Genomic DNA, 115,343 nt, shown 5'->3' with positions numbered 1-115,343 from the left:
GTTCGGACTGCGCTACGGCGGAACGGCGTCACGCACCGTGCCCGCGCTGATCCAGGTCCTGGTCAACTTCCCGATGACCGTGCTCGGGATGCAGGCGATGGGGCTGATCTTCTACTACATCTCCTTCGGCCACCTCAGCTACTCCCAGTCGGTGCTCGCGGGGGTGCTGGTCCTGGTGGCCCGCCAGTTCTGGACGGTGCGCATGGGCATGCGCGGCGTGGTCGTCACGGACTTCTACCAAGGCATGATCGCGTACGTCTTCGGGTCGGCCCTGCTGGTGGGGCTCATCGTCTACCTGGCCGTACACGGTCACGGATTCGCGCGGCTGCCCCTGGAGCGGCTGACGCTGCCGACGGGCGGCGACAGCGGCGGGCTCTATCTCTTCGCGCTGACCTTCACCGGGTCGGTGGGCGGCTGGTGTCTGTCGGGGATGTTCGTCCGGCTCTTCACCGCGGACGGGGTACGGAGCGTCAAGCGCTCCGCCGTGTTCGTGATGCCCGCCTCGCTCGTCTTCGCCGGGCTGCTGCTGACCGCCGCCCTCCTGTCCGGGACACTGCCCGGCGTCTCCGACAACCCCGACCGTGCCCTGTTCACCCTGGCGCAGCACATCGGGGGCCCGTGGGTCATCATCGCGATCGCCCTGTGCGTCCTGGCCGCGCAGATCGGCATGGCCGACGGGGTGCTCCAGTCCGTGGGCACCCTCATCTCCAACGACCTGGTGGCCGTGTACCGGCCGATGAACGACAAGGGGCGGCTGCTGGCGGCGAAGGTGTCCATCGCCGTCTACACGGTGGCCGCCGCGCTGGTCGCCAACATCGGGCTCAGCAACCTCATCACGCTGTCGATCATGGCGTACCAGGGAGTGGTGCAGCTCGCGGTCCCGCAGTTCCTCGGCCTCTTCTGGAAGCGCGGCAACCGGACCGGCACGGTCGCCGGAACCGTGGCCGGCTTCGTCACCGCCGCTGGACTTTCGGCGGTCTACCCCACCTTCATCCCCTGGCTGAACGGTCTGACCTCGGGGATCGTGGGTTTGGCCGTCAACCTCGCGGTGTACGTCGCCTGTGCGTATCTGCTCCCGCGGGGGACGCAGGAGAGGCAGCGGGTCGCCGAGCTGTTCGCCTCCACGTCCGTGTCCGGTGCGCCGGCGACGCGGGGCAGGACCGCCGAGGAGGTGTAGGAACGGCGGGAAGGTCCGGGTACGGCGAGGTCGTTCAAGGCCGGCTGGGGTCTCAGGACCGGCGAGGGGCCCGGACGCCGCGGTATTCCCAGTCACCGCCGAGGGCCGTGGACACGACTTCCTCCGAGGCCGTCGGCTGCGCGCCGCAGTCGCCCCGGACGGGCGTCGGGCCCGCCACGATGTGGTTGGTCAGCCGTCCCAGGCCCTCCGCCTCGACCTCCACGACGTCACCCGGCCGTACGGGGCGTGAGTGCGCGGGCGTGCCGGTGAGGAGGACGTCACCGGGGACGAGGGTGATGGTCCGGGCGATGTCGGCGACGAGGTAGTGCATGTCCCACGTCATCTCGTCGGTGGAACCGTCCTGCACCAGCTCGCCGTTGACGTACGTACGCAGGTACTTGCCGCGGAAGTCCCACCCCGTCACCAGCCCGGGGCCCAACGGGCAGAGTGTGTCGGAGCCCTTGACCCGGAGCATCGAACCGGCGTCGGTGTCCCGGAAGTCGTGCAGGCCGTAGTCGTTCGCGACGGTGTATCCGGCGATGTGGTGGCCTGCGTCGTCCGGTGCGACATTGCGGCACACGCGGCCGATGACGAGCGCGATCTCGCCCTCGTAGTTGAGGTACTGGCAGCCCTCGGGGCGCACCACCGCGCCGCCATGCGCGTTGAGGGCGGAGACGGGCTTGTGGAAGTACGTGGGCGCGGGCGGCAGTGAGGCTTGGAACTCTTCGACTCTGCTGCGGTGGTTGAGGTGCACCGCGATCACCTTGGAGGGCTGTACGGGTGGCAGGTGATTGGCGTCTGCCACGTTCACGCGGCGGCCGTCGCCTGCGACCAGGGTCTCCCCTCCCGTACGACGTGGACGGTGGCGCCGTCGAGCAGGATGCGGCGGTATTCGCGGGTGCCGTCCTGTCCGGCAGTGCGTGTTGGGTTCATGGCGCCTCCGTTTCCGGGCACGGGGTGTCCCTGTTCGCGCGTCGCGGGTGCAGGGGTGTTGTGGCTTGTCGCACCCTTCCCCGCTTTGAAGCACGGCACCTCGGGAAGCGTCCTTACGCCGTCCAGCCGCCTGCCGGGCGGTCGAACCACAGGTGGATCTGTCCCGTTCCGATCGAGTTCTCGTACGCGCTGTAGGCGCGCGCGGGCGCGGTCAGCCGGTCCTCCCCCAAGGCGCCCGCCAGCATCAGGTAGTGCCCGAAGCCCGCTTCGGGCCGGTGGGCGGCGAACTCCGGCATGGTGCGCAGCACGCGCGCGTGGTCGCCGCGCAGGAACCATGCGATCCGCTGTTCGTCGGCGGCGCGCGCCTCGGGGCTGCGGAGGTGGACCGGGTCACTCGCTTCGTGGTCGCGCAGTTCGCGCAGGGGCCAGAAGGTGTGGGAGAGCGCGCCGGAGGCGATCAGCAGCACCTTGCGGTCCGGCAGTGCGGCGATGCCGTCGGCGAGCGCGCGGCCGAGCCGGAGGTGGTCCTCGTCGTCCCCGGTCTGGCACACGCCGATGGAGATCCACCGCTTGTCGGGCAGCCCCTGTCCCAGGTACGTCCAGAGGTTGACGGTGGCGTAGTGGATCGGCAGGCAGGGGTCGTCGATCGGGGTGATCCAGGTGCCGTGCTCACCGGCGAACGCGGCGGTGGAGTGGGCGAGTTCGGGGTCGCCGGGGAAGTCGTAGGGCATGCGGCACATGCCGCGCGGCAGTTCGTCGGAGGTGAAGAGCCCGGCCCGCCTGTGCTGCGCGGCGACGACGAATTCGACGGTGGTCGCCCAGTGCGAGTCCAGGACGACGACCGTGTCGTGGTCGAGCGTCTCGAAGACGTCCCGGCGCAGCCTGCGCAGTCCCGGTACGAGGCTGACCTCGCGTCCCCCGTTCAGCTCCCGCCGGCCCGCTTCGGGCAGGACGATGGTGGGAACGTGGGCGAGAAGACCGGCGCCGACGATCTCACCCATGGTGCCGCCAGCCTTTCGGTGCCGTGACGGTGTTCTTCACGTCGCAGTAGAAGTCGAAGCTCCAGTCGCCGCCCTCACGGCCCAGGCCGGACGCGCGGGAGCCGCCGAAGGGTGCGGCGAGGTCGCGGACGAAGAAGCAGTTGACCCAGACCGTCCCGGCGACGAGCCGCGCGCCGACGCGGGCCGCGCGCTCGCGGTCCCCGGTGGCGAGGGTGGCGGCCAGTCCGTAGCGAGTGCCGTTGGCCAGGGCCACGGCCTCGTCCTCGGTACTGAAGCTCTGGAGGGTGAGTACGGGGCCGAAGACCTCCTCCTGCACGATCTCCGAGTCCTGCGCGACGTCGGTCAGCAGCGTCGGCCGGTAGTACGTGCCGCCGGTCCGCTCGTTCAGTTCCGTGTGCGGGCCGCCACCGAGGAGCGGGGTGGCGCCGTCGGCCAGTGCCCGCCGGACGAAGCCGTCCACCCGTTCCAGGTGCTGGGGGTGGATGAGGGGGCCGATGTCGGTGGACTCCTCGCGCGGGTCGCCCTGGACGAGGGCACGGGCCCGGTCGGTGAAGCGTTCCAGGAAGGCGTCCCGTACGGATTCCTCGACGATCAGCCGGGTCGCGGCCAGACAGACCTGGCCCGCGTTGTCGTACTGCTCGACGGCGAGGTCGGCGGCCAGGTCGAGGTCGGCGTCCGCGAAGACGAGCAGGGGCGACTTGCCGCCGAGTTCGAAGCTGGTGGGCACCAGGTGCGCGGCCGCGGCACGGGCGATCCGCCGCGCCGTGGCCACGGAGCCCGTGAAGCTGATGCGGCGCACACCCGGGTCGGACACGAGGGGCGCGCCGGCCTCGTCCCCGTACCCCTGGAGAACGTTGAGGACGCCCGGAGGCAGCCCGGCCTCGGCGGCGATGTCCGCGAAGAGCGACGCGGTGAGCGGCGTCCACTCGGCGGGTTTCAGGATCACCGGATCACCGGCGGCCAGCGCGGGACCGATCTTCCAGGTGGCCAGCATCAGCGGCGCGTTCCACGGTGTGACGAGCGCGGCGGGGCCGGCCGGGTCCCAGGTCACGTGGTGGGTGTGGCCGCGGGTGGCGAAATCCTCGTGGCCGAGGGCGAGCAGGCGGTCGGCGAAGAAGCGGAGGTTGTGCGCCGCGCGGGGCATCACACCGTTGCGGTGGGAGCGCAGCAGCGCGCCGTTGTCCGCCGTCTCGACGGCGGCGAGGTCTTCGAGGCGCGCCTCGACGCCGTCCGCGACGACGTGCAGCAGCCGGGCGCGCTCCCGGTGCGGCGTCGCGGCCCAGCCGGGGAAGGCGGCGCGGGCGGCGTCGACGGCCGCCCGGGCCTCCTCGGCGCCGCCCCGGGCGATCTCGGCGAGTGGCGCCCCGTCGATGGGTGAGCGGTCGGTGAAGGTACCGGTGGAGGCGCGGCGTTCGCCGCCGATCCAGTGGCGGGTGTCGACGGGGACTCCGGCGACCGTGACGGTGTTCCCGGCTGTCGGGGAGGCTCCCCGGGCTGCCGGGGCGGCGGTTCGGGCTGTGGTAGCGGTGGTTCGGGCCGTGGTGGCGGTGGGCGGATGGTCCTGGCGCTCCGAGGGGACCGGGGTTGCCCGGTGCGCCGGGGAGCCCGGTGCGGGCGCGGAGGGAGCCATCACAGCCTCCAATTCGTTTGAGGCCAAACAACATAGGCGGCCCGGCTTCGGGCGGTCAACCCCTCCCCCGTTGGCGCCCCGTAGCTATCCTTTGGCCCCAAACGTCATGCCGGAGCCGCTACGGGGAGACACCGGAAGGGCGGGGGTGGCGGAAGTGATGAGGACGACGGGAAGGCGGCGACGTGGCACCGCGCCTCCAGGACACCGGCCCCTGAGGGGCGGCTCACCTCCGGGAAGGGCGGCGTCCGCTGCGTCGCGGGCGGGGGTCGGCCCCGTCGAGGAGGGCGAGCCGCCGCTCCTCCCCGTTCTCCTCCGTCTGCACCACGATCTTCCGCAGCAGGTCGGCCAGTGTCGTGCACTCCTCGTCGGTCAGCCGCTCGGAGACGAAGACCTCCTCCGCGTTGAAGGCGGGGAAGACCTCGGCCATCAGCTGCTCACCCTGGTCCGTCAGCCGCAGCAGCACCAGGCGCCCGTCGGAGGGGTGACTGTTGCGTTCGAGGAGGCCACGGCTCTGAAGCGTGCGGCACACCCCCGTCAAGGTGCCCTTGGAGATGCCGGCCTCCGCCGCCACGTGGCGGGTCTCCGTCTCGCCCCAGATCCATACGACCCACAGCACGACGAACGAGGTCCAGGACAACTCGGCACCCCGCAGCACGGAGTTCTCGAAGTGCTGCCGCACGGCCGCGGCGGCGCGGTAGATGTTCGCCACTGCGACCATCTGTACGTGCCGGATCGGCGTGTCGCCCAGCTTGGCCTGTACGGCTTTCTCGGTCTCCCGGATGGAACGGTGCTCCGTCACGTCGTGTTCTCCCGCGTCTCTCGCCGTTGCCGGCAGTCCCCTGCCGAGTTCCGTGCGCCCCCGTAAGACCGTTGCCGTTCGCGACCCTTACGGACTCAAACGATAACCCGCCCCGTCCTGGCCCATCCGCCCTCACCCGGAAGTGATGTTCCGGAGACGGCTACTTACGGAGCTCTCTTAGAACCTGAATCGAAAGTTCAAGGATCTCGATGGCGAGCAGATCGTGGCGGCAGGCGATTTGGCTGTGGCCGTCAGGGCGCTTCGGGCGCATCCTGTGAAGTGCGCGGAGTGGGCGTGCGTGGGTTCTGGCCGGCGAGGAGGAATGCATGGAGAGCGCGCCGAGCAGGACGGCGATGTTTGCGGCCGTGTCGCGTGGATTATTTCGCCTGGAGACGGCGTCGCCGTGGGTACTGGACGATGTGCTGGCCCTGGTGCTTGTCGGCCCGGTATGGCGGGAGCTGCGAGACCGGTTCGATCCGCTGTTCCCCGGCCCGGTCCGTCGCGAGTCCCGCACGGCTGTCTGCACCCGCAGCCGGTACGCCGAGGATCGGCTGGCAGCCGGCGCCTTCACGCAGTACGTGATTCTTGGCGCGGGGCTTGACTCGTTCGCGTGGCGGCAGCCGGATCTGCTCGGCTCGCTGACGGTGTTCGAGGTTGATCATCCTGCTTCCCAGGCATGGAAGCTCGAGCGGGTCAGGGTGCTCGGCCTGCCGCTCAGTGACTCGCAGGTGTTCGTGCCGGTCGATTTCGAGGCCGAACCGGTTCAGGATGTTCTGGGCGCGGCCGGGTTCGACCGGGCGCAGCCGGCGATGTTCTGCTGGACGGGTGTCGCTCCCTATCTGACGGCGCAGGCGATCGAGTCGACGTTGCGCACGATCGCGGCGGCTGCTCCCGGGTCTGAGGTCGTGTTCTCCTACCGGGCCGAGGACAGTGTGCTGGACGAAGTGGGGACGGAATTCGCCCGGATCTACTCGCCGATCGCGGCTGCTGCCGGCGAGCCTCTTCAGCCCGGCTGGCCGGTAAACGAGATCGAGAGGCTGATCAGCCAGTGCGGGCTGAAGGTCGTGGATCATCCCGCACGTGCAGACCTCCAGCAGCGGTACTTCGCCGGCCGTACCGATGGGCTGCGTCCCTATACCTTCGAGACCCTGGTGGCCGCGCGGGTCACCTGACTGAGCGTTTGGTCCTGTCTCACCGCTCCTTGTTTGGGTTTGGCAGTTCGTTGGCTGGAGGCACAAGGGACCGGTGAGCCGGTCGGCCGAAGGCGTGACAGCAGAGGCGTGTTTCAATCCGACACCTCCTGTCTCCTCCCAGGACGGGGCGGTCAGTGGTCCTGCGCCCCTCGCCAAGCCGACTGCCGCGCAGTACACGCAAGACATGACCCCGCACGACGCGTTCCTACGACATCCCGTCAGCGCCCCAGAGTCCGCTTGCTCCGCCGTACTCAGCACACCGTCGCACCGCCGCCCAGCGAAAGGGAGTTCCGCATGCCCCGGCCTGCCGAGCCAGCCCAGAACGATCAGACCACCCGACCCGGTCAGTCCGACCAGTCCGACCACCCCGACCAGTCCGATCCCCCAGACCGGCCCGTCCTGCTCGTGGCCGGGGCCAGCAGTGGGATCGGCGCGGCCGTCGCCGCGCGCGGTACGGACGGAGGCGCCCGCGTCGCCGTGTGCGCCCGGCGCGCCGATGCGCTGCGCGAGGTCGCGGACGCGTGCGGCGCGACACCTTACGTCGCCGACCTGACCGTACGCGGCGAGGTCGAGGAACTGGTCGCGGCCGTGGTGCGGGACCACGGCCGCCTGGACGGCGTGGTCGCCAACGCCGGAACGATACGCCCTGGCGGCCTGCTGGAACTCAGCGACGAGGACTGGGACGTCACGCTGCGCACCAACCTCACCTCCGTCTTCCTGCTCGCCCGCGCGGCCCTTCCCCACCTGGCGGCCGCGCGGGGCGCGTTCGTCACCGTGGGCTCCGTCGCCGGGCTGCGCGCCGCCGCGGGCGCGGGCGCGTACGCCGCGTCCAAGGCGGGGGCCGGCATGCTGACGAGCGTCATCGCCGCGGAGTTCGGGCCGTACGGAGTACGTGCCAACACGGTGTGCCCCGGCTGGACGCGCACGGAGATGGCCGACGAGGAGATGCGGGAGTTCGCCGGCGGGCTTTCCCTGGACGCGGCGTACGCGAAGGCCACGGCGCTGGTGCCGCAGCGGCGCGCGGCGGCGGCCGACGAGGTCGCGAACGCCGTGCTGTGGCTCCTCGGGCCAGGGGCGTCGTACGTCAACGGGGCGACGCTGACCGTGGACGGCGGGCTGACCTCGGTCGACGCGGGGCGGGTGCCGTTCGACTTCGACGTGACACCGCGGTGACCCAGTACCACGGTCCTTCCTGACCGCGGACCTTCCTGACCGCGGACATCGCTGACATCGCTCTGACGGCGCGAGCCCGGGCGCGTACCGCTACGCGCTCGCGCCCCGCTCCAGCACGGTCCCGCCGTTCCAGCACACCCCCACCTGCCGGTAGTAAGCCCCGATCGGCTCCGCGACGGCGAGGGCCGCCAGCTCCTCCGTGGGCGACGCGAACAGCTCCAGCTCCGCGTCCGCCGCCCAAGCCTGGCCTCCCTCGAAGGAAGCGGCTCCGCTCTCGACCAGCTCGTCCAGGGCGAGCCCCGTCCCGTCGATCGAGGGCAGCACGCGGTGGTGCGCCATCGGATGGCCGTTCACGAAGCCGCCCGTCGCCGACGGCTCGCGCAGTGTGGCGACCACCTGGGCCAGCCGCCGGTCCCCCGCCGCGAGCGTCGCGCCGAAGACGGCGCCGGGCTCGATGCGGGGAGCGGGGCCGTACGGGTGCGGCCTGGTCATGTGGATGGAGCCGAGCTTCTTCGGGTAACCCTGGTGGATCCCGCGGGCGAGGGCGAAGTCCTTGTCGACCCAGATGTGGACGCAGCGCGAGTACGTACGGCCGCGGTAGCCGCAGCGTACGACCGCGAAGCACTCCTTGTACTGGCTGCGCACCGGGTCGAGCAGTTCCTCCTCGCCCGCGCCGCAGGACTGCCAGTCCGCCCAGATCAGCGCGACGGCACCCGGGTCCTCGTCCGCGGGAACGAGCGGCTCGGGGAGGAGTTCGCGGACCCGCGCGGGATCGGTGCGGTACTCGACCGTGAGCAGGTCGCCCGAGTAGTACCAGGGCGGGGGCGGGATCAGTGCGGCCCGGCCCGTGGCGGTCCTGGGTGGGAAGAAGCCCCGGACGGTCGGTGCGGCCGACGCGGCCGATGTAGTGGGCTCAGTTGGCACAGCGGCTCCTCGGGTCGCCCTGCATGTCATTTGGGCCCGTACGGTATGCCTTCACCCCCGGGTTGTCACGAGCGCGCCGGACGGGCCACCGATCCCCCACGCCCTCTTGCGCGCCCCCACCCCTCTCCATATGGTTCGACCCCAAACGACATCCCGAGTGAGCCCGAGCACAGTCCCCGCAGGAAGGCTGGACAGGGTGAGCGAACAGAGCCCGGCACTCAGCGACCAGGCCCGGCAGGCCGTCGCGGCGCTGCGAGCGCAGGACATCGACGTGGTACGCGTCGTCTACCCCGACCTGCTCGGCGCCGACCGCGCCCGCGACATCCTCGTCAGTCACCTGCCGGCCGCCGCGCACCACGGCCTGGCGTTCTGCCGCGCGGTCTACCACACCAGCCCGCAGAGTGACACCGTTCCCATGCCGGGGGCCTGTCGGCGGGGATGCCGGACATCACGGTCCGGCCCGACCTGGACACCCTGCACAGACTCCCCTGGGAGCCCGGCGTCGCCTGGTGCCTGGGCGAGGCCCTGGACCCGGCGACCGGACGCCCGGCCGCCGAATCCCCGCGCGACCTGCTGCGCCGCGTACTGAACCGGATCGGCACGGAACTGCACCCGGTGGTCGGCCCCGAGCTGGAGTACTACCTGTGCGAACGGGACGAGAGCACCGTCACCGGCTGGTCGCCCTACGGGCGGGCACCGGGCAACGTCTACAGCGCGGGACTGCGCGGCGACCCCGACGGCCATCTGCTGCGCACGCTGCGGTACTTGAAGGAACTGGAGATCGGCGCGACGGCCGGGAACCGCGAGTTCGGCAGCGGTCAGTTCGAGATCAACCTCGACCATTCGGCGGCGCTCGACGCCGCCGACCGCGCGTTCCGCTTCAAGACGGCCGTCAAGGAGATCGCCCGCACGGAAGGACGGCTGGCCACCTTCATGGCCAGGCCCTTCAACGAGGAGGGCGGCTCCGGCTTCCACCTGCACCTGTCGATGGCGGACGCGGACGGGCGCAACGTCTTCGAAGGCCGCGACGAGAGCGACCCGCACGGCCTGTCCACCGCCGCGCGGCACGCGACCGCCGGCGTCCTCGCCCACGCGCCGGCGCTCACCGCACTGCTGAACCCGACCGTCAACTCCTACAAGCGCTTCGGCCCGCACAGCCTCGCCCCGTGGCTGATCGACTGGGGACTGGACAACCGCAGCGCGATGGTGCGCATACCGCCCGAGCGCGGCGGCGGAACCCGCCTGGAGCTGCGCCTCGGCGACGCCACGGCCAACCCCTACCTGGCCGTCGCGGGCGCGATCGCCGCCGTGGGACTCGGCCTGCGGGAGAAGCGTGAGCCACCGGAGCCGCTGGAAGGCTACGGCTACCGGGAAGACACCGCGGCGCGGTTGCCGGGCACGCTCGCCGAGGCGCTGGACGCGTTGGAGGGCGACACGGAACTGACCGAGATGCTGGGTGCCGACTTCACCCACTCCTTCCTCACGTACAAGCGCAATGAGGTCGAGCGCTTCCAGCAGTACGTCACCGACTGGGAGTTCAAGGAATACGCCTTTCTCCTGTAACGGCGCCCGCCCGCACCGGGTTCCTTCCCGTGCCCTTCTCCTCGCCTTCTTCGCAAGGACAGCTCCCATGACCACCTCCTCGACTGCGTCCACCGCTTCCCCGGCACCCGAACCCACACCCAAACCCGAATTCACACCCGAGTTCGCACCCGAATCCACTTCCGAGTCCGCATCCGAATCCGCCCCCCACCCGCTGCCCCTGGACGCAGTCGACCTCACCGACCACGACAACTTCACCGACGGCGACCTGTGCTGGCGGATGTTCGACGCGCTGCGTCGCGAGGACCCCGTCCACTGGCAGCCGGAGGCCGCGCCCGGCAGCGGCTTCTGGGCCGTCACCCGGCACGCCGACATCGTGCGCGCCGGCCGCGACCCCGAGACGTTCACCTCCACCCGGTTCACCAACCTCGAAGAGGTCGACGAGCAGCACCGCGAGGCCCGCCGCTCCCTCCTGGAGACCGACGGACCGCGCCACCGGGCCATGCGCAGGCTGTTGCAGCAGCAGTTCACTCCGCGGGCCGTCGCCACGTACGAGGTGTTCCTGCGCGGGCTGACCGCGCGGACGCTCGACGCGGCGCTCGCCAAGGGCCGTTTCGACTTCGTCCAGGAGGTCGCGGCCGACTTTCCCATCAACGTCCTCGCCCGCATGCTCGACGTCCCCGAGCACGACACCCGACGGCTGATCGACTGGGGCAACCGCATCATCGGCAACACCGACCCGGACTACGCGGACGTACTGCTCGGCACCGCGGAGAGCGAGCGCTACCGCGATCTGCCCTTCCGCAGCCCCGCCGCGCTGGAGGTCTTCGCGTACGGGAGGGAGCTGGCGGCGCGGCGCCGGGGCACCGGTGGTGACGACCTGGTGAGCCGGCTCGTCAACCAGTCGCCGTCGGACGGGGTGCCTCTGTCCGCGCGCGACTTCGACAACTACTTCCTGCTGCTGGTCGTCGCGGGCAACGAGACCACCCGGCACGCCATCGCGCACACCATGCTCGCCCTGATCAACCATCCGGAACAGCGCGAGAAACTACGCCAGGACCCGGCCTTGTTGCCAGGCGCCGTCGAGGAGTTCCTGCGCTGGTCCTCCCCCGTCCACCACTTCCGACGCACCGCCACACGCGACACCGAGCTGGGCGGCCGGCGGATAGCGGAAGGCGAGAAGGTGGTTCTCTGGTTCGCCTCGGGCAACCGCGACGAGACGGTCTTCGACGCCCCGTACCGTTTCGACGTCACCCGCACCGCCAACGACCACCTCACCTTCGGCAAGGGCGGCCCGCACTTCTGTCTGGGCAGCTCACTGGCCCGCCTGGAGCTGCGTGTCATGTTCGAGGAACTCCTGCCCCGCCTGTCCGACATCCGCCTCACCGCCCGGCCCCGGTACGTCCGCTCCAACTTCGTCCACGGCCTGAAGACGCTGCCGGTCGAGATCACCCCAGCGTGATCGGGTACGGACGAAAGTTCGCGCCGCAGGACGACGGGCGGGAATCAGGAAAACCCTGCCGGGCTGCCGCCGTGGTCGACAGGATGAGGGCATGGGTCATGAGGACGTGAGTCGGGGCCGGATGTGGCCGATCGTGGTGCGGCATCCGGAGGGTCCGGTGGAGGCGGTCATGGAGGCCGACGCGCTCGACGCCAAGCTGGAGACCGCGGCGATACTGGTGCGGGGCCCCCTGTTCGGGGTGGTCGCGCAGGACGCCGGGCAGGCACCGCGGTGGCGGGTGGTCGTCGCGGTGGACGCCGGCTGCCCGCAGCAGGCCCGGGACAGCCTCAACTCGTTGCTGTGGCACCGGGCGAAGGACGAAGCCCGGGACCGGGAGGAGCGGCGGGCCCTGCTGGCGGCGGTCGCCCGGCTGGAGAGTGAATGCGTCGACGAACTCACCGTCCTCACGACCCGCTATCGGATCGTCCGCGCGGAGGAGTACGCGGGGACGGGGCCGGACGGCATCGAGCAGCCCCGCCCGACCGACCCCGAGCCCACCGTTCCCGACTGGAGCCGCAGTGCCAGGGACCCGATCGACGGCGGACTGGTGCTGGACCCGGAGGCGCCGGTCACACCCACCCAGGCCGCGGAACGCCTGATGCTGCGCGGCCTGGCGTACAGCGGCGCCCGGTTCCCCGAGGACGTGCGGGGTGACTCCCGCAAGGCACTGGAGACCCATCCCGACGTGATGCTGCTGCCCACGGCCTTCCGGGTCGTGGAGAAGAACGACCCGGGGTGGGAGTCGAGCAGTGGCCTGCACGCCAGCGCGCACGCGGCCCGCAGGTCGCTGGACTTCGCCCTGACGTGGCTGCAGCCGCGCCTGAAAGGGCTCATCCCTTGGGAAGCCGGCAACATGAGCGCCGACGCCCGTACGGTGGCTGCCGAGGGCACCGACCCTGCCGCCGGCGACCTGGCCGAGTACGTCCGGGCCGCCGACCGGCTCCGGGCCGAACACGTCAACCAGGTCGAGGCCCGGGGCACCGTCCACCGGATCTGCCGTGCCCGGCGGCTGCTGCGCTGGGGCCCGGACGGGCCGGAAGGGGCACGCCCGTCCGACACCAACAGCCATGATCCGGAGCGCATGCATCCCCGTATGGACGAGGACGGCACCATCCACCACGACCGGGAGGACGACGCCCCCTGAGCGTGTGCCGCCCGGGACGGGACGCGCCTCGGCCACGCGTCCCGTCCGGGCTGCCGCCTGCGGCGAGAGCCGGGCGGGCCGGTGCCGGCTACCCCCGTCCGGCCTTCATCAGAAGATGGCCGTGGAGCAGGGCCAGGTCGGGGGGCACAGGCCGCCGTCCCTGGTGGCGAGGTAGAAGGTGTTGATGGGCGGGCTCTCGGGATCCAGCAGGTAAACCAAGGTGCACAACAACGCAACTCCGACGCCAGCATGGATCCTCCCGGGGCAGAGCAGCCAGTAGTTATGCGCCCATTTGCCAGACTTGCCGGAATCACCGAAAGCCAAGAAAAACCGCCTCCTCGCCTGACAACACCGCTGGTCACGCCCTGTGGTTCCCGCGTGTGCGGGGGTGGTCCTTGTGGCTTCTGATCGCAGCGCTACTGATCGCCGTGGTCCCCGCGTGTGCGGGGGTGATCCCCCGCCCCACGGGCCGGCGTGAGGCTCGGCGCGCACCCCTGGGCACATACGCACGTTCGTTTCTGGTGCAAGGAATCCTGCCTCTACGAGGCAACCCCGGAACAGCGAGCGCCCGGGCGGTGAAATCGGTGCCGTCCTGAGGCGCATGGTGCTGACGGAACGGCGCCACGCCGTCCTGGAAGACCTTTCTCCGGCGATCCCGCAGGTCACCAATTCGCCTCGGTAAAAGATCTTCACCGAGGCATGCAGTAACGATTTCTCGAACGCCGGGCGCGGCTAGGGTTGGGGCTCTCTTTCGTCTCGTGGAGGTGCCCGGACGGTGCCCGACAGCTTTGTTCACCTGCACAATCACACCGAATATTCCATGCTTGACGGCGCACAGAAACTCAAACCCATGTTCGCCGAAGTCGCACGCCAGTCGATGCCCGCCGTCGCGATGAGCGATCACGGCAACATGTTCGGTGCCTACGAGTTCCACCAGGTGTCCAAAGGCTTCGACGACGTCAAACCGATCATCGGCATCGAGGCCTATGTCGCCCCTTCCTCCCGTCGCCATCGGAAACAGGAATTCTGGGGCCCGGGCGGACAGCGCGCCATGTCGGACGACGGTGAGGGCTCGAAAGACGTCTCCGGCGGCGGCCGGTTCACCCATATGACGATGTGGGCCCGGAACGTCCAGGGGCTGCGCAATCTCTTCTACCTGTCCACCGAGGCCAGTTACAGCGGGCAATTCCCGGCCGGCAAACCCCGCATGGACATGGAGCTGATCGGCGAGCACGCCGAGGGCATCATCGCGACGACCGGCTGCCCCTCCGGCGCGATCCAGACCCGGCTGCGGCTGAACCAGTACGCCGAGGCCCGCGAGGTCGCCGCCGCCTACCAGGACATCTTCGGCCGCGAGAACTACTTCCTGGAGCTGATGGACCATGGCCTGTCCATCGAACGGGACGTCCGGGGCGGGCTGCTGCGTCTGGCCGAGGACCTGAGCATCCCCCTGCTGGCCACCAACGACGCGCACTACATCCACGAGGACCAGGCGGACGCGCACGACAATCTGCTGTGCATCGGCGTCGGAAAGAACAAGGCCGACGAGAAACGCTTCAGGTTCCAGGGCGGCGGCTATTACCTGAAGACCGCGCAGGAGATGCGCGCCCTGTTCTCCGAACTTCCCGCGGCGTGCGACAACACCCTGTTGATCGCGGAACGCATCGAGTCGTACAACGAGGTCTTCGACTACGTCGACGAGATGCCGCAATACCCCGACGTGCCCGAGGGGAAACCCAGGAGTCGTGGCTGCGCAGGGAAGTATTGAAGGGCCTCACCACGCGCTACGGCGACCCCGTCCCCGCCGAGGTCATGGAGCGCTTCGAGACCGAGATGACGGTCATCGGCCCCATGGGCTTCTCCAGCTACTTCCTCGTGGTCGCGGACATCTGCAAATACGCGCGCGACAACGGTGTTCCGGTCGGCCCGGGTCGCGGTTCGGCCACCGGTTCCATCGTCGCCTATGCCACCCGTATCACCGAGCTGTGCCCTCTGGAGCACGGCCTGCTGTTCGAACGTTTTCTGAACCCCGAGCGCATCAACCCGCCCGACGTCGACCTCGACTTCGACGACCGGCAGCGCGACAAGATGGTGCGCTACGTCACCGAGAAGTACGGCGACGCGTACACCGCCATGGTGAACACGTTCGGCAAGATCAAGGCCAAGAACGCGATCAAGGACTCCTCGCGCATCCTCGGCTACCCGTTCAGCCACGGCGAACGGATCACCAAAGCGCTGCCCCCGGACATCATGGGAAAGTCCATTCCCTTGGACGGCATCTTCGACCCCGGGCACCCGCGGTACGGCGAGGCCGGCGAAATCCGGCAGATGTACGAGAACGAGCCGGACGTCAAGAAGGTCATCGACACGGCCAAGGGCGTCGAGGGCCTGACGCGCGGCACCGGCGTGCACGCGGCCGCGGTGATTCTCTCCAAGACCAAGCTGACGGACCGTATCCCGCTGCACATGCGCGCCGCGGACGGCGTGAAGATCACCGGCTTCGACTACCCGTCCTGCGAGGCCATGGGCCTGGTCAAGATGGACTTCCTGGGGCTGCGCAACCTGGGTGTCATCGACCACGCCCTGCAGAACATCCGGGAGAACCGCGGCACCAAGCTGGCCACCGTCGACCCGATGGACGGCGATCCCGAGAAGGTCGTCATCCCCCTCGACGACGAGAAGACCTTCGAACTGCTCGGCCGCGGCGACACCTTCGGCGTCTTCCAGCTCGACGGCGGCGGCATGCGCGCCCTGCTGAAACTGATGGAACCCTCGCGATTCGAGGACATCGCGGCGGCCCTCGCCCTGTACCGGCCCGGCCCCATGGCCGCCAACGCGCACACCAACTACGCGCTGCGGCAGAACGGCAAGCAGGATCCGGACCCGATCCATCCTGAGCTGAAGGAGATCCTCGACCCGATCCTGGGCTCCACCCACCATCTGCTCATCTTCCAGGAGCAGATCATGGCCATCGCCCGGACCCTCGCCGGATACACCCTCGGCGGCGCCGACATGCTGCGCCGCGCGATGGGCAAGAAAAAGCCGGAAGTGCTGGCGGCGGAGTGGGAGAAGTTCCACGCCGGCATGCGGACGAACGGCTACTCCGAGGAGGCCGTCAAGGCCATCTGGGACGTCATGCTCCCGTTCTCCGGATACGCGTTCAACAAGTCCCACACCGCCGGGTACGGTCTGGTCTCCTACTGGACCGCCTACCTCAAGGCGAACTATCCGGCCGAATACATGGCCGCGCTGCTGACGTCCGTCGGAGACGACAAGGACAAGGCGGGCATCTACCTGGCCGACGCGCGCAAGCTGGGCGTCACCGTCATGCCACCCGACGTCAACGAGTCCGTCGCGGAGTTCGCGGCCATCGGCGACGACGTACGCTTCGGTCTCCGATCGGTACGCAATGTCGGCGACAACGTCATCGAAACCATCATCGCGGCCCGTAAGACCAAGGGGAAATTCGCCTCCTTCGCCGATTTTCTCGACAAGGCGGAGCTGCCCGCGCTCAACAAGCGAGCGGTCGAATCCCTCATCAAGGCCGGCGCCTTCGACTCCCTCGGCCACACCCGCAAAGGCCTGACCGCCGCGCACGAACCGGCCATCGACGCGGTCGTGCCACTGAAGAAGGCCGCCGCGTACGGACAGGACGACCTGTTCGCCGGGATCGGGGGCACCGAAGACGGCGAGGCATCCGGATTCGGCCTCGACGTGAAGATCGACGAGAGTGAATGGCCACGGAAACAGCTGCTCTCCACCGAGCGGGAAATGCTCGGGATGTATGTCTCGGCGCACCCGCTGGACGGAACCGAGCACATCCTTTCCGCGAACCGGGACACCACCATTCCCGAACTGGTGGCTTCCGGCCGCACCGAAGGCGTGGTGCGGCTTTCCGGACTGATCACCAGCGTCCAGCCGAAGACGACCAAGCAGGGCAACGCCTGGGCGATCGTCAATCTGGCCGACCGGGACGGCACCATCGAGGTCCTGTTCTTCCCGGCCACCTACCAGCTCGTGGTGGGCGCCCTGGTCGAGGACAGCGTGGTGTCGGTCCAGGGCCGCATCAACGACCGGGACGGCACGATCAGTATCTTCGGGCAGGAGCTGAACGTACTCGACATCACCTCGGCGGAACGTACCGGAGCCACACCCGTGCAGCTCAGCCTGCCCTACCACCGCATCAACGAGCCCACCCTCAAGGAACTCAAGCGCATCATGGGGGCACACCCCGGGGACAACCCCGTCCACCTCGCGGTGCGCGGAGTGCAGAAGACGATCGTCTACCAGCTCCACACCATGGTGAATGCGGCCACGCTCGCCTCCGACATCAAGGGCTCCTTCGGCCCGGACGCGTGGCAAGGCGTGGTGTGATTTCTTCCTCGCCCTGGCCCCCGCACTAGCGCTGCCGTTGCCGGCCGCGGTGCGCCGGCGTCAGAGCACGGTCACCGGCCGCTTCGGAGAGACGGCCTGCGTCATCAAACTCATCGGCCTCGGCCTGTTCGGCGGCGCCGCGTTCGCCTCGAACCTCGTGCTGTTCCACTTCGACGATGCGGTCGCCAAGAAGCCCCTGACCGGCCCCACGGTGCCCGCGCTCATCGGTTGCGCGGCCGCCTTCGCCATGGGCTGCGCGCTGTTCGGGGCGGCGACGGTGCGGGCCCGGGTGTTTCCGCGGGTCCCGTCATGGGTGTACGCGACCGGGCTGCCCCTCTTCGCGTTCCTGACCGCCCTGCCCGACTCCGCGCTCACCAGCGCCCTGCACATCGCGGTCGGCTCCACCTTGAACTGGCTCGCTTCCGCCCTGTGGCAGCCCGCCCTGACGGCTGCCACAGGGCGGAAGCCCTCGCAGGCCGCACCGGTCCCGGCTGAACCCGGCGCCGACGGCCTCGGCGGCCGGGCCCGGGGAGGCACGGGCGGGCAGCCGGACGTCCTTCCGACGGCCGGCTGCCCGCCCCCATCCGCCTGTTCGGCCTCCTGAGCGCCGGCGTGCGCATCCATCCGTCGGAGGCGTGCGCCATCGCGGGACGGACGCCGCGCACGCCCCTTGTGCGCCGGTGGCGGCCGGCGGAAGGATAGTTAATGGTGAAAGTACTCCGGGCACCGGTTAACGCCGACGGCCTGTGGAGGTGCGGGGCGGTATGCGGGCGCCGCCCCCGGGCGCAGAGAGGTGCCGGGGTACACGGGCGGCTGATCGGGCCGTCGATTTTTGTCGGACGGGTAGTCAGGAGCGCCCTCCCTTATTGGTCCTGGCCAATCGGCCGGCGGAGCAAGCGTGCGGTACGGCGGGATCCGGCGAGTGGTAGGGGAGTACATCCATGTCGTCTCTACGGTCGGCGTCGTCTTCGCGGTCGGCGCCCCGAGTTTCTGCGAGCACGACCTTCTCGGACTATGCGGTCACCACCGCCACACGTCTTCTGGGCAGCGCGGGCGTGGACGCCGACCAGGGAACGAGGGCGCTGCGGACAATGCTGTCGCCGTGGGGCGCGAGGCGGATAGGAACGCGTCCCGGCTGGCACTCCGACGTATGCGCCGACGGATCACCGATCGAGTTCTCCGCGGCCTTTTCCCGGGAGGGGCTGCAGGTCCGGGCGCTCGTGGAGGCCTTGCCGGACCGGCTGAACTCGTCGTCCGCACAGAAAGCCGCGCTCTCCCTCACCCGCGGGCTGACCCAGGAATTCGGCGCGGCCGGTGACCGGTTGGCGGAGGTTTCGGACCTGTTCCTGCCGGCCGAGAACCCCACCGGCTTCGCCATGATGCACGCCGCCACCCTCACGCCGAACGGTGGGCCCGAATTCAAGGTCTACCTCAATCCGAACGCCAACGCCGGTATGACCGGCGTCGAGCGGACACGTGCGGCCCTGGACCGCCTGGGATTCGCCAAGGCCTGGACGGCGGTCACGGAATACGCGGGCCGGGGGTTCGACCTCGACAGAATCGTCTACTTCGGTCTCGATCTGATCGACGGCCCCAGTTCCCGCGTGAAAGTGTACTTCCGCCACTACGACGCTTCTCCGGCGGAACTCGACGCCCGTATGGAAATTACGCTTCAGCACGAGTCCGGGCTCCTGGGTGCTTTCTGCCGTCAACTGACCGGCAGCGACACTGAGGTACGGGCCCAGCCGCTCGTCAGCAATCTGACGTTCACGACCGCCGGCGGACACCAGCCGGTGTCCGCGACGCTGTACGTCCCGCTGTGGCTGCACTCGGCGAGCGACCGGACCGTCCGGGACCGCGTCAGCTCGGTCATGCGGGGGATGGGCCTGCCCGTCGGCCGCTACCGGTCGCTGCTGCACCACATGGCCCGGCGTCCGCTCGCGTCCGGCCGGGGCATCCACACGTACGCGTCGGCGCGTGTGCAGCGCGGCCGTCCCCGACTGACCACGTACTGGTCGCCCGAACTCTACGACCGGTATCCGCCGGCCCGATACCAACGGGGGTGAGCGCCATGGCGCTGCCCGACATGTACCGTCCGCTGTTCGACGACGCGCAGGTCCGGCCGGGCCTGCTGCGCCGCCGGTCACCTCTGCGCTGGGGTGCTCATCCGCCCGGCGTCATCCCGCTGACGGCAGCCGAGCCGGACTTTCCCGGCCCCCCGGTGGTCACGGACGCCGTCATGTCGGCCGTCGCCGACGGGTACTTCCCTTACGCGTCGCCCACGGAGAGCGGTGAGTTACGGGAAGTCTTCTCCGACGTGACCGAGACCCGTTACGGAATCGGCAACCACCCCGACCGCGTGGTGCCGGCCCCGGGCACCGCTGCCGCGCTCTGGGGCGTGGTGCGGCTGCTGTGCGGAAAGGGGGACGAGTGCATCGTGCTGGACCCGGTCGACCTGCTGTTCGGCCAAGCCGTCGATGCCGCGGGGGCCCGGCCGGTCCACTGCCCGGTGGACAAGAGCACGGGATGCCTGGACCCGGACCGGCTCGCCTCTCTGATCACTCCGCGCACCGCCTTGATCTGCCTGTGCAATCCGCACAACCCGCTGGGCACGGTCTTCCCCGCGGCGGTTCTCCGGGCAGTGGCGGAGACGGCGGGTGCCCATCGCATACCGATCCTGTCCGACGAGGTGTGGAACGAGATCGTGTATCCGCCCGCCGCACACGTCAGCCCGGCGAGCCTGGACACGGAGAACGGCCCACGCGTCTACACGGTGACCGGCCTGTCCAAAACGTTCGCGTTACCGGGCCTGCGGATGGGATTCGTGATCACCCCGACCCGACGGGAAGCCGACGCTTTGCGGCTCACTTTCCAGCGTCTGGGCGCCACGTACAGCATGTCCCCCTTCACCCAGGCCGGCGCCCTGGCCGCCCTGCGGCACGGCTGGCCCTGGAAAGATGCCTTCCTGGAGCATCTGCAGAAGGTGCGGGACTATTGCGTGGACCGTTTGAACGCCATTCCGGGAATGACGTGCAGCCGCCCGGAAGGAACGTACGTCCTGTTCCCTGATGTGTCCGCCACCGGAATGAACAGCCGGGCCATGGCCGATTTCCTCCTGTCGCGCGCCCGGGTGGCGGTGGTGCCCGGTACACCGGAGTGGTTCGGCCCGGCCGCCGAGGGCAATGTCCGTATCAGCTACGCCACGTCCCTGGGAGTCATGGAAGAGGCCTTGGACCGCATCGCGAGGGCCGTCGAAGAACGCGTCACCGGTGGCCCGGCCCCGCTCCAGGCCACCGGAACGCGGTAACAGCGCGTCCCCTCCCCTACCCCGGGAGCATCATCCTCGCAGCCGTGCCTTCAACGCGTACCACCACGACGTACGCCTCCGCCGAGCGGGAACCGGCAGGGACACCACCGACGGCATCGGAACAGCGGGCTCGGCGGCGGGCGGTACGCCGCCGACCGGGCCACTCCCGTGATCGGGCTCGGTCCCCGCGAGGGCACGGGCCGGGCCGGCGGGCGCGGCGGAACTCGGCGACCGGGGCGCGGTGAACGTCACCGGGAGGCTGGTCAGGTGCCGTGTCATCCAGCCCGACTTCCACCGCAGCTGCTCCTCGGGGATGCGCAGCCGTACGTCGGGGAGCCGCGCCAGCAGCGTGTCGATACCGGTGTCGGCGATGGCGCGGCCGATGTTCTGTCCGGGGCACTCCTGGGGGCCGCTGCTGAAGGCGAGATGCGAGCGGTTCCCGAGCAGCGGGACGGCAGGGTCCGGCCGGACGGCCGGGTCGTGGTTCCCGGCGGCCAGGCTGAGCAGCAGCATGTCCCCCGCCTCGATCTTCTGACCGCCGACCTCCGTGTCCACGGCGGCCCAGCGGCCCGGGACGGTCATCAGCGGCGGTTCGCTCCACAGCACCTGTTCCACCACATCGGGCAAGGTCATCTGCCCGCCGGCCAGCGACGCGTGGCACCGGGGGTCGGTCAGCACCATCCGCAGGGTGCTCTTGAGGAGGTTGACCGTGGTCTCGTTGGCGGCGATGAGGATGACCCGCAGGTGGTTCCACACCTCCTCGTCGGTCAGCCCCGAGGAGTGTTCGATCAGCCAGGACGTGATGTCGTGGCCGTGGCTCCCGCGCTTGCGCCGTACGAGATCGGTGAGGGTCTCCACGATGAACGCGTTGCTGGCCACCGAGGTTCCGGTGCCCGCCACCATGTCCCTGCTGGCCGCGACCAGCCGCGGCCCGTACTCGTCGGGCATGCCCAGCAGCTGCGTCAGGACGAGCATGGGCAGGTGTTCGCAGAACTCCTCGGCCAGGTCCGCCTCCCCCGCTCGGCGAAGCCGTCGATCAACTGGTGCGTGAACCGGGTGATGTGCCGCCGGATCCCGCGACGGTTGAAGCGCTCCAGGCTGTCGGTGACCGCCAGGCGCAGCCGGCTGCGCTCCTCGCCGTCCAGGAAGAGGCAGACCGGCTGCCAGGCGATCATCGGGAGCAGCGGGGAGTCCGGCGGGACCCGCCCTTCCCTGAACCAGCGCCAGTTGCGGGAGTCGCGGCTGAACCGGGCGGGGGTACCGGCGACCTCCAGGATCTCGCGGTACCCGAGGACGAGCCAGGCCGGCAGGTCGCCGTCGAGCAGGACGGGCGCGACGGAACCGTGCCGGGCGCGCAGCCGCTCGTACAGGCCCATGGGATCCTCGGCCGCCTCGGGGCCGAAGAGCCGCGCCAGTCCGTCCGTGGCGCCGAACCGGTCGTGGGCCGGGCACTGCGGCGGCGGGGTAGGTGCCCACGCGGTGCGGGACTGTTCGTGGGGAGAGGAGGTCACCGTCGCTCCGGGTTCGTCGTGGTGAGGGCGTGCAGATAGCGCATGAGGGTCAGCAGGCCGTCGCGGCTGGAGACGCGTTCGCGGGCATCACAGTCGATCACCGGCACCCCGTCGGGTATGTCCAGGGCCTGCCGGAGTTCGGAAGCCGGGTACGTGGGGGCGTCCGGGAAGGCGTTGATGGCGACGATGAAGGGCACCCCGCGTTCCTCCAGCCGGCCCATCACGTCGAAGCTGTCCTCCAGCCGCCGGGTGTCGATGAGGACCACGGCGCCCAGGGCCCCTTCGAAGAGCCCGTTCCACAGGAACCAGAACCGTTGCTGGCCCGGCGTGCCGAAGACGTAGAGCACCAGCTCGTCGCTGAGGGTGATCCGGCCGAAGTCCATCGCCACGGTGGTCTCGTTCTTGCGCTCGACACCGGCGATGTCGTCGACCCCGGCGCCGGCCTGCGTCATGATCTCCTCGGTGGTGAGCGGTCTGATCTCGCTGACCGATCCGACCAGGGTGGTCTTGCCGACCCCGAAGCCGCCGACGATCACCACTTTCACCGCGGTGGTGACCGAGGCCGGCAAGGTGTCCTCGCGCCGGGGGCCGACGACGGGTTCAGAGATTCTGTAGTCCATGCATCACCGCCTCCAAGAGTTCGACGTCGGGCAGCGACTGGGTCAGCGCCGACGCCCGGGCTTCGACGTGTCCGCTCGCCAGGAGGTCCGTGAGCAGTACGGTGATCACGGAGACCGGCAGATGGAGGTAGGCGGAGAGTTCGGCGACGGACAGCGGATAGCCACATATACGGACGATGGCGGCGAGTTCGGGCTGCATGCCCGGGCCGGGTTCGTTGCGGCTCACGATCAGCGTGACCATGTCCAGGGAGGAGTGCCGTTCGGGCACCTGCCGGCCGGACGTGATGACGTAGAGCCGCTCGGGGCCGCCCTCTTCCCAGGCCCGGTGCTGGTCCTGCTCCGGATCGCTCATGGGGCCTGCCGGTCCGCCCGCGGCGGGCTGCTGAGGTGCTGACCGATCCGGGCGACCAGATCACGCATCCGCTGCCCTATCAGGCCGGCGTCCACGTCGTCGTCGGCGAGCACCGCCAGATAGGCTCCCGCGCCGGCCGCCATCAGGTAGAAGAAGCCGCCGTCGACCTCGACGACGACGAGTTTCATCCGGCCGTCGCCCCGCGGGAATTCCGAGGCGATGGCCGCCGACAGGCTCTGCAGTCCGGCACAGGCGGCGGCGAGGCGGTCGGCGGTGTCGTTCTCCGTACCGAACTGCGCCATGCACAAGCCGTCCGAGGACAGCACCACGACATTACGGGTCTGCGGGACGCTGGACGCCAACTCCTCCAGCATCCAGTCCATGTTGAGCCGCTGCTTTGTCGCCACTTGCTCACTCATCCTTGTCTGCTGGCTCATCTGCCGGCTCGGTCACTGCTCGGGCTCTGCATCGCTCGGACGCCGGGGGCTCCGCGCCGGGCCCTCCCCGAGGACGCGCCGGAGTCCTCCTCCGGGCCACCGTCGAGGAATGCGGACATCCACAACCCGGCCGGTGCGGAGTGGCCGTCCGACGCCGGAGGGCGGGGAGCGGTGGCGGACGGCGTCGTCTGCTGTGGCCGGGCGGCCGGGATCACGGCGCGGGTGCGCCGCCTGCGCTGCGGGAGCCCGTTGGCGGTGCGGGGGCCGTCGGCGGGCACCGGTTCCTCGGCGACCGCTTCGGCCCGGTGCTTCGGGCCGCTGGGGCGGCGGGGTGGCGGCAGGACCGGCGCCTTGGCCAAGGCCCCGCCGGGCACCGGGGTCACGGTGATCAGTTCCGGCGGTACGACCAGGACCACCCGTACGCCGCCGTACGCGGAGACGCGCAGGGAGACCTTGAAGTGGTTCGTGTGGGACAGCCGGCCGACCACGGCCAGGCCGAGTCGCGGGGACTCCCCCAGGTCGTCCAGGTCCAGTCCGCCGGCGGAGTGCTGCGCCAGGGCCCGCTCGGCGCGGATGCGGGCCTCGTCGGTCAGACCGAGCCCGGCGTCCTCGATCTCCACGGCCACGCCGGACTGCACCTCGGCCGCGGTCAGATGGACACGGGTCTGTGGTGGTGAATAGCGGGTGGCGTTGTCCAGCAGTTCGGCCACGGCATGGATCAGCGGCTCGGCCGCACGGCCGAGAACGCCGACGTCGGCCACCGAGTGCAGATCGACGCGCTGGTAGTCGGTGATCCGGGACATGGCGCCGCGCAACACGTTGAACAGCGGGATGTCCTTCTGCCACTGACGCCCCGGCCGGGCACCGCCGAGGACGGCGATGCTGTCCGCCAGCCGTCCGATCAGCGCGGTCCGGTGATCGAGGTGCAGCAGGTCGCCGAAGACCTGCGGGTCCTGGCCGTGCCGGTCCTCCATCTCCCGTAGCTCCAGGGCCTGTTGATGCACGATGGCCTGGACGCGCCGGGCGATGTTGACGAAGGCACGCTGGGCGGCGTCACGGAGGTCCTCCTCGGCCTCCACGGCTTGCAGGACATAGCGCAGCACCGCGTGGTGTGCGGCTTCGAACCGGGGGCTCACCCGTGAGGGACGGCCGGTACTGCGCAGTACGTCCTCGACCGAGATGCCCTGCTGAAGCCGCGCCATGGCCGCCGGCAGGATCTCCTTGGCCATCCGTACCGTCTCGACCTCCTGCTCGGCCAACTGCCGCTGCAGGGCGGCCTCTCTCTCGGCGTACTGCTTGCGCAGCGCGTCCATCGCGCGGCCCCGGCGCGCGGCCTTGAAGTCCGCGGCGGCCACGGCCGCGGTCGCGAGGACGCCGATCCAGACGGCGTGGGCACGGGCCGCCGAAGGCAGCAGAGGAACAGCCACGGCCACACATATGGCCAGGAGCACGGGTGGCAGCGGCCACCTTGCGGTGGAGGCCGGCCCCGGCCTTCCGGGTGACGCATCAGCACGAACCATCGGCAGCCTCGGAGCATTAAGGGAAGGGACAGGACGTCGTACACGGGAATGCACGTACGTACGCAGGAAAGGCGGCGGAAAACGCGGTGGGCGACCGTTGATTCGCACACACCGAACAATCACCGCAGTACACGCCAGGCCGACGTGCCGCGCACGGTCAACCGGGTTCCAGAACCCCGGACGCCTCGCGCGGCGGCGACCTCACGACAGTTACCGGCGACGTGCCGCAACTGCTCACAACTCGCTGCGCGGCAGTGAGCATAGCGGGGCACGATTGACTCCGAGGGGCATGTGCACACAACACCTGAATGCACTTACGTACGAATATCAGAAGAATCGTTTGGCGCTAGCCGTTCAAAGGAATCGCGTGGAGGCGTGGCGATTGCGAGGCCAATGCCCGCATTTCCTTGTGCGGCCTCGATTCCCGATCAACGGCAGCGCCGTACGGGGAGTGCCGTCAGTCGTGATGATCTGCCCTCGTCCGCGAGGGCGGCCGGTGGCGAGCCGATGACCGTCGTACCTGCTCACACCTGTCACTCGGCGGCCACGCCCAACGCCTGTGCCGGTGCCGCCCGTTGCGGAAATGATCGCCGCGGCCGGGCCGCCGCCCCGTCGCAGCCGTACCATCGCCGCTAGTCGCCGAATGCATGTGCGGAGAAACCATGTGCGGAGGAAAACTGTGACGGTACCGCGATCCCCTCTTCCTCGCCGCGCGCTGCTGGCGGCGGCGTTTGTGCCGCTGGCCGGCTGCACGAGCGGCGGGGCCACCGCTTCCCCGACCGCCCCCGCTTTCCCGACCGCCCCCGCTCCTCCCTCTGCGACTCCCGAAGCGCGACGGCACCGGCGTCTGAACGAGTTGGAACGGGAGTACGGCGCGCGTCTGGGGGTGTACGCGCTCGCCACCGGGACGGGGGCGAGCGTGACGCACCGGGCGGACGAACGCTTCGCGTTCTGTTCCGCGTTCAAGGGGCTGGCGGCCGCGGCGGTTCTGCACCGTAATCCGCTGTCGCATCTGGACACGATCGTCACGTACACCGAAGACGATCTGATGAAGCACTCCCCCGTCACCGGGAAGCACGTGTCCACAGGGATGTCGATCCGCCGGCTGTGCGATGCGGCGGTCCGCTACAGCGACGGAACGGCCGGGAATCTTCTGCTCCGCGATCTCGGCGGGCCGGGCGAACTGACATCGTTCGCCCGGCGCCTCGGCGATCCGGTCACCCGGATGGACCGGATCGAGCCCGCGATCACGGAAGCCACTCCGGGCGATCCGCGCGACACCTCGTCTCCCCGCGCATTCGGCACGGACTACCGAAAGCTCGTAGTGGGGAACGTACTGCCGACCGACAAACGCGCGTTTCTCCGTGATCTGCTGGTACGGAACACCACCGGAGCAGAACGCGTTCGGGCCGGCCTTCCGAAGAGCTGGACCGTGGCCGACAAGACCGGGACCGGGGACTACGGCACACTCAACGACATCGCCGTCGCGTGGCCCACGGAATCCGCGCCACCGATCGTCATCTCGATCATGTCCAGCAAGCCCGCCAAGGATGCCGCGTACGACCAGCAACTTCTCGCCAGGGCCGCGGAATACGTGGTGGCGACGCTCACGTGACTAAACGTGGAAGCGAGTGGTCTCGTGCAGTTCGGCGCGGCGGACGGTGATGTTGTTGATGGGGGCGGAGGTGTCCGCATAACCGAAGGAAATGCCGAACAGGAGCTTGTTGTGAGTCGTGCCGTAGCCGTCGCCGCTGAGGCCCAGTGACTCGCGGACGGTATCGGCGTAGAAGCTCAGGAGGCCTTGCGGGCAGCTGGCGATCCCGTACGCCGTCATGGCGAGCAGAAGCGTCTGCCCGTACATGCCGAGATCGGCGGCCATGCGTTCTTCGGCGTTGGGCGGCAGGAACAGCAGCGCGACATGCGGGGCCCCGTAGAAATTCAGGCTCTCGGCGTTGAATGCCGCGCGCTCTTCATGGTCGTCGCGGCCGATGCCCAGTGCGCCGTACATCGTCGCGCCCGCCTCGTGGCGACGCTGCGCGTACGCACCGGTGTACAAGTCGTCGTGGTAAGGGAAGTCCAGTGACATGCGCTGATCGGCGTGTGCGGCGGTCAGGTCCGCGCTCAGCCGGTCCCTGGCCGCGCCGCTGACCACTTCGACCTGCCAAGGCTGCGTGTTGGAATTGGAAGGAGCCGCGCCGGCCAGGGAGAAGACCGCGCGCACGGTCTCTTCGGGCACTGCTTCCGGGGTGAAGGAACGGGTCGCACGCCGGGCGCGTATCAGGTGTTCGGCGTGGGCGGGCGCATAAGTGGCCATGCTCATGGGGTTCTCGTTTCACACGGGTGCGGATGGTCACGACCGATTCGGTGGTCGCTGCTCCAGGTCCCTGCTCCAGGTCACCGCTCCAGAAAGGAGTCGATGAGGCGGTCGGCCGCTTCTTTCAGCGCGGTGGCGGACTTCTCGGCCGTGTAGATCTGGGTGGTGACGCTGGCGCCTTCCACCAGCATCTGGAGCATGTAGCCCAGGGTGCGGTGATCGTGTACAGGCAGTTGCGAGACCAGTTCCGTCAGCAGTTCCAGGTAATCGGCCTTCAGCTCGTCGACGGCGACGCGTACCGGGTGGGTGCGGTCGGGGAATTCGACGGACGCGTTGACCAGCGGGCAGCCCCGGTATCCGGGCTCACTGATCTGGTCGGCGATGGCGGCGATGACGTGACGGAGCTGCGCCGCCGGGTCGTCCGGGCAGGCGGCGCGTGCCGTCTCCAGCCAGACGCGGGAGGGCACCGCTTTCGCCTTCACATAGGCCAGCGCGAGGCCGTCCTTGGATTCGAAGTTGCGGTAGATGCTCGGCTTTCCGACGCCCGACCGCTCCGCGATCTCGGCGACCCCCGCCGAACGGATGCCTTCCCGGTAGAAAAGCTCGCACGCGGTCTCCCACACGCGCTGGCCCGCCGGCGAGCGCCGCTGCTGTTCGTCTGTCATCGGAACTCCGGTTCACGGTCGACAACGCAGGCGTACCGATCGGTACGCGGTAGACAGTACCGATCGGTACGCGAGGCGTCAAAAGTGCCGGGTAAGGAGGTGAGTCGCAGTGACAGGTGACAGCCGGGTGCGGCTGTCAGCCGGGGCCGGCGGTGAGTTGTGTGAGGTCCACCGAGTCGGCGCCCGAGGCCGGTTCCGGGACAAGGAGGCAGACTGCGGCTACGGCCGCGAGCGCCCCGACCTGGCAAAGCGCACCCGTACGCCCCTTGGCCCAGCGCGCCTTGAACCGTACGGGGTCCTCCACCAGCACCTTGGACAGCCACCCGGCGGCGAGAGACACCGCGAGGAGGACCGCCGTACGGGCCCAGCCGCCGAAACCGAGAACGTCCTCGGAGAGGAGCAGGTAGACCGGCCAGTGCCAGAGGTAGAGGCTGTAGGAGACGGCGCCCAGTGAGCGGAGAGGCCCGCTTCCCAGGAGACGGCCGACCGGTCCGGCCGGATTGTGCGCGAGCAGGGCGAACAGCAGGGCCGCGGCCAGGGCGTGGAGGAAGAGGCCGCCGCGGAAGAGGAAGGGGTCGCCTGGACCCCCGGTCTGGCACCAGTACGCGCCGAGGCCGCACACCAGGGCGGCACAGAGGCCATCGGCCAGGCGACCGGGCGTCCTCGACAGCAGGCGGCGTACCGGATCGGTCGCCATCAGGGCCCCCAGCAGCAGCGAGAAGGCGCGGGTGTCGGTGCCCTCGTACACGCGCGTGGTGTCCGGGCCGTGCGCGAGGGCGATCATGGCAACGAGGGAGAGGACGGCGCCGGCGGCGGCGATCACCGGCACGAGACGGCGTGTGACGCGCCTCCGGGCGAGGACCGCGACCACCACCGGCCAGACGACGTAGAACTGCCACTCGACCCCGATGCTCCACAGGTGGCTGAAGACACGGGTGTCGCCGTCGTTCCAGTAGCCGACCTGGTCGCTGATGAAGTGCCAGTTCGTCGCCTGGAGCGCGGCCCACGGGCCGTCCTCCAGGGCGAAGCCCAGCAGATACGACGGCCCGGCCGCCCGGACCAGGAGCAGCACCGCGACGATCAGCACGATCAGCGCGGGCAGCAGGCGGCGCGCCCGGCGTTCCCAGAAGGCCGCGAGGCGGACCGTACCGTTCCGGTCCGCGGCTTCCTTGAGCAACAGGCCGGTGATGAGGAAGCCGGACAGGACGAAGAAGAGATCCACGCCGAGGAAGCCACCGCCGAAGTGCCCGGCGTGGAAGAACAGCACTCCCAGGACGGCGAGGCCGCGCAAACCGTCCAGGGGCGTGATGTGCCGCCCGGTCGCGCGCGGTCCGGGACGGCCGTGACGGCGGGAAGGCAGCGGAGAGGGCGGTGGGGAGGGCGGCGCGGCCGCAGACGTCGGCATGAACGGTCCTTTTGGGGGCGGCGAGAGAGCAGTAGGGGGCGTGAGATGTCGCCCGGGGCAGGCGGCGGCGACCGGTGGTAGGGCTGTCACTCGGGGCAGCGCACCGGCCGCCGCGCAGTTCAGCTGCTACACGGGCGGCGGTCTACGGCAGCCGGCAGAGGCGGCGGCGCGAACAGGGGCCACAGACAGACAAGGGGCACGGGCGACGGCGCGGACAGAGGCCACAGACAGACAAGGGACACGGGCAACGGGCACGGACAGGGGCCCACAGCGACAGCCGCATGCATGAAGCCGTGCCGACTCACCCGCACTTGAGCTGGCCGTACACCTTGTCGCCGGTCCACGAGCCCTTCGCCCACCGGTCGGCGGCAGCGGGCGTGAAGGAGTACTGCTTGCCCAACTGCTGCCCGAACCAGTTGGCGAACGCCGCGGAGCCCTGCTGGCAGGAGTGGATGCCGTCCTTGCTGCGCTGGGCCTTGGCAGCGGCGCTGTCGGTGCCCCACAGCGCGGAGGCGTCGAGGAAACGGATCTGCCCCGCGTTCTTCCCGGCCGCTTCCTCGGCCGCCTTCGGCGCCGACGCGATGGCGGCTTCGTGGCCCTTGTAGAACTCGTCGATCTTGAACGGTGGGGCGGAGACGATGACGAGTTCGGCGCCCGCGTCCTTCGCCACCTTCGCGAGGCGCTCGTACGAGCTGCTCTGCTGGGCGGGGGTTCCCCAGTCGTAGGTGGTGATCTGGTAGGCGATGACGTCCGGGTGGAAGGACCCGACCGCCTTGGACAGGTCCTTGAAGGTGCCGTCGGCGAACTCAGCGGTGGGGCCGTCGCCCTTGACGACCGTACCGCCGCCCGTGGAAGCGAGGGACTTGAACTCCACGCCGCCGGCCTTCATGGCGGCCCCCAGCGCGGGAGCCTCCGCCTCGGCTATCGAGTCGCCCATCCAGAGCAGCTTGGAGAGCTGCTTACCGCCCTTGTTCTCCGCGGGCGACGCGGCGGCGGACGCCGCGGCACCGTCGTTCTCGCTCTTGCCGGACTGCGCGTTGCCGCAGCCGGTGAGGGCGAGGAGGGAGGCACCCACGACGAGAAGGGCCCCGGCCGCCATGCCCGGTGTCTTCAGCCCTCCGGAGCGCCGCACCGGGGCTGCGAGCGTGGCGGAGGGGTCGGATGTGGTGGACGGGGCGGCCTGCTGCGAGGGGGACGGGGTCTGGTCCATGTGCTTGCTGTGCATGCTTCGAGGCAATCACGGCGCACAGGCGATATCGGCGTCTGTCATCTGCCGCTCACATACCGCGGAAGGACCGTTCATACGACGCTCACTCGGTGACCGCAATAGGGCCCCCAATTCACCGGTAAGTGCGGAAGAACTCGGTGAGATCGCGAGCGAGAAGTTCGGGTTCTTCGTGGGCGGCGAAGTGTCCGCCGCGGGGCATGCGGGTGTATCTGGTGACGTGGTACGTGCGCTCGGCCCAGCTGCGGGGCGGCTGGGTGAGGTCGGCCGGGAACAGGGCGACGGCGGTGGGGACCTCGACGCGTTCGACCCTCCTCGTCAGGCCCTGGGCGTACTCGTAGTAGGGCCGGAAGGACGTCGAGATCGTACGGGTGAACCAGTAGAGCGACGCCTGGGTGAGGAGGAAGTCGTCACTGAACCGGGACGACAGGTCTCCCCCGCAGTCGCTCCACGCACGGTACTTCTCGACGAGCCAGGCGAGCAGCCCGATCGGCGAGTCGGCGAGACCGTAACTCAGTGTGAGCGGACGGGTGCTCTGCTGGTGCATGTACCCGCCCTCCGCCGCGGACCACGCCGCGACGGAATCGAGGTACTCCTGCTCCTCGGGGGTGACAGTGGCCGCGTCGTAGGCGACCGGGGCGGCGACCGCCGTGAGATGTATGCCCACCACGGCCTCGGGGTGCGCCTCGCCGAGCCGGGAGGTGACGCCTGCGCCCAGGTCGCTCCCGTGCGCCGCATAGCGCTCGTATCCGAGTTCGTCGTGCATGAGACGGTGCCAGATCTCGTGCGTCTGCGGGGACTCGGCGAGCGAGGGCCGCTGAGGCGAGAAGGCGAATCCGGGCAGCGAGGGGACGATGACAGTGAACGCGTCGGCGGCGTCGCCCCCGTATCGCGACGGCGCGGCCAGGCGGCGGGCCAGGGCTATCAGTTCGAGGAAGGAGCTGGGCCACCCGTTGGTCAGGACGAGCGGCAGGGCGCCGGGGCGTTCGCTGTCGAAGCGGAGGTAGTGGACGGGGGTGCCGTCGATGTCCGCGAGATGGGACGGCAGGGCGTTGATGGCGGCTTCGTGGGTCCGCCAGTCGTACGTGGAGGCCCAGTGGGCGACGAGGCGGCGCATTTCGTCGGGATCGGCACCGGCCTCTCCTCCGTCGGCGGGCCAGGGGCCGGCCAGCGGGTGTGGAGAAGTCGTGAGCGCAGCTCGTTCAGCTCTTCCTCGGTGACGGCGAGCATGGGCGTGTGGCGGGTCACAGGGGTCTCCATGGCTTCGTTCTCACATGACGGGGGTGCCCCTGGCCTGGGGGTCTCGGGGCAGGGTGACGGCGAGCGCTCCGGTCGCGGCCCTGGTCAGCCGGGCGGGCTGCCGAGCGTCCGGTCGATCGCGTCACGCGTCGCCTCGCGCGACTCCGGCGCGGTCGTGAGCAGCGCATGCAGGATCATTCCCTCCAGCAGGGCGTCCAGCCGGGCGGCGCCGTCCGGGCCGGTGAAACGGGCGAGAACGCCACGGCTGTCCTCCGTCCACGTCTGCGTCAGGGATCGCAGTCCGGGGTCGCGGAGCGCGGCCAGGTGCAGCTCGAAACCGAGGACCGCGCTGCGGTGCCGGGCGGGGCCTCCGTGGACGAGATCGACCAGGACGTCGACGAAGTGCTCGTGCGTCGCGACGTCCTTGAACAGCTCCTCGAACACCGTGGCCTGCTGCTCGACGTGCCGGGCGAACGCCTGCGCCTGGAGATCGTTCAGGCTGGCGAAGTGGTAGGTGACCGACCCGAGCGGCACACCCGCCCGGGCGGCGATGTGCCGATGGGTCGTCCCCGCCACCCCGTACTCCGCGATGACGTCGAGGGTGGCGTCCAGAATGCGCGTCCGGCGATCGGGGTCGTTACGACGGGTCCGCCGCCGCCCGCCACCTGGCCCGGCGGCGACCCGGCGCTCACCACGGGCCGTTTCCTCGGCCGTTTCCTCTTCGGGCGGACCGGGCGGCGGCGGATCGTTATGCAGCATGCGTACAAATGTACGAGCCTTAAGGACAAATGTACACAGCGAAGCCGCACGGCAGCCCAGCCGCTTCCCTCGCCCCCTCCCTCCCCCTCCAGCCCCTACCGCAGGACGCCCCCCACGCCGACCGGCGATAGCCCCGGAACACCCAGCCGGTCCGCGGCGTCGGCCAGGGCGGCGTCCGTGGGGGACGGGCCCGCGTCCTGGCGTCCCGGCGGGGCATCCCGTGGAGGCGGCCCGCGAGCAGCAGATTCTCGGTCGCGGTGGCCATCGGGTCGGTGCCGGGTTTCTGGGCCACGAGACCAATCACCCGAAGGCTGAACCCTGCGGTGAGATGTCGCGGCGAGAGGTAACAAGAGCGCGCGTGGGTGGCAAGCACGTGTCAGTGGCGCGCGCGTGAGTGCCAAGCGCGCCTCCCACGCGACGCGGCTCCGTCAGCGGAGCGCGCGGGCCAGCATGTCGCGGTGAGCACCGACCCACGCGAAGGCGTCCCGGACCTCGGTGACCGCACCGGCGTCGCGGAGGCGCACCATAGCCGGGACTCCCGCCTGGGCGGCAGCCTCGATGCCCCGCCAACACCGGTCCTGCCACCACAGGATCGCGGGAATGAGCCCGCCCCGGTCGGGCAGGTCGTACACGTCGGTGACCAGCCGCAACCGCCGTGCGCTGTCGGCGACGTCCTTGACGCGCGGTCCGAGGCCGATGTACTGCCAGCACACGTGGGCGACGTCGTGGACACGTTCGCCCGGCGCCGCCAGGTCCCAGTCGATGAAGGCCACCGGGCGCAGGATGGCACCGGCCGGCCGGTAGACCGTGTTCCTGGGCGCGAGGTCGTTGTGGCACACGACTTCTTGCGCTCCGGCCAGTTCGGTACCGGCCGTCAGGTCGTGGAACTCGCGTACGAGCCGGGTGACCCGTTCCAGGGTCTCCTCCGCGTACACGGTCGGCGGCTGCTCGCGTTCCCAGGCCGCGTGCCCGTCCAGGTAGGTGAGCATCTCGCGCCCGTCCTCGTCGATGCCGAGGTAGCGCGGTGCGCCGGGCCAGCCGCGGGCCTCGAAGAGCTTCAACAGTCCGCCGACGAAGACGGTGGTGACCGAGGCGGGTCGGCGCACCGTGGCGCCGACCCGTACGACGCGCTGGACGAAGCCGCCCGGCAGCGGTGATTCAGGCATTCTGCCGCTGCGGGGGCTGACGTTCGTGACTTCCGTGACGCTCGTGATGCCTGTGACATCCGGCACGCTCGTGGCATCTGTGCCGCTCGACGCGGGCCATTCGAGGATGGTCAGTTCGGGCCACTGCTCCTGCCACCGAGCCGCCTTCGCCTCGTAGACCCACCGTGGCGCGAGGACGGGGTTGGGACGGACGACGAGGTTGAAGACGTCTGACAGTCCGTGCGGCGCGTACACCCGCCATCGGCCGTCCTGCTCCGTGCGCACGCCCAGGCAGCAGGTCGTCGCGGCGAAACGGTCGATGGCGGCCTCGGTGGAGTCGTGCGGCGGGCAGGCCACGCCGAACCTGGCCTCGTACCAGAGGTGGACGCGCGCCTCGTTGCGGATCTCGACCTCGGCGGGCAGTCCGGTGAAGACCTCGCGGCCGGCCTCGATGACGGCGTTCTCCGCCTCCCAGGAGAGGTCCGTGTCGTCGAAGTAGAAGACGTCGTAGTCCTTGATGCCGGTGGTCGGTGGCCTGCCGGTGACCACGTTCCACACGGTCTGGAACAGGCATCCCGCCGTCACGTACCACCCGGGCAGCTCCAGTGCCGCGGTACGCGACAGCACCTCCGTCAACACGTCGTTGCGGGAGAGCGTCGCTCGCAGGGAGTCGAGTTGCCGGTCGAGAGGGAGTCTGCTGATCACCGGCCTTGCCTACCACATCCCACCCGGAACCGCCCGGTGCCCGCCCGGGCCCTGCACCTCGCGCACCCCGACCGGCGCGGCGGCCTCGCGTCCGGCGGCGCGGTGGGCCAGTTCCGACCAGTTGTCGGCGTACGCGCGGGCCAGTTGGGCGACAGTCCGGCGGTGGCCCTGCGGAAGGCCGTCCGTGATCTTCTCCCACTCTTCCGGGCTGACGGTGTGGATGCCGAGCAGCCGCAGCAGGGTGCGGCCGGTGTCGCTGTAGCGCAGGGCCGGGTCGCCCTTGAGGCGGTCCAAGACCCGGCGCCGGTCCGCCACGGGCATGCGGGTACGGGTTGCCGAGCCGCCGAATGCCGGGCGGGGCCCCGGGGGACGGCCGGGGCCGCGTTCCGGTTGCCCGCCGCGCTTGCCGCGTGCGGCGAGCAGGGGCTCCTCCCCACGGCTGATCCGGTTGCGTACGTCGCGCGCGGTCTCCGGGGAGATGCCGGTCCGCTGCGCGATCTGCCGGAGTGACAGGTCCGGGTCCGCGGCGATGAGTTCGGCGGCCAGCCTGCGGCCCTGGGCTCCGTCGAGCGGGCGGAAGCGGCCGTCCTGGCCGACGCGTCCCCGTTCGGCCGACGCGCCGCCCGGCATCCGCCGGCGGACCTTGGCCACCGTCGCCGGTGCCACTCCCGCGATCGAGGCGATCATCCGGTTCGACCAGATGGGGTGCGAGGCGATGATGCGCTCGGCCGCGCGCTTGCGCTCGGCCTTGGTCAGGGGCAGGCCGTGGCCGGTGTTGGACTCGACGGCGAGGACGAAGGCGTCCGCGTCGTCGCCGTCGAAGAACCGTACGGGGATGGTGGACCAGCCGCGTCGCTCGGCCGCCCGCAACCGGTGTGCGCCGTCGATGACGCGCAGCGTGCCACGGTGGACGATGATGGGTGGCAGCGGCGCGTCGGCGACCGCCAGCAGTTCGATGTGCTCCTGGTTCTCCCCCGAAGTCCTCGGCGAATCGCTCACCGACAAGGCACTGATCTCGACGTCGACGACCGTGTGCAGGTCGACCTGCGACTGCCCAGGTTCCACTTGCCCCTCCTCGGTCCGTAATACTCTCGGTCCGTAATCCCCTCGGTCCGTATTTCCCGTTCGCCCCCAGCCCTTTACGCCTTCCGTCTGGTCGGCCTTCGGTATTCAAGAGAGAGCGGTAACGGTTCCGGAGCGGCGCGGCGCATCCGCTCGTATGCGCTCCCCCGCTTCGGCCTGCTCGGCGCGGCGGGTCGGAAACCGGCGGCCCGTCCCCAAGCCGATGGCCCGCCGCCGCGCCGCCACGGCGGGTCGTTCCAGGTGGCCGTGGTCGTACGGCAGCCCCGGCCGGAGCCCGGCGGCTTTCCGGGCCGGGCGTCCGTGGCTCGAAGGTGCCGTTGTGCTGCTGATGCTGGGCCGGTGCGCCGGGGCGGGGAAGAGGGCTTTTGTCCAGGACTTGTCCAGCACTTGTCCGGCCTGCTCAGGGCGGGGGGCAGCCCCGTTTCCGGACAATTGCGGGAAACTTGTCCGATGAGAATTCCCTTGAATTCTTCCGGAGCTGTACGGGCGAGGAGGAAGCCGACCGGCTCCACGCCCGTACGGATACGTCTCCGTCCTCGGCTAACCCCGCGCGCCGAACACCTGCGTCCACGTCGGCCCGCCCGACGTGTCGTGCGTGCCTATGCCGATTTCCTTGAAATCGCAGTTGAGGATGTTCGCCCGGTGGCCGGGGCTGTTCATCCAGCTCTTCATCACGTCGTCGGCGGAGCGCTGTCCCCTGGCGATGTTCTCGCCGTAAGTGCTCCACCGGTATCCGGCGGCCGTGATGCGGTCGCCCGGGTCCGTGCCGTCCGGGCTGGTGTGGTCGAAATAGTTTCTGGCGTCCATGTCCTGGGAATGGCGCCGGGCCGCGGTGACGAGCTGGTCGTTGGCGCGTACGGGTGAGCAGCCCTGTTTGGCGCGCTCGGCATTGACCAGGGTGGTGACCTGCTGGGCGAAGGCCGATCCGCCGCTTCCGGAACCGGAGGCCGGGGCGGGGGCGGGAGCCGCGGAGGACGGGCGCGGCGCCGGGGCGGCCGGTTCGGAGGGCGCCCGCTTCTTCCTCGGGGTGTGCGGCTCCTTGGAGGACGACGCGGACGGCGACGGAGTGGGGCTCGGGCTGCTGCTCGTCCTGGAGGGGGACGGGGTGGGGGGCGTCGCCGAGGGCGTGGCCAGGGGCGCCGACCCGGGTTCCGTAGCGGCCCGTGGGGTGCCGGGCTCGTCGTCCGGTCCGCCGGTGAACAGCGGCAGCGCGCCGCCCACCGTGGCGAGGGCGGCCGCCGCCACGGCTGCCGCGGTGACGGCGCGACGGCGGCGGACCCGGCGGCTCTCCCGCAGTGCGTCACGGAGCTGGGCGCGGCCGCCTCCCGTGGCCGGTCCGGCGGCCGGAGCCGGCGCCGCGCCGCCTACGGACGCCGACATGGCGGAGACGGGCTGCTGGGAAGTGGCGGCCGCCAGGACCGGGCTCTCCATGGTGTCCGGCGCGAGGGCGGCGGCCAGCGGCACCAAGGCCAGGCCGACGAGCAGCCGGTCGGCGGGCACCAGACCGGACGAGAAGGAGGAGCAAACGGTGCATTCGCGGGCGTGCCGTGCGATGCGCTTGCGCCACAGCGCGGAGGGCGCCCCGTCCCACTGCTCGGTCACCGTGTCCAGCAGGACGCACCGCGGCTCGGCGGACAACGCGCGGACGACCACGCGGGAGACTTCGAGCTGGGACTTCATCCGCTGGACCCGTACGGCCGTGTGCTGAGGCGTCAGCTCCATCGCGGCGGCGACCTCCGCGCGGGTCAGCTCGCCGGCCGCTTCCAGCCACCACAGGGACAGCAGCGCGCGGTCGCCCTCGTCGAGCCAGCGGGTGGCTTCGGCGACCTCCCGGCGCTGTCCGGACAGGCCGAGGCGGACGATGGTCAGCCCGACGAAGTCGGCGCGGGGGTCGGGGACGTCGTAGGCGTCGTCCAGGCCACCGGCGACGGGGGCGGCCTGGTCCTGCCGCCAGTGCGCCCGTATCTGGTTCATCGTGATGGCCACCAGCCAGGACCGGAAGCTGCCCGGGTCACGGAGGTCACCGAGGCTGCCGAGGGCCCGGAGCATCGTCTCCTGCGCCACGTCGTCCACGTCCGCGTGGCCGTGCAACGCGCGTCCCACGATGTTGTACACCAGGGGCATGGCCGCGGTGACGAGCTGGTCCCTGGCCTGCCCGTCCCCCGCCTGCGCGGCCGCAATCACCGCAGGATCGAGTTCGCTGCTCACGCTCTGTCCACTCTCTTTCGGCTCGGGCTTGTTCCGTCCCACACACAGGAGATGCTGCGGGGGCGGAGCCGATAACAGAAATCGAGCAACCGTCCGTCAGATGCGTACAAGCTCGTACCGGGCGGGTGCGAAGCCCTCCGGAAGCGGCGACGGGATGCGCCAGAGGTGCGGCTCCCGGGACGGCCTCGCCCCGCCCGTTCCCGAAATGTCGGGGGAAGAGTTGGGGGAAGTGCGCCGCCGGGTGCATCCTTCGGCGTGACTCGTGCGTCTCACGAGAAAGCCACCCTCTCATGTGGCCGTACTAGAGCGGCATTTGGAGAAAACACGTTGAAAACTGGCATCAAGGGCGTACGTCGCCTGTCCGCGACGGCCGTCACCGCCGCGGGAGCCGTTCTGCTGACCGGGACGTTCGCCGCTTCGGCACAGGCCGCGGCGCCCCAGGCCGCCCCGGCGAAGGCCGCGGTCAAGGCCGCGGCACCCAAGGCTCCCGCGATCACCGCGGTGGGCGGTTTCGTGATGAACAACGGCAACGGCAAGACGGCCTTCGCCAAGGCGGCGGACAGCCACCGTTCCATGGGCTCCACCACCAAGATCATGACGGCTCAGGTGGTGCTGTCCCAGAAGAAGCTCAACCTGGACACCAAGGTCACGATCGACAAGGCGTACAGCGACTACATCGTCGCCAAGACCGCCTCGTCGGCCCGGCTCATCGTCGGTGACAAGGTCACCGTCCGCCAGCTGCTGTACGGGCTGATGCTCCCGTCCGGCTGCGACGCGGCGTACGCGCTGGCCGACAAGTTCGGCAGCGGGTCCACGCGGGCGGCGCGGGTGAAGTCGTTCATCGGCCAGATGAACACCGCGGCGAAGAACCTCGGCCTGAAGAACACGCGCTTCGACTCGTTCGACGGCATCGGCAACGGTGCGAACTACTCGACGCCGCGTGATCTGACGAAGCTGGCCTCCAGCGCGATGAAGAACGCCACGTTCCGCAGCGTCGTGGGCACCAAGTCCACCAAGCAGAAGGTCACGACGAAGAGCGGCGGCTACCGCTACATGTCGTGGACCAACACCAACAACCTGCTCGGCAGCTACGCCGGCACCATCGGCGTCAAGACGGGCTCCGGCCCGGAGGCCAAGTACTGCCTGGTCTTCGCCGCCACCCGGAAGGGCAAGACGGTCATCGGTACGGTCCTCGCCTCCTCCTCGGCGGCCAACCGCACCGCCGACGCGAAGAAGCTGCTGGACTACGGCTTCGCGGTGTGACACACGGAGAGGGCCTGCCCGCGGCATCCGGCCGCGGGCAGGCCCTTTCCTTGCGGTCCTCCGGGACGGCAGGCCCCGGTGGCTCCCCCCATGGTGGGGGTGCCCCCAGGCCGGGGCGGGGGCCGGCCGCATTCTCCGCGCCGGGATACGGGACGTCCTCGCCCTGCGGTGGCCCCGGCCGAACGGCCGCACCGTGCGTTCCTGTCTCCTGGCCCTCGCGGTCCCGGCAGCGCTGACCACCGTCGCGCTCGGCGTCGATGGATCCCCTACACATGGGGCTGACCGGGTGGCACGGCTGGATCGTGACGGCCGCGTTCGTCGTCTTCCTCGCGCTGACCGGGCGCCTCCGGCCCCTCCGCATACGCCCCCGGCGGCCGCCGGCACCCGTCAACGCCCCGCCCGTACCCGGGTGCCGGAGCCGCCGTGACCCGGCGAGTAGGCTCCGTGCGATGGAGATCTTCCACCTGCGCTACTTCGTGGCGGTCGCCGAGCACCTGAGCTTTTCTCAGGCCGCCCGCCATCTGCACATGGCGACCTCGCCCCTGAGCCAGCGGGTGCGGGATCTCGAACGCGAACTCGGGCAGAAACTCTTCGACCGGGACTCCCACCATGTGGCACTCTCCCCCGCCGGCCGGACCCTGCTGCCCATCGCCAAGGACGTGCTGGGCCGGTTCGACGACATTCCCTGGCGGCTGCGCCGGGCGATAGGGCCCGAGCGGCGTGCCGTTTACGTGGGCGTGCCGCCCGCGCTGCATCCGCGGATGCGGGAGCGTCTGACGCGGCTGGAGGAGCGCTGCTCCGAACAGTTCGACGTCAAACGCTGGCCCGGGAAGAGCGGCAATCTCCTGAACGCGGTGCAGCGCGGCGACCTGGCCATGGCCCTGGTCCATCTGCCCGTGCACGCCGAGGGCATCGAGGTGGTGGAATTGCTGCACGAGCCGCTGGGCGCGGTGCTGCCGGCCGCCGACTTCCGCGGCCGCGCCTCGGTGTCGCTGAGCGAACTCACCAGTTACACCTATGTCTGTTCCGCACCCGGAACCCTGCCGACCTATTTCGAGCAGATCAAGGTACGACTGAAAGCCGCGGGCATCCACAAGGAAATCACCTTGAACATCGGCGACTATGCGAGCGTCGCGGAAATGGTGGCGAACGGCTCGACTTTCGGCATCACCTTGCTGGACCGGGAGAACAACGCGAACTCCTACGGCAACGACGCGAATGTGGTGCTGCCGTTCCGGGATTTCTCCCCGTCGCTGGCGACCGGGCTGATCTGGCGGCGCGACCGGGGAGAAGCCGACGGCGACCTGCACTTCCTGGTACGGGAAGCGCGGTGCGCACTGCCGGATCCGGCCGGTACGGACTGAGGGGGCGCCGTACCCGGCGACGACGGCTCCGCAACGGCGGCCCAGTCTCCGTAATCAGTCTTTCCAAAAGGCACGAAGAGCGGCGTGACCACAGTGGTCACGCCGCTCTTCGTGTATTGGTGTCACCCATGGATTGAGTATCCGCGCGGCCCGGGTCTAGCGTTTCCGAAGGAAGAAGGAAGAAGGAACAGAGGACAAGGGATGCGAGACACAGCGTGTTTCCCCTATTCGTCCCGGAGCTTTTCCTACCTGAGGCTTTTCCGACCTGGAGTGGTGATGGCACCCGTAACATCCGCAGCATCCCCGGAGGACACCGCGGTACGTCCCGACCCCGGCGACACCGTCGAAAGCGGCAGGGGCGAAGGCGACAGCAGCAGAAGTGGCGGCAACGACCACCCCGCCGTCGGCCCGCTCGCCGGGGTCCGCGTCATCGACATGGCCACGGTCGTGATGGGCCCGTACGCCGCCCAGATCCTCGGCGACCTCGGCGCCGACGTCATCAAGATCGAGTCGCCGAACGACACCGTACGCGTCGGCGCCGTGCACCGCACGCCCGGTATGACGCCGCTGAACCTCAACGTCAACCGCAACAAGCGCAGCGTCACCCTCAACCTCAAGGACGACACCGACCGGAACCGGGCCCTGGAGCTGATCGGCACGGCCGACATCCTCGTCACCAACATGCGCATCGGCGCGCTGCGCCGCCTGGGCATGGACTACGACAGTCTCGCCGCCGCACACCCCCACCTGATCTATGCCCACGCGCAGGGTTTCCGCCCTGATTCCGACCGGGCGCAGCTGGCCGCGTACGACGAGACCGTCCAGGCGGCCTCCGGGCTGCTGGACCTGGCGGAACGCTCGGGTGACGTGGGCGCCCCGGTGGTCCTGCCGAGCATCTTCGCCGACAAGGTCGCCGCGCTGTCGATCGTGTACGCGACGCTGGCCGCCCTGGTCCACCAGCGGGCGACCGGCCAGGGGCAGCACGTCGAGGTGCCGATGGTGGACACGCTGCTGGCGTTCAACCTGGTCGAGCACTTGCAGGGGCGGATCTACGAACCGCCGATGGGCCCGACCGGCTTCCCGCTGTCCATGAACAAGGGGCACCGGGCACGGCCCACGAAGGACGGCCTGGCGATGATCATTCCGTACGGCCCGCAGAACTTCCGCGACCTGTTCGCGGCCGCCGGCCGGCCCGACCTGGCCGGGGACCCGCGCGTCAACGGCGAGTTCATCGACTCCGTGCGCGACGGGGAAGCGCTCGCCGAACTGCTGGAGACGGTGACGCCGCGGCTGACCACGGCCGAGTGGATGGAGGTATGCACCACGCACAGCATTCCCATGGGGCCGGTGCTGCGGCTCGACGAGGCGCCGGACGACCCGTACGTCCGTGAGGGGCACCTGATGGACGTGGCGGAGCACCCCAGCGAGGGCGCCTACCGCGTAGTGGGCGTGCCGCTGGCCTTCTCCGCCACGCCCGCCTCGATACGCCGGCACGCCCCGCTGCCGGGTCAGCACACGGCGGAGGTCCTCGCCGAACTCGCCGAACTGGCCCGCACCACGGAAGCCACCGCCACGACGACGGCTCAGCGCACGCAGTCCGAGGCCGCCGCGAAGGAGGAGCAGCGATGAGCACCCCGGTTTGCCAGGACACCGCGGCGGACGACGGGCCGGTGCAGGTCCGGTACAAGCCGCTCGGCACGGACGAGGGCGCGAGCAAGGATCACGCAGGCAGCGCCCTGGTGATCACCATCAATCGGCCCCGGGCCCGTAACGCCGTGGACGCGGCGGTCGCCGAGGGCATCGCCGCCGCCGTGGACACCCTGGAGTCCGATCCCGCCCTCCGGGTGGGCGTACTCACCGGCGCGGAGGGCACGTTCAGCGCCGGGATGGACCTCAAGGCGGCGGCCCGCGGCGAGCGCGTGAACCTGCCCGGCAAGGGGTTCGCCGGACTGGTGGAGGCCCGTACCACCAAGCCGCTGATCGCGGCGGTCGAGGGCTTCGCCATGGGCGGCGGCTTCGAGCTGGCTCTCGCCTGTGACCTGGTGGTCGCGGCGGACGGCGCGCGCTTCGCGCTCCCCGAGGTCAAGCGCGGTCTGATCGCCGGAGGCGGCGGCGCGCTGCGGCTGCCCCGGCGCATCCCGTACCACCTGGCCATGGAACTGCTGCTGACCGGCCGGACCGTCACCGCCGAACGTGCCAGCGCGCTCGGAATCGTCAACCAGGTGAGCAAGGACGGCCAGGCCCTGGCCACCGCTCTGGCCCTCGCCGCGGAGGTGGCGCGGAACGCGCCGCTGGCGCTGGCCGCCGTGAAGGAGGTCGTCCGGCAGGCGGACGGCATACCGGAGTCCGAGGCCTTCACCGCACAGGCCGAGGCGATCGGCAGGCTGGTCCGCTCGGAGGACTTCGCCGAAGGGGTACGTGCTTTCAGCGAAAAGCGGGCACCCCGCTGGAGCGCCCGATGAACGGAGGAAAGCGCCTCGGCGATCTCCGCACACCGCTCACCGCCCTCTACTCGGCCCATGTCTGAGGAGCACTGCCATGTCCCCCACCCACCACAACCTCACGTCGCCCATCGGTACCGTGGCCATCGTCGGAGCCGGCACCATCGGCCTGTCCTGGGCCGCCCTGTTCGCCGCTCACGGTCTGCCCGTGACCGTCACCGATCCGCGTGAGGACCTGGACGACGCCGTGGCCGAGGCGTTGCCGCTGCTCGCCGACGGGCTGCCGGGTGCCGAAGCCGAGGAGCTGCGCGGCCGTATCCGTACGACGCACGACCTGGCCGCGGCCGTCGCCGACGCGGACCTCGTGCAGGAGAACGGACCGGAGAACCTGGAGTTCAAGCAGCGGCTGTTCGCCGACATCGCGCGGCACGCCCCCGCCGGGTCCGTGCTGGCCACGTCCAGCTCCGGAATCGTCGCCACCGCCATCGCCGCGCCCCTGCCGGACGCGACCGCCGCGCGGCTGCTGGTCGCGCATCCCTTCAATCCGCCGCACCTTCTGCCGCTGGTGGAGATCGTGCCCGGCGAACGCACCTCCGAGGAAGCCGTCGAGACCGCCACGGCTTTCTACCGTGCGCTGGGCAAGACGCCGGTGCGGCTGCGCAAGGAGCTGCCCGGGTTCGCGGCCAACCGTTTGCAGGGCGCCGTCCTCCAGGAGGCGGTGCACCTGGTGCTCAGCGGCGTGCTCGACGCCGGCGAGGTGGACACCGTGATGAAGGCGTCGCTGGGCGGCCGGTACGCCACCGTCGGCCCGTTCGAGAGCTTCCACCTCGGCGGCGGACCGGGCGGCATCCGGCACATGATGGACCACCTCGGCCCGGGGCTCGTCGAGGGCTGGCAGCGCCTCGGCCACCCGGAGCTGGACGACATCGCCACGGCCACGGTCGTCTCCCAGACCGAAGCCGCGTACGGGCACGGTCCGGACGCCTACCGCGAGCGCGCCGCGCTGCGCGACCGCAAGCAGCTCGCCCTCAACGACGCGCTCAGCCGGGCCGAACAGGCCTGATGCCCCGGGGCGGCCTGGGCCAGGTCTGGTTCTCCGGCCCCGGTCCGGAACCGCCGATCCGCTCGTACGTACCCACGCACCCCCAGCACAGCCAGGAGCACACCATGCCCAAGCCCGCCAACCCCGCCCCCGACTTCTTCGGCTTCGCCGACCTCCTCGACGACGGCGAACGCGCCGAACTCGCCGCCGTGCGCGACTATCTGGAGGCCGAGATCAAGCCGCTGGCCAACGACGCCTGGGACCGGGCGGAGTTCCCCTTCGAGGCGATCGAGAAGATCGCCAAGCTGGGCCTGGCCGGCTACCACTACCCCGAGTACGGTGACGGCCGCCCGCGCAGCGAGCTGTTCTCCGGCTTCCTCACCCTGGAACTCAACCGCGTCGACCCGTCCCTGGCGGTGTTCGCCGGGGTGCACAACGGTCTGGCGATGGGCAGCATCCACGGTGGCGGTGACCAGGAGCAGCGCGATCGCTGGCTGCCGGACATGGCCGCGATGCGGACCATCGGCGCCTTCGCCCTGACCGAGCCGGAAGGCGGCTCGGACGTCGCGGGCGGCATGCGCACCACGGCCCGGCGCGACGGCGACACCTGGGTGCTCAACGGCGCCAAGCGCTGGATCGGCAACGGCACCTTCGCCGACGTCGTCGTGGTGTGGGCGCGCGACACCGCCGACAACAACGTCAAGGGATTCGTGGTGCGCCAGGGCACCCCCGGCTTCACCGCCACGAAGATCGAGGGCAAGATCGCGCTGCGTACCGTGCAGAACGCCGACATCACGCTGGACGAGGTCCGCGTACCGGAGACCGACCGCCTTCAGCGGATCAACAGCTTCCGGGACACCGCCGCCGTCCTGGCGCGCACCCGCGGCGGAGTGGCCTGGCAGGCCCTGGGCGTGGCCGTACGCGCCTACGAACTCGCCCGCGAGTACGCCGTCCAGCGCGTGCAGTTCGGCAAGCCGATCGGTGCCTTCCAGATGATCCAGGACCTGCTGGTCAAGATACTGGGCAACGTCACCGCCATGTTCGGCATGGTCGTGCGCCTCAACCAGCTCACCGCCGCGGGGCGGGCCGGTGCGGAGCAGGCCGCGCTGGCCAAGGCGTTCACCACGACCCGGATGCGCGAGTGCGTCGCCTGGGCGCGCGAGCTCTTCGGGGGCAACGGCATCGTCCTCGACTACGAGATCGCGAAGTTCTTCGCCGACGCGGAGGCGGTCTACTCCTTCGAGGGCTCCCGTGAGATGAACACCCTCATCGTCGGCAGGTCCATCACCGGCCACAGCGCCTTCGCGTAGGCACCGGGCCCGCACCGCTCCCTTGGCGCCGGGCCTCGCACCGCTCCCGTCCTGTGCGGGGGCGGTGTCGTCGTGCCTTCGGGTGTCGAGGCGGGGTGTAGCCGTCAGGGGTCGGGGGTTGCTGTCACTGGTCGGGGGCGCCTGTCACTGGTCGGGAGCGGCTGTCACGGATTCGTGGCGGCCGAGGCGGGCTGAGGCGACGGAGGCTGCGGATTTCATCCGTTCCTCGTCGTACTGCTTCCAGTCGGCGGGCGGCCAGGTCGCCTCGGGGGCCGCGAGCGACCGGTCGATGTGCTCCCGCAGCCCTTCGCCGAAGAAGTCGGACACCTGTCGTACCAGCTTCAGTGCCTCGATGGTGCCCGAGCTGAGGGGCCTGGCCATCCGGTCCGTGCCGCCCGGCACACTGCGCGGGGCGGTGTGCGCGTGGTGCGCCGCCCGCAGCGCGTGGCTCTGCAGGCCGGCACACGCGTAACCGACCGCCAGGGCGATCCGCCGCACCGCGTCGTCCACCCCACGTGTCAGCTCACCCGCGCCCAGGAGCGTCTGGTGCGGGCTGCCAGGCCCTTCGAGTCCGTCCGCCGTGCGCGGCGGCAGCTTTTCTCCTCGGCGTCGAGCAGCCGGTGCGCCCGTTCCATGACGGTCGCGACGAAGGCCAGCTCTTCCAGGTCGATGGAGTGGGTCATGGCGGTCCTCCCGTGCCGTGTGCGTACAACGGCACCGTAGGGACGGCTGGTCCCATACATGACCCGATCCGCCAAAAGCAGACCCATTGGAGTTACGGGCGGGCCTGCCTCCGGTACGCCGACGGCCCGTCAGTGCGCGATGGAGTCGATGAGGTCGCGCGCTCCCTGGCGCAGCAGCGCGACGGCGACGGACGTGCCCAGGGTGGCCGGGTCGAGCGGCCCGGCCCACTCGTGTGCATTGAGCACGGTCTTGCCGTCGGGAGTGAACACGCAGGCCCGCAGGGACAGTTCGCCGCTGCGTTCGGTCTTCGCGTACCCGGCGATCGGCGAGTTGCAGTGGCCCTGCAGCACGTGCAGGAACATACGTTCAGCAGTCGCTTCCCGGAAGGCGTCGCGGTCGCCGAGCGCGCCGACCGCGTCATTGGTGCCGGTGTCGTCCTCGCGGCACTGGAGGGCCAGAATGCCGGCGCCGATGGGCGGGCACATCGTCTCGGCCGGCAGGATCTCGGTGATGACGTCGCGACGGCCGATGCGCTCCAGCCCGGAGACGGCCAGCAGCAGGGCGTCGGCGTCCCCCGCGTGCAGCTTCTCCAGACGGCGGTTGGCGTTGCCGCGCATCGGCACGCACTCCAGGTGCGGATACGAGGCGGCGAGCTGCGCGACACGGCGTACGGAGGACGTGCCGATGCGCGTGCCGTCGGGCAGCTCGTCGAGGGTGAGGCCGCCGGGGTGGATGAGCGCGTCGCGGATGTCGTCACGTTCGAGGAAGGCGGCGAAGGTGGTCCCGGCGGGCAGGGGGCGGTCGGCCGGGATGTCCTTGACACAGTGCACGGCGAGGTCCGCCTCCCCGGCCAGCAGGGCGGCGTCCACCTCCTTGGTGAAGGCGCCCTTCCCTCCGAGTTTGGAGAGGTCGCCCATCCAGCGGTCACCGGAAGTCGTGACGGGCACGACCTCCGTACGGGTTCCGGGGTGCCGGGCGGCCAGCTCGCCGCGTACGCGTTCCACCTGGGCGAGCGCCATGGGAGAGGAACGCGAGACGATACGGATCAGTTCAGGCGCGGACATGGCGTACACCCTAGGGCGTCGGGGCTCGGCTCCGGCTCGTCGGACACTTGGACACGGGGTGGGCGGGGGTGGCCGGGGGCGGGTGGGGCTGACGGGATGGGCGGGGCTACCGGGAATGGGCGGGAGCCGCCGGAAGCGGGGCGGATGCGGCCGGAGGCGGGGCGGGGCGGACGCGGCCGGAGGCGGGGCGCGGGCCGCGGTTCCGGCTCGCCCGGTTGGGCGCGGCCACCCGGGAACTCTTCGATGAACGGCTGGACGATGCCCCGGTCCGCGCACGGATCCGGCACGCGCTGAGCCGGGAACCCGAGCGCGACGCTTCCTTCCAGGTGTACGTCCACCACCCGCAGCCGGATGCCCGGCGCGGTCGCGGAAGGCATGCGCAAAGGGCGCTGACGGAGGACACTCGCGAAGGGCGCCATCACCACGTCGGTTTCGTCGCGGGCGGCACGGTCGTCTGACCGGACGCGCCCGCCAATGACGGGGCCTGTACGTGGCTATCCCTGGGACGAGTTCCAGACCTGACGGGGGATGAGGCCCTGACGGGTGGTGAGGCGAGGCCGTCGGGAGGGGGCCACGAGGGCGTCGTCACCCCGTTCGCCCATCCCGGCGTGCGGACCGGCGAAGGCTGGGTCAAGGTCATCTCGTCAGGTCCACCCACCTCAGTCTCAGGAGAGTCACATGCTTCGAAACGTCGCGATCACCCTCGCCGGTGTCACGGCGGCCGGTTTCCTGGCCGCCGGGCCCGCCGCCGCCGACTCGGGCGGTGGCGCCGCCGCGGCAGGCGCGTACGGCTCCGGCGGCTACTCGTCGGAGAACACGCTCGGCGGGTACCGCCACTACAACGTCGGCGGCCCCTCGGGTGTCACCGCCACCGGCGCTGCCTACGCCCACAGCAAGGCGAGCGGTGAGTTCGACTACGGCCGCTACTTCAAGGCCGTCTGGCGCTGACCCGGATGCGCGTCGGCACGCCGACGGCCGCGCCCCGCGTCCTTCCACGGCGCGGGGGCGCGTAGGCACCGTCAGGTTGCCCGCCGACGGCCCGTGGCACCGGCTGTCACCTCCCCTTCACGCACGTGTCCGGATGCCCCTCACCGGGAATCCCGACGACGGCCGCTGCCACGCACCAAGCCTGCCGCACGGCACCAGCACTCCGTGGCGGACGACGGAACGCAGACAGAGCGGCCCCTGCCGGAAGCTTTCGGCGGGGGCCGCTCCGCTGTCCGGGCGTCGGCGCCGGTCAGCCGTTACCGTGCGCCGTCAGCCGTGGCTCCGGTCCGGGGTCTCCAGGACCAGGACGGGGATTTCGCGGTCGGTCTTCTGCTGGTAGTCGGCGTAGTCGGGATACGCCTCGACCGCGCGTCCCCACCACAACGCCTTCTCCTCGCCCGTCACCTCGCGGGCCACCAGATCCATGCGTACGGGCCCGTCCTGCAACTCCACCCGGTTGTCCGCCACGATGTTGTGGTACCAGACCGGATGCTTGGGAGCACCGCCCAGCGAGGCGACGACGGCGTAGCTGCCCTCGTGCTCCACCCGCATCAGCGGGGACTTGCGGAGCTTGCCCGACTTGGCGCCCCGGGTCGTCAGGACGATGACTGGCAGGCCCCGCATCGTCGTCCCCTTGGTGCCGCCGCTGCTTTCGTACAGCTCGACCTGGTCGCGTACCCACTTCTCCGGGCTCGGCTCGTACTCGCCCTCAAGTGGCATGGCATCCGTCCCATCGTCGCATCGTCGTCCGCCCGAGCGGGCGTGGTGTCGTACGGTCCCGTCCGCGGGCGGAACCGACCTGACCCTTTCTCAACACCGGGGGTGTACGCAATCATCCCGCGGGGTGTCGTGGCCGGTGGCGGGCCGACGCTACCGCGCCGCCGGCGTTCCCGCTCCGCTCATGGCCGCCTTGTGCTGACGGCCCGCCAGGCGGGAACCGGATTCGCGTCGGGTGGTCCTGCGCACCAGCGGTACGGCGAGGAGGAAGCCGACGACGGCCCACGCGGTGAGGACCAGGGCGACCGTGGGCAGCTGCCAGGAGCCCGACACCTCGGCGGCGACCGCGCTGTCCGGCAGCAACGCCGACCGCATCCCCTGGGCCATCCACTTGAGCGGGAACACCGAGGCTATCTGCTGCACGAGCTGCGGCATCCGGGACAGCGGGAACATCGTCCCGGAGATGATGAGCAGAGCCATGGAGGGCAGCACGATCAGGGCCAGCGCCTCACGCGGGTTGGGCAGGACGGCGCCGATGGCGGCGCCGAGCGGCACGACCGCGAGCAGTCCGAGGCCGGTGACCCAGAGCAGGGTGAGCCACTGCGCCGGACTGGCCGGCAGCGGGCCGTCGGCCAGCACCGCGCCGGCCGCGAGCAGCAGGACGAGACTGCCGACGGCCGTGCCCAGGATCAGCAGCGCCTTGGCCACCAGGTACGCCGGTATGCCGCCCGGTGTGGCCCGCAGCCGCAGCAGCGCCCCCTCTTCGCGCTCCGTCACAAGCATCTGCGGGACGGTCAGCACGCCGAGCTGGAAGAGCAGATAGGCGCAGAACCCGACCATCATCAGATGGCCCATCGACAGCTCCGTGCCGGGTACGGTGCCGCTGATGGTCGTGGCAAGCACCAGGGCCACCACGACGTTCGCCAGATGGCCGCTCAGCTCCTTCTTGCTGCGCGCGAGCTGGCGCAGCTCGATGCCTCCGCGCCGGACCCCCGCCCGCAGGATGCGCTGCGGTCCCGTCCCCCTCATACGGCACTGTCCTCTCGCTCCCCGGAGCCTGCCGGGTGTCGCTTCTCGGTGTTCACCATGTGCAGGTAGGTGTCCTCCAGCGTCGGGCGGCGCACCTCCAGGTCGGTTATCGGACCGCCGATGTCGCGGTGCAGTTCCCACACCAGCTGGGAGGGGTCCTCGGTACGTTCCCTGCGCGGGGTCCCGTCCTGGGCCGTCCAGCGCACCTCGGCACGCGCGGCGGCCTGCCGGGCCAGTTCGGCCGGGGTGCCGCAGACGCGTATGCGCCCGTCGACCAGCACGGCGATACGGTCGGCGAGGCGCTCGGCCTCGGTGAGGTCGTGGGTGGTGAGCAGGACCGTGACGCCTTCGTCGGCGGCGAGCTTCTCGACCAGGACATGGAAGTCGTAGCGCGCCTCCGGGTCGAAGCCGGTGGTGGGCTCGTCGAGGAAGAGCAGCTCGGGGCGGCCGACGATGCCGAGGGCGACGTCGAGGCGGCGGCGCTGGCCGCCGGAGAGCCTGCTCACCAGCTGGTCCGTCTGCCCGGTCAGGCCGACGACCGCGAGCAGTTCCTTCGGGGGGCGCGGGTCGGGGTAGTACTCGGCGAAGTGGCCGACCAGCTCTCCCACCCGCCACCTGCCGTGGTCGCGCCAGGACTGCAGGACGAGGCCGATCCGTCCGCGCCAGGCGTCGTCGCCGCGCAGCGGGTCCGTGCCGAGCACGTGCACGTCGCCCGACGAGCGCCGGCGGAAACCTTCGAGTATTTCGACGGTGGTGGTCTTCCCGGCGCCGTTCGGCCCGAGCAGGGCGAAGATCTCGCCGCGGTGGATGTCCAGGTCGACGCCTTGCAGCACTTCCCTGGAGCCGTAGGACATGCGCAGGTCGCGGACCTGCACCACGGGCTCGGGCCCAGTCATCGGCGGGCCTCCGTTCGCATCGGCCGGGTGCTCGCCGGGCCCGTACCGTCAGTGTGGGCGCGGGGCGTGGCGGCTTCGGGCGGGGGCGTCCCTCCCCGGGGGCGGGCCCTTGGCGGCCCCTTCGACGATCGCCCGCAGCGCTGCCACGTGCCCTTCGAAAGCGGTCCGGCCCTGGTCGGTGAGCCGGACCTTCGTCCGGCGCTTGCGCCCGCCGCCCTCTTTCTGGATCTCCAGATACCGGGCTTCCTCCAGCGTGTGGAGCTGTTTGGAGAGCGCCGAGTCGCTGAGCGAGAGGCTGTCCCGGATGAACGGGAAGTCCGCCCATTCGGTGGCGGCGAGCAGCGCGACCACCGACAGCCGGGTGGACGGGTGGATCAGTTCGTCGAATCCGCTGGGGGTACTCATCGACGTCTCCCGTGGTGACGCATCGGGGCGAAGGCCCATCGGTTGGCGGGCGCGGTGACGAGCAGGAAGAGGCCGGCGCATATCGTGGCCTGCACCAGGCTGCCGTACGGCACTTCCGCCCACTCGACCAGCCAGGAGCTGAGCCCGATGCTCGCTCCGCCCAGGGCGGCGGCCACTACGAACACGGCGTACACACGCCAGGTGTAGCGCGAACGGTGCAGCCGCACCCGCGACTTGCGGCTCGACCGCACCCCCATGGCGGCCAGTACGCCCACATAGGCCACCAGGGTCACCCAGAGCGACCATTTGGGGAGGTCGAGCCCGCTGACGGCCAGGTAGAGCCACATCACCGCCGCGATCGGCAAGTACCCCCGACGCCCTGTCACCGTGCAGCGTTCCAACTCGTCGTAGACCCGCTCCTGCGGGACACGGATTCTCTGCAGATCCGCCCATGCCTGCTCGGCGTCCATCATCGGTGCGCCCACGCGCATCGCCCCCTAAGACCTCGGCGTGCCGAATCTCCGGCGGCCGAGCCCGGCCGCCGACTTTCCCACCAGGAAAGCTAGCGCAGACTTTCCCAGCAGGCAAGTCAAAACGGCGATGATGTCGGCGGACGAGCCGTGCGGCAAGGACCGTCGGCGACGACGGAGTTCACCCGGACTGCTCTTCGAGCGCTGGGGAAGAAGGCGCCACCCCGTGAGCGTGGAAGCCGATGGTGACCGAGCGGCCGGACGCCTCGCCCGACGATGCGGCTCAGGCGATCCAGTGCGGTCGGCAGGTGGCCGCCGAGGGCGGGAGGCCGTCCGCGAGTGCCGCGGCCATCCGGTGCGCCGCGTCACGGAGGGTTTCGGGAGGCGCGGTGTAAGGGATGCGGAGGCGCTGCGCGAAGACACCCGGGTCGGTGGCGAAGTAGGCGCCGCCCTCGATCCGTACCCCGTAGTCCAGTGCCCGTTCGGCCAGCTCCGCGGCGAGAGGTTCGCCCATGTCGGCCCACAGGGACAGGCCGCCGGGCGGCTGTTGCCAGGTCCAGTGCGGAAGGTGCTCGGCCAGGGCGGCGGTGAGGGCGGCGCGCTGGGTACGCAGCTGTTCCAGGCGCGTGGGCAGCAGCTCCGCCGACCGGTCCAGCAGGTCCAGGGCCACAAGTTGGTCCAGCACCGAGCCGCCCATGTCGGTGGCGACCCGCTGGCCGGCGAGTTCGGTGACGAGCTGCGCGGGGGCGCGCAGCCAGCCGATGCGCAGGCCTGCCCAGTGGGTCTTGCTCATCGAGCCGATGGTGATGAGCCGGCCGCTTTCACCCGGAGCGGCGAAGGAGGCGAAGGGCTGGGGTGCGGGGACGTCGAGGACGAGGTCGGTCAGGGTCTCGTCGACGACCAGCCAGGTCGCGGAGCGCCGCGCGGACCGCAGGATGCGGGCGCGCTGCTCCGCGGGCATGAGACAGCCGGTCGGGTTGTGGAAGTCGGGGATCAGATAGGCCAGCCGGTGCACGGACCGGCGCAGGGACGACGCGACGGTCTCGGTGTCCCAGCCGGTGTCGGTCACGGGGACCGGCACGGTACGCAACCGGGCGCGCCGCATGGCCTCCAGGGCGTTCGGGTAGGACGGGTTCTCGGCCAGGACCCGGTCGCCGGGGCGGCACAGCAGACCGAGGACGAGCGTGAGCGCGTGCTGGGCGCCGGAGGTGACCAGGATCTGGTCGGGCACGGTGGCCAGGCCCCGCCGGGTGAAGCGTTCGGCGACGGCGGCGCGCAGTTCCGGCAGGCCGTAGGGGTGGTAGCCAGGCGTGCCGACGTGTTCGGCCAGCTGGGGGGACACCCTGGCGAGGGCGTCGGCGAGGGTCCCGTGCGGCAGGGTGGGGGCGGCCCTGGCCAGGTCGATCGTGGTGTCCCGGGCGCCGAGGAGCCGTGTCACGCCGCGGGGTGTACGGCCTGCGGGCAGGGCCGTCCAGGTGCCGGAGCCCTGGCGGCTGTGCGCGAAAGCGCTCTCGCGCAGCAGGTCGTAGACGGCCGTGACGGTGGCCCGGCTGACGCCGAGGGCGGTGGCGAGTTCGCGTTCTGCGGGGAGCCTGACGTGCAGCGCGATACGCCCGTCCAGGATCAGCTCACTGATCGCCTGCGCCAGGTGGCGATAGGCGGGCCGTGCTCGCGTGGGGTCGGGCAGCAGCGCGGCCAGTTGCGTGCTCCCCAGAGTGCGGCCCACGAGCCCTGTCCCGTTCAGGGGCTGGGACGGCCCGGTTTCCGCCATGCCTTCCCTCTCGTCTCCCCCGCTCCTCGCGGCACCCGGCCCACCGCTCCGCTCAGCCAGACCATTTCCCCGGCAATGGCCATGTTCTGCCAGCCGATCACTGTACAGAGTCGCCCCGGTGGCCTGGAAAGCACTCGGGCCAGCACACGACGAGAAGGTGGAGGCGGCCGGGCATGCGGCTTGAGCAGACGGAATCGGTGGGCGCGGCGGGAGAGGTGCGGACTGGGCGGCATCGGCCCGGGAAAGGGCGGCCGACGCGCTCGCCCCTCGGGCCCCGGGCGAGGTCGAGCAGGCCCCCGCACTCCCTCACGTACGTGCCGTTCGGCGAACGTCCACTGAGGCGCCTGCCCCAGCTTTTCACCGGCCTGGCCCTGTACGGCTTCAGCCTGTCGGTCCTGCTCAGAGCATCGCTGGGCGTCAATCCGTGGAGCGTCCTGTACGAGGGGGTGGCGTGCCACACGTCGCTGAGCTTCGGCACGATCAGCGCCGTCGTGGGCGTACTCGTACTGCTGCTGTGGATCCCGCTGAGACAGCGGCCGACGTTCGGCACCGGGGCCAACATCGTCGTCCTGGCCTGCTCGTCCGACCTCGGGCTGCACCTCCTCCCCCAGCATCTGGAGCTTCCCGCACGCATCGGACTGCTCGCGGGCGGCATCCTCCTGAACGGCCTGTCCGTGGCCCTCTACGTAGGCGCGCGGTTCGGTCCCGGCCCCCGGGACGGCCTGATGACCGGCATGGCGGCCGCGACCGGGCGCTCCCTCCGCTCCGTCCGTACGCTGATCGAGGTCGCCGTACTGGCCGTGGGCTGGCTGCTGGGCGGCGGCGTGGGGGCCGGCACCGTGCTGTACGCCCTCGCGGTCGGGCCGGTCACGCAGTTCTTCGTCCCGCGGTTCGCCTACCGGAGCGCGGCCGAACGGGCCGAGGGGGCCGGAGAGCGGACGTGAGGATCACGGAGGTGTGCGGGCGCCCGTTCGCGGCTACTCCGGTACGTTCCGTACGGCGATGATCAACCGACCCGGCCGGCCGTGCGGTCCGGCCCGCTCCCAGGAGACACGGCATGAGCAGCGAACCGACCATGCGCATCATCACTCAGGACACCGTCGGCGGTCCCGAGGTGCTGTACCTGACCGAGGCGCCCCGGCCGGCGCCGCTGCCCACCGAGGTACTCGTACGGGTGCGCTCCGCCGGGGTGAACCCGGTCGACTGGAAGACCCGCCAGGGCGGCGGTATGGCCGGGGTCCTCGGGGATCCGCCGTTCTCGGTGGGCTGGGACGTCAGCGGGGTCGTGGAGGAGGTCGGCTTTGGCGTGCACACGCTCAAGGTGGGCGACGAGGTGTATGGGATGCCGTGGTTCCCGCGGCAGGCCGGGGCGTACGGCGAGTACGTGACCGCGCCCTCCCGGCACTTCGCCCGCAAGCCGGCCGCGCTCGACCACGACCACGCGGCCGCCGTGCCGCTGGCCGCGCTGACCGCCTGGCAGTGCCTGGTGGACGCGGCGCACGTGGAGGCGGGCGGGCGGGTGCTGATCCACGCGGCGGCGGGCGGTGTCGGCCACTTCGCGGTGCAGTTCGCCAAGCACCTGGGCGCGCACGTCATCGGTACGGCCCGGGCGGCCAAGCACGACTGGCTGCACTCGCTCGGCGCGGACGAGCTGGTCGACTACACCCAGGAGCGCTTCGAGGAGGCGGTGCGTGACGTGGACGTCGTCATCGACCTCGTGGGGGACGAGCACGACGCGACCAGCACCCGTTCGCTGCGTACGCTGCGGCCCGGCGGCACGCTGATCGCGGTTCCCTCCGGGGCCTCGCCCGACCTGATGGAGGCCGCCCGTGCCCGGGGAGTACGGGCGAGCGGCTTCCTGGTGGAGCCGGACGGGGCGGCGCTCGCGCGTATCGGTGGCCTCGTCGACGAGGGGGCGGTGTCGGTGGAGGTCGAGGACGTACTGCCGCTGGCCGAGGCCGCCGAGGCGCACCGCCGGGGCGAGGAGGGCCGCACGCGCGGGAAGCTGGTGTTGCGCGTGGCGTCCTGATGCCACCCCGGCGGGGGCTCAGGCGCCCATGCCCACCGCGCCCCGGGCTCAGGCCTCCAATGCCCCCACGACTTCCGCCGCACCGTTGACCGGCATTCCGGAGCTGGGTTCCGCACGAACTCCCTGGCTGCCGTAATGCGGATATGCGACGGTGTCCGGGGAATTCCGTGGCACATCGCTGTTGGGTGCCGGCTGCCAGGTGCCGGGGCCATCGGTACTGCGACGAGGTGCGGGCAATTCTCCGTGGCGTCTTCGTGGCGGCGGAGGCGGCGGGATACGACGCGCCGCCCTCCGTCCGTCATGGTGATGGCGGACCGCCGTCGGCGCGGCATACGACTGCATGTATACCGGCGATGTTCACCTCACCGGCTCGCCACCGTGCGGTGTCTGCCGTGCGTGTCTATTGTCCGGTGCCTGCCGTGCGGACGGAACGGATCCGACGGTTCACGACGGGTGCGGTCCGGCGATCCGGCGGACCGGCAGCCCGGTGCTTTGCCGGGAGCGTTCTACGCGTCGACCCATTCGTGGGACTGCGCCTGCTTCAGAAGACGCTGCCGGGCCTGGAGGATCTGCTCGCCCGTCATGCTCGGCACGCCGGTCACCAGCAGTTCGGTCACCTCGTCGAGGAACTCCTGGGCGGAGAGGGTGTCGCACAGGACGCCGTCCTCGAAATTCCCGTCGTGCGCGGCGCTCTGCGCGCGGTGCGCACCGCCGGAGCGGCCGGGGGCGCCTTCCAGGAAACGCACTTCGGAGGCCTTGGGGCCCCGGTCGCCCTCGTCCACCAGGAATTCGACCTTGACGCCGGGGGCCATCAGCCCCTTGTCGAATTCCAGGTCGTTCACATGCACGAAGACGTCTTCTCCGCCGTCGTCCGGCACGACGAACCCGTAGCCGCGCACCTCGTCGAACCGAATGACCTTGCCAGAAACCATCACTGTGCCCCAGACCCCAATTCCACAACTGCCCGCAAATTCCGCACCCCGTCGCCGTCGTCCCGGCGGCGCCCCGTTCCCGCCGGCTGGGCCGGCAGAGGTTATCGCCGAAGGCGGAGACGATTCGGTGGATGTCCCGCCCATACTATTGCCGAGCGGCGGCGGATCGTCCAGCCCGGTGCCCGCCCCCCGCGCGGCACCGGCGTACGCGGGCGGCCGTCGGGGCGGCACCGGACGGGCCGGCACGGTACCGGCTCGTCGGTACGGCACCGCCCCGACGGAACGGTGCCGTACCGACGCGACGGGTCAGTCCTCCAGCGCGGCCCGCACCTCCTCGGCGAGCAGGGTCACGTAAGCGTCGGCCCAGCCCTCGACCGTGGGCTGCTCCCACAGATCGGTCGAGTACTCCATGTACCCGGTCAGCGTGTCGCCCGCCGGAATCAGCCCGACGCTGAGGTCCGTACGGGCGGCCGGGACGGCCAGGTCCTCGACCACGGCGGCCACACCGGGCAGCTCGATGTCCGTCTGCAGCGAACTCTGGTACGCGAACCCGAACGGCACGTGGTCCGGCACCTCGACCCCCATCTCCTCACGCAGCGGCTCGACGAGCCTGCGCAGCGACATGATGTGGTCGATGCCCTCGATCGAGGTGTGCGCGACCTGCCGCACGAGGTCGGTGAAGGTGCCGTCCCCGTCGAGCCGGATACGCAGCGGGAGACCCACGGCCGTGCAGGCCATCAGCGACTCGAAGGCACGGCGCTCACGGTTGGCGTAGGCGACATTCGCGACGACGTCCGTCCGCCCGGAGAGCGTGCCGATCAGCTGCCCCAGGGCGGCGGTCGTGACCGCGTACGGTGTCGTGCCGCACTTCCTGGCCAGCCGTTCCACGTCGGCCAGCAGATCGGTGTCCACGGAGAAGAGTACGACGCGGCCCTGTCCGCTGAGGGTTTCCGGGCGCGGCCGGTCCAGCGGCAGCCCCAGCTCGAAGGGTGCCCCGTCCAGTTCCCTGGCCCAGTACTTCAGGACGCGCTGGTCGGGCCGTTCCGGTGCGGTCTCCCGCTGCCAGCGGGCGTACTCGGTCGGCTGCGGCACCGTACTGGCCAGCGTGTGCGGCGTCCCGGTCGCCGCGGCGCCGTAGAGGGCGGCGAAGTCGCTCAGCAGGACGCTGACCGCCCAGCCGTCGCAGGTGGAGTGGTGCAGCACGAAGAACAGCACCCAGGTCGACGGGCCGCTGCGCACCAGCCGGAGCTTGGGTGCCACCCCCTCGCCGAAGTCGAACCGGGTGGCGGCGACCTGTGCGCTGATCTGCTCGATCTCGGCGTCCATGGTCCCGGCGGAGCCCGCCGTTCCGGCTCCGGTGCCCCGGCCGGCGGTCAGGTCCTCGACCTGGAGGTCGACCGGCCGCGGCCGCAGGATCTCCTGCCACCACTGCCCGTCCTCCTGCACGAACCGGGTACGCAGCGACTCGTGGCGGGCGATGAGCTGACTGAGCGCGGTACGCAGCGCCGGCAGGTCCAGGCCGCCGGTGAGCGTGATGCGCAGGGCGACGTTGAACACGTGCGGCGTGGGGTGGTGGTCCTGGGCGATGAAGCCCTGCTGCTGGTAGGTGGCCGGCGCCCGGTCCACCACGTCCGTGGCGCCGTCCGGTTCCCCGTCCGTTCCGCTATCGGTGCCGGTCACGGCCCTCCCCGGTCCCCGGCACCGACTCCGGCACCGGCGCGGGTCTCGGCGCCCGAACGGGTGTCCTCGGAGCGCCCGGCCCCGGCGCCCTCGGCGGACCCGTCGGTTCCGGTGTCGCCGGCCAGGTACGCCGCCATGGCCCGTACCGTCGGCTCCTGGTAGAAGCGCACCATCGGGTACTCCTGGCCGAACACCTCCCGGGCCCGGTTCACCAGCCGGATCGCGGCGATCGAGTGACCGCCGAGGTCGAAGAAGGAGGCGTCGGGCCCGATGGCGTCGGCCGAGAGGTCGAAGGCGTCGGCCCACAGGGCCCGGAGACGGTGTTCGATCCGGTCCCGGAGGCCGGGTTCGGGCCCGTCAGCGGAGGCGATGGCAGCAGCGGCAGCGGCGGGTGCCGTCCGCCGGGCGTCCTGCCCCGGTTTCGCCGAAGCGGGCGCGGCAGCGGGCGCCGGCCGCGCCGATGTGACGATCTCCGGGTCCGGCAGCGCGGCGCGGTCCAGCTTTCCGTTGCCCCCGAGCGGCAGTGCGGTGAGGACCGCCCAGGACCGCGGTACGAGGTACTCCGGCAGCCGGGCCGCGAGGTCGCGGGCCAGCCGGTCGGCGTACGTCCGGCGGCCGGCCGCGGTGGCGGTGGCGTCCGCGTCCCGGTCCGCCGGTACGGCGTAGGCGGCGAGGTAAGCCTCGCCGCGGCTGTCGCGGCGGGCCACCACGACAGCCTCGCGCACGCCGTCCAGGGCGTTGAGCGCGCGGGCCGCCTCCTCCGGTTCGACGCGGTAGCCGCGAACCTTCACCTGGTCGTCGGCGCGGCCGCGGAACTCCAGCGCCCCGTCCTCGGTCCACCGCACCAGGTCACCGGTGCGGTAGAAGCGGTGTCCGGCCGGCCGAGCACCGTCGCCGGACGCCCCGGACGGCTCAGCCGTGGCCGCACCCGTACCGGACTCCGCGCCGAGCGGATCCGGGCCGAAACGGTCGTCGGCCGACACGGGAACGCCCAGGTAGCCCCGGGCGATGCCCGGCCCGCCGACGTACAGCTCGCCCACCGTGCCGAGCGGCACCGGCGCGCCGGACGCGTCGAGGACCCGCAGGCTGACGTTGTCGGCGGGGCGGCCGATCGGGATCGGCCCCGGGCCGGTGTCGGGCGTGCGCGGGCCGACGGTCTCGATGGTGCACAGCACGGTCGTCTCGGTCGGTCCGTAGACGTTGACCGTCTCATACGCCACGTCCGGGTGCGGCCGTGTGCGCATCACGTCACCGCCCAGCAGCAGGTGGCGCAGCGGCGGTTGTTCGGCGGGCGGCAGGGTGAGCAGTGCTTCGCCCAGGGCGGTGGGCAGGATCGAGAAGGTCACGTGCTGCTGGGCGTACCAGCGGGCCAGTTCCGCAGTGTCCGCACGGACCGTGTCGTCGGCGATGACGAGTGACGCTCCGGCGGTCAGTGCCGGCCAGATTTCCAGGACGGACGCGTCGAAGCTCTGGCTGCACACCAGCGCGCTGCGGTCGGCCGAGGTGAAGGCGAAGCGCTTGTGATGCCACTGGCAGAGGTCGACGACCGCGCGGTGGGGCACCGCGACGCCCTTGGGCTTGCCCGTGCTGCCGGAGGTGTAGATGACGTAGCACAGGGACTCGGGTCCGGCGGCGTCCGACGGCGCCTTCTTCTTCGGGCGGTCGGTGGCACCGTCCCCGGCGGCGGTGACGTCGATGACGGTCAGGCCGTCGGGGAGGTCGAGTTCGTCGGCCCCGGAGCCGGTGCTCAGCAGGACACGGGCGCCGCTTTCCGCGATCACCGTGGCGGCCCGGGCCCGTCCCAGCGACGGGTCCAGGGGGACGTACGCCAGGCCGGACTTGAGCACCGCGAGCATGGCGACGACGAGGTCGGCGGAGCGGGGCAGCCACAAGGCCACCACGTCGTCCGCGCCGTCCGCGGTCGCTGCCGCCGCGGTGCCGGACCGTTCGCGGACGACGGCGGCCAGCCGTTCGGCCCGCGTGTCCAGTTCGCGGTAGCTGAGGCGGTCGTCACCGTGCTGGACGGCGGTCCGGTACGGGGCGTCCGCCGCGCGCCGGGCGACGAGTTCGTGGACGGTGGCGCGCGCCACCGGGCGGACCGGGCCCTGTTGCCATGTGGCGGGCACCGGCTGCGCTGCCGGTTCCACCGGCGGGACGGCGACCATGCCCCGCTGCCTTGCGGCGGTTGCCGTCGCGGGCCGCTCGGGCGCGGGCGTCACGGCCTGCGCGGTCTTCTGCCGCACCGGCGTGGCGCCGAGGCGGGACAGCGGTGTCCCCGGCTCCCGTACGGCCGCTTCGAGCAGGTCACGGAAGGTACGGAAGAAGCCGTCCACGGTGTCCGCGTCGAACAGGTCGGTGTTGTACTCCAGGTGGCAGCGGATGCCTTCGGGCTGGTCGGTGAAGTACACGGCGAGGTCCGTGAGGGCCTTGTCGGGCCCCGCGTCGATCACGGTGGCCCGGACGCCGGGCAGGTCGAAGCGGAACGGGTCGCTGCTCTCGAACTCCGCGAGCACCTGGAAGACCGGCGTACGGTCGGTGGTGCGCGCCGGAGCCAGCTCCCGCACCACCGTCTCGAAGGGCACGTCCGCGTGGTCGTACGCGTCCAGGGCGACGCCCCGTACGCGGTCGAGGAACGCGCCGAACTCCGGGTCGCCGGACAGGTCGAAGCGGAGCGCGAGGGTGTTGACGAAGAAGCCGAGCAGGTCCTCGGTGCCTTGGGGGCGGTCCGAGATCGGGGTGCCGACGACGATGTCGCGCTGGCCCGTGACCCGGTGGAGCATCGCGGTGAAGCCGGCGAGCAGCGTCATGAAGAGGGTGCCGCGCCTCTGCCTGCTCAGGTCGCGCAGCCGGTCGGACAGTTCGGGGTCGATCCGGTGGAAGACGGCCCGCCCGTTGGAGGTCATGGCCGCGGGGCGGGGGCGGTCGCAGGGCAGTTCCAGTACGGGGAGTTCGCCGCCGAGCGTGTCGAGCCAGTACGTCAGGTCCGCGGCGCGCGCCGGATCGTCCAGCGTACGCAGCTGGGCGCGGGCATGATCGGCGTACGTGCCGGACAGCGCGGGGAGTCCGGCGTCGGAGCCGTGGTGGGCGGCCCGGTAGAGCGCTGACAGGTCGCGGGCCAGGACGGTGGCGGAGGCGGCGTCCACGACGATGTGGTGCAGGGAGAAGACCAGGACGTGGCGCTCCTCCCCCAGCTTCACCAGCCGGGTGACGAACAGCGGCCCGTCCACGAGGTCGAAGCGCCGCGCGCTCTCCTCCGCCAGGACGGCACGGAGCGCGGCGTCCGCGGCCTCCTCGCCGTCGGTGCCCGCGTCCGTGCGGTCGAGCACCGCGAAATCGGGTGCGGACGGCGGCCGGACGAGTTGGCAGGGCTCGTCGTCGATCTCCCGGAAGACGGTCCGCAGCCCCTCGTGCCGCGCCACCAGGTCACGCAGCGCCGTCCGCAGCGCCGGTACGTCGAGCGGGCCGTCGAGGCGGATGGCCTTGGTCTCGTTGTAGGCGGTACGGCCCGGCAGCATCCGTTCGAGGAACCAGATGCGCTGCTGCCCGGGTGAGAGCGGGGCGACGTTCTCGTACGGGTGCGGCGCGGACGTAGGCGCGTCCGCGCTCGCCCCCGCGCTCGTGCCCGTATCCGCGCCCGCGTGCACGCCTGCCTGCGCATCCGTGTGCGCGCCCGTACTCGCGCCCGGCGCGTGGTAGCGGCGGCGCAGCGTGTCGATGTGGGTGAGGCCGGTGCGCAGCGCGCCCGGCTGGACGCCGAAGTCGACGAGCGAGACGATCTCGTCGGCCCCCGCCGCGCTCACCGCGTCCACCACGGACGCGACGGTGTCCGGCGTACCGATGAGGGCCCGCTGGTCGCAGTAGCGGTCGTAGGCCCGGCGGAAGAGCACGTCGAGGTCGTCTTCGGTGAGCGCGGACAGGTCGACGTTGTGGCCGAGGCTGTTGGCGACGTTGCCGAACAGGGAGAGCGAGGCGCGCATGTAGCGCGCCAGGGGCTCGTACGCCTCGGCGCGCGCGGTGCGGTGGTCGGCCGCCAGGTAGGTGTGCAGCAGGACGGCCACCCGTCCGGCGTCCGGGTCCAGGCCGTGCTCGGCGCGGGTGCGGCGGTACAGCGCGATGTTCTCGGCGAGCTGTTCGACGCTCTGGGTCATCAGGTTGGTGACCACGCCGACGTCGTTGCGGGCGGCGGCCACGTACGAGGCGGGATTGCCGACCACCGCCGTGTACATGGGCGGCGCGTCCTGGACGGGGCGCGGGAAGAGGCGTACCTCGGTCTCGCCGTCGCCGCCGGTGCGCCGCACAGCTTCACCGCGCCAGAGCCGGCGGACCTGCTCCACCTGCTCGTACATCATCTCCTTGTGACGGCCGAAGCGGTCGGGGAAGAAGACGAAGTCGTTGGCGTGCCAGCCGCTGGCGCAGCCGATGCCGACCCGGCCGCCGGAGAGGTTGTCGGCCATCGACCACTCCTCCGCGACCCGGACCGGGTCGTGCAGGGGCAGGACGACCGAGCCCGCGTTGAGGCGGACGTGCCGGGTCTCGCGGGCGAGGGCGGCGGCGAGCACGACGGGGTTGGGGAACAGGCCGCCGAAGGAGTGGAAGTGCCGTTCGGGCATCCAGAGCGCGTGGAATCCGTGCTGGTCGGCGAAGCGGGCGGTCTCCAGGATGTGGTCGTACTTGCCCTGCGCGGCGGCCGGGGAACCCACGCCGGCCCCGGATTCGGCCCCGGCCCCGGCTTCAGTCCCGGCTTCGGCTCCAGCTTCGTCCTGGGGATAGTCGCCGAAGAAGTAGATGCTGAAGTCGGGAGCGCGGCGTGCGGCCACGGTCGTGCTGCTGGGCCCGGTCCTCGGCACCGAAGTCTGCACGACCTCCGGGTCCTGCGCGCCTGCCGGAGCCTGCGCGACCTCTGGAAGCCGCACGATCCCCGGCCCCTGAGTGGCCGCCGGCCCTTGCGTCGCCACGGAAATCTGCGCTTGCGTCGGAGCCTGCGCCTTAGCGGCCGACGTGCGCGGCACTGCGGGAGCCTGCGTCGCCACCGGAGCCTGCGCGCCGGCCGTCGGCAGCGTTTTCGGTCCGCCGGTCGGTCCGCCGGGGAAGAAGCCTGCCGCGCGCAGGTCCCGCAGCGATCCGCGGACCGCGTCGGCGATGAACTCGATGTCGCCGTCCGAGTGGGCGGTCGACAGGAAGAAGTTGCGCCATTCCCAGACGTGCACCCCGCGCAACATGAGGTGGTGGTACAGCAGTTCCATGTCCGCGCGGTGCTCGAAGCGGAACTGGGAGCCGAAGCGGCTCACGCTCAGCGGGAATCCCTCGTCATCGAAGAAACGATTCAGCGAGTCCGCGAGTTCAGCGGTACGGGCGTTCAGCCGCTCCTGGAGCCGGGGGCTGTGCTCCTTCAGGTGCGTCAGCACGGCCCGCGCGGCGACCATCGAGACCGGATGCTGGATGTAGGTGCCGCCGAAGAAGGTGGTGTCGGCGGGCGGGTAACTGGCGTCCCCGTACTGCCAGAAGCCGCCGTCCACGCCGTCCATGATGTCCGCGCGGCCGGCGATGGCACCGATCGGGAAGCCGCCGCCGAGCAGCTTGCCGTACGTCGCGAGGTCGGGGGTGACGCCGTAGAGCTCCTGGGCGCCGCGCGGCGCCGGGCGGAAGCCCGTCAGCATCTCGTCGAACATGAGCACGATGCCGTGGCGGCGGGTCAGCTCCCGCAGCTGCCGTACGAAGCCGACGGGCCGCAGCGACGGGTGGCGGCTCTGTACGGGTTCGATGATGACCGCGGCGATGTCGTCCGCGTGCTCGGCGATGACCTCCAGGCTCGCGTCGCTGCCGTAGTCGAGGACCAGCAGGTCGGCGACGCTGGCGGACGGGATGCCGGTGGAGACCGGGACGGTGATCCGGTCGGCGCCGGTGCCGGCGGAGCGGCCCAGGACGTTGTCGGCGTGGCCGTGGTAGGCGCCGTGGAAGGTGACGATGCGGCGGCGGCCGGTGGCGGCGCGGGCGAGCCGGATCGCGGCGGAGTTCGCCTCGGTGCCGGAGTTGGCGAACGCCACGCGTTCCATACCGGTCAGTTCCGCCAGCAGCTCGGCGGCCTCGCCGGTCTCGACGTTGCGCGGGCCGAGCTGGATGCCCCGGGAGAGGTGTTCGCGGACGGCCTCGCTCACGAAGTCCGGTTCGTGGCCGAAGAGCAGCACGCCGAAGCCCATGGTGATGTCGACATAGCGATTGCCGTCGATGTCTTCCAGCCGGGAGCCGTGTGCCCGGCGTCCGGCGATCGGGTACAGCATCTCCTTGGTCTTGCTGCGGAACCCGACGACGGCCCGGCTGTCGGCCAGCACACGGCGGTAACGCTGGGCGATCTCCTTGGACGTGGCGGTCTTGGCCGTGTAACGGCGTACCAGGTCGTCGAGGTGGGCCTGCTGCGTCTCGGAGGCGGAGCCGCCGACCATGCCGGAGGCGCGGGAGACGGTCACCCGGGGGCCGTGCACGCGTTGCCGCCGCTCGGCGGACGGCTCCTGCGCGGTGCCGTTCGGGGACGGGGCGACAGCGGCAGCCTGATCGCCAGGCGCCGGCTGGTCCGCGACACCGGTCGTCGGCTGCCCCGTGGCCTCGGCCGGAGCCACGGTCCCGGCCTCGGCCGTTCCCCCGACCCCAGTCCCGTCCGTTCCCCCGACCCCGCCCCCGGCCGCGGCCTCGATCCGCTCCGCGATGCGCCGGGAGAGGTCGGACATCGCGGCCAGGTCCTGGTCCACCGCAGCGGCGGCTGCGCTCAGCCCGGTCATTTCCCGCCCGCCTTCCCGTTGGCCACCACGCCGCCGGTCAGGGCGCTCGTCGCCTGCGCGGTCAGCAGCTGGGACAGCTGGTTGATCTGGGACATCATCTGCAGCTGGAGCTGCGACAGCTGCTGCACCTGGCGGACGAGGTCGGTCAGTTCGGCGCGCGTCACGGGCTGCGCCGAGCCGTTCGCCTCGGCGGGCGCGGGCGTGGGCGCGGGCGCGCGGACCGGCTCAGGCATGCCGATGGGCTCCGGCATGGCGATGGGTTCGGGCATGGCGAAGGGCTCCGGCGCACGCACGGGCTCGGCGGCAGCCGGCTCGTACCGTACGGGCTCCGCCGCCACCGGCGCGGGCCGCGCGGCGGCACCGTCCGCGGCACCACGCGCCGTACCAGCCTCCGTACCAGCCGCGGTACCACCCGTCGCACCGCCCGGCATCCGCCCCACGATCAGCTCCGTGAGCTGCCCCGGAGTGCTCGCCTCCTCGAACAGCTCCCGCATCGCGACCTTGACCTGGTGGTCCTGCTCCAGCTCGCGCAGCACGCTGATCATCTGCAGCGAGTCCGCACCGAGGTCGAAGAAGGATGTGTCGCCGGTGATCGCGTCGGCGTCGTGCCCGAGGTGCTTGGCGACCAACTCGATGACGTGCCCGAGCACCCTCTCGAACACTGCCTCGTCCTGTGCCACGTCTTCCTCTTCTCTCGCTGGTTCTCTCGCTGGTTCGCCGGTCCGGACGGCCCGGACGGCTGTCGGCGCCGGTCCGGTCCAGAACGACTTGTGCTGGAAGCGGTAACCGGGCATCCAGGTCCTGCGGCCTCCGCTGCCGGCGGTCAGCGCCGGCCAGTCGAGGTCCGCGCCCGCGCAGTGGAGCTGGGCCACCGCGCCCCAGAAGGCGCCGGGTCCGGCGCCACGGCGCAGCGTCGGTACCGCCCGCACGCCGGGGAGCGCGGCACGGGCCAGTCCGCTGAGTGTGGTGTGCGGGCCGATCTCGACCAGCGCGGCGGAGCCGGTTTCGCCGAGCGTGCGCAGTACGGCGTCGTAGCGGACCGGCCGGCGTGTCTGCCGTACGAAGTAGTCGGCGTCCGGCGTCCAGCCCGGCTCGTGCGGGCGCCCGTCGAGGCAACTGACGAAGCCGGTCGTGACCGGGCGGAAGGTGACGCCGTCGAGCAGGTCCCGGAACTTGTCCAGGATCGGGTCGGTGAGCGCGGTGTGGAAGGCGCGTGTCACCGGCAGCCGTTCCCCGGGGATGCCGCGCTCCTCCAGCCGGGTCAGCAGCCGGTCGACGGCGGTGACGGGGCCGGCGAGCACGTGCCGCTGCGCCCCGTTGACGACGGCCAGTTCGAGGCCGGGGACCTCGGCGGCCAGGTTCTGGACGGTGTCCAGGTCCGCCGAGACGGCGGCCATGGCGCCGCGCGCGCAGTGGTCCTGCATCAGGCGCCCGCGCTCCGCGGTGATGCGCAGGCCGTCTTCGACGGACAGCGCGCCCGCCGCGCAGAGGGCGGCGTACTCGCCGACGCTGTGCCCGGCAACGATGTCCGGCGTGATGCCGACGTGTCGCCACAGTCCGGCGAGGGCGTACTGCAGGGCGAAGAGGGCCGGCTGGGCAGTCCGGGTGTTCTCCGTGGTGGCGCGGTCCGCGCCGGGGTCGAGCAGGACGTCGAGCAGGGAGCTGCCGTAAAGCTCCTGGTGATGGCGGTCGCAGGTGTGGAGCAGGTCGCGGACCACGGCGAAGCGCTCATACAGAGGTTGTGCCATGCCGGGATAAGGGCTGCCCTGTCCCGTGAACTGGAAGACGATGCCCGGCCGTCCCTCCCGGGGTGCCTCGCCGGTCGTCACGGCGGCGGCTGCGGCGGGGCCGCCGGCGCCCGCGAGCCAGCCGTCCAGGGCCGCGGCGAGCTCCGCCGGGTTCGTGCCTCGGGCCGCCAGGCGGTGCCGGTGGTGGGCCCGGCCCGCCGCGGTGGTCACCAGGTCGGCGAGATCCGCCTTGGGATGCCGGGTCAAGTGGTCACGTACGGCGGTGGCGTTGGCCGTGAGGGCCTCGGCGGACTGGCCGGACAGGACCAGGACGTCCGGTGCGGTCACGGTGGCGGCGCGAGGCGCGGGTTCGGGGGCCTGTTCCACGATGATGTGGGCGTTGGTGCCGCCGACGCCCAGGGACGAGACGCCCGCGCGGCGCGGGGTGTCCCCTTGGGCCACGGGCGCGCCTCTTCGGGTATGTAGAAGGGGCTGCGTTCGAGGTCGAGGGCGGGGTTCGGCTCGCCGAAGTTGGCCATCGGCGGGATGACGCCGTGTTTGAGGACGAGCAGGGCCTTGATGAAGCTGGCGATGCCCGAGCACACGTCGAGGTGGCCGATGTTGGCCTTGGTCGAGCCCAGCGCGCAGTACCCGGTCCGGTCGGTGTCGGTGCGGTACGCGGAGACGGCGCCGTCGAACTCGATCGGGTCACCCTTCAGCGTGCCCGTACCGTGGGTCTCCAGGTAGCCGACGGTGTCCGCGCCGATGCCGGCGTGGTCCAGCGCGCGGCGGATGGCGCCGCGCTGGCCGGCCGCGCTCGGGGCGGTGTACGTCTGCTTGTCCGCGCCGTCGTTGTTGACGCCCCAGCCGCGTATGACGCCGTGGACGGTGTCGCCGTCGGCGAGGGCCCGGTCCAGGCGCTTGAGGACGACGGCGGCGACGCCGGTTCCGCCCACCGTGCCGTCCGCCCGGGCGTCGAAGGCGCGCAGGTAGCCGCTCTTGGAGAGGATGGAGCCCTTGACGTACTGGTAGCCCAGTACCTGCGGCACATGCACGGCCGTGGCGCCGGCCAGCGCGATGTCGCTGTCGCCGACCAGTACCGACTGCGCGGCGAGCTGCACGGCGACCAGGGAGCTGGAGCAGGCGGTCTGGACGCTGATGGCCGGGCCGGTCAGGTTGAGGCGGAAGGAGGCGCGGGTGGCGGTGAAGTCGGCGTAGTTGCCGACCAGGACCTGCATCCTGGAGAGCCAGTCGTCGCCGATCGGCCCCTTCAGGACGTTGTTCAGCAGGTAGTTCTCCAGGGTGTAGAGGTGGTAGCCGGTGCTGGCGAAGACACCGGTGCGCAGCCCGCCCCGTTCCCGCGGATATCCCGAGTCCTCCAGGGCGTGGTAGGCGCATTCCAGGAACATCCGGTGCTGCGGATCGGTGAGCTGCGCCTCCCGGACGCTCATGCCGAAGAACCCGGCGTCGAACCGGTCGATGCCGGACAGGATGCCGCTGGCGCCGACGAAGTCGTCCGCCCGGTACTTCTCGGCGGGGACGCCGGCCGCGGCCAGTTCCTCCTCGGTGAAGCGCCGTACGCAGTCCCGGCCGTCCCGGACGACCTGCCAGAACTCCTCGGGGGTGTCCGCTCCGGGGAAGCGGAAGGCCATGCCGATGACCGCGACGCGCGAGTCGGCCGGTACGTTCATGAGGTGCCGCCCTCCGCGGCGGAGGAGACCTCCCGGCCGGACGCCGGGCCGCCGCTCTCCCGGGCCGGTGGTTCGTTCGGGAACAGGGAGCGTCCCCTGGCCAGCACGACGAGCAGGGCGACGCACAGCACGATGGCCAGGCCCTGGAACCCGGTGACCACTTGCAGGGGCGAGTAGCGCTCCAGCAGTGCCGCGCTGACGATCATGCCGAGGCCGAAGCCGCTGTTCTCGGCCGAGGCGGAGAGGCCGAAGAGGCGTCCGCGCTGCTCGTCCGGGGCGGCCTGCAGCCGGGAGACGTACGCGATCTCCGTGAACCCGTCGGCCATGCCGGCGATGAGCGCGGCGATGGCGGCCGGGACGGCCGGCAGGCCGCTGAAGACCACGATGAACGCCGCCGACATCACGATGGAGCCGATCGCGAAGGCGCGCTCCCCGGTGACCACCCGGTCTTGCTGGTACGCCGTGAGCACACCTGCTGCGCCACGATGTTGCCGATCGCCCAGGTCGCCCAGAACTGGCTGATGAAGGTGGCCGGATGTGAAGGGTCCAGGGCACTGGAGTAGATGGGCAACGCGACGTTGTGCGAGGACGAGCCGAGGCCGTCGGCCGCGCGGACCGCGACCATGACCGCCAGCAGCGGTGCCGCCTTCAGCAGCGCGAAGGAGGCCCAGCGGCCGGTGCCCGCGTCGTCCGCCGTCGCGCCGTCGGCCGTGCTCTTCGCGGCAGTGGACCGGGTGCGGATGGGCAGCAGGAACAGGACCGTCGCGGAGACCGTGAAGGTGAGGGCGTCCAGCACGAAGGCGGTGGTGTAGCCGAACTCCGCGACGACCACGCCCGCCGAGGCGAAACCGGCGATCATGGCCAGTGAACGCCCGGTGACCAGCAAGCCGTTGGCCCTGGTCCGCAGGTCGGCGCCGACGATCTCCGGGACGCTGCTGCGCAGCGCCACCTGGGAGAGGGTCGAGCAGGCGCCGGTCACCACGGCGAGCGCGAAGAGCAGGGTGACGCGGGCGCCGCCGGGCGCCAGGAGCAGCAGCGCCAGGGCGACCGCCTGGGTGAGGTCCGCGCACACCATCAACCGTTTTCGGTCGTGACGCGAGACCAGCCGGCCGCTGACGAATCCCGACAGTACGCTGGTGATCAAACGTACGGCCATGAACAGGCCCGCGGTCAGCGCGCTGCCCGTGACCTGGTAGACGAAGACGTTCAGCGCCACCATGTTCAGGTAACTGCCGTACGCCGATACGGCGTTGCCGACGACGAGCAGCCGGAAGTGCCCCACTTTCCTGTTCCCCCTCAACGCCCCGTGCCGGCCTGGTCCACCACACCGACGGCGGAGGACGTAAGTACGCACTTACGGTCACCCGGTTCGCGGTACGCCTGGAGACGCATCATCCGGTGACTTGACCCGCGCTCGGCCGCGCGTGTAGAGGCAGGACGGGGACGGCCGCGGCCTTCTTGCGTTTTGCCGCGTCCGTGGTTAGATCAAGCCGCATGTCACGGGGGATGTGCTGCCCCCGCGGCACCGTCGGCAGTTCCGCTCCGTACCCGCGGGAGGGCGCACCATGTCCGGTCCCGCTCGGGCCGTCCTTCCGGCGTTGAGCCGACGAGCACCGCGCAGCGCGGCGGCCGTACCACGGCCTTGCCCCGCTCCATCCGCTCCGCCCGCGCCGCCGGACCGATCGTCCTGACACCGCGGGCCGCCGGATCTTCCCTGCTCCACCATCACCCCCTTGGAGGAAGAGATGTCGGACCACAGCGCGCCCACCATGCCGCCGCTGCTGTCCCCCGGGAGCGAGAGGTACTGTCGCACATCGCGGACGGCCTGACGTACGACCAGACGGCCAGGCGGCTGGGCATCAGTGTCCATACGGTCAGCACCTACTTGCGCCGTATACGGGCGAAGCACCCGGCTCCGACCCTCGCCCATCTCGTACGTCTCCAGTTGGCGCAGAACAGCGGCTGACGGCCCGCGGTCCGGGGCGGGTCCGCTGCGGCGCTCCCGTGTTGGCTGAATCTCACCCATTCAATGGCCGGTATCCGGACAACATCACGGAAACGCCGACCCTCCGAACCGGCGGGCGGACGACGGGCGCCACCGGGTTGCGCGGGACGGCGGCGGGTACCCGCCGCCGGACGTCGCAGCCGAGCGAGGGGCGCCCGTTGGCCATGAGTTGCTCATCACCGGCACGGCCGGACGGAGAAAGGGGAGCCGGCGTGCGCGCGCCGGCGGCCACGGCCCGCCCCGGACCGCCGCCGTGCCCCACGGCGGCCACCGGCGTCCCCCGAAGGGACCAGGCCCGGACGTGGCGCCCCGACGGCACGCGGGTCCCGTGGTGAACTGCGGGCACGGGCGCCGGCGGCACCGGACACGCGCCCGGGCCGTCCGGCGACGCGTCCGAGGGGTGGCCGCGGTCCATGTCGGTCAGCGCCCACCGGCCGGCTCTACGGAAGGACGGGTGATGCGCCGTATCCGGGCAGCGGACGACCAGGGCGCGGACCGGGCCCGGGCGGTGGACGCGGACGTCGCGGGCGCCGTCGAGCGGGTGCTGGACGAGGTGCTCGGCGCGCGGCTCGCGGAGGCCGCGACGGCCGACGCCCTGTTCCGCCGTGACATCGCCGAACGTGTCGCACGTTTCACGCTGGGCGGCGGCAAGCGGCTGCGCGGCCGGTTCGTGTGGTGGGGACTGCGGGTCTGCGGTGGCGGCGGTGAGACGGCGGGGGCCGCGCTGCGGCTGGCCGCCGCGCTCGAACTCGTCCAGACCTGCGCGCTGGTGCACGACGACGTGATGGACGGCGCCGAGCTGCGCAGGGGCAGGCCCGCTCTGCACGCCGAGATGCGGGGGCAGTACGCCCAGCAGCCCGGGAACGGCCGCTCCGCCCGGTCGGCCGAGGCGTTCGGCCGGTCCGCGGCGGTGCTGGCCGGCGACCTCGCGCTGGCCTGGGCCGACGACACCGTCATGGACACCGGCTTCCCCGCGACCGCGCGGTCCGCGGTGCACGCCCTGTGGCGGACCATGCGGACCGAGATGGTCGCCGGCCAGTACCTCGACCTGCACAGCCAGGTCACCGCGTGCCGCTCCCCGCCCGCGCGGTCCGCACCGCCCGCCTCAAGAGCGCGCGCTATTCGGTCGAGCGGCCGCTGCTGATGGGCGCCACGCTGGCCGGCGCCGACGACCGGACCGCGGGTGCGCTGCGCTCGGCGGGCCGCTGCGCCGGGCTCGCCTTCCAGCTCCACGACGACCTGCTGGGGGTGTTCGGTGACCCCGAGGAGACCGGAAAACCGTCCGGTGACGACCTTCGCGAGGGCAAGTTGACGTACCTCACCACGGTCGCCCGCGCCCGTGCGGAAGCCGCCGGTGACGACGGGGCCCTCGGCGTCCTCGACGCGGCGCTGGGCGACCCGGACCTCTCCGCCGCCGCCGTGGACCGCGTACGGGAGGTGTTCGTCTCGACCGGGGCCCGCGCCGCACTGGAGGACAAGGTCGAGGTGCTCGCCGACCGGAGCGTGGCGCACCTGTCCGACATGCGCACCGCCGATCCGGCCGCCCTCCGCCAGCTGCACGCGCTGCTCCGTGCCACGGCCGGCGCCCGCCCGCATTCCCCGCCGGGCGGCTGTCCCCGCCGGTGCCCGGCGTGACGGCCCGCGCAGGTGAACGGTGAAGTCCGTACCCGGCCGTACCGACCATGTTGTCGTCATCGGCGCCGGGCTGTCCGGGCTCTCCGCCGCGCTGCATCTGCTCGGCGCCGGGCGGCGGGTGACCGTGGTCGAGCGCGGACTCCGGCCCGGCGGCCGGTGCGGCCGTCTGGAACGCGGCGGCTATCTGATCGACACCGGGCCGACCGTGCTGACCATGCCGGACCTGGCCGAGGAGGCGTTCGCCGCGGTCGGCGCCTCGATGGCCGGGCGGCTGGACCTGGTGCCCCTGCACCCCGCCTACCGGGCGCGGTTCGCCGACGGCAGCACGCTGGACGTGCACACCGGGACGGAGGCGATGGAGGCCGAGATCGAACGGTTCGCCGGGGCCCGGGAGGCCGCGGGCTACCGGCGGCTGCGCTCCTGGCTGAGCCGGCTGTACACGGTCCAGATGCGGCGCTTCATCGACGCCAACTTCGACTCGCCGCTGGACCTGCTCCACCCCGACCTCGCCCGTCTCGCGGCGCTCGGCGGCTTCGGCCGGCTCGACGCCCGTATCGGCCGGTTCCTGGCCGACGAGCGGGTGCGCCGTGTCTTCTCCTTCCAGTCGCTGTACGCGGGCGTGCCGCCGGCCCGCGCGCTCGCCGCGTACGCCGTCATCGCCTACATGGACACGGTGGCCGGTGTGTACTTCCCGCGCGGCGGGATGCACGCGCTGCCCCGCGCCATGGCGGACGCCGCGGTCGAGGCGGGCGGGGAGTTCCGGTACGGGCACGAGGTACGCGCGCTGGAACGTTCCGGCGGCCGGGTCACCGCCGTCGTCACCGATGCCGGGCGCGTCCCGTGCGACGCGGTGGTGCTCACCGCCGACCTGCCCGAGGCGTACCGTCTGCTCGGCCGCGCCCCGCGGCGCCCGGTGCCGCTGCGCCGCTCCCCTCGGCCGTCGTCCTGCACGCGGGCACGTCCGCTACCTGGCCGGAACCGGGTCACCACACCATCTCGTTCGGCGCCGCCTGGCGCGGTACCTTCCACGAACTCACCCGTGCCGGCACGCTGATGAGCGATCCCTCGCTGCTGCTGACCCGGCCGACCGCCACCGACCCGTCGCTCGCCCCGCCGGGCCGTCACCTGCACTACGTCCTCGCGCCCTGTCCCAACACCGACATCGGGCCCGGCGTGCACGCCTGGCGCGACCTCGGCCCCCGCTACCGCACCGCGCTCCTCACCGAACTGGACCGGCGCGGCTTCACCGGCCTGGACGCGGCGGCCGAGGAGGAGTGCCTGGTCACCCCGGCGGACTGGAGCCGTCAGGGGCACGGCGCCGGCACCCCGTTCTCCGCCGCCCACACCTTCGCGCAGACCGGGCCGTTCCGCCCGCGCAACCTGGTGCGCGGCACCGAGAACGCCGTGCTCGCCGGGTGCGGCACCACGCCGGGGGTGGGGGTGCCCACCGTGCTGATCTCGGGGAAGCTGGCCGCGGCGCGGGTGACCGGCGGTGGGTCCGCGCGGTCCGCCAGGGTGACCGACCTGGGCGCGCGGCGCCCCGCCCGTCCCCGGGGCGGCAGCGCGTGACCGCCCGGGAACTGGACGCCGCGGGCGTCACCGAGCCCGCGCTGCGCGCTGCCTACAGCCACTGCCGCCGGCTCAACGCCCGGCACGGGAAAACGTATTTCCTGGCCACCCGGCTGCTCCCGGTGGCGCGCCGTCCCGCCGTTCACGCCCTGTACGGATTCGCCCGCTGGGCGGACGACATCGTCGACAGCCTGGACGTCGGCGCCACGCCCCAGGAGCGCGCGGCAGCTCTGCGCGCCCTGGAGGCGCAGCTGCACGCGGGCCTCACCCAGGGCGGCGGGGACGAGCCGGTGGTACGGGCGCTGGCGCACACCAGCGCCGTCTACGGCATCGACCCGGCGTACTTCACCGCCTTCATGGCCTCCATGCGCGCCGACCTGGAGGTCACCGACTACCCGACCTACGACGACCTGCGCCGGTACATGTACGGCTCGGCCGAGGTGATCGGCCTCCAGATGCTGCCGGTCCTCGGCACGGTCACGCCCCGCGAGGAGGCCGCGCCGCACGCCGCCGCCCTCGGAGCGGCCTTCCAGCTCACCAACTTCCTGCGGGACGTGGGCGAGGACCTGGACCGGGGCCGGGTCTACCTCCCCGCCGACCTGCTGGCCGCGCACGGCGTGGACCGGGAACTGCTGAAGTGGAGCAGGCTGACGGGCGCCGAGGACACCCGGATCACCGCCGCGCTACGGGCCGCCGCCGACCTCACCCGCGGCGTCTACCGGCGGGCCGCGCCCGGCGTCGCCATGCTCGATCCGGCGTCCCGGCCGTGCATCCGTACCGCCTTCATCCTCTACCGCGGCATCCTGGACGCCGTGGAAGCCGACGGCTACGCGGTCCTGCACCGCCGCGCCGTCGTCTCACGCCCGGTCCGCGCGACCGTGGCCCTGGACGGGCTGGTACGGGTGACGGCGGCCCGCACGGCAGAACGCACCGCGCCACGCCCGGGAGGAAGCACCGTGGACGCTCCCCGCCGCCCCGCTGGGCGCGGCCGCTTCCCGCTGAGCCTGCGCCGGCGGCCCGTCGCGTGGGAACGCCAGCGGCCCACCTGGCGCGATGCCGCACCCAGCGTGATCGCAGGTGCGCTGGAACGTGCCAGGTCCCGGCCGTCCGGCAACTGGTATGCCGTGGGCGCCTCCCGAGACGTCGGCCGGGACCGGCCGCTGGGCCGGACCGTCGCCGGGGCAGAGGTGGTGCTGTGGCGCGCCGCCGACGGGCGGCTGCGCGGCGGTCCCGGCGCCTGCCCGCATCTGGGCGCGCCCTTGAAGGACAGTCCGGTGCGCTGCGGCACCCTCGTCTGCCACTGGCACGGACTCGCCCTGGACGGCGGCCCCTTCGCCGGGTGGGAGCCGCATCCGGTGTACGACGACGGTGTGCTGGTCTGGGTGCGCCTGGACCGGGTGGGCGGCGAAGAGCCGCTGGCGCGGCCCCGTGTCCCCGTACGCCCGGCGGTGGCCGATGCCGTCGCGGCCGTCTACACCGGCATCGGACGCTGTGAGCCGGACGACGTGGTCGCCAACCGGCTCGACCCGTGGCACGGCGCCTGGTTCCACCCGTACTCCTTCGTCGATCTGACCGTGGCGGACGGCCCGGCGGGCCCGCAGGACGCGTTCACGGTGGACGTCTCCTTCAAGGTCGCCGGGCGGCTGGTCGTCCCGGTCCGCGCGGAGTTCACCGCGCCCGGGCCGCGCACCGTGGTCATGCGCATCACCGAGGGCGAGGGCGTGGGATCGGTCGTGGAGACCCACGCCACCCCGCTCGGTACGGACGCCTCCGGCCGCCCGCGCACCGCCGTCGTGGAAGCGGTCGTCGCCGCCTCCGCCCGCCCGGGGTTCGCGGTGGCCCGCGCGGCTGCTCCCCTGCTGCGTCCGCTGATGCGGGCGACGGCGGGGCGCTTGTGGCGCGACGACATGGCGTACGCGGAACGGCGGTGGGAGCTGCGCAGTTCGGGGCGCTTTCCCGGTTGAGGAGGCGGCACAGGGAATCTCATGGGAGGCCGTGCAGGGGGCCGCATAGGATGCGACGCCAGTACCCCGCCGGCCCGTCCCGACACCGGATCGACGCCGGACCGACTTCGTTCCCGGAGACGACATGAGCAGCGCACTTCTTGTGATGGACGTCCAACGGGCCATCGTGGACATCGCCGATGACGGCTCCGGATACCTGCCGCGCCTGCGCAGGGCGATCGACGGCGCCCGGGCGGCGGAGATTCCCGTGATCTACGTGGTCATCGCGCTGCGCCCCGGGTTCCCCGAAGTCGGCACCCGGAACCGGCCGTTGGCCGCCATCGCGCAGGCCGGCCTCTTCGTGGAAGGCGCACCCGGCACCGAGATCCACCCCGACGTGGCGCCCCGGCAGGGCGATGTGGTGGTCACCAAGAGGCGGGCGAGCGCGTTCTCGGGCAGCGACCTCGACGTGGTGCTGAGGGCCCGCGGCATCGACCGTCTCGTACTGACCGGCATCGCCACCAGCGCCGTGGTGCTGTCCACCCTGTGCCAGGCGAACGACCTGGACTTCGGCCTCACCGTCCTGCCCGACGCCTGCCTGGACACCGACCCGGAGCTGCACCGGGTCCTCGTCGAGCGGCTGTTCCCGCAGTGGGCCGACGTCGTCACCGTAGACGACTGGGTCAAGGCCGTCGCCCCTCGTTAGCGGGAGGCCGGCCCGGTGCCGGACACCGGCCTTCAGCTCGCGAAGACAGTGCTGGCCAGGACGACATGGACGGTGGTGCCGCCAATGATGCTCAGCAAGGCGTTGCGGCGCCACAGATGCAGTCCGACGGTGACGGCCAGTGCCACCAGGGGCGCGAAGGCGTGTGCCTGGGTCAGCGGCAGGTCGCGCAGGCAGTAGACGAGCAGGATCACCATGATGCCGGACGGCATGGTGGCGCTGAGGTACTGGAGTGTCTTGCTGGCGCGCAGGGAGGCCAGGACGGTGAAGGGCGCGGCGCGCAGGGACCAGTTGACGGCGGCCGAGACCGCGGCGGCCAGCAGCAGGTAGCGGGTGTCAGGCATGTGAAGGCCTCTTGCGGGTGGCGAGGTGACGGACCAGGAGCGCGGCGGTGAACAGGGCGAAGGCCACGGGCAGCAACTGGCCGGGGAGGACGGCCCGGGCGACCAGCGCGCTGAGCAGTGCGAGGACAGGGGTGGGCAGGTCGCCGCGGCGTTCGGCGACGGCGTCCAGGGCCAGGACGGCGAACAGGGCGGTCATGGCGAAGTCCAGGCCGGTGACGCGGTCGGGTATCAGGGAGCCGAGCAGGGCGCCGACGGTGGCACCGCCGACCCAGTAGACCTGGAGGATCGCCTGGAGCGACAGGACGCGCGCGCCGGACCACGACCGGGCCTGCCCGCCGGTGGTCATGGCGTAGGCCTCGTCGGTCAGAGCGAAGGTGCTGTACGCCTTGCCGAAGCGTCCGCGCACTCGGTGCAGGGGGAAGGACAGTGCGTAGAAGACATGCCGGGCGTTGACCATGAAGCCGGTCAGGGCGATCGTGGCCAGCGGCGCGGCCGCGACGGTCAGGCCCACCAGCAGGAACTCGAAGGACCCGGCGTAGACGACGGCGGCGAACAGCGGCGCGCACCACCGGGGCAGGCCGGCGTGGGTGATGACGACCCCGAGGGCGAGGCCGAGCGGCAGCAGGCCCAGCCCGACGGAGGCGGAGTCCTTGAGGGCCGCGAGGGCTTCGGTCCGCCGCCGGACCGGGGGTGTGGGGGCAGGGCGAAGGGGTCGCTCACCGCGACCGGAAGCATGGGCACAGGGAAATCCTAGAAAGATTTCCGCCTTATTTGGTTTCCGATTGTTCGCTTATGGTGTCGCCATGAGCAACGAAACCTCCCTCGATGCCGTGGACCGCGATATTTTGTTTCACCTTAGCCAGGACGGCCGGCTGACCAACGTGGAACTGGCCAAGCGGGTCGGCCTGACCCCGCCACCGTGCCTGCGCCGCCTCAAGCGGCTGGAGGAGAACGGCGTGATCACCGGCTACCGCGCCGTCGTCAATCCCGAAGCCGTCGGCCGCGGCCTGGAGGTCATGGTCGACGTCGAGGTGTCGGCCAACGACCTGAAGACCATCGGCATACTGGAGGAGACGCTCTCCTCGTACGAGGAAGTCGTCGAGTTCCGCCGGATGTTCGGCCGCCCCGACTACTTCCTGCGCGTCGCCGTCGCCGACCACGACGCCTACAGCGCCTTCCTCACCTCCAAGCTCACCGGTCTGCCCGGAATCCTGCGCGTGGAGTCCCACCTGACCATGCAGAAGATCAAGACCGACTCCTGACCGCGCGCGTGCCTCAGGTGCCGAGCAGCCGCGCCAGCCCGCGCAGCACCGCCGACCGGCCGCGGTCCGGGACCGTCCACAGGGTCTGGCCGCGCACGCCCCACCGCTCCAGCAGGGTGTTGGCGGCGAGGAAGCCGGTGGTGGCCGCGCTTTCCATCAGGGCCACCGGCAGGCCGGTGCGGACGAGGTCGCCGGCGACCGTCACGGCCGGGTCGGGGGTACGTACGGTGGGGCGGTCGTGGAAGCCGCCCACCGGGAACAGAGGGCAGTCCGCGCGCCACTCGTGCCGGGCGTCGACGATCTTCGCCTCGCCCGTCTCCGGGTAGACGCGCTGGAGTTGGCCGATCAGCCGGTCCTGTTGCGCCTGCCGGGCGGTGTCCGTGCCGAGCGCGTACGCGTGCAGTTCCACCACCGAGCCGCCGTTACGGGAGGCCCACTGGGCCGCTTCCCTTCCCAGCGCTCCAGCACGCTGACGTTGTCGAGCGGGCCGAAGCCGCTGGTGCCGAGGAAACCCGGCCGGTCCGGGGTCACCGGCCGGTCGAGCCAGAGGCGGGAGACGAGGAACGGCGGTGCGGTGCGCAGCCGCAGCATCCGGTCGCGCCATTCCGGGTCGCCCAGCCCCGGTGAGGCGGCGACCACGCGGCGCAGCCCGGTCACGTCGAGGGCGAGCACGACCGCGTCGTGGCGCGCCGCGCCGTGGCCGCCCCGTACGGTCACACCCGCGCCGTGCCCCGGGGCGGGCTCCACGGACTCCACCGCGCAGCCGGTCCGGAAGGTGACACCGTGCCCGGTCAGGTAACGTCCCAGAGGTTCCCAGAGTGCCTGCGGGAACGGCTCGCCGGGGACGTCGAACAGCAGCCCTTCGCTGGAGCCGAGGAAGTAGATGTGGAACATCAGGGCCATCTCGGCGGCCGACAGTTCCCCGGGGTCGGCGAAGAAACTGCGGGAGAACACCTCGAACGCCAGGTGGTGCGCGGCCTCGGGAAAGCGGATGCGGTCCAGCAGTCGGCGCGCGCTGACGCCGTCCAGGCGCTCGTACACGTCGGGGGTGCGTACGTCGAGCAGCGGCAGGGCGGCGCGCGGGTTCATCCGGACCATCTCGCGCAGGGTGAACGTCGGGCTGAGCGCGGCGAAACCGAGGGCGCTCCACGGCGGCGTGCGCGGGACGTGGGCGAAGCTGTCCTGGAGGCCGTTGCTGTGGCGCAGCGGGTAGTCGGGCAGCCCGGTGAGCGCGGCCAGCGCCGGGTCGGCGCGTCGCAGCAGGCCGCGCAGGTTGTAGTACTGGCGGAAGAAGGCGTGGAAGCCGCGGGTCATGGTCGCGCCGGAGCCGTCGGCGAGCCGGATGCGCCGTCCCGCGAGCCGGCCGCCGAGCCCCGGTTCCCGCTCGTACAGCGTGACCCGGACGCCCCGTTCGGCGAGTCCGGTGGCCGCGGCCAGTCCGGCGATGCCGCCGCCGAGCACCGCGACGTGCGGCGCCTCGCCGGTGACCCTGGCCCGGCCCGGCGATGGCGGCACGACACGGGCGCGCCGGTCCCGGCCCCGGCGCGGGGCGGTGGGGGTGCGCCGGTCGGCGGCCGGGAGCGTGGCCGGGAGGGCGGCTTCACGCGGGAGGGTCGTCATCGGACGGTCCGTTCCTGTTCGGGGCCGGGGCGGTGGTCGAGGGGGTGGTCGGGGCGACGGCCGGTGCGGTCGTCGGCACTCCGCTCTCCGTACGGAGCGGGCGTACGTACGGACGACGGCGCAGCCCCGGCAGCTCGGCCACGGTGCGCAGCATGGGCAGGACGGGGGTGTGGAGGCCGATCGACAGGTCCTCGCGCAGCCGGGTGCCGCCGTCCAGGAAGCGCAGCAGCCGTTCCATCGGTACGCCGCGGAACAGCCCGGTGAAGAAGTCGGCGCCGTCGATGCGTCCGCTGTCGAGGGCGCGCAGCAGGACGGCGTCCATCAGCCGGGAGCGCGCGGTGTGCGGGGGCGGCGGGGCCGGGGAGCGGCCCTGGTGGAGGGCGGCGGCGATGGCCCGGGTCTGGCGCTGGACGGCGGCGAAGGTGTAGCCGGTCGACGGACGGGTGGCGCCGCCCGCGGCGCCGATCCGGAAGACGCCGGGCCCGGCGCCGCGGGGGAAGCGCGCGTCGGTCATCGGGATGACGCCCTGTTCGGAGGCGGTGACCCGGTACGGGCCGAGCGGGCGGACCTCGGTGAGGTAGTGGCGCAGCGCGCGGTGGTAGGCGGCCTCGTCGAGCGGGGCGGCGGAGAACTCGGTGTACTCGACCAGCGCTTCGTGCGGGCCGAGCGGGAGGACGTAGCCGAAGGAGAGCCCGTGGTCCGGCTGCGGGGTGCGGAAGTCCATCAGGTCGGCGGTCGCGGGGTCGAACTCGGGCCGCTCGGTGCGGACGAACCAGCCGTGGAAGTGCTGGAGCAGGGTGGTGCGGGCGGGCGGCAGGGCGGGCAGTGGCCGGGAGTCGAACACCCAGCGGGCCCGCAGCCGTACGGGGGCGCCCTCCGGCGTCGTACCGCGGACCTCGGCGCCGCCCGGCAGCGTGCGCACGTCGTCCACGACGGCCGTCACCCGGCGTGCGGAGGGGTGGCCGCGAGCCGGTCACCGACCAGTTCCCCGAACGCGCCGGAGCGCAGCATCTTGTACCGCAGCGGTGCCGGGCGCCCGGTCAGCGGGGAGCCGTCGGCCCCGTGGACGCGGAGCCGGTCCCAGGAGGCCGCGAGGACGCCGTCGTACTCGCCGTCCGGCCCTTCCCAGTAGCACCAGGTGCGTTCGGGGGCCTGAGCGGTCCCGGCGGCGCGTCCACGACGGTCACCTGGGGGCAGCGGGCGCCGGGCGGCGGGGCGCAGAGCCGGTGGGCGAGGGAGAGTCCGGCGGCGCCACCGCCCACGACGGCCACCTCCGTGTCGTACACGCCGACTCCCTCCCGTACCGCCCGGCACCGGACCGACGGGTCCGCCACGTCTGCGTGTGCCCGCCCGGCCGGGTTCCACCGGTCCCGGGGCCGCCTTCCGGGCCGTCGGCTCCGTACCGGGACGTATCGCCATGATCCTTACCACGCCGGCCGGGCGGCGGCCGGTCCGTGACACGCGCGGCGGCGGGGTCCGGGGCATCCGTACGAAAACGGAGAAAGCCCCGGCCAGACGGGGGAGCTGGCCGGGGCGGTCCGGAACGGGCGGGGACACCGGCATCGCCGACGAGTCGGCGATGGGGCCCGCACAGCCCGTGATCAATTGAACGATAAACCATTGATGGCCTCTACACCAAACCAGATCGATGTGACGCATATCGCTCCCCGTCGGTCACACCCGGCGTGCACGGGCGCCCGCACTCCCCCGTGCCCGTACGCCTGCCCCGCCTGCCTGCGTACCCGCGCCGCGTGCCCGCACGCGCGTACGCATGCGACTGCCGCGCGGCAGGGGCCGGTCCCCACCGCGCGGCAGTCGTCAGCAGATCAGGAGATCAGCAGGTCAGGAGACCGGGGCGAGCTGCGCCACCAGGCCGTTGCGCCACAGGGCGTTCACCCGGGCGCGCTCCTGCGCGTTCGGGTTGGTGTTCTGGCAGGAGGGGCCGGGGCCGCCGCCCGACATCAGCTCGCTGCACGGGCCCGAGTAGTGGTCGGGCAGGCCGAGGACGTGACCCGTCTCGTGAGCCACCACGCGGGTGGAGTTGTACTGCTGGTTCTGCCGGTAGTCGAGGAAGATGTAGCCCCGACCGTGGCCGTCGGTGCTCGCGTAGGAGCCGCGGGCATCGTTGCCCTCGCGGTACGAGAAGTCGCCCCTGGAGCCTTCCTGGAGCTTCACGTTGGTCACCGAGCTGTTCCAGATCTGCGTGCTGCGCGCTATCTGGCTGCGGAAGGTGGGGGCACTGCTCGCGTTGTACGTGACGGTGACCGCCTTGACGCCGGGCGTCGCCGCGCGCTTGGCGGCGGCGGCCTTCATGACGGCCTGGAAGAACGCCTTGTTGGCCGTGGCTTCCTCGGCCGAGCCGGTGTACTTGGCTATGGAGGCCGGGGTGGAGACGCTCGCGCCGGCGGGGGCGGCCGGCGCGGAGGCGGCGGTGGCGGGGACGGTACCGAGGGAGGCGGCCAGACCGAGGCCGAGCACGGCGGTGAGGACCGTACGGGTGGGTCTCATGGGGGAACCTCGTCATCCGTGGGAGGGATTTGGTACCCGGATTGTGAAGGAATCAAGGTCCGCTGCGGATGACAGCTTTTGGTGATAGGGCCGTGACATCGCCCCGGACGTCCGGGAGCCCAGCCCTCCGCAACTCCCTTGTCACGCGAGGTTCATGACGCGGCGAAGGTCCCGTTCACACCGTTGGCACGGGAACGTGGCACCTGCCCGCGTCATCACCGGCTACGTCGAATGACGTATTCCGTACGCGTTCGACGGGGTGCGGGCCCGGACGTCAGCCGGGCAGCGGGCGCGCCCGGTTGAGGTTGAGCAGGGGCGCGAGCAGGTCGCCGTGGCGCTCGCGGCGCTCGGCGACGGCTTCGAAGAGGAACGTGAGCTGCTCCGGGTCCGTACAGGTCTCGATCTCGTCCCAGGTCACGGGGGCGGAGACGGTCGGCAGCTCACGGGCGCGCACCGTGTAGGGGGCGGCGGTGGTCTTGGAGGCCGAGTTCTGCGAGAAGTCGATGAAGACCTTCCCCGGCCGCAGGGCCTTGGTCATCCGGTGCACGACATGGCCGGGCAGGGTCCGCTCGGCCTCGACGGCGATCGCCTTGGCGTACGCCGTGACGTCGTCCGAGGGCGTCGGCTCGATCGGTACGAGGATGTGCAGGCCCTTCGAGCCGCTGGTCTTCGCGTAGACGTTGAGGCCGTCGGCCGCCAGGCGCTCGCGCAGCCACCGGGCCACCCCGCAGCACTCCACGATCGTGGCCGGCTCCCCCGGGTCGAGGTCGAACACGAGGCGGTCGGCGATGCGGGGTGCCGCGGCGGTCCACTGCGGGGTGTGCAGCTCCACGACGAGGTTGGCGGCCCACATCAGGGTCGGTACGTCGCGGACCAGCACCTGCTGCCGGGACTTCGCCGTACTGCCGGGCACCTCGGTGGTCTTCACCCATGCGGGCGTCCCGGGCGGCACGTTCTTGGTGAAGAACTGCTGGCCGTCGGGCCCGTCGGGATACCGCAGGAAGGAGACGGGCCGGTCGTGGACGTGGGCGAGGAGGGCGCCCGCGGTGGTGGCGTAGTAGTGCAGCAGCTCGCCCTTGGTGGTGCCGGTCCGCGGATACAGGACCTTGTCCAGGTTGGTGAGCGACAGCCGCCGCCCCTCCACGACGGTGATTGGCGACATACGATGACCATCCCATACAAATGCCACGGCAAGGATGAGACATGCGATCTGTTTGGAACGGGTCTATCTCCTTCGGGCTGGTCAGCATCCCCGTGAAGACCTACAGCGCGACCGAGCGCACCGCCTCCGTCTCGTTCGTCCGCATCCACGAGAAGGACGGTGGCCGGATCCACTACCGCAAGGTGTGCGAGCTGGACGGCGAGGAGGTACCCAACGAGGAGGTCGGCAAGGGCTACCAAGCCGCGGACGACACGATCGTGCCGATCACCGACGAAGACCTGGCCAAGCTGCCGCTGCCGACCACCAAGACCCTGACCATCCTGGCCTTCGTCGGCGCGGACGAGATCGACCCGCTCCAGCTGGACAAGTCCTACTTCCTGGGGCCCAACGGCGTCGCCGCCGCCAAGCCGTACGCCCTGCTGCGGGACGCGCTGGAGCACCAGGAGAAGGTCGCGATCGGCAAGGTCGCCATGCACGGGCGGGAGACGCTGGCCATGCTCCGGTCGCACGACGGGGCGATCGCCATGCACACCCTGCTCTGGCCGGACCAGGTCCGCTCGGCGCGCACCGTCGCCCCGACCGACAAGGTCGAGATCCGGGAGAACGAGCTGACCCTCGCCGAGACCCTGATGGACTCGCTCGGCGACCTGGACGAGTCCGAGCTGCACGACGACTACCGGGAGGCCGTCGAAGAGCTGGTCTCCGCGAAGCTGGAGGGCGGTGAGCCGACCGCGCCCCGGGCCGCGCCCGGCGCCGGCGGCAAGGTCATCGACCTGATGGCCGCGCTGGAGAACAGCGTCCGCGCGGCGCGCGAGTCGCGCGGGGAGGGCGGCGAGAGCGGGGACGGCGGGGGCGGTGCGGAGCAGGACGAGGAGTCGGCGTCGGTCACACCGATCGGGAGCCGCAAGACGGCGAAGAAGACCGGGGCGAAGGCCACGTCCAGCGGTGGCGCCAAGAAGACGGCAGCGGCCCGTAAGACGTCCGGGGCCGCCGCCAAGAAGACCGCTTCGGGCAAGGCGTCGGGCGGTTCCGGCGCGAAGAAGACGGCGGGGAGCGGCAGCTCGGGCGGCAAGAAGACCGCGGCGAAGACGTCCACGGCCAAGTCCGCCGCGAAGAAGAGCACCGCCAAGCGGAGCGGGAAGAAGGCGTCGGCCTGAGACACCCCGTGCGGGCGGTTTCGACAGGGGCCCTCGGGCGGCCCCCGGTGGCCTTAAAGTCGGTGCATGGCTTCAGACGAGGGAACGGTGCGCGTCGACAGCTGGATCTGGTCCGTCCGGCTGACCAAGACGCGCTCGGCGGCCGCGACGGCCTGCCGCGGCGGGCATGTGCGGGTCAACGGGGAGCGGGCGAAGGCCGCCCAGGCGGTGCGGCCGGGCGACGAGGTCCGGCTGCGGCACGCCGGACGCGAGCGCGTCGTGGTGGTTTCGCGCCTGGTGCGCAAGCGGGTGGGCGCCGCGGTCGCCGCGGAGTGCTTCGTCGACAACAGTCCTCCGCCGCCGCCCCGTGAGGAGATCGCCGCGGTCGGCCACCGCGACCGCGGCGCCGGACGGCCCACCAAGCGCGACCGGCGCGAGCTGGAGCAACTGCGCGGCGGCCGCTGAGCCCGGGAGGGACAGGTGCGCCGCCGGGCGGTGGTACGGGGCTCGGCGTTCCCGTACCACCGCCCGGCGTGCTCACAGCTCGCTCAGGTACACCCAGGCGCCCGCGTCCCGCACGAAGCGGCTGTTCTCCTCCTGCACACCGGGCTCCCCGTGCAGCGTGTAGTGCGCCCGGAACTGGACGGTGCCTTCGCTGTGGAAGGCGCTGCCGCCCGTCGTGGTGACGATCTCCAGGCGCGTCCACCGCTGCTTCGGCTCGAAGTCCAGGTCCGCCGGGCGGGTCGCGGGGTGCCAGGTACGCAGCAGGTACGGTGCGTCGCCGGCCGCGAAGGCGCTGTAGCGCGAGCGCATCAGCCGCTCGGCGGTGGGGGCTGCTGCCTGCCCCTGGTGGAAGCGGGCGCAGCACTCTCCGTAGGACGCCTGGAGGCCGCAGGGGCAGGGGGCGGAGGGGTCGATCGCCGTTCGTCGGCGTGCGTGGTTTTTGGACACTCCCAGATTGTGACCGTTCCGGGAGACCGTACGGCCGGTGCCCCCTGGGTCGCCCCGCACCGTCCCTCCTGTGCATCTCCCTGTCAGTCGGCCGCGCTCCGCAGCCAGCCGTCGACCGTGGCCGTCACGGCACGGGCGAAGCGGTCGATACCCGGCGACCGTACGGGGCACGGGCGGGGTGTGGTGGTCGTCGGGGCCAGGCAGAAGTGCAGGGCGTCGTCGGTGCGGTGCAGGTCGGTGGTGCCGCCGCCGGGGGCCGGGTGGGTGCAGTACGCGGGGTGCGCGCGCTCGTAGGCGTCGCAGGGCAGCTGGCGGGTCCACCGGTAGCGGTCGCCTGCCGGGCTGAGCGTGCGGCCCGCGTCCGCGTACAGGTCGCCGGACGCGGCGGCCCGGCCCGCGTAGACGGCGTTCACCCTGCGGACGCGGTCCGGGTGGAAGGCGTCGGGCGCCTGGGAGGCCCAGACGATCTTCGGGCGGGCGAGGCCGACGGCCCGGGCGGCCGCGGTGATCTCCTCGGTCAGTGCCCGCGCGTCCGCTTCGTACCGGTCGTAGTAACCCGCCGTGCCGTAGGTGGCGCCCGCCATGCAGGGCGTGTAGCCCCAGGCGTTCCCCCAGAACTGGAGGATCACGACGCGCGGGCGCACCGTCCGTACCAGCGCGGCCGCCTTGTCGCGGGCGGGGACCAGCGACTTTCCCCGCCAGGCCGTCAGGTAGTCGCACAGTGTCGTGCCGGAGTGCGGCGCGCTGTGCAGCGTCACCCGGCCGGTCGCGCGGAGCCGTTCCGCGAGCGCCGTCTGGCTCTCCATGGCCAGCGAGTCGCCGAGGTAGATCGCGGGAACGGCACGGGCTGAGTGTCCGGGGTCCGCGCTCTCCGTCGCCCCCTCCGGCGGTGGCGCGGAGTCGCTGCCGCCGGGCGCGGAAGCGGTCGCGGCCGGGCGCGGGCCGGTGGGGGTGTCCGTGGGGTCGGAGGCGAAGACGACGCTCCAGCCGAGGGCGCCGACCAAGGCCAGGGCCAGCACACCGAGCAGCGGTACCACCCAGCGCTGGGTCATCGGGCCGCCCCTGGTCGCGCGTACGGCCGGTGGCTCATGTCAGGTGCACTACACACCGGCACGGGCAGACCAGACAAGCACACCGCGCCGCGCGGGAAAAGACCGCTGCCCGACGAGGCGGACATGGCCGGCGTCGGGGCAGCGCCGGTCCACTCGACGACCCGGTGACGTTGGGGCGGCGCGGATCCGCTCGATGACCCAGCGGCGTCGGGTCGGCCCCGTCACCGGCCTGGTGCCGACATGCTCCGGCCGGGACATGTCGGCACGCAGTCCTGCCGGGGCCGGGGCGCCGTCACAGCCCTGCCGGGGCCGGGGCCGTCGACGCACGAAAGCCCCGGCCTTCCGATCGTGCGATGCCGCCCGGTGTGCGGGTCGGGTCAGTTCGCGAGACGCCCGCGATATCCCACCGGCCCTTCGCCGGGGAACTGGGCCGTCCCCTCGAAACGTGTCCCGTTGCCGAAGAAGGTCACCGATCCGTTGCCTGCGCCCGGTGAACTCCAGGTCACCGTGGCGCCCTCGTCCGGCCTGCCGTTCTCGGGGACCACATCGCTGCGGTTGGCGATGCTCAACCCCCACATCGCCGCATCCATCCCGAGACCACCCTCGTGTGTGACGTGGCCTCTCGGGGGCGGCGGAACAGCCGTTGTCCCCAAGGCCGTTCGCCCCCCTGTGGCGTCAGTGGCGCCGGGGAGGAGGCGGGAGACCGACCGTGCGCGGCGGCGTCCGGCGTCGTGTCCGGAAACGTGCGGAACCTGTTCCGGACAAGTCCGGACAGCTCACCGGTGGACGGCACGGGTACGCGGTCGGCAGTGCAGTCGGCAGTGTCGTCACCGAGCCCGGGAACGCGGAGCGGAGTCGGGACGCCCTTCTACGGGGGTGCGGGCCGACGGCCGGCCGGTGACGCGGGTGCGGCGGCGGGCACTGCCCGCCGGGCGTCTCTCCCCTGCGCGGTCCCGGGCCGGTCCTGACCGGCACGCCGTGCGGCGCTGCCGGACCGGCCCCATGATGGAAGCAGCGGAGGCACTGCCGGCCCGGCGGGACTCTCCGGACCCGAGCGATCTTTCGGGAGGCGCCATGGGCAAGGACAACACTCCGGGTTCCGACGAGGCCCGCGCAGCACGGCTGCGGGAGCTGTACACGGGCGGTGAGCGCCCGTTCGATCCGGAGGACCTGGTCATGGCCAGGGGACTGGAACCGACGCCGGAGCGGGTCGAGGAGGCCCGCAGGCTGATCGAGGAGAAGGGGGCCGCGGCGATCGAACGGTATCTGCCGTAGCGGCGCCGCGAGCGGGGTCTGCCGCTCAGTTCGGTGACACCAGGGCGGCGACACGCGCGCGGTAGGCGGCGCTGTCCTCCTGGCTCAGCGGCAGCCGGCCGTCGCCCGCGAGGTGCGACGGAAGGTAGGTGGCCTGCTTGACGGCCTGGGACAGCGGGCCCGGCAGGTTGAGCAGGAACTGGCCCTGCTCGGCGGTCTCGATGACCATCCACGCGTCGGAACCGCGGTCGTCGGGGGCGGTCGGCTCGATCGTGCTGACGGCGGTCACGGTCAGGGTGGGCGGCACGTCGGCGGTCGTCGGTGTGGCGGTGGCCGCCGGCGCGCCGGCGGTCGTCACGTCGGTTGTCGTCGCGTCGGGCGTCGTCGGTATGTCGGTTCCCGTCGTGTTCTCGTTCTCCGTACTCATGTTCCCTCCCTAACAACCGGACACGGGTCGGGGCCAGCGGTCGTGCCGAGGCGTGTCTCACAGTGGCCGGGGGAATGCGGGACGGGGACCGCGGAAGGATGAGGTGACCGACGGACATGAGCCGCAGAAGAGACCTGGCCAGAGTGGCCCGTCCGACACGCGCCGAAGGAGTCCGAGCACCGGTCATGGCCCGCACGGACGAGGATCCCCACACCACCGGTCCGGCGCCGGACGCCGCGCGGCGTACGCACGACCGGGAGCGCCGGCAGGCACGGCTGGTGCTCGCGGGGCGCGCCGGGAGCGCGGCGGATCTGGCGATGCTGATCGACGCCCTGGGGCTCGACCCCCGGGAGGACCATGAGCCGTCGGGGCGGCGGGAGTGAGGCGGGGCCCGGCGGCCGGCTGAGCCCCTGCCCCCTCGGCGGTCAGTCCGGCGTGGGGGCGTCCATGGCGTCGGCGAGGGATTTCGGGCGCATGTCCGTCCAGTGCTCCATCACGTGGTCCAGGCAGCCCTGCCGCGTGTCCTCGCCGTGCACGACGGTCCAGCCGCCGGGCAGCCCGGCCGCGGCGGGCCACAGGGAGAACTGGTTCTCGTCGTTGACGAGGACGAGGTAGGCGGCGTCGGGGTTCTCGAACGGGTTGGTCATGACGTGCGGCTCCTTGGGGGTGTGTCGGGGTCGTGTTCGCGGCTTGGTCGTCACCCGGTACAGCGGTGACGAACGGGGCGCTGTCCGGGACAGCGGTCACGGGCCGGTCGTTCCGGCCGTTCTCGGGGGCAGGGCGTCGTCCGGTCGCGCCGTCCCGTCCAGTACGGCGGCGATCACGGGCCCGGTCCGGGCGAGGACGTGCGGCTGCATCATGTGCCCGTGCTCGCAGCACGCGTCGTGGATGAGCAGGGTCCCGGAGACGTACGGCTGCCATGCTTCCGCGGGCCAGTGCGGTTCACCGCGTTCGGGTTCCGCCTTGAAGAGCAGCAGGTCGCCCTCGAAGACGGCGGGCCGGAAGGTGTACCAGCGCAGCCGGGTGTTGTCGGTCAGGGTCTCCGCCAGGGCCGTCACCTGGGGTTCCACCAGCAGGGCGGCCAGTGCGCTGCCCTGCTCGCGCAGGATTTCCGCCGCCCGTGCGGTGTCGGGAGCGGGGCCGGGGGCCTCCCCGCTGTCGGCGCGGCCGACCGAGTCGACGAACAGTTCGGCCACGTCGTGTGCGGTGTGGCGCGGAAGCACGCGGCCGGGGTCGATCTGGAGGGGCGCGGAGTCCAGGAGGGCCAGGAAGGCGACCTTCTCGCCCTGTTCCTGGAGACGGACGGCCATGGCGTGGGCGACGGCGCCGCCGAAGGACCAGCCGAGCAGGTGGTAGGGGCCGGTGGGCTGGACGGTGCGGATCTGCTCCAGGTAGTCGGCGGCCATGTCGGCGATGGTCGCCGGGCGGGCGCCGGGCTCGGTCAGGCCGCGTGCCTGGAGTCCGTACACGGGACGGTCGTCCAGGTGGCGCATGAGTCCGGCGTACGGCCAGCTGATGCCCGACGCGGGGTGGACGCAGAACAGCGGCGGACGGCTGCCGCGCGGGCGCAGCGGCAGCAGGACGTCCAAGGCGTCGGTGGTCGAGCCGCCCCTGCCGGGCGCACCACCGTCGGCCGCGGCACCACCGTCGGCCGCAATGCCCCCGTCAGCCACGGTGCCCCCGTCGGCCGCACTGTCCCCGTCGCCCGCCGCGTCCAGGGCTCGGACCAGTCCGGCGGGCGTCTGGGCCGCGAACAGGGCGCGCAGGCCCGGGTCGGCGCCGAAGACCGCGCGGACGCGGCTGGTGAGGCGGGCCGCCAGCAGCGAGTCGCCGCCGAGGTCGAAGAAGCCGTCGTCGGGGCCCACGGAGGGCAGGCCGAGCACTTCGGCGAAGAGCGCGGCCATCAGCTCTTCGGGCGGGGTGCCCGGCGCCCGGCCGCCCTCCGCCGCGGTGAAGACGGGGGCGGGCAGCGCGTGCCGGTCGAGTTTGCCGTTGGCGGTCAGCGGCAGGACGTCCAGGAGGACGACGGCGGCCGGGACCATGAACCGGGGCAGCCGTTCCCGCAGGAAGCTCCGTACCCGGGCGGGGTCCGGCTCCGTACCGGGAGCGGGTACGGCGTACGCGACAAGCTGTCGGCGGCCGGGGGTGTCCTCGCGGACGGCCACGGCGGCGCGGTCCACGTCCGGGTGGGCGAGCACGGCCGCCTGCACCTCGCCCGGTTCGATCCGTACACCGTTGATCTTCACCTGGTCGTCCGCCCGGCCGAGGTACTCCACGACACCGTCCGGGCGGTACCGCCCCAGGTCGCCGGTCCGGTACATGCGTGCGCCGGGCGGACCGTACGGATCGGCCACGAAGCGTTCGGCGGTGAGCGCCGGGCGGCGCAGGTAGCCGCGGGCCAGGCCGGTGCCGGTCAGGTGGATCTCACCCGGCACCCCCGGCGGTACCGGTCGGAGGGTGGCGTCCAGGATATGTACGCGGGTGTTCCAGACGGGCCGTCCGGCGGCCACGTCGGGGCCGTGCGCGACGGCGTGCAGACTGTCGCCGCCGGCTTCGGAAGCGCCGTAGAAGTTGACCAGACGGGCGTCCGGGAGGGCTTCGGCGAACCGTTGGGAGAGGGCGGGCGGCAGGGCCTCGCCGCTGGTCACCCACAGGCGGCAGGTCGTCAGCGGTCCGGTGTCGCCGTCCAGGAGGGCCGCGAGCAGGCTGGGCACGACGGTGATGCGGGTGGCGCGGTGGCGGGCGATGAGCGCGGCCAGTCCGGCCGGGCTGCGGGCGGTGAGGGAGTCCGCGAGGACGACGGGCGCGCCGTGCAGCAGGGCGCCCAGGAGTTCGGTGGTGCCGTCGATGAAGCTCAGGGTGGTCTTGGCGAGCACCGGCTGTCCGGCGTGCCAGGGGTAGGCGCGGCCGCACCACAGCAGGCGGTTGACGCATCCCCGGTGCAGGCCGACGACGCCCTTGGGGGTGCCGGTGGAGCCGGAGGTGTAGATGACGTACGCGGGGTGCAGCGGCTTGAGGGGGCGCGCCGGTCGGCGTCGGTCAGGTTGGTGTCCGGTACCGGGGCTGCGCGCCGGTCGGCGTCGGTGAGGTCGGTCTCCCGTACCGGGTCTGCGGGGCGGTCGCCGTCCACCGCGTCCACGACCAGGCGCGGGACGTCCGTGGCGGGCAGCGCCGGTTCGGTGGCGCGGTCCGTGACCAGCAGGACGGGCCGGGTGTCGCCGAGCATGTGGGCGAGGCGTCCGGCGGGGTAGCCGGGGTCCAGGAACAGGTAGGCGGCGCCCGCCTTGAGCACGGCGAGGACGGCGGTGACCATGGCGGGGGTGCGGGGCAGCGCCAGCCCGACGACGTTCTCGGGCCCGGCCCCGCGGGCGACGAGCAGGCGGGCCAGGTGGTTGGCCGAGGCGTTCAGCTCCGCGTAGGTGAGGGTGCGGTCGTCGCAGATCAGGGCGGGTGCGTCGGGGGTGGTGGCCGCCTGGTCCTCGAAGAGGCGCGGCAGGACCAGGTCGGGGACGCCGTGCGCGGTGTCGTTCAGGGCGCGCAGGGTGTGCCGTTCGCGGGGGTGAGGAGGTCCGCCCGGCTGATCCGCAGGCCGGGGTCGTCCGCCGCGGTGTCGGTGATCCGGCGCAGCCGTGCCACGAAGGCTTCGACGGTGGAGCGGTCGAAGAGGTCGGTGCTGAATTCGACCTTCGCCTCGACACCGGCGGGGGTGCCGTCCGGTGCGCGGTGTTCGGTGGCGTTGATCTCCATGTCGAGCCGGGCGGTGCCGGTGTCGGCGGGCAGCGGTGTGACGGTGACGCCGGGCAGTGCCGGCCCGCGGCCGGTGGCGGACCGCCAGGTCAGCAGTGTCTGGAAGAGCGGGTGGCGGGCGGCCGTGCGGGGCGGGTTGAGCGCTTCCACGACGCGGTCGAAAGGTGCGTCCTGGTGGGCGTACGCGGCGAGGTTCACGTCCCGTACCCGGGCGATCAGTGCGCGGAAGGTCGGGTCGCCGGAGGTGTCGGTCCGCAGGACGAGGGTGTTGACGAAGAAGCCCACGACGTCGTCGAGCGCCGCGTCGGTCCGTCCGGCGGCCGGGGTGCCGAGGGGGATGTCGGTCCCGGCGCCCAGCCGGGTCAGCAACGCCGCCAGCGCGGCCTGTACGACCATGAACACGCTCGCCCCGCAGTCCCGGGCGAGCGCGGTGAGCCGCTGGTGTGCGGCCGCGTCCCAGGAGAAGGCCAGCACCTCGCCGCGCCCCGCGGGGACGTCCGGGCGCGGCCGGTCGGTGGGCAGGGGCAGTTGGTCGGGCAGGCCGCGCAGGTGCCGGGTCCAGTACGTGAGCTGCTCGGCGAGGAGGCTGTCCGGGTCGGCGGGGTCGCCGAGGAGTTCGTGCTGCCAGAGGGTGTAGTCGGCGTACTGGACGGGCAGGGGCGGCGGGCTGGGCGGGCGGCCGTCGCGGCGGGCGGCGTAGGCGTGGGCCAGGTCGCGCCACAGGGGGCCGAGGGACCAGCCGTCGGCGGCGATGTGGTGGACGACGAGAACCAGTACGTGCTCCTCGGGGCCGAGGACGAACAGGTCGGCGCGGAGCGGGAGTTCGCGGGTCAGGTCGGCGGAGCGGCGGGCCGCCGCGCGGACCCGCTCCGTCACCTCGGTTTCTTCCCAGCCGCTCGCGTCCGTGACGGTCACGACGGCGAGCGCGGCGTCCCGGCCGAGCACCGTCTGCCGCGGTACGCCCCCGGTCTCGGGCAGTACGGTCCGCAGCACCTCGTGCCGGTCCGCCACGTCCACCAGCGCGGTGCGCAGCGCGCAGGCGTCCAGCGGGCCGGTGAGCCGCATGGCCAGCGGAACGTTGTACGTGGCGCTCGGCCCCTCCATGCGGTGCAGGAACCACAGGCGGCGCTGGGCCGGGGACAGCGGCACCACCTCCGGCCGGGGCGCCGGGCACAGGGCGGGCCGGGCGCGCCGGGCGGTACGCAGCCGCCCGGCGGTACCGGCGGCGGTCGGGGAGGCGAAGAAGGCGTGGAGGTCGAGTTCGGTGCCGAGGACGGTGCGGATGCGCCCGGCCAGCCGGGTGGCCAGCAGGGAGTCACCTCCCAGGTCGAAGAAACTGTCGTCCGGCCCGGCCGAGGGCAGCCGCAGCACCTCCGCGAACAGGCCGCACAGCACCTCTTCCTCGGGTGTGCGCGGCGCGCGTCCGGCCGGTGCCGGGGTGAAGACGGGGTTGGGGAGGGCGTTCCGGTCGAGCTTGCCGGCGGCCGTGAGCGGGAGCGTGTCCAGGGGGACGACGGCGGCCGGGACCAGGTGCTCGGGCAGCCGGGCGCGCAGGAACTCCCGTACGGAGTCCGGTGCGAGGGCCGGGGGCCGCGGTACGGACTCCGGCTCGGGGGCCGGAGTCCGCGATACGGAGTCCGGTTCAGGGGCCTGGCACGGCGGCGCCAACTCCGGTTCAGGGGCCGGGGCCCGCGGTACGGACTCCGGCTCAGGGGCCCGAGGCGCGGCGACCACGTATCCGACGAGCCGCGCGGTGCCCGACGTGTCCGTACGGACGGCGACGGCGGCGCGGGCGACGGCGGGATGGGCGGTGAGGACGGCCTCCACCTCGCCCGGTTCGATGCGGACGCCCCGTACCTTCACCTGGCCGTCGGCCCGTCCGGCGAACTCCAGCTGGCCGTCGAGGCGCCACCGCACCAGGTCGCCCGTCCGGTACATCCGCTCCCCCGCCGCCCCGAACGGACACGCCACGAAACGCTCCGCCGTCAACCCCGGACGGTTGAGATACCCGCGCGCCGGTCCGGCGCCCGCCAGGTACAGCTCCCCCACGACGCCCGGCGGTACCGGCCGCAGCGCCGCGTCCAGCACATAGGCCCGGCTGTGGGTGACCGGCGCGCCGATCGGCGGGGGCCGTTGCCGCAGAGGGGTTCGCTGAGGGTGGCGCAGATCGTCGCCTCGGTCGGGCCGTACGCGTTGATCATGCGGCGGCCGGGCGCCCAGCGTGCCACCAGTCCGGCGGTGGCCGCCTCGCCCCCGACGACCAGGGTCTCCAGGTCGGGCAGCGGGGCGTGCGGGACGGTGGCCAGCACCGTCGGCGGGACGAGGCAGTGGGTGACGCGCTCCCGGGCCAGGAACTCCGCGAGCGCGTCGCCGCCGAGCGGCCCGGCCGGCGGCACGACCAGGGCGGCGCCCGACGCGAGGGCCATCAGTGTCTCCATCACCGACGCGTCGAAGCCGGGCGAGGCGAGCTGGAGGACCCGGCTGCCGGGGCGCAGGCCGAAGCGGGCCGCTTGGGCGGCGGCGAGGGCGTGCAGGCCCGTGTGGGTCACCGCGACGCCCTTGGGCGGGCCGGTGGAGCCGGAGGTGTGGATGACGTAGGCGGGGTGCGCGGGCAGGAGCGGCGCGAGCCGGTCGTCGTCGCCCGGGTCGTGGTCCGGCTGCCCGGCGAGGGCACGGAGTGTGGTGCCGGCGTCCAGGACCAGGCACGGCGGCCCGTCCGGCGGCAGCCCGCGGGCGGCGTCGGCGGTGGTCACGACGAGGACGGGAGCGGCGTCCCGGAGCAGGTACGCGATCCGCTCGTGCGGCAGCGCGGGGTCCACGGGGAGGTGCGCCGCGCCCGTCTTGGCCACCGCGAGGACGGCCCGGACAGCCGTGGCGGACCGCGGCAGGAAGAGGGCGACGACGCGCTCCGGGCCCGCGCCACGGCTGATGAGGAGGTGGGCGAGGCGGTTCGCACCGGTGTTGAGCGTCGTGTACGTCGTCGTCCGGTCCGCTTCGACGACGGCCGCCGCGTCGGGTTCCCCGGCGGCCCGTGCCTCGAACAGCGCGGGGAGCAGTCCCGTCGGCAGGCCGCGCGCGGGGCCGCTCCACCGGTGCAGCAGCAGACGGCGCTCGCCCGCGGAGAGGATGTCCGCCTCGCCGATGGGCCGGTCGGGCCGTGCGAGGACCGCCCTCAGGAGGCGTCGCAGCCGTACGGCCAGGGTTTCGACGGTGTCGCGGTCGAACAGGGCGGTGGCGAACTCCACCGATCCGTCGATCCCGGCGGGCCGCCTGCCGGGGCCCCGCCGTTCGGTGAAGCGGAAGGAGAGGTCGAACTTGGCGGTGCCGGTGTGCGCCTCTTCCCTCCGGACCGTCACTCCGGGGAGGGTCAGCGCGTCGCCGGACGCCGTGTCCACGGCCAGGGCGACCTGGAAGAGCGGGTTGCGGCCGGCGGCACGGTCCGGGTTCAGCGCCTCGACGAGCCGTTCGAAGGGCACGTCCTGGTGCGCGTACGCCCGCAGGTCACGCTCCCGTACTCGCCGTACCAGCTCGTGGAACGACGGGTCGCCGGAGGTGTCGGTGCGCAGCACCAGCGTGTTGACGAAGAAGCCGACCACCTCGTCCAGCGCGGCGTCGGTCCGGCCCGCCACGGGGGTGCCCAGCGGCACGTCCGTCCCTGCTCCGAGCCGGGTCAGCAGCGCTGCCACGGTGGCCTGCGCCACCATGAACACGCTCGCCCCGAGCTGCCGGGCCAGCTCCGTGATCCGGCCGTGCAGTTCCGCGTCCCAGCGGAACGCCACGACCGCGCCCCGATGGCCGGTGGCAGCCGGAGGCGTACGGTCGTACGGCAGTGCCAACCGGCCGGGCGCACCGCGCAGTTCCTCCCGCCAGAACTCGACGTGCCGTGCCGTGTCTCCCGCGTCGCCCAGCACCTCACGTTGCCACAGCGCGAAGTCGGCGTACTGCACCGGCAACGCGTCCCGGTCCGGGGCGCGGCCGGCAGCCCGCGCCTCGTACGCCGTCACCACGTCCCGCCACAACGGCGCCAGCGACCAGCCGTCCGCCGCGATGTGGTGCACGACGACCACCAGCACCGCCTCGTCTCCGGCACACGAGAACAACTCGGCGCGGAACGGGAGGTCCGTCGCCAGGTCGAACGCGTGGCGCGTCGCGCGGCGCACCGCTCGCGCCAGCGCGTCGGCGGACCGGTGCGCGAACGGCGTCCGGACGAGGAGAGGGCCGCCGGCCGGGCGCAGCATCTGATACGGCTCGCCGTCCGCCGCCTCGGCGTACACCGTCCGCAGCACCTCGTGCCGCTCCAGTACGTCCCCCAGTGCCGCATCCAGCGCGTCGGCGTCCAGCGCGCCGCGCAGCCGCAGCACCAGCGGCACGTTGTACGTCGCGTCCGGCCCCGTCATGCGGTGCAGCGTCCAGAGCCGCCGCTGGCCGGACGACAGCGGCACACGGGCGGGCCGGGGCAGCGGGCGGAGCGCCGGACGCGGGCGGGCCGCGGCGCCGAGCCGGGTGGCCAGGGCGGCGGGGGTGGGCGTCTCGAAGACAGCGCGGAGTTCCAGTTCCGCGCCCAGAACGGCACGGACCCGGTTGACCAGCCGGGTGGCGAGCAGGGAATGGCCGCCGAGCGCGAAGAAACCGTCCTCGGCACCGACCTCGGACACGCCGAGCACCTCGGCGAACAGGCCGCTCAGTACTTCTTCTTCGGGAGTGCGGGGCGGGCGGGAGGCACGGTCGGCGGTGTCCGGGGCGGGCAGGGCACGGTGGTCCAGCTTTCCGTGGGCCGTCAGCGGCAGGTCGTCCAGGAACACGACCGCGTCCGGGAGCAGGTGGCCGGGCAGCCGGGCGCCGAGGAAGGCGTGCACGTCGGGGAGGTCCGGCGCGCCGGCGTCCGGTTGCCGCAGGCTGGCGCCAGAAAGGCCCGACGCACCGCCGTCCAACTGCCCCGGGGTGGCGCCGACACGCACCGCGTACGCCACGAGCCGTCGGTCGCCCGGTCGGTCCTCGCGCGCCACGACGGCGGCGCGCGCGACGGCCGGGTGGGCGGTGAGGGCGGCCTCGACCTCGCCCGGCTCGATCCGGAAACCCCGCACCTTCACCTGACCGTCGGCCCGCCCGACGAACTCCACCTGACCGTCGGCACGCCACCGCACCAGATCACCCGTCCGGTACATCCGCTCCCCCGGCCCCCCGAACGGACACGCCACAAAACGCTCCGCCGTCAGCCCCGGACGGTTCAAATAGCCGCGCGCCAGCCCCACCCCCGCCACGTACAACTCCCCCACCACACCCGGCGCCACCGGCCGCAACCCCGCATCCAGCACATACACCCGGGTACCCGCGACCGGCGTACCGACCGCCGGCGCGGAACCGCCCGTCAGCGGCGCGGTCATCGTCGCGCACACCGTCGTCTCCGTCGGCCCGTACGCGTTGACCATCGAACGGCCCGGCGCCCAGCGTTCCACCAGCCGGGCAGGGCAGGGCTCGCCCGCCACCACGAGCGTGACGCCCTCGGGAAGGCTGCCCGGTTCGAGCGCCGTCAGGGACGAGGGCGGCAGGGTCAGGTGGGTCACGTCGTGCGCGGCCACGGTCGCGGCCAGCGGCGCACCCGGCAGCAGGCGGCCCGGGGGCACGGTGACGAGGCAGGCGCCCGTCAGGAGGGCCAGGCACAGTTCCCAGAACGACGCGTCGAAACTGGGCGAGGCGAAGGCCAGTACCCGGCTGCCCACCCCGGCGCCGAGGCGTTCGCGCTGCGTGGCGGCGAGGGAGGCGATGCCGCGGTGGGAGACCAGCACGCCCTTCGGCGTCCCGGAGGAGCCGGAGGTGTGGATCACGTAGGCGGGGCCGTCAGGGAAGGCGGGGGCTGTCCGGTCGGCGTCGGTGAGGCGGGTGTCCGGCAGGTCCGCGAGGGCACGCGCCGTTGTGTCCGCGTCCAGGAGGAGCCGGGGTACGGGTGTGCTGGGGAGCGCGGCGGCGGTCGGGTGATCGGTGACCAGGAGGGCGGGGGCCGCGTCGCGGAGCAGGAAGGCGATGCGCGCGGGCGGGTAGGCGGGGTCGACGGGGAGGTAGGCGGCGCCTGCCTTCAGGACGGCGAGCACGGCGGTGACCAGGTCGGCGGAGCGCGGCAGCGCCAGGGCCACCACGCCTTCCGGGCCCGCGCCCCGGGCGGCCAGCAGCCGGGCCAGGCGGTTGGCGCGGGCGTCCAGTTCCGCGTAGGTGAGCCGGATGTCCGGTGAGGTGACCGCCGGCGCGTCGGGGGTACGGGCTGCCTGGGCCTCGAAGAGTTCGGGCAGCGTCGCGGCGGGCAGCGCGCGCGGGGCGTGGTCCGCTGCCCCCAGCAGTGCGTGCCGCTCGGCGGAGGTCAGGATCTCCAGGCTGCCGATGGACCGGTCAGGGTCCGTGACGGCCGCTTCCAGCAGCCTGCGCAGGCGCGCGAGCAGCCCTTCGACGGTGGCCGGGTCGAACAGGGCCGTGCGGAACTCCGCCTCGCCCTCGATTCCGGCCGGAGCCCGCCCGGCGTCCCGGCGCTCCCGTACGGCGACGGTGAGGTCCATCTTCGCGGTGCCGGTGCAGACGTGGACCTCCTCGGCCTCGATGCCCGGCAGGCCGTACCCGGCGCGGTCTGCTCCATTCGTCGTGAGGGCGACCTGGAAGAGCGGGTTGCGGCCGGCCGAGCGGTCCGGGTTCAGCGCCTCGACCAGCCGCTCGAACGGTACGTCCTGATGCGCGTAGGCCCGCAGGCCCGTCTCCCGCACCCGGTCCAGCAGGGCGCGGAACGACGGGTCGCCGGACGTGTCGGTACGCAGCACCAGCGTGTTGACGAAGAACCCGACCACCTCGTCCAGCACCGCGTCACCACGGCCCGCGACCGGCACCCCCAGCGGGATGTCCGTCCCCGCACCCAGCCGGGTGAACAGCGCCGCCAGCGCGGCCTGCACCACCATGAACACGCTCGCACCGCGCTCCCGGGCCAGCTTCACCACCCGGCCGTGCAACGCCGCGTCCCACCGGTACCGGACCACCGCGCCCCGGTGGTCGGTGACCGCCGGGCGCGGGCGGTCGTACGGCAATGCCAGCTCTTCCGGCATACCGTGCAGTTCCCTCTGCCAGAACGCCGTCTGGCGCGCCATCACGTCACTGCCGGACGCCGGCGCGTCCCGCTGCCACAGCGCGAAGTCCGCGTACTGCACCGGCAACGGGCGCCAGTCCGGCGCTCCCCACCCGTCCGCGCCTCGTACGCCGTCACCACGTCCCGCCACAAAGGCGCCAGCGACCAGCCGTCCGCCGCGATGTGATGGACGACGACCACCAGCAGCGACTCGCCCTCCGGGCCCCGGAACAGCTCGGCGCGGAAGGGCAGTTCACGGGCCAGGTCGAAGGCGTACCGTACGGACCGGACCACCTCGGGCGCGTCGACCGCCGGGTGGCCGACCGGAGTCACCGTCAGATACGGCCGCTCCGCGTCGTGGTCACGCACCACCTGGTACGGCTCACCGTCCGCCGCCTCCGCGAACACCGTACGCAACACCTCGTGCCGCCCCACCACGTCCCCCAGCGCGTCATTCAGCGCCCCGGAATCCACCGCGCCGCGCAGCCGCAGCACCAGCGGCACGTTGTACGCAGCGCCCGGCCCGTCCAGCCGGTGCAGGAACCACAGGCGTCGCTGTGCGGGCGACAGCCGCAGCCGGGCCGGCCGTTCGGCCCGTACGACGGCGGGCCGGGCGGCCGCCGCTCCGCCGACGCGCCGCGCCAGGGCGGCCGGGGTACGCGCCTCGAACAGAGCGCGGAGGGTCAGCTCCCGGCCCAGCGCCGCACGGGCGAGGCCGACGAGCCGGGTCGCGAGGAGGGAATGACCGCCCAGTGCGAAGAAGTCGTCCTCGGCGCCCACTTCCGGCAGACCGAGCACGTCGGCGAACAGGCCGCACAGGATTTCCTCGCGGGCGTCGCGCGGGCCGCGCCCGGTTGCGGGCCTGCCGGGCGCCGGAAGGGCACGCTGGTCGAGCTTGCCGTTGGGGGTGAGGGGCAGCGCGTCCAGGACGACGACCGCCGAGGGCACCAGGTACGCGGGCAGCCGCTCGCCCACGTACTCGCGCAGCGCGCCGGGAGCCGGAGCATGCCCGGGCGCGGGAACCACGTACGCCACCAGCCTGCGGTCTTCCGGGCGGTCCTCGCGCGCCACGACGGCGGCGCGCGCGACGGCCGGGTGGGCGGTGAGGACCGCCTCCACCTCACCCGGTTCGATCCGGAAGCCCCGCACCTTCACCTGTCCGTCGGCCCGCCCGACGAACTCCACCTGGCCGTCGGCACGCCATCGCACCAGGTCACCCGTCCGGTACATCCGCTCCCCCGGCCCCCCGAACGGACACGCCACAAAACGCTCCGCCGTCAGCCCCGGACGGTTCAAATAGCCGCGCGCCAGCCCCACCCCCGCCACGTACAACTCCCCCACCACACCCGGCGCCACCGGCCGCAACCCCGCATCCAGCACATACACCCGGGTGCCCGCGATCGGCGTTCCGACAGCAGGTGCGCAACCGTCCGTCAGCGGCGCGGTCATCGTCGCGCACACCGTCGTCTCGGTCGGCCCGTACACGTTCACCAGGCGGTGCGTGGCGGCCCACCGGGCCGCCAGGTCCGCGGGACACGGCTCGCCGGCCACCGCGAGCGCGACGCTCCGCGGCAGCGCACCGGACGGCAGCCCGGCGAGGACGCTCGGCGGCAGCTTCAAGTGGGTCACACCGAACCGCGCCACGGCGTCGGCCAGTTCCTCGCCCGCGAGCAGCGTGCCGGCGGGGGCGATCGCCAGAGTGGCCCCGGAGAGCAGTGCGGTGCACAGGTCGGACACGGAGGCGTCGAAGCTCAGCGAGGCGAAGAGCAGGACGACGCTGCCGGGCCCGACGCCGAAGCGCGCGGTCTGTGCTGCCGCGAGTGCAGCGATGCCTTCGTGCGAGACCTGTACGCCCTTCGGCCCGCCGGTCGAGCCGGACGTGTGGATGATGTAGGCGGGGTGCCGGGGCCGCAGGGGGCGGGGCGCTCGGAGTCCTGGACGGGGGTGTCCGGGAGGCTGCCGAGCAGGGTCCGGGTGTCCTGGTCGTCCAGGGCGAGGCGGGGTTCCGGGCCCGGCGGCAGGGTTCGGGCGGTGGCGCTGTCGGTGAGCAGCAGCGCCGGCCGGGTGTCGCGCAGCAGGCAGGTGATCCGCTCGGCCGGGTGGGCCGGGTCCAGCGGTACGTAGGCGGCTCCGGCCTTCAGGACGGCGAGGACCGCGACGATCAGTTCGGCGGAGCGTGGCAGGGCGAGGGCCACCGCCCGTTCGGGGCCCGCGCCGTGCCGGACGAGCAGCCGTGCCAGCCGGTTGGCCGCCGCGTCGAGTGCGGCGTAGGTGAGGGGGTGCCGGCGCTCCGTACCGCCGTGGCACGGGGTGTCCGTGCCGCCTGGGCCTCGAAGAGGGCGGGCCAGGTCCGCGGAGCGGGGGCGGGCTCCGGGGCGGCGCTCCAGGTGTACAGGACGCGGGTGCGCTCGCCGGGTGAGAGGACGGGCAGGTCTCCCACGGGCCGGTCCGGGTCGTCCGCCGCTGCCTTGAGGACCCGCACCAGGCGGTGCAGGGTGGCTGTCGCGGTGCGCGGGTCGAACGCGTCGGAGCGGTGGCCCAGTGCGAGGCCCAGCCGTTCGCCGGGAAGGACGGCGAGACTCAGCGGGTAGTGGGTGCCGGAGGTGATCCGGGGCTCCGAGCACCGCAACGGGCCGGTACCGGTGCCGAGGACGCCGGACGGAAGGTTCTCGAAGACCAGGAGGGTGTCGAAGAGCCGGTCGTGTCCGCAGAGCCGGTGCAGCCGGGTGAGCCCGATGTGCTGGTGGGGCAGCAGCCCGGTCTGTTCGTCCTGGAGGCGGCACAGGGTCTGGGTGAAGGGCCGGGCCGCGTCGAGACGCACCCGTACCGGCAGGGTGTTGTTGAACATCCCGACCATGTCCTCGACGCCCGGCACGTCCGCGGGCCGTCCGGAGACCGTGGCGCCGAAGAGGACGTCGTCCTGGCCGGTAAGGCCGCGTAGGACCACGGCCCAGGCGCCTTGCAGGACGGTGTTGAGCGTCAGACCGTGGCGGCGGGCCAGCGCGCGCAGGGATGCGGTCAGCCCGGTGGACAGCGTGGCTCGGACCTGTCCGTGTCGCACGCTCGCGCCGACGGTACGTCCGGGCGCCACGAGGGTCGGACCGTCCACACCGGAGAGGGCCTGCCGCCAGGCGGTCTCGGCCGCCGTACGGTCCTGTGCGGCAAGTCGGCGCAGATACTCCCGGTACGGCGCCGGGGCGGCCATGCCCGAGGCGTCGCCTCCCGCCGCGTGGACGGCGAACAGGTCCCGCAGCACCAGCGGCCCGGACCAGCCGTCCAGGATCAGGTGCTGGACCGTCAGCAGCAGCCGGTGCCGGGCGGGCCCGAGGCGCAGCAGGGCGAACCGGAGCAGCGGGCCGTCGGCCGGGTCGAAGCGGGTGGCGCGGGCGTCGGCGGCGATGCGGTCCGCGCGGGCGGCCTGTTCGTCGCCGCTGAGGTCCGCGAGGTCGTGCTCGGTCCAGGGGAGGATCACGGCTCGTGGGTGCGGCACCACCTGGACGGGGGCGCGCAGCCCGTCGTGCCGGAAGGCGACGCGCAGGGCGGGGTGCCGTTCGAGTACGGCCTGTCCTGCCGCGCGCAACGCGCCCGGATCCAGCGGGCCGTGCAGGTCCACGGCGAGCTGGCTGGTGTAGACGTCCGGGGCCTGCTCGTCGTACAGGGCGTGGAAGAGCAGCCCTTCCTGGAGCGGCGTGAGGGGCCAGATGTCGGCCAGGTCCGGGCAGTCGTGCGTCAGCCGTGCGGTCTCGTCCTCCGTGAGGGGGACGAGCGGGAAGTCGGCGGGCGTGCGGCCCTCGGCGTCCGGTGCCGCGGCACGTTCCGTGAGCGCGGTGAGCAGGCCGGACCAGGTGTCCGCGAGGTCGCGTACCTCGTCCTCGGTGAACAGGGCGCCGGGCCAGGACCAGGTCACCGTCAGGACCGGACCGCCGGGACCGCCCTCGACCAGCGCGTCCAGGGTGAGGAGGTGGGTGGCGGGCTGTGCGGGATCGGCTCCGCCGGTGATGCCGCCGGAGCCCGGAACCGGCGCCCAGTCCCCGGGCTGCTGCGTGAGGCGGCCGAGGTTGTTGTAGGCGATCAGGGGGCGCGTGCCGCCGGCGAGAGTTGGGGCCGTCTGGGGGTTGAGGTGGCGCAGCAGGCCGTGACCAAGGCCGTTGCCGGGGACCGCGCGCAGCTGCTCCTTGACGCGCCGGTAGGCCCGGTCCAGCGCGGGTCCGCCGGAGCGGAGCCCGGTGGCGTCGGTGGTGCCCGGGTCGAGGCGTACGGGGTGGACGCTGGTGAGCCAGCCGACGGTCCGCGCCAGGTCGACGGTCTCCGCCGTACCGGGGTCCGCCATACCGGGGGCGCCTCCTCCCGTCCCCCAGGTCCTCGCGGCCGTGCCGTTCGATGTCGAGCAGGACGGCGGTGTCCGGGCAGCCCGTACGGCGGCGGCGCCAGTCGGCCACGGCCAGACCGAGCGCGGTGATCAGAATGTCGTCGGTCCTGCCGTGGAGGGCGGCGGGCACCGGACCGAGCAGCGGGGCCGTCCGCTCCGGCGGCAGGGTCAGGGTCAGCCGCCGCACCGTGCTCGCCAGGTCCCGGGACGGGTCGTACGGGAGGCGGGACAGGGGCGGTTCGGCGGTGCCGGTCATGCCGGTCCACAGGGGAGTTCGGCGATCCGGTCGTGCTGCTGGGCGAGGTCGGTGAGCCGGTGGGACCAGGCGCGCAGTGAGGTGCCCACCGGTTCGAGCGCGGGGCGGCGGCCGGCCGCGGCGGCTTCCCAGGCGGCGCGCAGGTCGGGCAGCAGCACGCGCCAGGAGACGCCGTCGACGGCGAGGTGGTGGATCGTCAGCAGCAGGCGCCCCGGCCGGCCGGGGCCGGCGTCGAACCAGACGGCCTGGAGGAGACCCCGGCCCGGCCCGACTCCGGGTCCAGCCGGTCCCGCGCGGCGTCCTTGTGGCGGCGTACGGCTGCGTCGAGTGCGGCGTCGTCCAGCTCCGTGACGTCGACGCGGCGGACGAAATCCGCGTCGGTAACAGTGTCGGTGTCGGTGTCGGCGTCGGTAACGGCGCCGGTACCGACACCGCCGCCCCTTCCGGTGTTTCCGGCCGCTCCCGGCGGGGCGATGTCCAAGATCCACGCCATTCCCCCCACCCGGCTCAGCCGCAGCCGCAGAGCGTCGTGGTGGCCGATCACCGTATGCAGCGCGGTGGTCAGGTGCCGGATGCCGAGACCGGGCGGCACCCGCACCAGGACGGACTGGTGACACCCCGCCACCGGTCCGCCGGTCTCCCGGAGGGCGTGCATGACGGGGGTGAGGGGCAGCGGACCGCTGTCGTGTCCGGTGGAGGTGACCGGCGGGTGACCGGCCGAGCCCGCCCGTGCGGCGAGGGCCGCGACGGTGCGGTGGCGGAAGACGTCGCGCGGGGTCAGGGCGAGCCCCGCCCGGCGGGCCCGGCCGGCGAGCTGGACGGCGATGATGCTGTCGCCGCCGAGCTCGAAGAAGTCGTCGTCCACGCCTGCCGCGCCGGTGCCGAGGCCGAGCACCTCGGTGAAGAGACGGGACAGGGTCCGCTCGCGGTCGTCGCGGGGCGCCCGGTGTGCGGAGGCCGCCGCGTAGTCGGGCCGTGGGAGGCGGGCGCGGTCCAGTTTGCCCGCGGTGCTCAGCGGCAGCGCGTCGAGGACGACGACCGCGGCGGGAACCAGGTGGTCCGGCAGCCGTCCGGCCGCGTACCGGCGCAGCTCCCGCGGATCGGCGGCCCGTCCGGCGGCAGAAGTCACGTACGCGACCAGCCGCCGGTCGCCCGGCCGGTCCTCGCGGGCGACGACCGCTGCCGTGCCGACGGCGGGGTGCGACGTCAGCACGGCCCGTACCTCCCCCGGTTCGATGCGGAAGCCCCGTACCTTCACCTGCTCGTCCGCGCGGCCCACGAACTCCAGCGAGCCGTCGGCACGCCGGCGGACCACGTCGCCGGTCCGGTACATCCGCTCCCCCGGCGGCCCGTACGGGCAGGCCACGAAGCGTTCGGCGGTGAGCGCGCTGCGGCCCAGGTAGCCACGCGTCACCCCGGTGCCCGCGATGTACAGTTCCGCCGCCGCGTCCGGTGGGGCCGGGCGCAGCGCGTCGTCCAGGACGTAGGCACGGATGCCGCCCAGTGGCCGGCCGAGCGGCAGGGTCCGGGTGTCCGGCAGGGGCCCGTCGAGGAATCCGGCGATGACGAACACGGTCGTCTCGGTGGGCCCGTACGCGTGCACGAAGCGCGCGCCGGGCAGCAGTTCCCGCCCCTCCCGCACGGTGCGGGGCAGCAGCGTCTCCGAACCGATCTCGACGCGGCGCAGGGCCAGTTCTCCGGCCAGGCCGGGTTCTTCGCGCAGGGTGTGCGTCAGTTGCTCGAAGGCGGTCGACGTCTGGTGGAGCTGGGTGACGCCTTCTTGTACGAGCAGTCGCAGCAGTTCCGCCGGGGAGCGGCTCTCCTCGTACGGCACCACGACCAGGCGGCCGCCGTGCAGGAGAGGCCCCCACATCTCCCAGACCGAGAGATCGAAGGTGTGGGAGTGGAGCAGCGCCACGACGTCGTCGGCGCGGAAGTCCAGGCCCGGGGCGTCGCGGAAGAGACGGGCGACGGCATGGTGCGGGACCACCACGCCCTTGGGTTCGCCGGTGGAACCGGAGGTGTGGGTGACGTAGGCGGGGTGGGCGGGCAGCAGCGGGCAGGCGCGCTCGTGGTCGTGTACGGGTGCATCGGAGCACCGGTGGAGGGCGTCGGCCAGCTCCGGGCCGTCCCAGGTGAGGTACGGCACGGGTGGCGCGGGCGCCGGGGTCCGCGTGGTGAGCAGCAGCACCGGGCGGGTGGCGCGCAGGATCTTGTTGTTGCGTTCGGCGGGGTGGCCGGGTTCCAGGGGCAGGTAGGCCGCGCCGGTCTTCAGCACCGCCAGTACGGCGGTCACGAGGTCGGCCGAGCGGGGCAGCTCCAGTGCCACGAACTGTTCGGGCCCGGCGCCGCGCGCGATGAGCACCCTTGCCAGCCGGTTGGCTGCGGCGTCGAGCGCGCTGTACGTCAGGGTCGTGTCGCGGAAGGTCACGGCCGGGGCGCCGGGTGTACGGGCCGCCTGGCGCGTGAACTGCTCCGGCAGCAGGACCTGGCGGCGGCCGTCCGGGGCGGTGGTGGTGTCGCGCTCTCCTGCGGTGCGCATGTCCAGGTCGTCGATCGGCCGGTCAGGGTCGGCTGTCCCGTCCGCCAGCAGGCTCCGCAGCCGTTCCAGCAGGGCTTCCACCGTGACGTGGTCGAAGAGGTCGGCGTTGAAGTGGGCGGCGCCGGTCAGGGCGCCCGTGCCGACGGGACCGCCGGGCGTCTCCGCGACGCTGATCTCCAGGTCGGTGACGAGGGTGCCGGTCTCCAGCTCCCGGGCCTCGGCGATGACACCGGACAGGGCGGGAGCGGCGGCCGGAGTGTGCTGCCAGACCAGCAGCGTCTGGAACAGCGGGTGCCGGTCCCCCGGGCGGTCCGGGCGAAGTGCCTCGACGACCCGTTCGACAGGCACGTCCTGGTGGGCGTACGCCTCCAGGCCGGTCTCGCGTACGCGGGTGAGCAGCGTACGGAAGTCCGGCGCGCCCGACGTGTCGACGCGCAGTACCAGCGTGTTGACGAAGAAGCCGATCAGGTCGTGCAGCGCCTCGTCGGTACGTCCCGCGACGGGGGTGCCGATCGGGATGTCCTCGCCCGCGCCCAGCCGCGTCAGGAGCGCGGCGAGCCCCGCCTGCACCACCATGGACGGGGTCGCGCCGCACTCCCGCGCCAGCGCGCGCACCGCTTGCGCAAGCCCGCCGTCCCATTGGAAGCGGCAGGTCCCGCTGCGCCCGGTGGGCGTGTCCGGGCGCGGCCGGTCACAGGGCAGGGCGATCCGGTCAGGCAGTCCGACCAGCTTCTTCTTCCAGTAGGCGAGTTGGGCCTCGGCCGTCGTACGGCCGGTTCCGTCGTCCGCGCCGAGCAGGTCGCGCTGCCACAAGGTGTAATCGGCGTACTGCACGCGCAGCGGGGCCCAGGACGGCGGACGTCCTCGCCTGCGCGCCTCGTAGGCGTGCGCGAGGTCGCGCCACAACGGGGCCAGGGACCAGCCGTCGGCCGCGATGTGGTGCAGCGTCAGGGACAGGACGTGCTCCTCCGGCCCCAGGACGAACAGGCAGGCACGTACGGGCGGCTCGGCCGCGAGGTCGAATGCTTGGCGCGCGGCTTCGGCGACCAGCCCGGTCGCGGCTTCCGGGGTCGTCTCGGTGACGGCCGTCCTGAGCCGCACAGCCTCCGGGGGCAGTACGGACTGACGCGGTTCCGCGCCGTCCTCCGGGAAGACGGTCCGCAGGGCCTCGTGGCGCGTCACGACATCGTGCAGCGCCGCTTCCAGTGCCTGCCGGTCGAGCGGTCCGGAGAGTGCGAGGGTGAGCGGCACATGGTGGGCGGGGCGCGGTCCTTCCAGGTGATGCAGGAACCACATCCGGCGCTGCGCGAAGGACAGCGGCAGCCCGGCGGGGCGCGTGGACCGGGCCGTCAGCGCGGGACGGCAGGAAGGTCCACCGGCCAGCCGCGCGGCCAGGCCCGCCGGGGTAGGTGTCTCGAACACCGCGCGCAATCCCAGCTCCGTACCGAAGGCCGACCGCACCCGGTTCACCAGCCCGGTGGCCAGCAGCGAATGTCCGCCGAGGCTGAAGAAATCCTGGTCGGGGTCTACTTCGGCGAGGGACAGCGTCTCCGCGAAGAGGCCGCAGAGGATGTCCTCGCGGGCGTCGCGCGGTGCGCGTCCGCCGGGGGCGCGGTGGGTGGCCTCCGGGTCCGGCTGGGGCAGTGCCCGCCGGTCCAGCTTGCCGTTCACCGTCATCGGCAGCTCGTCGAGGACCAGGACGGTGGAGGGGACCATGTGGTGCGGCAGCCGGGCCGCGACGGCGTCGCGTACGGCGGTGCCCAGCGCGGCGTCGGCCCGGCGCCGGGCCGGTTCGCCGGTCAGCGCCCGCAGGTCGCCGTGGGCGTGTACCGCCGGGAGGTGTACGTCGGTGTACGTCACGACGGGTGCCGCTCCGGAAGGCGCGCTCCCGCACCGCAGGAACACGGCATCCAGGCTGCCGTCGTCCGCCTCCGACCAGGTGACGAGCGCCTGGTAGCCGGCGGCGTCCGCAAGCTCGTGCAGTTCTTCGGGGTCGACGGCGGGCCCTCGCCCGGTGCCGGCCGGACCGGCCCCCGGCACGTACGCGTCCAGACGCCCGTTGGGCATGCCGCTCACCCGCAGGGCATCGGGCCGGCCGGTGCGCAGCCGCTCCGCCAGCGACGGCAGGCCGGGCACCTCGCTCCCCCACCGCACGCGGGGCGCGTCGGCGAGGGAGACCGCGGGGGCCGGGCCTTTGCGCAGCACCACGTCGTACCGGTAGCGGCTCAGCTCGTTGTGGTGCCGCCCGCGTTTGACGCGGAGGTCCACCGCGCTCACCCCGGGCAGCGGCCCGTGCGGCAGGGCGGTGAAGAAGCCGGGCGCGACCAGCAGTTCCTGCTCGCGCGCCAGGCTTCGCCGGACCGCCGCGGCCAACTCCGCGTCGTCCAGAGTCACGCCACGGGCCGCCGCGCGCTGCCGGTGCAATGCGGTGTGGAAGTGGCGGGCCAGCCGGAGGTCGCGTACGTCGCCGACGAAGAGGGCGCCCCCGGGTGTCAAGCGGTCGAGGGCGCCGCGCAGCACGGTGAGGAGGTGGTCCGCGTCGGGGAAGTACTGGGCGACGGAGTTCAGTACGACGACGTCGAAGCCGCCTTCCGGCAGACCCCGCGTGTCGTCGGCGGCCTGGCAGGTCAGGGTGGTGCGGGCGGCCAGTACGGGGTCGGCCGCGAGCGCGCCGCGCAGTCCGGTGACGGCTGCGGCGGACAGGTCGGTGCCCCAGTAACTCTCACAGAACGGAGCGATCCGGGCCAGGAGGAGGCCGGTGCCGACGCCGATCTCCAGGACCCGGCGGGGCCGCAGGGCCCGTACCCGGTCGGCGGTGGCGTCCCGCCACTCGCGCATCTGCTCCAGCGGGATCGGCCGTCCGTCGGCGCTGTTCCGCCATCCCGCGAAGTCTTCGCCCAGGGCAGCGGGCCGCCGTGCGGAGGCGGCGTACAGGTCGTCGTACACCCGCCGCCAGGCCGCCGGTGCCGTGTCGGTGCCCGCCGCGTGCCCGGTGCCGCCGTGGTGTGACTCCGTACGCCGGTACGGCTGCGGTACGACGTAACCGACCAGGCTCGGCCCCCGTCCGCGTCCCGGCGGACGGCCACCGCGGCCTGGGCGACGTCCGGGTGGGCCGCGAGGGCGGACTCCACCTCCCCGGCTCGACGCGGAAGCCGCGGATCTTGACCTGGTCGTCGGAGCGGCCGGCGAACTCCAGTCCGCCGAGCCCGCGCCGCACCAGGTCGCCGGTCCGGTACATGCGTGCGCCGGGCGGGCCGTACGGGCAGGCCACGAAGCGTCCGGCGGTCAGCCCGGGGCGGTTCAGATAGCCGCGTGCCAGACCGTCGCCCGCCACGTACAGTTCGCCCGTGCCGCCGGGCGACACCTCGCCCAGCCGGTCGTCCAGCACGTACAGCGTGAGATCCGCGATCGGCTCCCCGATGGTGCTCGGCGCGCCGGGCCGGGCGCCGGCCCGGTCGCAGGCGGCGTAGGTGGCGTGCACGGTGGTCTCGGTCGTGCCGTACATGTTGACGAGCAGCGGCGCGTCGTCGGGGTGCCGGTCGTACCAGCCGGCGAGCCGGGCGGGGTCGAGCGCCTCGCCGGCGAGGACGACCACGCGCAGCGGCGCGTCCCGCAGGATGTCGGGGTGCTCGCCGTCCGCGGTCAGCAGCGCGGAGAAGGCGGTCGGTGTCTGGCACAGGACGGTGACCCGCTCGCGGGTCAGCAGTGCCAGGAAGTCGGCAGGCACCCGGCCGGTCCGGTACGGGACGATCACGAGCCGCCCCCGGTCAGCAGCGCGCCGAACATTTCCCACACCGAGACGTCGAAGGCACAGGAGTGGAAGAGGGCCCAGGTGTCGTCCGGGCCGAAGCCGAACCGGTGGGCGGTGGAGGTGAGCAGCCGGACGACGTTGGCGTGGGTGGTCACGACGCCCTTGGGGGCACCGGTGGAGCCCGACGTGTGGATGATGTACGCGCAGTCGCGCGGGTCCGGCCGCCCGCCACGGTCGGTGTCGGTGACGGGCGCGGGCGAGGCCTGCTCCAGGAGCCGCCGCGTACGGTCGTCGTCGAGCAGGACCACGGGGACGCCACCGGGGCCGCCGGCCTCGGCGGGCAGTCCGTCCGCCAGCTCACACACCGTCAGCACGGTGGCGGGCGCCGCGTCCCGCAGCAGGAAGGCGACGCGCTCGGCCGGGTATTCGGGATCCACGGGCAGGTAGGCCGCACCGCACTTGAGCACCGCCAGGACGGCCACGACCAGGTCCGCCGTACGCGGCAGCACCAGCGCCACCACCTGCCGGGGGCCGGCGCCCCGGCCCAGGAGCACCCGGGAGAGCCGGTTGGCGGCGGCCTCCACCTGCGCATACGTCATCCGTACGGTGTCGTCCGCCACGGCGACCGCGTCGGGCGTGCGCCGCGCCTGCCGGGTGAACAGTCCGCCCAGCGTCACGGGCGGCCTGTCCCGGGCAGTGTCCAGAACGCTGCCCGGCACCTCACCGGGCGGTGCGCCGTCCTGCTCGTCGAACGTCACTTTCCTAGACCTCTCGCACTACGGGTCGCACTACGGGCGCGCGTCAGGGCGGCGCGGGGCCACACGGGGATGCCGGGCGCGGCGGCGTCCTGCCGGGGCCGCCGGGAGCAGCGGGGACCGTCGGCCCCGGGCCGGGTCAGCTCCAGTACCGCAGAGGCTCGTCGGGGCCCTTGCAGGCGATGAACGCCGCCATGCCGACGCGGTGCCCGCCCCGGGCCGGGGTGACGGCGTGCAGCATCCGGGAGCTGAAGACGACCAGGTCGCCCGCCTGCGGGTGGATCACGTGGTCCGGGGGCTCCACCGTCGCCGGGTCCAGCCCTTCGACCTCCTGGATGGTGCGGGACTCCGCGCTGGTGGGTTCGCGCCGCCACAGCTGGAGGTCACCGCCCTCCTCGGGCACCTGGAGGTAGATGTTGGCGACCAGCTGCTCGGTCACCCCGGCGGCCTCCGGGGCGTCCGTCTCCTGCTCGATGCGGTCGTTGTGCGGGTGGAAGACCGAGGTCCCCGGGCGGAACACCCGCAGCGCGCCGACGAAACACGGCCGGCCGCGCAGCCGCAGCAGTTCGGCACCGGCCGGCCAGCATTCCTGGAGCAGCAGCCGTACATGGTCCACCGGGGACAGATACGGCGCGAACAAGGCACGCACCTCGTGGATCGAGGGCAGTGCGGCGTCGTGGTAACGGGCGGTCAGTTCGGGGTTCCACGCCGTGTCGATGTGCGGCAGGTGCACGCGTCCCACCGTACTCGTACATTTCTTGTGATAATTTCCCAGCGCTTTGTGCCGCACCGCTTTCCCGGCCACTTCCGCCGCGATCCGCCGGTCGCAGAATCCGGGTACGTGAAGAGCGGCAATCTCCCGGCGGGTCAGCCGCAGCAGGGAATCCCGGGTCAGTTCACGGGCGAAGCCGCCTTCCGCAGCGGCGCCCGCGACGCCTGCGCCGGGCCCGGAAACAGTCGAAGTCACATCGTCACACTCCACTCAGCGGTGCACACCGGGGGACTCTCCGCTCGGCCGCCGGCACCACGCCGTGCGGCCGTCCCGGCCCCGGAAACGGCAGAGCCGGGGTCGTGCGGGAGGATATGAGCACCACCCCTGGCCTTTCCGCGCCCGATCGCCCGCGCACCGCTTCCGGAAAACCGCGGACACGTCCGGGACCAGGTTCTCCCGGCGCGCGGCCCGTCACACCGCGCTCACCGGCAGCCCGTCCTATCGGGGGAACTCGCGAACCGTCTCTGGACGAGTGCCGGTGGAACGACGTTCCGACAAACTGCGGAAATGAAGGAAAGCCCGGCCCTGTCCGCCCGGGGCCCGGCCGGTACTCTCAGCCGGTACCGCTGGGCACCACGCAGTCGGCCGGCTGGGGTTTCTTCTCCGGCCAGCCCAGCCCCACGAACGCCACCCGGCGGGTGCCCGGATCGAGCTTCACGACGGCCACCGGTTTGTCGTAGGCGTTGCCCCCGTTGGTCAGGCAGATCCAGCCGCTCGTGCCCCGCACCCGGTACCGGGCCTCCAGCCGTGGCCACTGGGCGGCGACGCGTTCCCGTGTCGGCACCGTGCCGGCGGCCTGGGCATTGGCCAGGAAGACGGCCGAGGCGATGGTGCGTACGCCGTCGTGGACCAGCATCGTGCGGGAGTCCTCCAAGGTCACCGGCCCGATGTCGCCGCCGGGCTGCCGGCCGATCAGGCGGACGAGTTCCCGCAGCTCGCCCTGCGGCTCCGTCAGGTACGCCGGCCGGTCCTCGGCCGCCGGCGCCTTGCCGGTGACCGCCCGCCGTTCCTTCTCCCACGTCCGCAGGGACGCGTCCCAGGCGTCCGGGTGACCCGGGGCCGCGTACTGCACGGTGATCGTGGCGCCCGCCCCGTCGTCGCCGCGCAGCTTCTCCCAGTCGCCCGGGCTCATGTACCGCTCCAGCGTCGCCGCACCCGATCCGCTCACGACGGTGTACTTCTTCCCGTGGCACGGGACCTCGGCCAGTTTCAGGGCGAACAGCCGCAGATGGGCCGGGCGCCCGGCGAAATAGACGACCCGCGCGTCGGATTCGCAGATGTTGTGCCCTATCGTCGTGAAGTCGTTTCCGGTGTCGCCCAGATCGTTGATGCCGGGCGAGGTGAACGGCTGGTCCTTCGGGCCGGGCGGCCCGGGTTCCGGCCGGCTGAACGCCTCGGCGAGCGACTCGTCGTAGATGTCGTTCGGGCGGAGGTCCTTGACCAGAACGGTTTCCGCGTCCCGGAGCCCGCCGTGGAAATCGGCGAGCGCGGCCGCCTGCTGCCGGTTGGTGGGAATGATCCGGGCCAGTGCCGGGTACGGGAGCGGACCGCTGCGGTCGTCGGGATTGGCGAGGTCGTCGGCGCTGACCCTGCTGGCGAGCACCGGAATCCGCAGTTCGCCGGTCAGCCGGGCGACGGCCTTCTTCGTGTTGTCGAGGCTGAGGTTGAAGCCGGTGACGGCGCGCAGACTGTCGCGCGGCGAGTCCGCCATCGCCGCGAGCCGGTCCACCACCTTCGCCTGCTGCCCGTAATCGGCGCCGGGATTGGCCAGCACCAGGCGCAGCAGCGGTTTGTTCTCCGAGCGATTGGCCCGGTACTGCGCCAGATAGGCGCCCTGCAGTTCGCTGCGGAGCTGGGCGCGTTCGGCGCCGGACTTCGGCTGCAAGGGCAGCATCATCGCGACACTGACGATGTCCGGGTCCGCGGCGATGCGCTCGTTCTCCCGGCCGATCGCGCCGGCCACCTGATGAATCTCCGCCACCCCGAAGTCGTAACCGGAGCCGTTGACGCCGATGCATTCACCGGCGCTCCGCTCGACTCCCTCGGCACAGTATTCGGGCGCCCCGATCCGGCCCGGAATGATGATGGCGAGGGGGACGGCCACGGCCAGTACGACGAGGACCGTGCACGCTTTGCGGATCCAGGTGGCCCAGAACGTGTTGTATAAGAAGTTCAGCACCGCCGCGCCCTCCCCTTCGTCTCATCCGATGTGTCTCGTGCAGGTGCACGGTCTGAGCGGCTGCTTGGTGGCGAGCCGTTCACTCCATTCGCGGGCCGTCTGCGTCAGCGTGCCGGCTCCGGCGGCGGGCTCCTCCCCCAGCCGTTCCAGCAGCTTGGGCAGGGCGTCGGTCACGGCCTCGTCGAGCGGCTCCGTACGGTCCTCGCAGAGCCGTACGGCGTGCAGCAGCCGGTCGATGCGCTTGCGCCGCACGTCACCGGCCACCGCGGCCTCGCCCAGCGCCCGTGCGCGCCGGTCGTCGGTACGGCCGAGCAGCGGCGCCTCCGCGATGGCCAGCAGTTCGTCGCACCAGACCCGTGCGCTGCGGGTGAGGAAGGTGCGGTCGAGGTGGTCCGTGACCGTCTCGGCGTCACCGACCGCCAGGTGGTGGTGCATGCCGTGCGCGGCGGCGGAGCCGAAGAGTTCGTCGGCCTCGTCGTCCTCCAGGGCGCGGTAGTGGTCCCGCAGCAGGACGTGGTTGCCGCGCCAGGCCGCGCCGTCCGCGCGCAGCCGGTACAGGCGCCGCATGAGCAGGCGGCGCAGGCCGAGGTCGCCGATGAAGTGCCGGGGGCAGTGCGGCCAGCCGCTGTCCCGCAACAGCTCGGCGATGCGGTAGGCGGACAGCCGCTCGTCCCGCCCCGCCTGCACCTCGCGCATCAGAACCTGGGCGCATTCCGCGTCGTGGGCCACCGACAGGTGGCTGAGCAGGTCGAGCCAGTGCCCGCGCTGCTCCGGCGGGAGATCTTCGGGCGGCTGCCGGACGATCAGGTCGTCCAGCAGGAGATCCGCGACCGGGCGGCCCTCCGCGTCCTCCCCGGAGCGCACCCGGGCGTCCAGCAGCGCCCAGTCGGTGCTTTCGCCGGGCTCCCGGAACGTCAGCGCCGCGGTCGCCTCGCCCAGCCGGGTCACGAACAGCGGGCGCCCGCCGCTCAGCCGGTGGATGCCGCTGTCGACACGGAGCTGGGCCGCGTTGTCGCCCAGCGCCCGCCGGACCTGGAGACGGGCCGTCTCCCTGGACTGCTGGTCGCGCGTGAGCATCGGCATACGGACGAGGAGGACGCCGCGCGACAAGGGCGTCAGACCGGGTACGCCGCCCGAGGGGCGGCTCCACCGCGGCAGACCTCCGTCGGAGGGCCGCCAGCTGACGGGCGCGTCGTCGCCCGTACCGGCGGCGGCGCCGAGGTGGTACAGGAAGCGCCCGCCGTCCTCCCGCCGGGCGGTCGCCATGACCACCAGCCGGTCGTGATGCCCCCGCTCGCGGTCCTCCAGCACCGGCCGCACCAGCCGTCTGCCGAGGGCGTTGTCCGCGTGGTCGAGCAGCAGGGCGGGGCGCCCGGCCCGGGACAGCCGGCCCAGCAGCGACACGTACGCGGCCTCGATGTCCTGCCGCAGCGCGCGGAAGAGGAAGCCCTCGGCGACCTCGCGTGCTTCGCCGCCCTGCTGGAAGTGCGAGGCCAGCGAGTGCAGCCCCAGCTTCGGGTGACCGCCCGCGCCCGTGTACTCGCCGTAACACGCCGCCAGCGCCGCCTTGCCCTCCTGGGAGGTGCGGGCGAGCAGTTCGTCGAGTACGGCGTTGATGAAGGGTACGGCCCCCGGGTGGGCCACCAGCCCCGCGACGACACCGACGTAGGCCCGGCCCGCCCGGTTCAGCACACCCCGCCAGAAGGAGCCGCGCGGCAGCAGCTCGTCGTGCCGTTGCACCTCGCTGACCAGGGTGGCGGTGTCGGCGAGCGGATCGCTGGCCGCGACCGCCGCGAGGCCCGCGTACAGACGCGGGGTGGCGACCGCCCCGCCGTCGCCCTGCCAGGCGCCGAACTGCCGGGCCACCTCGCGCAGCACCTCCGTCGGCACCGAGCGCGTCTGCGGGTGCTGCTCCGCCTGCTCCCGGTACACCGGGAGCCCGCAGTCGATGTGCGCCGTCGGTACGTGGCGGCCGAACTCGCCCCGTACGCACTGCAGGAGCCGGCCCTTGCCCGTGCCGGGACCGCCGACGAGCAGCACCACGGGCAGGTCGGGGCCGTGCAGCAGCTTGCGGTTGCGGCCCGCGCGGGTCTTGCCGAGCAGCCTGGCCACCAAACCGT

General features: G+C 72.2%; 78 protein-coding genes and 14 pseudogenes (2 of these 92 running past the window's edge). 33 read left to right on the top strand and 59 right to left on the bottom strand.

Features of this window, described 5'->3' with window-relative positions; all coding sequences use genetic code 11:
- Positions 1–1,177 carry the 3' portion of a sodium:solute symporter gene (locus ACEXOX_RS43275; protein WP_406526079.1) on the top strand. 329 nt of this gene lie to the left of the window's left edge, so 1,177 of the gene's 1,506 nt are visible here — the last part of the coding sequence; its start codon lies beyond the left edge, outside the window; its stop codon occupies positions 1,175–1,177.
- A gap of 52 nt (positions 1,178–1,229) precedes the next feature.
- Here ACEXOX_RS43275 and ACEXOX_RS43270 read toward each other — a convergent pair.
- The 4 genes and pseudogenes from ACEXOX_RS43270 to ACEXOX_RS43255 all read right to left on the bottom strand — a co-directional run bounded on the left by ACEXOX_RS43270 (position 1,230) and on the right by ACEXOX_RS43255 (position 5,540).
- Positions 1,230–2,110 (bottom strand): annotated as a pseudogene (locus tag ACEXOX_RS43270) (fumarylacetoacetate hydrolase family protein).
- 113 nt (positions 2,111–2,223) lie between these two features.
- Positions 2,224–3,111 carry a 3,4-dihydroxyphenylacetate 2,3-dioxygenase gene (locus ACEXOX_RS43265; RefSeq protein ID WP_406526078.1) on the bottom strand — a complete coding sequence of 296 codons (888 nt, stop codon included), beginning with the start codon at positions 3,109–3,111 and terminating at the stop codon, positions 2,224–2,226.
- On the bottom strand, positions 3,104–4,741 hold the full coding sequence (locus tag ACEXOX_RS43260) for an aldehyde dehydrogenase (RefSeq protein WP_406526077.1): 1,638 nt from the start codon (positions 4,739–4,741) through the stop codon (positions 3,104–3,106). The genes ACEXOX_RS43265 and ACEXOX_RS43260 overlap by 8 nt, the downstream gene beginning before the upstream one ends.
- Before the next feature lie 223 nt (positions 4,742–4,964).
- A complete protein-coding gene (locus tag ACEXOX_RS43255; protein ID WP_406526076.1) occupies positions 4,965–5,540 on the bottom strand; it encodes a MarR family winged helix-turn-helix transcriptional regulator in 576 nt (191 codons plus the stop codon).
- Between the two features lie 326 nt (positions 5,541–5,866).
- On the opposite strand from ACEXOX_RS43255, the gene ACEXOX_RS43250 reads away from it, so the two are divergent.
- Positions 5,867–6,712, top strand: coding sequence for a class I SAM-dependent methyltransferase (locus tag ACEXOX_RS43250; RefSeq protein WP_406526075.1), 846 nt, complete (start codon positions 5,867–5,869; stop codon positions 6,710–6,712).
- Between the two features lie 315 nt (positions 6,713–7,027).
- A complete protein-coding gene (locus ACEXOX_RS43245; RefSeq protein ID WP_406526074.1) occupies positions 7,028–7,906 on the top strand; it encodes an SDR family NAD(P)-dependent oxidoreductase in 879 nt (292 codons plus the stop codon).
- A 90-nt stretch (positions 7,907–7,996) separates the two neighbouring features.
- Here the strand turns inward: ACEXOX_RS43245 and ACEXOX_RS43240 are convergent, their stop codons facing one another.
- Positions 7,997–8,830 (bottom strand): acetoacetate decarboxylase family protein, encoded by an 834-nt coding sequence (locus ACEXOX_RS43240; protein WP_406526073.1) that lies wholly within the window; start codon positions 8,828–8,830, stop codon positions 7,997–7,999.
- A gap of 250 nt (positions 8,831–9,080) precedes the next feature.
- Between ACEXOX_RS43240 and ACEXOX_RS43235 the strand changes: the two are divergent.
- From ACEXOX_RS43235 to ACEXOX_RS43205, 7 genes and pseudogenes are all read left to right on the top strand, one after another.
- Positions 9,081–10,393 (top strand): annotated as a pseudogene (locus tag ACEXOX_RS43235) (glutamine synthetase family protein).
- A 67-nt stretch (positions 10,394–10,460) separates the two neighbouring features.
- Positions 10,461–11,834, top strand: coding sequence for a cytochrome P450 (locus ACEXOX_RS43230; protein ID WP_406526072.1), 1,374 nt, complete (start codon positions 10,461–10,463; stop codon positions 11,832–11,834).
- Positions 11,835–11,925: 91 nt separating this feature from the next.
- Positions 11,926–13,017 (top strand): DUF5954 family protein, encoded by a 1,092-nt coding sequence (locus ACEXOX_RS43225; RefSeq protein ID WP_406526071.1) that lies wholly within the window; start codon positions 11,926–11,928, stop codon positions 13,015–13,017.
- A gap of 775 nt (positions 13,018–13,792) precedes the next feature.
- Positions 13,793–17,391: pseudogene (dnaE, locus tag ACEXOX_RS43220) on the top strand (DNA polymerase III subunit alpha).
- A gap of 49 nt (positions 17,392–17,440) precedes the next feature.
- Positions 17,441–17,995: a hypothetical protein gene (locus tag ACEXOX_RS43215; RefSeq protein ID WP_406526070.1), complete on the top strand. Its 555-nt coding sequence runs from the start codon at positions 17,441–17,443 to the stop codon at positions 17,993–17,995.
- A gap of 337 nt (positions 17,996–18,332) precedes the next feature.
- Positions 18,333–19,457 (top strand): tryptophan dimethylallyltransferase family protein, encoded by a 1,125-nt coding sequence (locus ACEXOX_RS43210; RefSeq protein WP_406526069.1) that lies wholly within the window; start codon positions 18,333–18,335, stop codon positions 19,455–19,457.
- A 5-nt stretch (positions 19,458–19,462) separates the two neighbouring features.
- Entirely contained in the window at positions 19,463–20,698 is a 1,236-nt protein-coding gene (locus ACEXOX_RS43205; protein WP_406526068.1) for a pyridoxal phosphate-dependent aminotransferase, read from the top strand.
- 30 nt (positions 20,699–20,728) lie between these two features.
- Here the strand turns inward: ACEXOX_RS43205 and ACEXOX_RS43200 are convergent.
- From ACEXOX_RS43200 to ACEXOX_RS43180, 5 genes and pseudogenes are all read right to left on the bottom strand, one after another.
- Positions 20,729–22,209: pseudogene (locus tag ACEXOX_RS43200) on the bottom strand (cytochrome P450).
- The gene (locus ACEXOX_RS43195; RefSeq protein WP_030019750.1) at positions 22,206–22,829 is read right to left on the bottom strand and encodes an ATP/GTP-binding protein; all 624 of its coding nucleotides are present in this window, start codon (positions 22,827–22,829) and stop codon (positions 22,206–22,208) included. Before ACEXOX_RS43195 ends, ACEXOX_RS43200 begins: the two are co-directional and overlap by 4 nt.
- The gene (locus ACEXOX_RS43190) at positions 22,810–23,181 is read right to left on the bottom strand and encodes a DUF742 domain-containing protein (protein ID WP_030019751.1); all 372 of its coding nucleotides are present in this window, start codon (positions 23,179–23,181) and stop codon (positions 22,810–22,812) included. The genes ACEXOX_RS43195 and ACEXOX_RS43190 overlap by 20 nt, the downstream gene beginning before the upstream one ends.
- Complete coding sequence (locus ACEXOX_RS43185) at positions 23,178–23,564, bottom strand: roadblock/LC7 domain-containing protein (RefSeq protein ID WP_406526672.1); 387 nt, start codon at positions 23,562–23,564, stop codon at positions 23,178–23,180. Before ACEXOX_RS43185 ends, ACEXOX_RS43190 begins: the two co-directional genes overlap by 4 nt.
- 50 nt (positions 23,565–23,614) lie before the next feature.
- Positions 23,615–25,138 carry an ATP-binding protein gene (locus ACEXOX_RS43180; protein ID WP_406526067.1) on the bottom strand — a complete coding sequence of 508 codons (1,524 nt, stop codon included), beginning with the start codon at positions 25,136–25,138 and terminating at the stop codon, positions 23,615–23,617.
- A gap of 643 nt (positions 25,139–25,781) precedes the next feature.
- Here ACEXOX_RS43180 and bla point away from each other — a divergent pair.
- Positions 25,782–26,753, top strand: coding sequence for a class A beta-lactamase (bla, locus tag ACEXOX_RS43175; protein WP_406526671.1), 972 nt, complete (start codon positions 25,782–25,784; stop codon positions 26,751–26,753).
- On the opposite strand, the gene ACEXOX_RS43170 is transcribed toward bla, so the two are convergent.
- From ACEXOX_RS43170 to ACEXOX_RS43125, 10 genes and pseudogenes are all read right to left on the bottom strand, one after another.
- On the bottom strand, positions 26,754–27,452 hold the full coding sequence (locus ACEXOX_RS43170; RefSeq protein ID WP_406526669.1) for a nitroreductase: 699 nt from the start codon (positions 27,450–27,452) through the stop codon (positions 26,754–26,756).
- Positions 27,453–27,532: 80 nt separating this feature from the next.
- Complete coding sequence (locus tag ACEXOX_RS43165) at positions 27,533–28,117, bottom strand: TetR/AcrR family transcriptional regulator (protein WP_406526066.1); 585 nt, start codon at positions 28,115–28,117, stop codon at positions 27,533–27,535.
- A 136-nt stretch (positions 28,118–28,253) separates the two neighbouring features.
- Positions 28,254–29,522: an acyltransferase family protein gene (locus tag ACEXOX_RS43160; protein ID WP_406526065.1), complete on the bottom strand. Its 1,269-nt coding sequence runs from the start codon at positions 29,520–29,522 to the stop codon at positions 28,254–28,256.
- 301 nt (positions 29,523–29,823) lie between these two features.
- The gene (locus tag ACEXOX_RS43155) at positions 29,824–30,747 is read right to left on the bottom strand and encodes an SGNH/GDSL hydrolase family protein (protein ID WP_406526064.1); all 924 of its coding nucleotides are present in this window, start codon (positions 30,745–30,747) and stop codon (positions 29,824–29,826) included.
- 115 nt (positions 30,748–30,862) lie between these two features.
- On the bottom strand, positions 30,863–31,864 hold the full coding sequence (locus ACEXOX_RS43150; protein WP_406526063.1) for an epoxide hydrolase: 1,002 nt from the start codon (positions 31,862–31,864) through the stop codon (positions 30,863–30,865).
- A gap of 227 nt (positions 31,865–32,091) precedes the next feature.
- Positions 32,092–32,745 carry a TetR/AcrR family transcriptional regulator gene (locus tag ACEXOX_RS43145; RefSeq protein WP_406526062.1) on the bottom strand — a complete coding sequence of 218 codons (654 nt, stop codon included), beginning with the start codon at positions 32,743–32,745 and terminating at the stop codon, positions 32,092–32,094.
- A 428-nt stretch (positions 32,746–33,173) separates the two neighbouring features.
- Complete coding sequence (locus ACEXOX_RS43140) at positions 33,174–33,734, bottom strand: phosphotransferase family protein (protein WP_406526668.1); 561 nt, start codon at positions 33,732–33,734, stop codon at positions 33,174–33,176.
- A 261-nt stretch (positions 33,735–33,995) separates the two neighbouring features.
- Positions 33,996–34,595 (bottom strand): annotated as a pseudogene (locus tag ACEXOX_RS43135) (nucleotidyltransferase family protein); the annotation flags it as partial.
- Positions 34,596–34,604: 9 nt separating this feature from the next.
- Positions 34,605–35,660, bottom strand: coding sequence for a ParB/RepB/Spo0J family partition protein (locus ACEXOX_RS43130; protein WP_406526061.1), 1,056 nt, complete (start codon positions 35,658–35,660; stop codon positions 34,605–34,607).
- A 558-nt stretch (positions 35,661–36,218) separates the two neighbouring features.
- A complete protein-coding gene (locus ACEXOX_RS43125) occupies positions 36,219–37,886 on the bottom strand; it encodes a sigma-70 family RNA polymerase sigma factor (protein WP_406526060.1) in 1,668 nt (555 codons plus the stop codon).
- A 327-nt stretch (positions 37,887–38,213) separates the two neighbouring features.
- Here ACEXOX_RS43125 and ACEXOX_RS43120 point away from each other — a divergent pair, with 327 nt between their 5' ends.
- The 6 genes from ACEXOX_RS43120 (at position 38,214) to ACEXOX_RS43095 (ending at position 45,306) form a co-directional block, all read left to right on the top strand.
- Complete coding sequence (locus ACEXOX_RS43120; RefSeq protein WP_406526059.1) at positions 38,214–39,149, top strand: D-alanyl-D-alanine carboxypeptidase family protein; 936 nt, start codon at positions 38,214–38,216, stop codon at positions 39,147–39,149.
- 449 nt (positions 39,150–39,598) lie between these two features.
- Positions 39,599–40,513 carry a LysR family transcriptional regulator gene (locus ACEXOX_RS43115; protein WP_406526058.1) on the top strand — a complete coding sequence of 305 codons (915 nt, stop codon included), beginning with the start codon at positions 39,599–39,601 and terminating at the stop codon, positions 40,511–40,513.
- A 276-nt stretch (positions 40,514–40,789) separates the two neighbouring features.
- Positions 40,790–42,142, top strand: a complete 1,353-nt coding sequence (locus ACEXOX_RS43110) for a CaiB/BaiF CoA transferase family protein (RefSeq protein WP_406526057.1) — start codon at positions 40,790–40,792, stop codon at positions 42,140–42,142.
- On the top strand, positions 42,139–42,975 hold the full coding sequence (locus ACEXOX_RS43105; protein WP_406526056.1) for a crotonase/enoyl-CoA hydratase family protein: 837 nt from the start codon (positions 42,139–42,141) through the stop codon (positions 42,973–42,975). The genes ACEXOX_RS43110 and ACEXOX_RS43105 overlap by 4 nt, the downstream gene beginning before the upstream one ends.
- A gap of 76 nt (positions 42,976–43,051) precedes the next feature.
- Positions 43,052–44,017: a 3-hydroxyacyl-CoA dehydrogenase NAD-binding domain-containing protein gene (locus tag ACEXOX_RS43100; RefSeq protein WP_406526055.1), complete on the top strand. Its 966-nt coding sequence runs from the start codon at positions 43,052–43,054 to the stop codon at positions 44,015–44,017.
- Positions 44,018–44,121: 104 nt separating this feature from the next.
- Positions 44,122–45,306: an acyl-CoA dehydrogenase family protein gene (locus ACEXOX_RS43095; protein ID WP_406526054.1), complete on the top strand. Its 1,185-nt coding sequence runs from the start codon at positions 44,122–44,124 to the stop codon at positions 45,304–45,306.
- A 144-nt stretch (positions 45,307–45,450) separates the two neighbouring features.
- On the opposite strand, the gene ACEXOX_RS43090 is transcribed toward ACEXOX_RS43095, so the two are convergent.
- The 3 genes from ACEXOX_RS43090 to hemC form a co-directional block, all read right to left on the bottom strand.
- Positions 45,451–45,816 carry a hypothetical protein gene (locus ACEXOX_RS43090; RefSeq protein ID WP_406526053.1) on the bottom strand — a complete coding sequence of 122 codons (366 nt, stop codon included), beginning with the start codon at positions 45,814–45,816 and terminating at the stop codon, positions 45,451–45,453.
- A gap of 8 nt (positions 45,817–45,824) precedes the next feature.
- Positions 45,825–45,989 (bottom strand): hypothetical protein, encoded by a 165-nt coding sequence (locus ACEXOX_RS43085; RefSeq protein WP_406526052.1) that lies wholly within the window; start codon positions 45,987–45,989, stop codon positions 45,825–45,827.
- A gap of 129 nt (positions 45,990–46,118) precedes the next feature.
- Positions 46,119–47,054 (bottom strand): hydroxymethylbilane synthase, encoded by a 936-nt coding sequence (hemC, locus tag ACEXOX_RS43080; protein ID WP_406526051.1) that lies wholly within the window; start codon positions 47,052–47,054, stop codon positions 46,119–46,121.
- A gap of 215 nt (positions 47,055–47,269) precedes the next feature.
- Here hemC and ACEXOX_RS43075 point away from each other — a divergent pair, with 215 nt between their 5' ends.
- Positions 47,270–47,512, top strand: coding sequence for a hypothetical protein (locus ACEXOX_RS43075; RefSeq protein WP_406526050.1), 243 nt, complete (start codon positions 47,270–47,272; stop codon positions 47,510–47,512).
- Between the two features lie 220 nt (positions 47,513–47,732).
- A complete protein-coding gene (locus tag ACEXOX_RS43070; protein WP_050502668.1) occupies positions 47,733–48,002 on the top strand; it encodes a hypothetical protein in 270 nt (89 codons plus the stop codon).
- A 309-nt stretch (positions 48,003–48,311) separates the two neighbouring features.
- On the opposite strand, the gene ACEXOX_RS43065 is transcribed toward ACEXOX_RS43070, so the two are convergent.
- From ACEXOX_RS43065 to ACEXOX_RS43040, 6 genes are all read right to left on the bottom strand, one after another.
- A complete protein-coding gene (locus ACEXOX_RS43065) occupies positions 48,312–48,761 on the bottom strand; it encodes a nitroreductase family deazaflavin-dependent oxidoreductase (RefSeq protein WP_406526049.1) in 450 nt (149 codons plus the stop codon).
- 150 nt (positions 48,762–48,911) lie between these two features.
- Positions 48,912–49,787: an ABC transporter permease gene (locus tag ACEXOX_RS43060; RefSeq protein WP_406526048.1), complete on the bottom strand. Its 876-nt coding sequence runs from the start codon at positions 49,785–49,787 to the stop codon at positions 48,912–48,914.
- Complete coding sequence (locus ACEXOX_RS43055) at positions 49,784–50,683, bottom strand: ABC transporter ATP-binding protein (RefSeq protein ID WP_406526047.1); 900 nt, start codon at positions 50,681–50,683, stop codon at positions 49,784–49,786. The genes ACEXOX_RS43060 and ACEXOX_RS43055 overlap by 4 nt, the downstream gene beginning before the upstream one ends.
- 48 nt (positions 50,684–50,731) lie before the next feature.
- Positions 50,732–51,088, bottom strand: coding sequence for a transcriptional regulator (locus ACEXOX_RS43050; protein WP_406526046.1), 357 nt, complete (start codon positions 51,086–51,088; stop codon positions 50,732–50,734).
- Complete coding sequence (locus tag ACEXOX_RS43045; protein WP_406526045.1) at positions 51,085–51,573, bottom strand: hypothetical protein; 489 nt, start codon at positions 51,571–51,573, stop codon at positions 51,085–51,087. Before ACEXOX_RS43045 ends, ACEXOX_RS43050 begins: the two co-directional genes overlap by 4 nt.
- Positions 51,574–51,841: 268 nt before the next feature.
- Entirely contained in the window at positions 51,842–53,284 is a 1,443-nt protein-coding gene (locus ACEXOX_RS43040) for a PLP-dependent aminotransferase family protein (RefSeq protein ID WP_406526044.1), read from the bottom strand.
- Between the two features lie 359 nt (positions 53,285–53,643).
- Here ACEXOX_RS43040 and ACEXOX_RS43035 point away from each other — a divergent pair, with 359 nt between their 5' ends.
- Together ACEXOX_RS43035 and ACEXOX_RS43030 are read left to right on the top strand one after the other, a co-directional pair.
- Positions 53,644–54,273, top strand: coding sequence for a YitT family protein (locus ACEXOX_RS43035; RefSeq protein ID WP_406526043.1), 630 nt, complete (start codon positions 53,644–53,646; stop codon positions 54,271–54,273).
- Between the two features lie 113 nt (positions 54,274–54,386).
- A complete protein-coding gene (locus ACEXOX_RS43030) occupies positions 54,387–55,358 on the top strand; it encodes an NADP-dependent oxidoreductase (protein WP_406526042.1) in 972 nt (323 codons plus the stop codon).
- A gap of 506 nt (positions 55,359–55,864) precedes the next feature.
- On the opposite strand, the gene ACEXOX_RS43025 is transcribed toward ACEXOX_RS43030, so the two are convergent.
- The 6 genes and pseudogenes from ACEXOX_RS43025 to ACEXOX_RS43000 all read right to left on the bottom strand — a co-directional run bounded on the left by ACEXOX_RS43025 (position 55,865) and on the right by ACEXOX_RS43000 (position 69,443).
- A complete protein-coding gene (locus ACEXOX_RS43025) occupies positions 55,865–56,290 on the bottom strand; it encodes a cold-shock protein (protein ID WP_030021573.1) in 426 nt (141 codons plus the stop codon).
- 306 nt (positions 56,291–56,596) lie between these two features.
- Complete coding sequence (locus ACEXOX_RS43020; protein WP_406526041.1) at positions 56,597–57,970, bottom strand: condensation domain-containing protein; 1,374 nt, start codon at positions 57,968–57,970, stop codon at positions 56,597–56,599.
- A complete protein-coding gene (locus ACEXOX_RS43015; protein ID WP_406526040.1) occupies positions 57,967–64,743 on the bottom strand; it encodes a MupA/Atu3671 family FMN-dependent luciferase-like monooxygenase in 6,777 nt (2,258 codons plus the stop codon). The genes ACEXOX_RS43020 and ACEXOX_RS43015 overlap by 4 nt, the downstream gene beginning before the upstream one ends.
- On the bottom strand, positions 64,740–66,932 hold the full coding sequence (locus ACEXOX_RS43010; RefSeq protein ID WP_406526039.1) for an acyltransferase domain-containing protein: 2,193 nt from the start codon (positions 66,930–66,932) through the stop codon (positions 64,740–64,742). Before ACEXOX_RS43010 ends, ACEXOX_RS43015 begins: the two co-directional genes overlap by 4 nt.
- Positions 66,815–68,161, bottom strand: a complete 1,347-nt coding sequence (locus ACEXOX_RS43005; protein WP_406526038.1) for a polyketide synthase — start codon at positions 68,159–68,161, stop codon at positions 66,815–66,817. The genes ACEXOX_RS43010 and ACEXOX_RS43005 overlap by 118 nt, the downstream gene beginning before the upstream one ends.
- A pseudogene (locus tag ACEXOX_RS43000) lies at positions 68,158–69,443 on the bottom strand (MFS transporter). The gene ACEXOX_RS43005 and the pseudogene ACEXOX_RS43000 overlap by 4 nt, the downstream one beginning before the upstream one ends.
- Before the next feature lie 360 nt (positions 69,444–69,803).
- Between ACEXOX_RS43000 and ACEXOX_RS42995 the strand changes: the two are divergent.
- The 7 genes and pseudogenes from ACEXOX_RS42995 (at position 69,804) to ACEXOX_RS42965 (ending at position 76,019) form a co-directional block, all read left to right on the top strand.
- Positions 69,804–70,127 (top strand): helix-turn-helix transcriptional regulator, encoded by a 324-nt coding sequence (locus ACEXOX_RS42995; protein WP_406526037.1) that lies wholly within the window; start codon positions 69,804–69,806, stop codon positions 70,125–70,127.
- A gap of 496 nt (positions 70,128–70,623) precedes the next feature.
- Positions 70,624–71,310, top strand: a complete 687-nt coding sequence (locus tag ACEXOX_RS42990; protein WP_406526036.1) for a polyprenyl synthetase family protein — start codon at positions 70,624–70,626, stop codon at positions 71,308–71,310.
- Positions 71,235–71,801, top strand: a complete 567-nt coding sequence (locus ACEXOX_RS42985) for a polyprenyl synthetase family protein (protein ID WP_406526035.1) — start codon at positions 71,235–71,237, stop codon at positions 71,799–71,801. Before ACEXOX_RS42990 ends, ACEXOX_RS42985 begins: the two co-directional genes overlap by 76 nt.
- A gap of 19 nt (positions 71,802–71,820) precedes the next feature.
- Positions 71,821–73,370, top strand: a pseudogene (gene crtI, locus ACEXOX_RS42980) (phytoene desaturase family protein).
- A pseudogene (locus ACEXOX_RS42975) lies at positions 73,367–74,317 on the top strand (phytoene/squalene synthase family protein); the annotation flags it as partial. The pseudogenes crtI and ACEXOX_RS42975, both read left to right, overlap by 4 nt.
- 9 nt (positions 74,318–74,326) lie before the next feature.
- On the top strand, positions 74,327–75,334 hold the full coding sequence (locus ACEXOX_RS42970) for a DUF5914 domain-containing protein (protein ID WP_406526667.1): 1,008 nt from the start codon (positions 74,327–74,329) through the stop codon (positions 75,332–75,334).
- A 124-nt stretch (positions 75,335–75,458) separates the two neighbouring features.
- Positions 75,459–76,019, top strand: coding sequence for a cysteine hydrolase family protein (locus ACEXOX_RS42965; protein ID WP_406526034.1), 561 nt, complete (start codon positions 75,459–75,461; stop codon positions 76,017–76,019).
- Positions 76,020–76,051: 32 nt separating this feature from the next.
- On the opposite strand, the gene ACEXOX_RS42960 is transcribed toward ACEXOX_RS42965, so the two are convergent.
- On the bottom strand, positions 76,052–76,381 hold the full coding sequence (locus ACEXOX_RS42960) for a branched-chain amino acid transporter permease (protein WP_406526033.1): 330 nt from the start codon (positions 76,379–76,381) through the stop codon (positions 76,052–76,054).
- On the bottom strand, positions 76,374–77,006 hold the full coding sequence (locus ACEXOX_RS42955; RefSeq protein ID WP_406526666.1) for an AzlC family ABC transporter permease: 633 nt from the start codon (positions 77,004–77,006) through the stop codon (positions 76,374–76,376). Before ACEXOX_RS42955 ends, ACEXOX_RS42960 begins: the two co-directional genes overlap by 8 nt.
- A 178-nt stretch (positions 77,007–77,184) precedes the next feature.
- Here ACEXOX_RS42955 and ACEXOX_RS42950 point away from each other — a divergent pair, with 178 nt between their 5' ends.
- Positions 77,185–77,643, top strand: a complete 459-nt coding sequence (locus tag ACEXOX_RS42950) for an Lrp/AsnC family transcriptional regulator (RefSeq protein ID WP_406526032.1) — start codon at positions 77,185–77,187, stop codon at positions 77,641–77,643.
- A 13-nt stretch (positions 77,644–77,656) separates the two neighbouring features.
- Here the strand turns inward: ACEXOX_RS42950 and ACEXOX_RS42945 are convergent.
- The 4 genes and pseudogenes from ACEXOX_RS42945 to ligD form a co-directional block, all read right to left on the bottom strand.
- A pseudogene (locus ACEXOX_RS42945) lies at positions 77,657–79,263 on the bottom strand (FAD-dependent oxidoreductase).
- A pseudogene (locus ACEXOX_RS42940) lies at positions 79,244–80,549 on the bottom strand (lycopene cyclase family protein). Before ACEXOX_RS42940 ends, ACEXOX_RS42945 begins: the two co-directional pseudogenes overlap by 20 nt.
- A gap of 556 nt (positions 80,550–81,105) precedes the next feature.
- Positions 81,106–81,771 carry a snapalysin gene (gene snpA, locus ACEXOX_RS42935; RefSeq protein WP_406526031.1) on the bottom strand — a complete coding sequence of 222 codons (666 nt, stop codon included), beginning with the start codon at positions 81,769–81,771 and terminating at the stop codon, positions 81,106–81,108.
- 274 nt (positions 81,772–82,045) lie between these two features.
- Positions 82,046–82,933 carry a non-homologous end-joining DNA ligase gene (gene ligD / locus ACEXOX_RS42930; protein WP_406526030.1) on the bottom strand — a complete coding sequence of 296 codons (888 nt, stop codon included), beginning with the start codon at positions 82,931–82,933 and terminating at the stop codon, positions 82,046–82,048.
- A 41-nt stretch (positions 82,934–82,974) separates the two neighbouring features.
- On the opposite strand from ligD, the gene ACEXOX_RS42925 reads away from it, so the two are divergent.
- Entirely contained in the window at positions 82,975–84,090 is a 1,116-nt protein-coding gene (locus tag ACEXOX_RS42925; protein WP_406526029.1) for a Ku protein, read from the top strand.
- A 66-nt stretch (positions 84,091–84,156) separates the two neighbouring features.
- Positions 84,157–84,534 (top strand): RNA-binding S4 domain-containing protein, encoded by a 378-nt coding sequence (locus ACEXOX_RS42920; protein WP_030021554.1) that lies wholly within the window; start codon positions 84,157–84,159, stop codon positions 84,532–84,534.
- 72 nt (positions 84,535–84,606) lie between these two features.
- On the opposite strand, the gene ACEXOX_RS42915 is transcribed toward ACEXOX_RS42920, so the two are convergent.
- From ACEXOX_RS42915 to ACEXOX_RS42905, 3 genes are all read right to left on the bottom strand, one after another.
- The gene (locus ACEXOX_RS42915) at positions 84,607–85,020 is read right to left on the bottom strand and encodes a YchJ family protein (protein ID WP_406526028.1); all 414 of its coding nucleotides are present in this window, start codon (positions 85,018–85,020) and stop codon (positions 84,607–84,609) included.
- A gap of 83 nt (positions 85,021–85,103) precedes the next feature.
- Positions 85,104–86,072 carry an SGNH/GDSL hydrolase family protein gene (locus tag ACEXOX_RS42910; protein ID WP_406526027.1) on the bottom strand — a complete coding sequence of 323 codons (969 nt, stop codon included), beginning with the start codon at positions 86,070–86,072 and terminating at the stop codon, positions 85,104–85,106.
- A 377-nt stretch (positions 86,073–86,449) separates the two neighbouring features.
- Positions 86,450–86,650, bottom strand: a complete 201-nt coding sequence (locus ACEXOX_RS42905; protein ID WP_406526026.1) for a hypothetical protein — start codon at positions 86,648–86,650, stop codon at positions 86,450–86,452.
- Between the two features lie 496 nt (positions 86,651–87,146).
- On the opposite strand from ACEXOX_RS42905, the gene ACEXOX_RS42900 reads away from it, so the two are divergent.
- Positions 87,147–87,347 (top strand): hypothetical protein, encoded by a 201-nt coding sequence (locus tag ACEXOX_RS42900; RefSeq protein ID WP_030021550.1) that lies wholly within the window; start codon positions 87,147–87,149, stop codon positions 87,345–87,347.
- 25 nt (positions 87,348–87,372) lie between these two features.
- Here the strand turns inward: ACEXOX_RS42900 and ACEXOX_RS42895 are convergent, their stop codons facing one another.
- Positions 87,373–87,753: a hypothetical protein gene (locus ACEXOX_RS42895; protein ID WP_406526025.1), complete on the bottom strand. Its 381-nt coding sequence runs from the start codon at positions 87,751–87,753 to the stop codon at positions 87,373–87,375.
- A gap of 185 nt (positions 87,754–87,938) precedes the next feature.
- Here ACEXOX_RS42895 and ACEXOX_RS42890 point away from each other — a divergent pair, with 185 nt between their 5' ends.
- Complete coding sequence (locus ACEXOX_RS42890) at positions 87,939–88,136, top strand: hypothetical protein (RefSeq protein WP_406526024.1); 198 nt, start codon at positions 87,939–87,941, stop codon at positions 88,134–88,136.
- A 42-nt stretch (positions 88,137–88,178) separates the two neighbouring features.
- Here the strand turns inward: ACEXOX_RS42890 and ACEXOX_RS42885 are convergent, their stop codons facing one another.
- The 14 genes and pseudogenes from ACEXOX_RS42885 to ACEXOX_RS42820 all read right to left on the bottom strand — a co-directional run.
- Positions 88,179–88,400: an MbtH family protein gene (locus ACEXOX_RS42885; protein WP_406526023.1), complete on the bottom strand. Its 222-nt coding sequence runs from the start codon at positions 88,398–88,400 to the stop codon at positions 88,179–88,181.
- A gap of 96 nt (positions 88,401–88,496) precedes the next feature.
- Positions 88,497–90,743: an alpha/beta fold hydrolase gene (locus ACEXOX_RS42880; RefSeq protein ID WP_406526665.1), complete on the bottom strand. Its 2,247-nt coding sequence runs from the start codon at positions 90,741–90,743 to the stop codon at positions 88,497–88,499.
- 146 nt (positions 90,744–90,889) lie between these two features.
- Positions 90,890–91,195, bottom strand: a pseudogene (locus tag ACEXOX_RS42875) (AMP-binding protein); the annotation flags it as partial.
- An 86-nt stretch (positions 91,196–91,281) separates the two neighbouring features.
- Positions 91,282–93,489 carry a condensation domain-containing protein gene (locus tag ACEXOX_RS42870; RefSeq protein WP_406526664.1) on the bottom strand — a complete coding sequence of 736 codons (2,208 nt, stop codon included), beginning with the start codon at positions 93,487–93,489 and terminating at the stop codon, positions 91,282–91,284.
- Between the two features lie 72 nt (positions 93,490–93,561).
- Positions 93,562–98,681: pseudogene (locus ACEXOX_RS42865) on the bottom strand (amino acid adenylation domain-containing protein); the annotation flags it as partial.
- Complete coding sequence (locus ACEXOX_RS42860; RefSeq protein ID WP_406526663.1) at positions 98,621–100,486, bottom strand: amino acid adenylation domain-containing protein; 1,866 nt, start codon at positions 100,484–100,486, stop codon at positions 98,621–98,623. The pseudogene ACEXOX_RS42865 and the gene ACEXOX_RS42860, both read right to left, overlap by 61 nt.
- Before the next feature lie 200 nt (positions 100,487–100,686).
- Positions 100,687–100,830 (bottom strand): annotated as a pseudogene (locus tag ACEXOX_RS42855) (AMP-binding protein); the annotation flags it as partial.
- Positions 100,761–102,929 carry a condensation domain-containing protein gene (locus tag ACEXOX_RS42850; protein ID WP_406526022.1) on the bottom strand — a complete coding sequence of 723 codons (2,169 nt, stop codon included), beginning with the start codon at positions 102,927–102,929 and terminating at the stop codon, positions 100,761–100,763. The gene ACEXOX_RS42850 and the pseudogene ACEXOX_RS42855, both read right to left, overlap by 70 nt.
- Before the next feature lie 291 nt (positions 102,930–103,220).
- Positions 103,221–103,382: a hypothetical protein gene (locus tag ACEXOX_RS42845; RefSeq protein WP_406526021.1), complete on the bottom strand. Its 162-nt coding sequence runs from the start codon at positions 103,380–103,382 to the stop codon at positions 103,221–103,223.
- Between the two features lie 38 nt (positions 103,383–103,420).
- Positions 103,421–108,604, bottom strand: coding sequence for an amino acid adenylation domain-containing protein (locus tag ACEXOX_RS42840; protein WP_406526662.1), 5,184 nt, complete (start codon positions 108,602–108,604; stop codon positions 103,421–103,423).
- A 215-nt stretch (positions 108,605–108,819) separates the two neighbouring features.
- A pseudogene (locus tag ACEXOX_RS42835) lies at positions 108,820–110,200 on the bottom strand (amino acid adenylation domain-containing protein); the annotation flags it as partial.
- A gap of 211 nt (positions 110,201–110,411) precedes the next feature.
- Positions 110,412–111,239 carry a 2OG-Fe(II) oxygenase gene (locus tag ACEXOX_RS42830; protein WP_406526020.1) on the bottom strand — a complete coding sequence of 276 codons (828 nt, stop codon included), beginning with the start codon at positions 111,237–111,239 and terminating at the stop codon, positions 110,412–110,414.
- Positions 111,240–111,597: 358 nt separating this feature from the next.
- The gene (locus ACEXOX_RS42825) at positions 111,598–113,223 is read right to left on the bottom strand and encodes an ABC transporter substrate-binding protein (protein ID WP_406526019.1); all 1,626 of its coding nucleotides are present in this window, start codon (positions 113,221–113,223) and stop codon (positions 111,598–111,600) included.
- Positions 113,224–113,244: 21 nt separating this feature from the next.
- A protein-coding gene (locus tag ACEXOX_RS42820) for a hypothetical protein (RefSeq protein ID WP_406526018.1) crosses the window boundary here: on the bottom strand, positions 113,245–115,343 show its 3' portion. The gene runs 40 nt beyond the window's last position; 2,099 of the gene's 2,139 nt are visible here — the last part of the coding sequence; its start codon lies beyond the right edge, outside the window; it ends in the stop codon at positions 113,245–113,247.

This window comes from Streptomyces sp. Ac-502, from assembly GCF_045222935.1.
In the GTDB taxonomy this organism is placed as follows: domain Bacteria; phylum Actinomycetota; class Actinomycetes; order Streptomycetales; family Streptomycetaceae; genus Streptomyces; species Streptomyces monomycini.
This window is presented reverse-complemented; position numbering and strand designations above follow the sequence as displayed.

Coding starts and splice junctions, on each gene's coding strand:
- ACEXOX_RS43265 (WP_406526078.1), bottom strand. CDS start 3,111: ATGGGTGAGATCGTCGGCGCCGGTCTTCTCGCCCACGTTCCCACCATC.
- ACEXOX_RS43260 (WP_406526077.1), bottom strand. CDS start 4,741: ATGGCTCCCTCCGCGCCCGCACCGGGCTCCCCGGCGCACCGGGCAACC.
- ACEXOX_RS43250 (WP_406526075.1), top strand. CDS start 5,867: ATGGAGAGCGCGCCGAGCAGGACGGCGATGTTTGCGGCCGTGTCGCGT.
- ACEXOX_RS43245 (WP_406526074.1), top strand. CDS start 7,028: ATGCCCCGGCCTGCCGAGCCAGCCCAGAACGATCAGACCACCCGACCC.
- ACEXOX_RS43230 (WP_406526072.1), top strand. CDS start 10,461: ATGACCACCTCCTCGACTGCGTCCACCGCTTCCCCGGCACCCGAACCC.
- ACEXOX_RS43225 (WP_406526071.1), top strand. CDS start 11,926: ATGGGTCATGAGGACGTGAGTCGGGGCCGGATGTGGCCGATCGTGGTG.
- ACEXOX_RS43210 (WP_406526069.1), top strand. CDS start 18,333: ATGTCGTCTCTACGGTCGGCGTCGTCTTCGCGGTCGGCGCCCCGAGTT.
- ACEXOX_RS43205 (WP_406526068.1), top strand. CDS start 19,463: ATGGCGCTGCCCGACATGTACCGTCCGCTGTTCGACGACGCGCAGGTC.
- ACEXOX_RS43195 (WP_030019750.1), bottom strand. CDS start 22,829: ATGGACTACAGAATCTCTGAACCCGTCGTCGGCCCCCGGCGCGAGGAC.
- ACEXOX_RS43190 (WP_030019751.1), bottom strand. CDS start 23,181: ATGAGCGATCCGGAGCAGGACCAGCACCGGGCCTGGGAAGAGGGCGGC.
- ACEXOX_RS43185 (WP_406526672.1), bottom strand. CDS start 23,564: ATGGACTGGATGCTGGAGGAGTTGGCGTCCAGCGTCCCGCAGACCCGT.
- ACEXOX_RS43180 (WP_406526067.1), bottom strand. CDS start 25,138: ATGGTTCGTGCTGATGCGTCACCCGGAAGGCCGGGGCCGGCCTCCACC.
- bla (WP_406526671.1), top strand. CDS start 25,782: ATGCATGTGCGGAGAAACCATGTGCGGAGGAAAACTGTGACGGTACCG.
- ACEXOX_RS43170 (WP_406526669.1), bottom strand. CDS start 27,452: ATGGCCACTTATGCGCCCGCCCACGCCGAACACCTGATACGCGCCCGG.
- ACEXOX_RS43165 (WP_406526066.1), bottom strand. CDS start 28,117: ATGACAGACGAACAGCAGCGGCGCTCGCCGGCGGGCCAGCGCGTGTGG.
- ACEXOX_RS43160 (WP_406526065.1), bottom strand. CDS start 29,522: ATGCCGACGTCTGCGGCCGCGCCGCCCTCCCCACCGCCCTCTCCGCTG.
- ACEXOX_RS43155 (WP_406526064.1), bottom strand. CDS start 30,747: ATGCACAGCAAGCACATGGACCAGACCCCGTCCCCCTCGCAGCAGGCC.
- ACEXOX_RS43150 (WP_406526063.1), bottom strand. CDS start 31,864: ATGCGCCGCCTCGTCGCCCACTGGGCCTCCACGTACGACTGGCGGACC.
- ACEXOX_RS43145 (WP_406526062.1), bottom strand. CDS start 32,745: ATGCTGCATAACGATCCGCCGCCGCCCGGTCCGCCCGAAGAGGAAACG.
- ACEXOX_RS43140 (WP_406526668.1), bottom strand. CDS start 33,734: ATGCTCACCTACCTGGACGGGCACGCGGCCTGGGAACGCGAGCAGCCG.
- ACEXOX_RS43115 (WP_406526058.1), top strand. CDS start 39,599: ATGGAGATCTTCCACCTGCGCTACTTCGTGGCGGTCGCCGAGCACCTG.
- ACEXOX_RS43110 (WP_406526057.1), top strand. CDS start 40,790: ATGGCACCCGTAACATCCGCAGCATCCCCGGAGGACACCGCGGTACGT.
- ACEXOX_RS43105 (WP_406526056.1), top strand. CDS start 42,139: ATGAGCACCCCGGTTTGCCAGGACACCGCGGCGGACGACGGGCCGGTG.
- ACEXOX_RS43100 (WP_406526055.1), top strand. CDS start 43,052: ATGTCCCCCACCCACCACAACCTCACGTCGCCCATCGGTACCGTGGCC.
- ACEXOX_RS43095 (WP_406526054.1), top strand. CDS start 44,122: ATGCCCAAGCCCGCCAACCCCGCCCCCGACTTCTTCGGCTTCGCCGAC.
- ACEXOX_RS43085 (WP_406526052.1), bottom strand. CDS start 45,989: ATGACCCACTCCATCGACCTGGAAGAGCTGGCCTTCGTCGCGACCGTC.
- hemC (WP_406526051.1), bottom strand. CDS start 47,054: ATGTCCGCGCCTGAACTGATCCGTATCGTCTCGCGTTCCTCTCCCATG.
- ACEXOX_RS43070 (WP_050502668.1), top strand. CDS start 47,733: ATGCTTCGAAACGTCGCGATCACCCTCGCCGGTGTCACGGCGGCCGGT.
- ACEXOX_RS43065 (WP_406526049.1), bottom strand. CDS start 48,761: ATGCCACTTGAGGGCGAGTACGAGCCGAGCCCGGAGAAGTGGGTACGC.
- ACEXOX_RS43060 (WP_406526048.1), bottom strand. CDS start 49,787: ATGAGGGGGACGGGACCGCAGCGCATCCTGCGGGCGGGGGTCCGGCGC.
- ACEXOX_RS43055 (WP_406526047.1), bottom strand. CDS start 50,683: ATGACTGGGCCCGAGCCCGTGGTGCAGGTCCGCGACCTGCGCATGTCC.
- ACEXOX_RS43050 (WP_406526046.1), bottom strand. CDS start 51,088: ATGAGTACCCCCAGCGGATTCGACGAACTGATCCACCCGTCCACCCGG.
- ACEXOX_RS43030 (WP_406526042.1), top strand. CDS start 54,387: ATGAGCAGCGAACCGACCATGCGCATCATCACTCAGGACACCGTCGGC.
- ACEXOX_RS43025 (WP_030021573.1), bottom strand. CDS start 56,290: ATGGTTTCTGGCAAGGTCATTCGGTTCGACGAGGTGCGCGGCTACGGG.
- ACEXOX_RS43015 (WP_406526040.1), bottom strand. CDS start 64,743: ATGACCGGGCTGAGCGCAGCCGCCGCTGCGGTGGACCAGGACCTGGCC.
- ACEXOX_RS43005 (WP_406526038.1), bottom strand. CDS start 68,161: ATGAACGTACCGGCCGACTCGCGCGTCGCGGTCATCGGCATGGCCTTC.
- ACEXOX_RS42990 (WP_406526036.1), top strand. CDS start 70,624: ATGCGCCGTATCCGGGCAGCGGACGACCAGGGCGCGGACCGGGCCCGG.
- ACEXOX_RS42965 (WP_406526034.1), top strand. CDS start 75,459: ATGAGCAGCGCACTTCTTGTGATGGACGTCCAACGGGCCATCGTGGAC.
- ACEXOX_RS42960 (WP_406526033.1), bottom strand. CDS start 76,381: ATGCCTGACACCCGCTACCTGCTGCTGGCCGCCGCGGTCTCGGCCGCC.
- ACEXOX_RS42950 (WP_406526032.1), top strand. CDS start 77,185: ATGAGCAACGAAACCTCCCTCGATGCCGTGGACCGCGATATTTTGTTT.
- snpA (WP_406526031.1), bottom strand. CDS start 81,771: ATGAGACCCACCCGTACGGTCCTCACCGCCGTGCTCGGCCTCGGTCTG.
- ligD (WP_406526030.1), bottom strand. CDS start 82,933: ATGTCGCCAATCACCGTCGTGGAGGGGCGGCGGCTGTCGCTCACCAAC.
- ACEXOX_RS42925 (WP_406526029.1), top strand. CDS start 82,975: ATGCGATCTGTTTGGAACGGGTCTATCTCCTTCGGGCTGGTCAGCATC.
- ACEXOX_RS42920 (WP_030021554.1), top strand. CDS start 84,157: ATGGCTTCAGACGAGGGAACGGTGCGCGTCGACAGCTGGATCTGGTCC.
- ACEXOX_RS42910 (WP_406526027.1), bottom strand. CDS start 86,072: ATGACCCAGCGCTGGGTGGTACCGCTGCTCGGTGTGCTGGCCCTGGCC.
- ACEXOX_RS42905 (WP_406526026.1), bottom strand. CDS start 86,650: ATGTGGGGGTTGAGCATCGCCAACCGCAGCGATGTGGTCCCCGAGAAC.
- ACEXOX_RS42900 (WP_030021550.1), top strand. CDS start 87,147: ATGGGCAAGGACAACACTCCGGGTTCCGACGAGGCCCGCGCAGCACGG.
- ACEXOX_RS42895 (WP_406526025.1), bottom strand. CDS start 87,753: ATGAGTACGGAGAACGAGAACACGACGGGAACCGACATACCGACGACG.
- ACEXOX_RS42890 (WP_406526024.1), top strand. CDS start 87,939: ATGGCCCGCACGGACGAGGATCCCCACACCACCGGTCCGGCGCCGGAC.
- ACEXOX_RS42885 (WP_406526023.1), bottom strand. CDS start 88,400: ATGACCAACCCGTTCGAGAACCCCGACGCCGCCTACCTCGTCCTCGTC.
- ACEXOX_RS42850 (WP_406526022.1), bottom strand. CDS start 102,929: ATGGCGGACCCCGGTACGGCGGAGACCGTCGACCTGGCGCGGACCGTC.
- ACEXOX_RS42840 (WP_406526662.1), bottom strand. CDS start 108,604: ATGCGCGAGTGGCGGGACGCCACCGCCGACCGGGTACGGGCCCTGCGG.